Origin of the sequence: Niallia sp. FSL W8-0177 (assembly GCF_038006285.1) — a bacterium.
Taxonomy (GTDB): Bacteria; Bacillota; Bacilli; order Bacillales; family Cytobacillaceae; genus Niallia; species Niallia circulans_A.
Genome location: NZ_JBBOUX010000001.1, coordinates 1960828 through 2076170 on the forward strand (window position 1 = coordinate 1960828; position 115343 = coordinate 2076170).

At 33.9% G+C, this 115343-nt stretch carries 128 protein-coding genes, 5 pseudogenes, 1 riboswitch and 1 other annotated feature (2 of these 135 only partly in view); of the genes and pseudogenes, 35 read left to right on the forward strand and 98 right to left on the reverse strand.

Annotated features, from left to right (window positions below):
- The 3 genes from NST77_RS09565 to NST77_RS09575 form a co-directional block, all read right to left on the reverse strand.
- Window positions 1–262: the 5' end (the start) of a DUF1801 domain-containing protein gene (locus NST77_RS09565; RefSeq protein WP_095333813.1), read on the reverse strand. Its footprint begins 401 nt before the window's first position; the window shows 262 of its 663 coding nt (coding positions 1–262); the start codon lies at window positions 260–262; the stop codon falls past the left edge of the window.
- A gap of 20 nt (window positions 263–282) precedes the next feature.
- Window positions 283–657, reverse strand: a complete 375-nt coding sequence (locus NST77_RS09570; RefSeq protein ID WP_095333812.1) for an iron chaperone — start codon at window positions 655–657, stop codon at window positions 283–285.
- A 160-nt stretch (window positions 658–817) separates the two neighbouring features.
- Window positions 818–1006: a hypothetical protein gene (locus NST77_RS09575; RefSeq protein WP_095333810.1), complete on the reverse strand. Its 189-nt coding sequence runs from the start codon at window positions 1004–1006 to the stop codon at window positions 818–820.
- 147 nt (window positions 1007–1153) lie between these two features.
- Between NST77_RS09575 and NST77_RS09580 the strand changes: the two genes are divergently transcribed.
- Window positions 1154–1720 (forward strand): non-canonical purine NTP pyrophosphatase, encoded by a 567-nt coding sequence (locus NST77_RS09580; RefSeq protein ID WP_123257773.1) that lies wholly within the window; start codon window positions 1154–1156, stop codon window positions 1718–1720.
- A gap of 134 nt (window positions 1721–1854) precedes the next feature.
- Here the strand turns inward: NST77_RS09580 and NST77_RS09585 are convergent, their stop codons facing one another.
- The 11 genes from NST77_RS09585 to NST77_RS09635 all read right to left on the reverse strand — a co-directional run bounded on the left by NST77_RS09585 (window position 1855) and on the right by NST77_RS09635 (window position 8599).
- Window positions 1855–2310, reverse strand: coding sequence for a DUF3278 domain-containing protein (locus NST77_RS09585; RefSeq protein WP_095333806.1), 456 nt, complete (start codon window positions 2308–2310; stop codon window positions 1855–1857).
- Window positions 2307–2507 carry a helix-turn-helix transcriptional regulator gene (locus tag NST77_RS09590; RefSeq protein ID WP_047940535.1) on the reverse strand — a complete coding sequence of 67 codons (201 nt, stop codon included), beginning with the start codon at window positions 2505–2507 and terminating at the stop codon, window positions 2307–2309. The genes NST77_RS09585 and NST77_RS09590 overlap by 4 nt, the downstream gene beginning before the upstream one ends.
- Window positions 2508–2707: 200 nt before the next feature.
- Entirely contained in the window at window positions 2708–4069 is a 1362-nt protein-coding gene (locus tag NST77_RS09595) for a DUF4179 domain-containing protein (RefSeq protein ID WP_123257775.1), read from the reverse strand.
- A complete protein-coding gene (locus NST77_RS09600; protein ID WP_249928288.1) occupies window positions 4066–4626 on the reverse strand; it encodes a sigma-70 family RNA polymerase sigma factor in 561 nt (186 codons plus the stop codon). The genes NST77_RS09595 and NST77_RS09600 overlap by 4 nt, the downstream gene beginning before the upstream one ends.
- Before the next feature lie 409 nt (window positions 4627–5035).
- The gene (locus tag NST77_RS09605; protein WP_047940534.1) at window positions 5036–5320 is read right to left on the reverse strand and encodes a hypothetical protein; all 285 of its coding nucleotides are present in this window, start codon (window positions 5318–5320) and stop codon (window positions 5036–5038) included.
- A gap of 149 nt (window positions 5321–5469) precedes the next feature.
- The gene (locus tag NST77_RS09610; protein WP_095333804.1) at window positions 5470–5652 is read right to left on the reverse strand and encodes a hypothetical protein; all 183 of its coding nucleotides are present in this window, start codon (window positions 5650–5652) and stop codon (window positions 5470–5472) included.
- Between the two features lie 159 nt (window positions 5653–5811).
- Window positions 5812–6630, reverse strand: coding sequence for a pentapeptide repeat-containing protein (locus tag NST77_RS09615; RefSeq protein ID WP_341122930.1), 819 nt, complete (start codon window positions 6628–6630; stop codon window positions 5812–5814).
- Window positions 6631–6653: 23 nt separating this feature from the next.
- On the reverse strand, window positions 6654–6827 hold the full coding sequence (locus NST77_RS09620) for a PspC domain-containing protein (protein WP_235973343.1): 174 nt from the start codon (window positions 6825–6827) through the stop codon (window positions 6654–6656).
- 69 nt (window positions 6828–6896) lie between these two features.
- Window positions 6897–7643: a class I SAM-dependent methyltransferase gene (locus NST77_RS09625; RefSeq protein ID WP_171509659.1), complete on the reverse strand. Its 747-nt coding sequence runs from the start codon at window positions 7641–7643 to the stop codon at window positions 6897–6899.
- A gap of 21 nt (window positions 7644–7664) precedes the next feature.
- On the reverse strand, window positions 7665–8234 hold the full coding sequence (locus NST77_RS09630) for a histidine phosphatase family protein (RefSeq protein ID WP_341122932.1): 570 nt from the start codon (window positions 8232–8234) through the stop codon (window positions 7665–7667).
- Window positions 8235–8287: 53 nt separating this feature from the next.
- Window positions 8288–8599: an NUDIX domain-containing protein gene (locus NST77_RS09635; protein WP_341122933.1), complete on the reverse strand. Its 312-nt coding sequence runs from the start codon at window positions 8597–8599 to the stop codon at window positions 8288–8290.
- A gap of 246 nt (window positions 8600–8845) precedes the next feature.
- On the opposite strand from NST77_RS09635, the pseudogene NST77_RS09640 reads away from it, so the two are divergent.
- Window positions 8846–9080 (forward strand): annotated as a pseudogene (locus NST77_RS09640) (DUF378 domain-containing protein).
- Between the two features lie 86 nt (window positions 9081–9166).
- On the opposite strand, the gene NST77_RS09645 reads toward NST77_RS09640, so the two are convergent.
- The 7 genes and pseudogenes from NST77_RS09645 to NST77_RS09675 all read right to left on the reverse strand — a co-directional run bounded on the left by NST77_RS09645 (window position 9167) and on the right by NST77_RS09675 (window position 15886).
- Window positions 9167–10417 carry a DUF445 domain-containing protein gene (locus NST77_RS09645; RefSeq protein WP_123259327.1) on the reverse strand — a complete coding sequence of 417 codons (1251 nt, stop codon included), beginning with the start codon at window positions 10415–10417 and terminating at the stop codon, window positions 9167–9169.
- Between the two features lie 181 nt (window positions 10418–10598).
- On the reverse strand, window positions 10599–11468 hold the full coding sequence (locus NST77_RS09650) for a proline iminopeptidase-family hydrolase (RefSeq protein ID WP_123259326.1): 870 nt from the start codon (window positions 11466–11468) through the stop codon (window positions 10599–10601).
- A gap of 44 nt (window positions 11469–11512) precedes the next feature.
- Complete coding sequence (locus tag NST77_RS09655; RefSeq protein ID WP_095333786.1) at window positions 11513–11887, reverse strand: VOC family protein; 375 nt, start codon at window positions 11885–11887, stop codon at window positions 11513–11515.
- A 208-nt stretch (window positions 11888–12095) separates the two neighbouring features.
- Window positions 12096–12809: a nucleotidyltransferase domain-containing protein gene (locus NST77_RS09660; protein WP_341122934.1), complete on the reverse strand. Its 714-nt coding sequence runs from the start codon at window positions 12807–12809 to the stop codon at window positions 12096–12098.
- Window positions 12810–12839: 30 nt separating this feature from the next.
- The gene (locus tag NST77_RS09665; protein ID WP_123259325.1) at window positions 12840–13733 is read right to left on the reverse strand and encodes a PhzF family phenazine biosynthesis isomerase; all 894 of its coding nucleotides are present in this window, start codon (window positions 13731–13733) and stop codon (window positions 12840–12842) included.
- 40 nt (window positions 13734–13773) lie between these two features.
- The gene (locus NST77_RS09670; RefSeq protein WP_095333780.1) at window positions 13774–14352 is read right to left on the reverse strand and encodes a DJ-1/PfpI family protein; all 579 of its coding nucleotides are present in this window, start codon (window positions 14350–14352) and stop codon (window positions 13774–13776) included.
- A 660-nt stretch (window positions 14353–15012) separates the two neighbouring features.
- Window positions 15013–15886, reverse strand: a pseudogene (locus NST77_RS09675) (AraC family transcriptional regulator).
- Window positions 15887–16339: 453 nt separating this feature from the next.
- Here NST77_RS09675 and NST77_RS09680 point away from each other — a divergent pair.
- The gene (locus tag NST77_RS09680; protein WP_095333768.1) at window positions 16340–17791 is read left to right on the forward strand and encodes an alanine/glycine:cation symporter family protein; all 1452 of its coding nucleotides are present in this window, start codon (window positions 16340–16342) and stop codon (window positions 17789–17791) included.
- A gap of 732 nt (window positions 17792–18523) precedes the next feature.
- Here the strand turns inward: NST77_RS09680 and NST77_RS09685 are convergent.
- The gene (locus NST77_RS09685; protein ID WP_123259131.1) at window positions 18524–18949 is read right to left on the reverse strand and encodes a hypothetical protein; all 426 of its coding nucleotides are present in this window, start codon (window positions 18947–18949) and stop codon (window positions 18524–18526) included.
- Window positions 18950–19043: 94 nt separating this feature from the next.
- Between NST77_RS09685 and istA the strand changes: the two genes are divergently transcribed.
- From istA to NST77_RS09700, 3 genes and pseudogenes are all read left to right on the forward strand, one after another.
- The gene (gene istA / locus NST77_RS09690) at window positions 19044–20333 is read left to right on the forward strand and encodes an IS21 family transposase (RefSeq protein ID WP_061801336.1); all 1290 of its coding nucleotides are present in this window, start codon (window positions 19044–19046) and stop codon (window positions 20331–20333) included.
- Window positions 20333–21091 carry an IS21-like element helper ATPase IstB gene (gene istB, locus NST77_RS09695; protein WP_061801337.1) on the forward strand — a complete coding sequence of 253 codons (759 nt, stop codon included), beginning with the start codon at window positions 20333–20335 and terminating at the stop codon, window positions 21089–21091. The genes istA and istB overlap by 1 nt, the downstream gene beginning before the upstream one ends.
- Window positions 21092–21455: 364 nt before the next feature.
- Window positions 21456–21944: pseudogene (locus NST77_RS09700) on the forward strand (SRPBCC family protein).
- A 188-nt stretch (window positions 21945–22132) separates the two neighbouring features.
- Here NST77_RS09700 and NST77_RS09705 read toward each other — a convergent pair.
- Window positions 22133–22552: pseudogene (locus NST77_RS09705) on the reverse strand (IS1595 family transposase); the annotation flags it as partial.
- A 281-nt stretch (window positions 22553–22833) separates the two neighbouring features.
- Between NST77_RS09705 and NST77_RS09710 the strand changes: the two are divergent.
- Both NST77_RS09710 and NST77_RS09715 read left to right on the forward strand, forming a co-directional pair.
- A complete protein-coding gene (locus NST77_RS09710) occupies window positions 22834–23154 on the forward strand; it encodes a hypothetical protein (protein WP_095333764.1) in 321 nt (106 codons plus the stop codon).
- 344 nt (window positions 23155–23498) lie between these two features.
- A complete protein-coding gene (locus NST77_RS09715; protein ID WP_164463833.1) occupies window positions 23499–23840 on the forward strand; it encodes a hypothetical protein in 342 nt (113 codons plus the stop codon).
- Window positions 23841–24318: 478 nt separating this feature from the next.
- On the opposite strand, the gene NST77_RS09720 is transcribed toward NST77_RS09715, so the two are convergent.
- Window positions 24319–25506, reverse strand: coding sequence for an RtcB family protein (locus tag NST77_RS09720; RefSeq protein ID WP_341122935.1), 1188 nt, complete (start codon window positions 25504–25506; stop codon window positions 24319–24321).
- Window positions 25507–25624: 118 nt separating this feature from the next.
- Here NST77_RS09720 and NST77_RS09725 point away from each other — a divergent pair, with 118 nt between their 5' ends.
- Window positions 25625–26398 carry a YhfC family intramembrane metalloprotease gene (locus NST77_RS09725; RefSeq protein ID WP_095333758.1) on the forward strand — a complete coding sequence of 258 codons (774 nt, stop codon included), beginning with the start codon at window positions 25625–25627 and terminating at the stop codon, window positions 26396–26398.
- Between the two features lie 38 nt (window positions 26399–26436).
- Here NST77_RS09725 and NST77_RS09730 read toward each other — a convergent pair whose 3' ends face one another.
- Both NST77_RS09730 and NST77_RS09735 read right to left on the reverse strand, forming a co-directional pair.
- On the reverse strand, window positions 26437–27177 hold the full coding sequence (locus tag NST77_RS09730; RefSeq protein WP_095333756.1) for a hypothetical protein: 741 nt from the start codon (window positions 27175–27177) through the stop codon (window positions 26437–26439).
- Window positions 27178–27927, reverse strand: coding sequence for a hypothetical protein (locus NST77_RS09735; protein WP_341122936.1), 750 nt, complete (start codon window positions 27925–27927; stop codon window positions 27178–27180).
- Between the two features lie 186 nt (window positions 27928–28113).
- On the opposite strand from NST77_RS09735, the gene NST77_RS09740 reads away from it, so the two are divergent.
- Window positions 28114–28728 (forward strand): DedA family protein, encoded by a 615-nt coding sequence (locus tag NST77_RS09740; RefSeq protein ID WP_123257785.1) that lies wholly within the window; start codon window positions 28114–28116, stop codon window positions 28726–28728.
- 86 nt (window positions 28729–28814) lie between these two features.
- Here the strand turns inward: NST77_RS09740 and NST77_RS09745 are convergent, their stop codons facing one another.
- From NST77_RS09745 to NST77_RS09775, 7 genes are all read right to left on the reverse strand, one after another.
- Complete coding sequence (locus tag NST77_RS09745) at window positions 28815–29315, reverse strand: HXXEE domain-containing protein (protein ID WP_095333750.1); 501 nt, start codon at window positions 29313–29315, stop codon at window positions 28815–28817.
- Window positions 29316–29577: 262 nt separating this feature from the next.
- A complete protein-coding gene (locus tag NST77_RS09750; protein WP_095333748.1) occupies window positions 29578–29913 on the reverse strand; it encodes a cupin domain-containing protein in 336 nt (111 codons plus the stop codon).
- Between the two features lie 39 nt (window positions 29914–29952).
- The gene (locus NST77_RS09755) at window positions 29953–30291 is read right to left on the reverse strand and encodes a PH domain-containing protein (protein WP_095333746.1); all 339 of its coding nucleotides are present in this window, start codon (window positions 30289–30291) and stop codon (window positions 29953–29955) included.
- Between the two features lie 70 nt (window positions 30292–30361).
- Window positions 30362–30661 carry a GNAT family N-acetyltransferase gene (locus tag NST77_RS09760; RefSeq protein WP_341122937.1) on the reverse strand — a complete coding sequence of 100 codons (300 nt, stop codon included), beginning with the start codon at window positions 30659–30661 and terminating at the stop codon, window positions 30362–30364.
- Between the two features lie 207 nt (window positions 30662–30868).
- Window positions 30869–31543 (reverse strand): Type 1 glutamine amidotransferase-like domain-containing protein, encoded by a 675-nt coding sequence (locus tag NST77_RS09765; protein ID WP_095333742.1) that lies wholly within the window; start codon window positions 31541–31543, stop codon window positions 30869–30871.
- On the reverse strand, window positions 31536–32117 hold the full coding sequence (locus NST77_RS09770; protein WP_095333776.1) for a histidine phosphatase family protein: 582 nt from the start codon (window positions 32115–32117) through the stop codon (window positions 31536–31538). Before NST77_RS09770 ends, NST77_RS09765 begins: the two co-directional genes overlap by 8 nt.
- A gap of 15 nt (window positions 32118–32132) precedes the next feature.
- Window positions 32133–32663, reverse strand: a complete 531-nt coding sequence (locus NST77_RS09775) for a GNAT family N-acetyltransferase (protein WP_095333740.1) — start codon at window positions 32661–32663, stop codon at window positions 32133–32135.
- Window positions 32664–32967: 304 nt separating this feature from the next.
- Here NST77_RS09775 and NST77_RS09780 point away from each other — a divergent pair, with 304 nt between their 5' ends.
- The 3 genes from NST77_RS09780 to NST77_RS09790 all read left to right on the forward strand — a co-directional run bounded on the left by NST77_RS09780 (window position 32968) and on the right by NST77_RS09790 (window position 34712).
- Window positions 32968–33798 (forward strand): type II toxin-antitoxin system SpoIISA family toxin, encoded by an 831-nt coding sequence (locus NST77_RS09780; protein WP_095333738.1) that lies wholly within the window; start codon window positions 32968–32970, stop codon window positions 33796–33798.
- Window positions 33799–33939: 141 nt separating this feature from the next.
- A complete protein-coding gene (locus NST77_RS09785) occupies window positions 33940–34122 on the forward strand; it encodes a hypothetical protein (protein ID WP_095333736.1) in 183 nt (60 codons plus the stop codon).
- A gap of 455 nt (window positions 34123–34577) precedes the next feature.
- Window positions 34578–34712 (forward strand): hypothetical protein, encoded by a 135-nt coding sequence (locus NST77_RS09790; RefSeq protein WP_268877141.1) that lies wholly within the window; start codon window positions 34578–34580, stop codon window positions 34710–34712.
- A 20-nt stretch (window positions 34713–34732) separates the two neighbouring features.
- Here the strand turns inward: NST77_RS09790 and NST77_RS09795 are convergent, their stop codons facing one another.
- From NST77_RS09795 to NST77_RS09810, 4 genes and pseudogenes are all read right to left on the reverse strand, one after another.
- Complete coding sequence (locus NST77_RS09795) at window positions 34733–35248, reverse strand: hypothetical protein (RefSeq protein ID WP_095333735.1); 516 nt, start codon at window positions 35246–35248, stop codon at window positions 34733–34735.
- 299 nt (window positions 35249–35547) lie between these two features.
- A complete protein-coding gene (gene metG, locus NST77_RS09800) occupies window positions 35548–37188 on the reverse strand; it encodes a methionine--tRNA ligase (protein WP_095333733.1) in 1641 nt (546 codons plus the stop codon).
- A 98-nt stretch (window positions 37189–37286) separates the two neighbouring features.
- Window positions 37287–37545 (reverse strand) — a binding site (T-box leader).
- 71 nt (window positions 37546–37616) lie between these two features.
- On the reverse strand, window positions 37617–38375 hold the full coding sequence (locus NST77_RS09805; protein WP_341122938.1) for a class I SAM-dependent methyltransferase: 759 nt from the start codon (window positions 38373–38375) through the stop codon (window positions 37617–37619).
- Window positions 38376–38538: 163 nt separating this feature from the next.
- A pseudogene (locus NST77_RS09810) lies at window positions 38539–38921 on the reverse strand (PH domain-containing protein).
- Between the two features lie 127 nt (window positions 38922–39048).
- Here NST77_RS09810 and NST77_RS09815 point away from each other — a divergent pair.
- The 4 genes from NST77_RS09815 to NST77_RS09830 all read left to right on the forward strand — a co-directional run bounded on the left by NST77_RS09815 (window position 39049) and on the right by NST77_RS09830 (window position 40665).
- Window positions 39049–39372 (forward strand): ArsR/SmtB family transcription factor, encoded by a 324-nt coding sequence (locus tag NST77_RS09815; protein ID WP_341122939.1) that lies wholly within the window; start codon window positions 39049–39051, stop codon window positions 39370–39372.
- 28 nt (window positions 39373–39400) lie between these two features.
- Entirely contained in the window at window positions 39401–39631 is a 231-nt protein-coding gene (locus NST77_RS09820) for a hypothetical protein (RefSeq protein WP_123257792.1), read from the forward strand.
- 12 nt (window positions 39632–39643) lie between these two features.
- Entirely contained in the window at window positions 39644–39871 is a 228-nt protein-coding gene (locus NST77_RS09825; protein WP_249878383.1) for a hypothetical protein, read from the forward strand.
- A 92-nt stretch (window positions 39872–39963) separates the two neighbouring features.
- Window positions 39964–40665, forward strand: coding sequence for a DUF3298 and DUF4163 domain-containing protein (locus tag NST77_RS09830; RefSeq protein WP_171509670.1), 702 nt, complete (start codon window positions 39964–39966; stop codon window positions 40663–40665).
- Between the two features lie 203 nt (window positions 40666–40868).
- On the opposite strand, the gene NST77_RS09835 is transcribed toward NST77_RS09830, so the two are convergent.
- A complete protein-coding gene (locus tag NST77_RS09835) occupies window positions 40869–41387 on the reverse strand; it encodes an HAD family hydrolase (protein ID WP_095333722.1) in 519 nt (172 codons plus the stop codon).
- Window positions 41388–41655: 268 nt separating this feature from the next.
- On the opposite strand from NST77_RS09835, the gene NST77_RS09840 reads away from it, so the two are divergent.
- The gene (locus tag NST77_RS09840) at window positions 41656–41979 is read left to right on the forward strand and encodes a hypothetical protein (RefSeq protein ID WP_047940501.1); all 324 of its coding nucleotides are present in this window, start codon (window positions 41656–41658) and stop codon (window positions 41977–41979) included.
- A gap of 56 nt (window positions 41980–42035) precedes the next feature.
- Here the strand turns inward: NST77_RS09840 and NST77_RS09845 are convergent, their stop codons facing one another.
- Entirely contained in the window at window positions 42036–42203 is a 168-nt protein-coding gene (locus tag NST77_RS09845) for a hypothetical protein (RefSeq protein WP_164463641.1), read from the reverse strand.
- Window positions 42204–42404: 201 nt separating this feature from the next.
- Between NST77_RS09845 and NST77_RS09850 the strand changes: the two genes are divergently transcribed.
- The 4 genes from NST77_RS09850 (at window position 42405) to NST77_RS09865 (ending at window position 44779) form a co-directional block, all read left to right on the forward strand.
- Entirely contained in the window at window positions 42405–42587 is a 183-nt protein-coding gene (locus NST77_RS09850) for a hypothetical protein (RefSeq protein ID WP_095333720.1), read from the forward strand.
- Between the two features lie 102 nt (window positions 42588–42689).
- Entirely contained in the window at window positions 42690–43565 is an 876-nt protein-coding gene (locus NST77_RS09855) for a LysR family transcriptional regulator (protein ID WP_095333719.1), read from the forward strand.
- Between the two features lie 144 nt (window positions 43566–43709).
- The gene (locus NST77_RS09860) at window positions 43710–44090 is read left to right on the forward strand and encodes a CidA/LrgA family protein (RefSeq protein WP_235850352.1); all 381 of its coding nucleotides are present in this window, start codon (window positions 43710–43712) and stop codon (window positions 44088–44090) included.
- Window positions 44087–44779, forward strand: coding sequence for an LrgB family protein (locus tag NST77_RS09865; RefSeq protein ID WP_095333716.1), 693 nt, complete (start codon window positions 44087–44089; stop codon window positions 44777–44779). Before NST77_RS09860 ends, NST77_RS09865 begins: the two co-directional genes overlap by 4 nt.
- A gap of 411 nt (window positions 44780–45190) precedes the next feature.
- On the opposite strand, the gene NST77_RS09870 is transcribed toward NST77_RS09865, so the two are convergent.
- Window positions 45191–45394: a cold-inducible protein YdjO-related protein gene (locus tag NST77_RS09870; protein WP_171510321.1), complete on the reverse strand. Its 204-nt coding sequence runs from the start codon at window positions 45392–45394 to the stop codon at window positions 45191–45193.
- 443 nt (window positions 45395–45837) lie between these two features.
- Here NST77_RS09870 and NST77_RS09875 point away from each other — a divergent pair, with 443 nt between their 5' ends.
- The gene (locus NST77_RS09875) at window positions 45838–46125 is read left to right on the forward strand and encodes a DUF6509 family protein (protein ID WP_095333715.1); all 288 of its coding nucleotides are present in this window, start codon (window positions 45838–45840) and stop codon (window positions 46123–46125) included.
- Between the two features lie 70 nt (window positions 46126–46195).
- Here the strand turns inward: NST77_RS09875 and NST77_RS09880 are convergent, their stop codons facing one another.
- The 11 genes from NST77_RS09880 to ku all read right to left on the reverse strand — a co-directional run bounded on the left by NST77_RS09880 (window position 46196) and on the right by ku (window position 58021).
- On the reverse strand, window positions 46196–46591 hold the full coding sequence (locus tag NST77_RS09880) for a cytosolic protein (protein ID WP_123257794.1): 396 nt from the start codon (window positions 46589–46591) through the stop codon (window positions 46196–46198).
- Between the two features lie 205 nt (window positions 46592–46796).
- Complete coding sequence (locus tag NST77_RS09885; protein ID WP_047940491.1) at window positions 46797–46997, reverse strand: cold-shock protein; 201 nt, start codon at window positions 46995–46997, stop codon at window positions 46797–46799.
- A 157-nt stretch (window positions 46998–47154) separates the two neighbouring features.
- On the reverse strand, window positions 47155–48612 hold the full coding sequence (locus tag NST77_RS09890) for a DEAD/DEAH box helicase (RefSeq protein ID WP_123257795.1): 1458 nt from the start codon (window positions 48610–48612) through the stop codon (window positions 47155–47157).
- A 497-nt stretch (window positions 48613–49109) separates the two neighbouring features.
- Entirely contained in the window at window positions 49110–49310 is a 201-nt protein-coding gene (locus tag NST77_RS09895) for a cold-shock protein (RefSeq protein ID WP_016203922.1), read from the reverse strand.
- A 259-nt stretch (window positions 49311–49569) separates the two neighbouring features.
- On the reverse strand, window positions 49570–50412 hold the full coding sequence (locus NST77_RS09900; protein ID WP_249878381.1) for a bifunctional 5,10-methylenetetrahydrofolate dehydrogenase/5,10-methenyltetrahydrofolate cyclohydrolase: 843 nt from the start codon (window positions 50410–50412) through the stop codon (window positions 49570–49572).
- A 42-nt stretch (window positions 50413–50454) separates the two neighbouring features.
- A riboswitch (ZMP/ZTP riboswitch) is annotated at window positions 50455–50538 on the reverse strand.
- Between the two features lie 771 nt (window positions 50539–51309).
- Window positions 51310–52935 (reverse strand): glycerol-3-phosphate dehydrogenase/oxidase, encoded by a 1626-nt coding sequence (locus tag NST77_RS09905; RefSeq protein ID WP_095333772.1) that lies wholly within the window; start codon window positions 52933–52935, stop codon window positions 51310–51312.
- A 295-nt stretch (window positions 52936–53230) separates the two neighbouring features.
- Window positions 53231–54721, reverse strand: a complete 1491-nt coding sequence (gene glpK / locus NST77_RS09910; protein WP_095333711.1) for a glycerol kinase GlpK — start codon at window positions 54719–54721, stop codon at window positions 53231–53233.
- A gap of 27 nt (window positions 54722–54748) precedes the next feature.
- Window positions 54749–55567 carry an MIP/aquaporin family protein gene (locus NST77_RS09915; protein ID WP_047940487.1) on the reverse strand — a complete coding sequence of 273 codons (819 nt, stop codon included), beginning with the start codon at window positions 55565–55567 and terminating at the stop codon, window positions 54749–54751.
- 288 nt (window positions 55568–55855) lie between these two features.
- A complete protein-coding gene (locus tag NST77_RS09920; RefSeq protein WP_095333709.1) occupies window positions 55856–56401 on the reverse strand; it encodes a glycerol-3-phosphate responsive antiterminator in 546 nt (181 codons plus the stop codon).
- A 62-nt stretch (window positions 56402–56463) separates the two neighbouring features.
- Complete coding sequence (locus NST77_RS09925) at window positions 56464–57111, reverse strand: phosphatase PAP2 family protein (protein ID WP_095333707.1); 648 nt, start codon at window positions 57109–57111, stop codon at window positions 56464–56466.
- A 76-nt stretch (window positions 57112–57187) separates the two neighbouring features.
- Entirely contained in the window at window positions 57188–58021 is an 834-nt protein-coding gene (gene ku / locus NST77_RS09930) for a non-homologous end joining protein Ku (RefSeq protein ID WP_095333706.1), read from the reverse strand.
- A gap of 187 nt (window positions 58022–58208) precedes the next feature.
- Here ku and ligD point away from each other — a divergent pair, with 187 nt between their 5' ends.
- A complete protein-coding gene (gene ligD, locus NST77_RS09935) occupies window positions 58209–59438 on the forward strand; it encodes a DNA ligase D (RefSeq protein ID WP_171509672.1) in 1230 nt (409 codons plus the stop codon).
- Between the two features lie 127 nt (window positions 59439–59565).
- On the opposite strand, the gene NST77_RS09940 is transcribed toward ligD, so the two are convergent.
- From NST77_RS09940 to NST77_RS09965, 6 genes are all read right to left on the reverse strand, one after another.
- On the reverse strand, window positions 59566–60495 hold the full coding sequence (locus NST77_RS09940; protein WP_123257801.1) for an ATP-dependent DNA ligase: 930 nt from the start codon (window positions 60493–60495) through the stop codon (window positions 59566–59568).
- A gap of 253 nt (window positions 60496–60748) precedes the next feature.
- Window positions 60749–61735, reverse strand: a complete 987-nt coding sequence (dapF, locus tag NST77_RS09945) for a diaminopimelate epimerase (protein ID WP_095333701.1) — start codon at window positions 61733–61735, stop codon at window positions 60749–60751.
- 134 nt (window positions 61736–61869) lie between these two features.
- Window positions 61870–63111, reverse strand: a complete 1242-nt coding sequence (locus tag NST77_RS09950; protein WP_095333700.1) for an EAL and HDOD domain-containing protein — start codon at window positions 63109–63111, stop codon at window positions 61870–61872.
- A 431-nt stretch (window positions 63112–63542) separates the two neighbouring features.
- Window positions 63543–64841, reverse strand: coding sequence for an NCS2 family permease (locus NST77_RS09955; RefSeq protein ID WP_171509674.1), 1299 nt, complete (start codon window positions 64839–64841; stop codon window positions 63543–63545).
- A 266-nt stretch (window positions 64842–65107) separates the two neighbouring features.
- Window positions 65108–65893: a hypothetical protein gene (locus NST77_RS09960; protein WP_095333696.1), complete on the reverse strand. Its 786-nt coding sequence runs from the start codon at window positions 65891–65893 to the stop codon at window positions 65108–65110.
- Window positions 65894–66168: 275 nt separating this feature from the next.
- A complete protein-coding gene (locus NST77_RS09965) occupies window positions 66169–66507 on the reverse strand; it encodes a DUF4870 domain-containing protein (RefSeq protein ID WP_047940478.1) in 339 nt (112 codons plus the stop codon).
- A gap of 404 nt (window positions 66508–66911) precedes the next feature.
- Here NST77_RS09965 and NST77_RS09970 point away from each other — a divergent pair, with 404 nt between their 5' ends.
- The gene (locus NST77_RS09970) at window positions 66912–67469 is read left to right on the forward strand and encodes a GNAT family N-acetyltransferase (RefSeq protein ID WP_095333695.1); all 558 of its coding nucleotides are present in this window, start codon (window positions 66912–66914) and stop codon (window positions 67467–67469) included.
- Between the two features lie 148 nt (window positions 67470–67617).
- Here NST77_RS09970 and NST77_RS09975 read toward each other — a convergent pair whose 3' ends face one another.
- The 3 genes from NST77_RS09975 to NST77_RS09985 form a co-directional block, all read right to left on the reverse strand.
- A complete protein-coding gene (locus tag NST77_RS09975) occupies window positions 67618–69261 on the reverse strand; it encodes an FAD-dependent oxidoreductase (RefSeq protein ID WP_171509675.1) in 1644 nt (547 codons plus the stop codon).
- An 82-nt stretch (window positions 69262–69343) separates the two neighbouring features.
- Window positions 69344–70642, reverse strand: a complete 1299-nt coding sequence (locus NST77_RS09980) for an arsenic transporter (RefSeq protein ID WP_341122941.1) — start codon at window positions 70640–70642, stop codon at window positions 69344–69346.
- Window positions 70643–70658: 16 nt separating this feature from the next.
- Window positions 70659–71018 (reverse strand): ArsR/SmtB family transcription factor, encoded by a 360-nt coding sequence (locus NST77_RS09985; protein WP_095333690.1) that lies wholly within the window; start codon window positions 71016–71018, stop codon window positions 70659–70661.
- A 317-nt stretch (window positions 71019–71335) separates the two neighbouring features.
- Here NST77_RS09985 and NST77_RS09990 point away from each other — a divergent pair, with 317 nt between their 5' ends.
- From NST77_RS09990 to NST77_RS10000, 3 genes are all read left to right on the forward strand, one after another.
- Window positions 71336–72715, forward strand: coding sequence for an MATE family efflux transporter (locus NST77_RS09990; protein WP_341122942.1), 1380 nt, complete (start codon window positions 71336–71338; stop codon window positions 72713–72715).
- A gap of 264 nt (window positions 72716–72979) precedes the next feature.
- Entirely contained in the window at window positions 72980–73462 is a 483-nt protein-coding gene (locus NST77_RS09995; RefSeq protein ID WP_095332069.1) for a spore coat protein, read from the forward strand.
- A 17-nt stretch (window positions 73463–73479) separates the two neighbouring features.
- A complete protein-coding gene (locus NST77_RS10000; RefSeq protein WP_341122943.1) occupies window positions 73480–73917 on the forward strand; it encodes an Hsp20/alpha crystallin family protein in 438 nt (145 codons plus the stop codon).
- Between the two features lie 44 nt (window positions 73918–73961).
- On the opposite strand, the gene NST77_RS10005 is transcribed toward NST77_RS10000, so the two are convergent.
- Window positions 73962–74465, reverse strand: a complete 504-nt coding sequence (locus NST77_RS10005; protein WP_341122944.1) for a GNAT family N-acetyltransferase — start codon at window positions 74463–74465, stop codon at window positions 73962–73964.
- Window positions 74466–74716: 251 nt separating this feature from the next.
- Window positions 74717–75559: a CAP domain-containing protein gene (locus tag NST77_RS10010; protein ID WP_171509677.1), complete on the reverse strand. Its 843-nt coding sequence runs from the start codon at window positions 75557–75559 to the stop codon at window positions 74717–74719.
- Between the two features lie 456 nt (window positions 75560–76015).
- Here NST77_RS10010 and NST77_RS10015 point away from each other — a divergent pair, with 456 nt between their 5' ends.
- On the forward strand, window positions 76016–76261 hold the full coding sequence (locus NST77_RS10015) for a DNA alkylation repair protein (protein WP_095332061.1): 246 nt from the start codon (window positions 76016–76018) through the stop codon (window positions 76259–76261).
- A gap of 94 nt (window positions 76262–76355) precedes the next feature.
- Here the strand turns inward: NST77_RS10015 and NST77_RS10020 are convergent, their stop codons facing one another.
- The 5 genes from NST77_RS10020 to deoD all read right to left on the reverse strand — a co-directional run bounded on the left by NST77_RS10020 (window position 76356) and on the right by deoD (window position 81600).
- A complete protein-coding gene (locus NST77_RS10020; protein ID WP_172860012.1) occupies window positions 76356–77180 on the reverse strand; it encodes a hypothetical protein in 825 nt (274 codons plus the stop codon).
- Between the two features lie 97 nt (window positions 77181–77277).
- Window positions 77278–78183, reverse strand: a complete 906-nt coding sequence (locus NST77_RS10025; protein WP_095332059.1) for a CobW family GTP-binding protein — start codon at window positions 78181–78183, stop codon at window positions 77278–77280.
- A 141-nt stretch (window positions 78184–78324) separates the two neighbouring features.
- Window positions 78325–79797 carry a lmo1851 family serine protease gene (locus tag NST77_RS10030; protein WP_442757172.1) on the reverse strand — a complete coding sequence of 491 codons (1473 nt, stop codon included), beginning with the start codon at window positions 79795–79797 and terminating at the stop codon, window positions 78325–78327.
- A gap of 156 nt (window positions 79798–79953) precedes the next feature.
- Window positions 79954–80814, reverse strand: a complete 861-nt coding sequence (locus NST77_RS10035) for a M15 family metallopeptidase (RefSeq protein WP_249878375.1) — start codon at window positions 80812–80814, stop codon at window positions 79954–79956.
- Window positions 80815–80898: 84 nt separating this feature from the next.
- Window positions 80899–81600 (reverse strand): purine-nucleoside phosphorylase, encoded by a 702-nt coding sequence (gene deoD / locus NST77_RS10040; protein WP_047940464.1) that lies wholly within the window; start codon window positions 81598–81600, stop codon window positions 80899–80901.
- Window positions 81601–81837: 237 nt separating this feature from the next.
- Between deoD and NST77_RS10045 the strand changes: the two genes are divergently transcribed.
- A complete protein-coding gene (locus NST77_RS10045; RefSeq protein WP_095259060.1) occupies window positions 81838–81963 on the forward strand; it encodes a hypothetical protein in 126 nt (41 codons plus the stop codon).
- A 79-nt stretch (window positions 81964–82042) separates the two neighbouring features.
- On the opposite strand, the gene NST77_RS10050 is transcribed toward NST77_RS10045, so the two are convergent.
- The gene (locus NST77_RS10050; RefSeq protein WP_095332057.1) at window positions 82043–82213 is read right to left on the reverse strand and encodes a YozD family protein; all 171 of its coding nucleotides are present in this window, start codon (window positions 82211–82213) and stop codon (window positions 82043–82045) included.
- 191 nt (window positions 82214–82404) lie between these two features.
- Here NST77_RS10050 and NST77_RS10055 point away from each other — a divergent pair, with 191 nt between their 5' ends.
- Complete coding sequence (locus NST77_RS10055; RefSeq protein ID WP_163186240.1) at window positions 82405–82557, forward strand: hypothetical protein; 153 nt, start codon at window positions 82405–82407, stop codon at window positions 82555–82557.
- On the opposite strand, the gene NST77_RS10060 is transcribed toward NST77_RS10055, so the two are convergent.
- Complete coding sequence (locus tag NST77_RS10060) at window positions 82554–83258, reverse strand: hypothetical protein (protein ID WP_095332055.1); 705 nt, start codon at window positions 83256–83258, stop codon at window positions 82554–82556. The genes NST77_RS10055 and NST77_RS10060 overlap by 4 nt on opposite strands.
- A 431-nt stretch (window positions 83259–83689) precedes the next feature.
- The gene (locus tag NST77_RS10065) at window positions 83690–83929 is read right to left on the reverse strand and encodes a YozE family protein (protein WP_047940462.1); all 240 of its coding nucleotides are present in this window, start codon (window positions 83927–83929) and stop codon (window positions 83690–83692) included.
- A gap of 231 nt (window positions 83930–84160) precedes the next feature.
- Here NST77_RS10065 and NST77_RS10070 point away from each other — a divergent pair, with 231 nt between their 5' ends.
- On the forward strand, window positions 84161–85234 hold the full coding sequence (locus tag NST77_RS10070) for an SGNH/GDSL hydrolase family protein (RefSeq protein WP_095332053.1): 1074 nt from the start codon (window positions 84161–84163) through the stop codon (window positions 85232–85234).
- A gap of 564 nt (window positions 85235–85798) precedes the next feature.
- Here the strand turns inward: NST77_RS10070 and msrB are convergent.
- From msrB to rsgA, 3 genes are all read right to left on the reverse strand, one after another.
- Window positions 85799–86224, reverse strand: a complete 426-nt coding sequence (gene msrB / locus NST77_RS10075) for a peptide-methionine (R)-S-oxide reductase MsrB (RefSeq protein WP_047940460.1) — start codon at window positions 86222–86224, stop codon at window positions 85799–85801.
- Window positions 86224–86757, reverse strand: a complete 534-nt coding sequence (gene msrA, locus NST77_RS10080) for a peptide-methionine (S)-S-oxide reductase MsrA (protein WP_095332045.1) — start codon at window positions 86755–86757, stop codon at window positions 86224–86226. The genes msrB and msrA overlap by 1 nt, the downstream gene beginning before the upstream one ends.
- Window positions 86758–86932: 175 nt before the next feature.
- A complete protein-coding gene (gene rsgA / locus NST77_RS10085) occupies window positions 86933–87985 on the reverse strand; it encodes a ribosome small subunit-dependent GTPase A (RefSeq protein WP_095332043.1) in 1053 nt (350 codons plus the stop codon).
- Window positions 87986–88373: 388 nt separating this feature from the next.
- Here rsgA and NST77_RS10090 point away from each other — a divergent pair, with 388 nt between their 5' ends.
- The gene (locus NST77_RS10090) at window positions 88374–89132 is read left to right on the forward strand and encodes a DUF4397 domain-containing protein (RefSeq protein ID WP_095332041.1); all 759 of its coding nucleotides are present in this window, start codon (window positions 88374–88376) and stop codon (window positions 89130–89132) included.
- Window positions 89133–89220: 88 nt separating this feature from the next.
- On the opposite strand, the gene NST77_RS10095 is transcribed toward NST77_RS10090, so the two are convergent.
- The 5 genes from NST77_RS10095 to ilvA all read right to left on the reverse strand — a co-directional run bounded on the left by NST77_RS10095 (window position 89221) and on the right by ilvA (window position 95220).
- On the reverse strand, window positions 89221–89793 hold the full coding sequence (locus NST77_RS10095; RefSeq protein WP_095332039.1) for a YpmS family protein: 573 nt from the start codon (window positions 89791–89793) through the stop codon (window positions 89221–89223).
- Window positions 89794–89803: 10 nt separating this feature from the next.
- Window positions 89804–90616, reverse strand: a complete 813-nt coding sequence (locus NST77_RS10100; RefSeq protein WP_095332037.1) for an SGNH/GDSL hydrolase family protein — start codon at window positions 90614–90616, stop codon at window positions 89804–89806.
- Between the two features lie 188 nt (window positions 90617–90804).
- On the reverse strand, window positions 90805–92403 hold the full coding sequence (locus NST77_RS10105; RefSeq protein ID WP_095332035.1) for a sensor histidine kinase: 1599 nt from the start codon (window positions 92401–92403) through the stop codon (window positions 90805–90807).
- 440 nt (window positions 92404–92843) lie between these two features.
- The gene (locus NST77_RS10110; RefSeq protein WP_095332033.1) at window positions 92844–93686 is read right to left on the reverse strand and encodes a DegV family protein; all 843 of its coding nucleotides are present in this window, start codon (window positions 93684–93686) and stop codon (window positions 92844–92846) included.
- Between the two features lie 268 nt (window positions 93687–93954).
- Entirely contained in the window at window positions 93955–95220 is a 1266-nt protein-coding gene (ilvA, locus tag NST77_RS10115) for a threonine ammonia-lyase IlvA (protein WP_095332031.1), read from the reverse strand.
- 198 nt (window positions 95221–95418) lie between these two features.
- Here ilvA and trhA point away from each other — a divergent pair, with 198 nt between their 5' ends.
- Window positions 95419–96057: a PAQR family membrane homeostasis protein TrhA gene (gene trhA, locus NST77_RS10120; RefSeq protein WP_047940453.1), complete on the forward strand. Its 639-nt coding sequence runs from the start codon at window positions 95419–95421 to the stop codon at window positions 96055–96057.
- A 184-nt stretch (window positions 96058–96241) separates the two neighbouring features.
- Here trhA and NST77_RS10125 read toward each other — a convergent pair whose 3' ends face one another.
- The 5 genes from NST77_RS10125 to NST77_RS10145 form a co-directional block, all read right to left on the reverse strand.
- Window positions 96242–97114 (reverse strand): PTS system mannose/fructose/sorbose family transporter subunit IID, encoded by an 873-nt coding sequence (locus NST77_RS10125; RefSeq protein WP_172859188.1) that lies wholly within the window; start codon window positions 97112–97114, stop codon window positions 96242–96244.
- Complete coding sequence (locus NST77_RS10130; protein ID WP_095332049.1) at window positions 97104–97877, reverse strand: PTS mannose/fructose/sorbose/N-acetylgalactosamine transporter subunit IIC; 774 nt, start codon at window positions 97875–97877, stop codon at window positions 97104–97106. Before NST77_RS10130 ends, NST77_RS10125 begins: the two co-directional genes overlap by 11 nt.
- 93 nt (window positions 97878–97970) lie before the next feature.
- A complete protein-coding gene (locus NST77_RS10135) occupies window positions 97971–98441 on the reverse strand; it encodes a PTS sugar transporter subunit IIB (protein ID WP_095332029.1) in 471 nt (156 codons plus the stop codon).
- Between the two features lie 15 nt (window positions 98442–98456).
- Window positions 98457–98885: a PTS sugar transporter subunit IIA gene (locus tag NST77_RS10140; RefSeq protein ID WP_123257811.1), complete on the reverse strand. Its 429-nt coding sequence runs from the start codon at window positions 98883–98885 to the stop codon at window positions 98457–98459.
- Window positions 98886–98950: 65 nt separating this feature from the next.
- On the reverse strand, window positions 98951–99931 hold the full coding sequence (locus tag NST77_RS10145) for an SIS domain-containing protein (RefSeq protein WP_123257812.1): 981 nt from the start codon (window positions 99929–99931) through the stop codon (window positions 98951–98953).
- Between the two features lie 263 nt (window positions 99932–100194).
- Here NST77_RS10145 and NST77_RS10150 point away from each other — a divergent pair, with 263 nt between their 5' ends.
- Window positions 100195–100920, forward strand: a complete 726-nt coding sequence (locus NST77_RS10150) for a GntR family transcriptional regulator (protein ID WP_095332023.1) — start codon at window positions 100195–100197, stop codon at window positions 100918–100920.
- A gap of 282 nt (window positions 100921–101202) precedes the next feature.
- Here NST77_RS10150 and NST77_RS10155 read toward each other — a convergent pair whose 3' ends face one another.
- From NST77_RS10155 to NST77_RS10225, 15 genes are all read right to left on the reverse strand, one after another.
- Window positions 101203–101691 (reverse strand): dihydrofolate reductase, encoded by a 489-nt coding sequence (locus tag NST77_RS10155; RefSeq protein WP_095332021.1) that lies wholly within the window; start codon window positions 101689–101691, stop codon window positions 101203–101205.
- Window positions 101688–102482, reverse strand: coding sequence for a thymidylate synthase (locus NST77_RS10160; protein WP_095332019.1), 795 nt, complete (start codon window positions 102480–102482; stop codon window positions 101688–101690). The genes NST77_RS10155 and NST77_RS10160 overlap by 4 nt, the downstream gene beginning before the upstream one ends.
- A gap of 30 nt (window positions 102483–102512) precedes the next feature.
- The gene (locus tag NST77_RS10165) at window positions 102513–103220 is read right to left on the reverse strand and encodes an anthrax toxin lethal factor-related metalloendopeptidase (RefSeq protein ID WP_095332017.1); all 708 of its coding nucleotides are present in this window, start codon (window positions 103218–103220) and stop codon (window positions 102513–102515) included.
- Between the two features lie 250 nt (window positions 103221–103470).
- Window positions 103471–104049 carry a TerD family protein gene (locus tag NST77_RS10170; protein ID WP_095332015.1) on the reverse strand — a complete coding sequence of 193 codons (579 nt, stop codon included), beginning with the start codon at window positions 104047–104049 and terminating at the stop codon, window positions 103471–103473.
- Between the two features lie 61 nt (window positions 104050–104110).
- Window positions 104111–104722 carry a TerD family protein gene (locus NST77_RS10175; RefSeq protein ID WP_095332013.1) on the reverse strand — a complete coding sequence of 204 codons (612 nt, stop codon included), beginning with the start codon at window positions 104720–104722 and terminating at the stop codon, window positions 104111–104113.
- A 296-nt stretch (window positions 104723–105018) separates the two neighbouring features.
- Window positions 105019–106122: a toxic anion resistance protein gene (locus tag NST77_RS10180; RefSeq protein ID WP_095332011.1), complete on the reverse strand. Its 1104-nt coding sequence runs from the start codon at window positions 106120–106122 to the stop codon at window positions 105019–105021.
- Window positions 106119–107768 carry a YceG family protein gene (locus NST77_RS10185; protein ID WP_123257814.1) on the reverse strand — a complete coding sequence of 550 codons (1650 nt, stop codon included), beginning with the start codon at window positions 107766–107768 and terminating at the stop codon, window positions 106119–106121. Before NST77_RS10185 ends, NST77_RS10180 begins: the two co-directional genes overlap by 4 nt.
- A 575-nt stretch (window positions 107769–108343) precedes the next feature.
- Window positions 108344–109138 carry a hypothetical protein gene (locus NST77_RS10190; RefSeq protein ID WP_123257815.1) on the reverse strand — a complete coding sequence of 265 codons (795 nt, stop codon included), beginning with the start codon at window positions 109136–109138 and terminating at the stop codon, window positions 108344–108346.
- Window positions 109135–110253 carry a cysteine protease StiP family protein gene (locus tag NST77_RS10195; protein ID WP_341122945.1) on the reverse strand — a complete coding sequence of 373 codons (1119 nt, stop codon included), beginning with the start codon at window positions 110251–110253 and terminating at the stop codon, window positions 109135–109137. The genes NST77_RS10190 and NST77_RS10195 overlap by 4 nt, the downstream gene beginning before the upstream one ends.
- Window positions 110254–110255: 2 nt before the next feature.
- Window positions 110256–111614: a phosphoribosyltransferase family protein gene (locus NST77_RS10200; protein ID WP_171509680.1), complete on the reverse strand. Its 1359-nt coding sequence runs from the start codon at window positions 111612–111614 to the stop codon at window positions 110256–110258.
- The gene (locus NST77_RS10205) at window positions 111556–112752 is read right to left on the reverse strand and encodes an HpcH/HpaI aldolase/citrate lyase family protein (RefSeq protein ID WP_095332001.1); all 1197 of its coding nucleotides are present in this window, start codon (window positions 112750–112752) and stop codon (window positions 111556–111558) included. Before NST77_RS10205 ends, NST77_RS10200 begins: the two co-directional genes overlap by 59 nt.
- 291 nt (window positions 112753–113043) lie before the next feature.
- Window positions 113044–113826 carry a TerC family protein gene (locus NST77_RS10210; RefSeq protein WP_095331999.1) on the reverse strand — a complete coding sequence of 261 codons (783 nt, stop codon included), beginning with the start codon at window positions 113824–113826 and terminating at the stop codon, window positions 113044–113046.
- A 36-nt stretch (window positions 113827–113862) separates the two neighbouring features.
- A complete protein-coding gene (locus NST77_RS10215) occupies window positions 113863–114444 on the reverse strand; it encodes a TerD family protein (protein ID WP_095331997.1) in 582 nt (193 codons plus the stop codon).
- A gap of 75 nt (window positions 114445–114519) precedes the next feature.
- Entirely contained in the window at window positions 114520–115116 is a 597-nt protein-coding gene (locus NST77_RS10220) for a YpjP family protein (protein ID WP_095331995.1), read from the reverse strand.
- A gap of 124 nt (window positions 115117–115240) precedes the next feature.
- Window positions 115241–115343 carry the 3' portion of a class I SAM-dependent methyltransferase gene (locus NST77_RS10225; RefSeq protein WP_123257817.1) on the reverse strand. Its footprint extends 674 nt past the window's final position, so the window shows 103 of its 777 coding nt (coding positions 675–777); the start codon falls outside the window, past its right edge; the stop codon is at window positions 115241–115243.

Sequence of the window (115343 nt, forward strand, 5' to 3'; positions counted from 1 at the left end):
TTTCTGTTTGTTGGACTAGAATTCCTTGAGGATCCTTTAAGAGAGCACCTTTATGAAATAAAAGAGCACAATATTCTTTAAATCCATGAATGAGCACAATGTTTTTATTTTTATAAGTGTAGCATGGATGCATCCATTTAAATTCTTCGGTCAGCTCTTCGCACTCAAGAGCAAGCTGTCGTAGCTTCACATATTCTTCCTGCCACTGGCTATCTTTGCTTAAAAATTCCTCCACCTGTGGATTTAATTTTCTATTTGCCATACAAGTACACCCTTCTATTATTACTCTTTTCTCCAAAATGTCTTACAATCTGCTTTATCAGTAATATTAAAGTCAATCATTTTTTCTAATAAAGAAAAATTAACGGAATTGCTCCATTTTATTCGTACGAGCTGCTTCGTATGATCATAGCCTGCTTGTACAATTTCATCTGAAAATTGGATGATTCCCGCTCTTTCAGGTGCGACTGCCAAATGCTGCTTTGAAATACTAAAGCCAATTATGAATGTTTCATGATCCGTAAACATCGGCTGATTCCAAGCAATTTTCGGCACTAAACTGGGGAATTTTTTCATTACCCAATGCAAGACCTCTTCTGTTCGATCCCGATGCTCGGGATTATCAATCCCTGCTAAAAACTCTGCAAAAACTTCCATATTCATCCTCCAACATACACTCTATTGCCAATAATCTCATTTTGATTCCTGAGTCTATCATATCGCATATTCATTTGTTATTCTAGCTACAAACAAGGTTAAGATGCATCACTTTTGCTATAGTTATTTGTTCTTTAATCTCATTTTTTAACGAATATCCTTAAAAATATACTGCACTTAATCCAACATAAATTAATATAGAAATGATAATAAACACTGAAAAGAATAGCCCCTTGCCAAAGCTAGACCAGTTTTTCATCCATCCCCATCTGCTTTTATTTCTATCAAGCCAAAAATAATCTATAAGAACAGCCAATCCTATTATTATCATAACAACAATCGGATTCATTCTTCTCCCTTCTTTATGATCATTATATGAAAATGTAAAAAAGTTATTTACCGATCAGCTAAAATTCTCTTTTTCTCTATAAATTTTGTTATATTAAAAGAACAGGAAAATTCATTAAGTAATTTACGAACACAAGGAGACACTTTGATGAAGGAAATTATATTTGTAACAACCAACAAAGGAAAAGTTGCATCTGCTGAAAAGGAATTAAAAAATATAAAAGTGACTCCTATACAGGAAGAGTTAAGCGAGCCACGTACTGACGATATTAAAGAGATTGCTAAACAAAAAGTCTTGCAAGCATATGAAATCGTTAAGAGACCATGCATTGCTTTAGATTCCGGCTTTTTCATCGAAGAATTAAACGGGTTTCCTAGAGCATATGTAAACCATATGTTAGATACTATCGGTATTACTGGTATATTAAAATTACTAAAAGAGGAAAATAACCGTGCTTGCGAATTTAGATCGTGTTTGGCCTATTATGATGGTGAACAAATAACATACTTTGCGAGCAAATCACAAGGAACGATAGCTGAAGAAATAAGAGGTTTAGATAATAATAATAAATGGTCTGATCTCTGGTATATTTTCATTCCCAACCATTTTAATAAAACACTTGCTGAATTTACGGAAGATGATTTCCATATATATGAAGAAAAGAAAGAAGAGTCCTGTATTCGTAAATTTGGAAAATGGTTTGAAGCGCTGTGATAGCGACAATATAATAAAAGCGGTGCAAAAACATTGTGTTCTTGCACCGAAAAAGCAAACAAGGAATGCTTGGATTCTATTATCTTCATAATCTTTGTTTATTTTATTATTTAACAAATGAACATATAAATTGTTTATAGCAAATCCTTATTTTTGTTATAAGAACGTTTTAAAGAAATGTAGTTAACGAAAAACCATAGCAAACCTGCGAACACTATTAACACAATTGTTTCCATCCATTCATTTATGTTGGCTGGCAAACCTAAAAAAATAACATAAAACAAGAAAAATAAAATAACAAAACTACTTGTTTTCATCACAATACTTCTTAATTCTTTCTTATAGGAATCTTCTGTTGCAATATCTGCATACTCAATACCAGATAGTATATACCGCCCTAACACATAAAGGAGAAATATCGCAATAGGTAGTAATAGAGATGTTTTAGCATCTAAATTAACATAGTTATTCAAAATAAGCATTCCTGCAAGGATAAGCAAAAGGATTATTGCTCCTTCTGAAAAAAAGTACAAAATCCTTTTTTCCTTATATTCATCATTAGGTAATAAAAAAGATATCCAAGATCTCATGACAACTCGACCTCCCAAAATAAATCATCTAATGTTGTATTTAATTCTTTAGCAATAGCAATACATAAATTCAGACTAGGATTGTATTCTCCTTTTTCAATCAACCCGATAGTCTGCCTAGTGGCATTCACTCGTTTTGCAAGCTGCTCTTGTGTTAAACCTTTTTCTATTCTTGCTAGTTTCATTTTACTTGCCATATACTCACCTACACAATGAAATATATATTTAACAATTTGTTAGATTTATCTTACATTATACAACGATAGAATGCAATATAAATCTTACATTAAAAATATCTCTTTTTATTCGCAAACTCATCTACAATAGGAATCAGAAAAGACCAAATCCTATGCAATTTGGTCTAGTTTATTAGTATTCCATTTTTTTCATTCTAAGATTATTTTAACGGAACTTCAATTTCTAAATCTGTTAATATTCGAGGAGCTTCTTCTTGCATATATTCAATCGTTAGCCCTTGTCTGGGAATATTCATAAATTCTTCTTCGATAATATAATGATCCTTTTCTTTAAAAGTTTTGGATGTATTAGCACCATAATATACTTTTCCCAAATGATCCTTTAATGTAAAATAATTCGAATGTAGAAAAGGAAATTGGCTATTTAATTCATACGTTATTTTCATTACATTTCCCGTATACTTAACGCCAATAATATTGATTTTTCCCAAATCGTCTAAATCTAATTTAGTCCCCTTTCCTCTAAATGGTTTTTCAGTTGGACTATTAGTCTGATTATTATTGGCGATTATTGGTTGAATAGTCACCGAATCTGTATTTTTTTTCTCTAACCCTTCAAATGATTCTTGAATAGAATCCATTACTTCTAAATTACCCTTTATTGTGATTCCACCATAGCCATTGGTATTGGAAATCCAAGGAATTACTTCTCCTTCATTTGTGATTAGTCGAAACATCATCATATTATCTTTGAATTTCGTCACCGGACCTTTAAAGCTCAAATTAACAACAGTAGTGATTGGCGTTCTTTTGATCTCCTTCACAGTAAACTCACTCTCATTGCTTTGTCTCGTAATCATCGGAGCAATCGTTTTTACGTTTTCCGTTTTGCTAAGTTTAAATTCAAATTGAAAAATCTCATACTTTCCGTTTATTACTAATGCATAATAGGGATGAACTTCAATTTCCTTTGGTAATTCCTCATTTTGTAAAAAAATAACTGTTCCAATCCCAGCTACTTTATTGGCAGTCACCATTTCATAATTCCCATCTGTTAACTTACCTGTAGCTGCGCTTGCCTCTTCCTTAAAGGAAACATTAAAATTATCAATCTGATACTCTCTTATTGGCTCCTTTGATTCCACTACATAACTAAAGGAGATTCTTTCCCCGTCATAAATTGCTTCCTCTATCGTCATTTCTACCTCATCACTTTTCGATGTGGCAACAATATTTGATACTAATTTGCTTTCCTTCCCTTTCTTTAACCCTCCATCCCCATATGCTTTGAAAATTGAATCGATAAAAGGGAGAGAGGAAAGTGTGTTTGCAAGAGTTGGAGACAATTTTGGAAAAGTCAGCAGCATCGAGATAAATAAACAAAACGTGATAGTTGCTACGATATGCTTTTTATATAAAAGGAGTATATTAGGATGCGAGGCATTCTCTTTCTCCAACTTTTTCACTTCGAATATAACTTTCTGTCGATCACTTTCAGAAAAGTTTACATCTTCCATAACATCACCTAGTGTCTCTTTTATAACTTTGGAATCATTCTTCATCTGAATTCCTCCTTATGTAGAAATGGCAATAGATTTTTTCTACCTCTTCTCAGTCTCGTTTTCGCAGTATTCTTAGAAATTTGGAGAATATCTGCAATTTCATTTATATCTAGCTCTTCATAGTAGTATAAAAGGATTACTTCAGCATATTTTGGCGGAAGACTTAAAATTATATTTTTTAGCTCTGCTTGCATCGTTTGAATCATTACTTCTTCTTCTGGTGACGGCATAGTGGCGCTCTTATGATTTATATCTTTCTTAAATAAGCTAAACCGCCTCGCATAGGCACTTTTTATATGATCTTTACACTTATTGATTGTAATTCGGTAAAGCCATGTTTTTAATTTTGCTTCTCCTTTAAACGTCTTTAAATGGGTATAACACTTAATAAAAACAGTTTGCACAATATCTTTTGCCGTTTCTATATCTTTTACATATGTATAAGCCAACCTTGTCAGTTCATCACCATACAAAATCATAATTTCTTCTAACAGCTCTTCTAATTCATTCTCTTCTAGCTCTCTTAATAATGAATGTTCTAGTCTTTTCGAAATCACTTCTTCCCCCCCTTATAGATTCGCAAGTTAGACGATATAGATATACCATAGGATTCACTTTTTAAGCGTAAATAGTTTTCTTCCGTTATCATAGTACTCTTTATATCGTGATTACTTAATAAAAAAAAGCTAAATTCAGTTTAGAATTCAGCAAATAATTTTGCATTTGAATATTTTGTATTCAGTAACAAGATTTTCTTTAAACATAGAAAATTGCTCCTGTTAAGTATGATTCGTCGATAAAATAAATATTAGGTAAAATAAAAACTTCACTAGCAATGGGAACGCTTCGAATATCATATACATGCTCCTATCCTATTCGATTATCTAATATATAATATGAAGCATCTCTTCTTTTGTAAGCGTTATCTTTGCAATAATAAAAAAAACTCTCAAACAGAGAGTCTCCTTAACTAACTTTATAAAACTTATCAATTTTACCAGCTAAAATTCTTAAAAAGTCATTAATAGTCATATTTTCAATTTTTTTAGAATACCATGACAATTTATTCCCCATGTCTTCTCCATCATAATTAACATTTAATGGAACATACCCTTTTGTTTTGGAAGCTAAAGTATGATCGAAGGCAATGATTAATACTTTCCCCTCAGGTGTTTCTAACTTCACTTTATACCTTGGAAATTTGTAATCTGTGCTATACTTTACACCTTTAATCTTAGCCTTTGTTTTCATACATTCTCCTTTTCGAGTGTGTCTATTACTATTATAGCTTAAATGAAGATAATTAGACATCTTTAATAGGGATAATGGAAACTATGGGTATTTGGTCTTAAGAAACAACAAATATTTCTACCTATCTCACAGCTTTTTTCTGTAAGTTATTATTCAGTGTCCGCTATTACCTCTAAAGAGCCCTCCTCGCTGTAATGGATGATATTCACAATTTTGTAATAAGCTTTTTCAATGACAATTGTTTCTCCAATGGAGGGAGGAATTTGATAAATAACTTGCTTTGATTGCCAGCCCTTTACTTTATGCTGATATAAAGTATTTAGTCTCACCATGTAATATCGCCTCTTTCTATGGATGATCTAACAATTAGTAGCTATATGAATATGTATGCATTTCTAAATTTGTCCTTTCCTTTTAAACGAAAAAATATGAAGCCGGTTTAGGACTTCAGTTAAGAAAGAGCACATTCCATAAAAAAGCTCCATAAATATTCACAAAATCTCTCTCTCTATCCAATGTTTGGGTCTTTCTAAATAGTTTGGTATTTTAGTATGAACATCGCCAATAGCGGAATTAATTTGCGATTGTGTAAGGAAGAGCGCAGTTTCCAGGTTTGCTGCCCTTAAGTCAGCGTCTCGAAGATCCGCACCAATAAAATCAGCTCCTCGCAAATCACTATTACTTAGATTTGCAGCAATCATCAGCTTGCCTCGAAAATTTTCCCCTTGTAAATCTAATCCTTTTAAATCGGCCCCTATAAGGTCCGATTTATTTTTCAACCTCTTTTTCCCTTTATTCGTCCTACTCCCTCTATACTTTATACTTGCAGCAATTAAGAGCTCGTTAACTTTCCTTCGATGGGAATTAAGATCAATTGTTAAAATCTCTTGCGGTGTTCTTTCCGTTAGTTCAACGGTTTCATCATAAATAAGTTGAAGTTTGTCACGAAAAGAAGCAGTTTCCTTTAACGTAAGTGCTTGATTTAGATACCAGAGCATTTCATGTAGTTGTTGAACAAGCGGAAAGATAAGGAACATTTCTTCTGCATGCTTACCACTCCGCCAATCTTTCCCTTTATAAATGGTTTGGGATACATGCTGCCCTGCACCGAAGCATTCATATGATACACAGCCGCGGAATCCTGTTTTTCTCAATTTATCATGGATGGAACAAGCATTGTCTGAACATAAATTTCTGCATGGTATCCCGCTCTCTTTATTAAAGGGAAAATCTGCTGATTCTCCATATGGCAATGCTACACAACATAATCCAAAGCAATTTTGACAATCCGACTTTAATGCATTAATCATTTCTAAATCTCCTAGTAATTTATTTACAAGCTTCTCGGGGAATCAGACATACTATTTACTAAAATAATATAAATTAGAATGGATACTGGCATAGTGATTATAAAGATTAAGCGAATACCTAGTGGCGTAATTCCAAAAAACTCAGCAATCCCCCCACAAACACCATAAATAGCTTTATTATTTTGGGATTTCCTCATTTTGCGATTCATCCTATCGTTCCCTTTCCATCAAATAAGCATGTGAAATTTCATTATCATTTTCTCAATTCATTTCCTGGCAATAATCGTAAATTCCCATGGAATATTCTCCTTTTTCCATCCAGGATGTTCCTCAAATCGATCTAATGTAAACCTAGCCGTAATAACTGCATTAAGAATTTCGCTAAGTGTATAAAAGCGGAGAGAAACATCGTGAAAACCATCTTGCTCTTCTTCAGGGAAAAAATGTTTATATGCGATATCGCCTGAATGTATTTCCGTATCAAAATAAGTGTGCTTCGCCGAGAAATCTTTATTCAAGCATTTCAGCAAAGGATGATAATCGCTTAGAATCATTGTGCCATCCTTTTTTAAAATTGAAAATAAAAGGGACATAAGTTGATCTAAATCATGAAAATAATGGAGTACTCCCCCTTCCAAATAGAGAATGTCAAACGTTTCTCCATATGTTTGTAAATCGATGTCATAAACATCTCCTACCACATAATTTATGGAAGTATTAGCATAATAAGCTAGCTCGTTCGCGTATTGTTCATTTTCCTTTGATATATCGAAGACTGTCACATCAGCTCCTAACAGTGCTAATGGCACTGCCTTCCTGCCATTTGATCCACATAGATTTGCTATCTTTTTCCCCTCAACATTCTCTAATAATGCTTGATGCTTTTTTAAACTTGCTCGAGGGTCTTTCCTTATTTCTTTCGCTTTTTCCTTTGGGCGGCCATCTCGCTTTATCCAAAATTCATAGGCACGATATTCCCATGCCGCTTTATTAGTCGCACTTTGCTCATTCATAAGAAAGTCCTCCCCTTAAAATCACTCCCACAATCTTTCCACGTCTACTAATTCATTTTTCATAAATTTCATTCGGTAAATATCTGGCTTTGTCGTATGAAGTAAAAATTCTAAATCAAACCGCCTATCGTAGTAGCTCATCATTAACGTCATTACTACACCGTGGGTTCCGATTGCGATCTTTTTTCCTGCATATGTAGTTAGTAACTGTTTTAAAACCTTTATTGCCCGTTTTTGACATACTCTATTAGACTCAGCTCCAGCTAACGCATAATCTGGATTCGAAAACGATTTACTAAGAAATGGATACAATTCATTATTAGTTAATGGAACAGTATCTAGACTAAACACTTTTTCTTTTAAATCTTCCATAATGAACACCTCTTTGCCCAAGGCTGCAGCTAAATCATTAATGGTTAAGATAGCACGTTGATAAGGACTGGAAACAAAAAGATCAATTTCTTCCTTTTGTAGCATTTTGCTTATACGTTCAGAATCCTCTTTTCCTTTTTCTGTTAACCCTCTTGTTCGTTCTGTTCCTTGGGCTTTTGGCGATTCACCGTGTCTTACCATGTAAATATATGTTATCATTTTACTCTCCCACATTTTCCCCTCTAATACGTAACCATTCCGTAGTTTTTTTCTTAATAAAGTTCTTTTCGATAAAGGTAAGAACCTCTATTTCCTGGCAGTGTTACGAATTCCTTTGCTTCTTCAAAAGACAACCATTTATAGTCACTATGCTCATTATTTAAACGTACATCTTGATTTTCCTCTATAAAGCTAACAAATACTGGGGTAATATATAGGGAGTTTTCTCCAGGCGAATATATTTGGTCAAATGTATTCGAACTATAAAGGGCTAGCTTGGTAATACCTGTTTCTTCCTTTACCTCTCTTAAACTGCTTCCTAAGCTTTTTCCCCCTGTTCTAGGCTTCCCCCTATGCAACACCACATATCTTAAATACTGGAGTTGCTCGTTTCAATAATAGAACTTTATCTAAAGACAACCGCTATCCTAGCACTGCAAATCGGTGTTTGTATCCCTTTCATTTTTTCACTCCAAACATGTTTTGTAAAATTAAGTCTTTTTTTATTATAGTTCTTTTTCTCAAAAACTGGTAATATTTCTTGTATTTTAATTTTATAAAAGAGGGATAAACATACTAGTAAATTTCTTAAACAAATAGGAGGTTAAAAGATGTGTGTATTACAGAAATTTGCCTTAATGCTAATCGTGATTGGTGCTGTTAATGGGGGACTTATCGGTTTATTTCAGTACGTTCTTGATGTAGCGATTTTTGGAGGACAGCATACAGGATTATCTCGTATTATCTATATGTATAGGTGGAATTACTGGTTTATTGAGTCTTAGCTTATTTTTCTCATCTGAAAGCTTCTCAAAACCAAACTTTCAAAAGCGTCCCCCCTATTAAATTGGAATATAATCGTTATTAAACAAATTAAAACGGCAAACAAAACTATGCATTGGTTTTGTTTGCCGTTTTCAATTATTATCTTCTTATAAAATATTCGCCACTAACTGAATTCCACTTAGAAACAGACCGATAATAAATCCGCATACGGCTCCGTTTACCCGAATCCATTGCAAATCTTTGCCTACATTATTCTCAATCATATCGACAAGTGTTTCGTTATCCAGCTTATCCAGATTTTCTTTTACTAAATTGCCAATTTGATCATGGTTTTTCTCAATAAAATGAGAAATTTGGTGAATAATCCATGGATCAATCTTTTCGCCATTTTCTTCAATTTTTCCCACTAGCTGAAGAATAAATGGAAGAGCTTTTGTTTCCATAAACTCCTCATTTTCAAGAAGTTCGATTGCTTTCTCTTGTGCTTGCTTGAGGCTTGTTAAGATTGTATGATTGGACTCAAGCGAATCAAGGACTTTATCTTTCCATGTATAGATTCCTGCTAATACTTTCTCGTTTTCTGGAAGGCTTTCAATTTCCTTACGAATGTAGTGAACCAATGCTTCACGGTTTTGCTCCCCATCTTTTTGAAGACTACGCATTCCACTTAAGCAAAGATTTTGGACAATTTGCCCTAACTTTTCTTCTGTTAAAATATTCTGCAATGTCTTTAACGCAAATTGCAGCATGCCGCTTGCCTCAACATTATTTAACACATTCATCGAAACAGAACCAAGTTTTAGAGCTGTTTCTTCTTTTCGCAGCCAAGCTTCCGCTTTTACTAGAACATGATCCAATGCTTTTTTATCCACTTCTTCTGAAATTAATTGCTTTGTAAGCAGCTGTAGAATATTACTTATTTGTACATCTGATAAAGCTGCTGACATTTGCTTACGCACAAATGGAGTTATTTTTTCAACGTCTATATTTCTAATTGCTTGCTGTGTAGCCTTTATCATTGCTTTCTTTACTGGCTCTGTTTCTATTCTTGTTTTGATGGCAGCAGTGATTTTTTCGGTAAAAGGAATATTCTTCACTTTATCCTGGATACTTTCCTTTGATAACCAATCCTTTTTCAAAACAGTCACTAGCCCATTTACCATCCTATCCCTATTTTTAGGTAATAAACCAGTATGTGGGATTGGCAAACCTAAAGGATGTCTAAATAGTGCTGTAACGGCAAACCAGTCTGCTAGACCACCGACAAGTCCAGCCTCAAAACCGCCATGAATTAAATGTATCCAACTATTATCTTGAAATGGAAATGTCAGGATAAACCCCAATCCCATAATAAGAAGTGAATACCTTGCAAGCTTTCTTGATGATTTTTTTTCCACGCATTGTCCCTCATTTTACTTTTAAAATCGTTTTTACATCTTTTTAGATGTAGAACCTCTATTCAGTAGTATACCAATAATCACCTAAAAACAGAAAGAGAAAGTAGATTTTTAGCTTTTTTTCTTATGGTATAACAAAAGCCAAAAGATCTGTTCGACCTTTCAGCTTCCTAGCACCGCTTTATAACTTGTCTAATGGCGCTAAAAATTCATTCATTACCTGTCTATACTGCTCAGGTTCTTCTATATAGGCCATATGGGCACTTTCTTCAAATACATGAAAAGATGCATGTGGAGTTCTGCTACTATAATATTCTGTTGATGCTGGTGTTGCTTCATCATAGCGCCCACATGTGTACAATGTTGGTATAGAAATTTCTGATAACTGTTCCGTACAATCAAATGTTTTTAAGTTCCCTTGTACAGTAAATTCTGAAGGTCCCCACATTATTTGATACACATGTGGATTTCTAAAGTGCTTTCCTTGTTCTAAATGCTCTGGATAGGGCTTTAATCTACATACAAAATGATCATTAAACACTTCAATCGCTTGTTGAAAAGCAGGTGTATCTGTCGTTCCGTTTTCTTCACAGCTTCTGATCGTTTCTTGCACCTCTAGTGGTAATAAAGCTAAATTTTTCTTTTGATCTTTTTCCCACAATGGTGCACTTAAACACGGACTGGAGAAAATAATGCTGCTAATTCCTTCTCGATTATTAAAATAAGAAGCAGCGGCAAGAGTTGTGCCCCATGAATGGCCAAGAATATGGACTTTTTTCAATTCTAATCCTTTACGAACTTGCACGACTTCTTCGACAAACCTGTCTAATGTCCATAGGGAATCATCATCTGGTCGATCTGACTTTCCACAGCCTAACTGATCATATAATATGACTGGTCGATCGGTTGCCAAGTCCTTTAACCCTTGTAAAGAGTATGAGCTAGAACCTGGTCCTCCATGTAAAATAAGCAGTGGAGTCCCTTCTGCTGTCTCATTATGTATGATATACCATACTTTTCCTCCTGTAACCTCTATATATCCTTCTTTCATCCGCTTACTCCTTTTCGCATTTTACTACTAGTTTAGCCTATTAATTATTCCGATATCTTTTTTTCGATAATCTCCACGCGATTTCCAAATGGGTCACGAAACTCAAACCGTTCATAGCCTTCAATAGGAATAGAATCAGTTATTTCTACTCCTAGATCACTCAGTTTATTTTTCCAATCCAACATACTATCTACTTGGTAAGCAAGGTGGGACTTAGTTGAATAACGATCAAATCCTTCTTCTGTTCCAACATGTACATCCATATTTCCTAGAGATAGCCAAAAACCCCCTCTTCCTTGTAAGGATGCAGGCTTCGCTATTTCTTTTATACCTAGCTCGCCACAATAAAAATCCTTAGCCTTTTGTTCCATTCCTTTAGGAATGGTTATTTGCACATGATGCACACCAATTATAGTCATCTTCCTTTTCCCTCCCAGATCTTCGTCCTATTAATTTTATAATAGTCTAGCCAAATAAAACATATCGTAAATCTAATCATTTATGATTAGAAAAAATAATGGTAAATAATGGTCAATAAGTCATTTATCTCCTTAGATACTATGAAAATACGGCAAAGAATAAATCATATATAAAAACCAGGAGACTAGCGAAGGTACAAATTAGGTTTTATGTTTCCTTACCAAGTGAAAATCCCGCAAACAGCTTGCCTCCATATGGCTTTAATACTTTTTCCGTAATTTCTATAATTTTATCTTTTTCTCTGGTTCTATAAAAGCAATCAAATGCTTCAATAAACTCATCTGCAAATAGAGAATCATATTGTCGTAAAGCCCTGAGCATCCATTTCGATGTGCCAATCCATTGCTTATTTACTCTTAAAACAAATTCATGGAGAAGAAAGCTTAATGTACTTGCAATGAAAATTTCCTCTTGTTTATTGTCCGCTCCTATCAAATCGTCTAGCACGTCTGTTATAAAGTAACGCTTCGTACGAATTGTTTCCTCTGACCATTCTTTCGGTCCCTCTGCCAGCATTTGTTTTGCTTCTTGTTTGATTGCTTGCAAAGCTCCGTCGTCTCTTAATATGATTCCTTCTGTAACCATTCGCTGCATAGAAGGTTTGGCTATATTATAGTCCATTAAGAAGAAATCTTTATAGGAAGATAAATTATGTACAAATACTTCAATTGGCCAACCAAATTCCATCATAGACTCTCTATAAGAGGAGACGATCTTTTCATCAAAAATGACAATATCAAGATCGGAAGTAGCTGTTGCTTGTCCCCTTACTACACTTCCGGCTAAAACAGCAGCATTACAGTTTGCATAATATGTATCTATAAAAAGGCGGGCTGCTTCTACTGGCTCTAATCTTTCCATGTAATTAACTCCTTTTCCTAATCATTATATTCAATCAATAGTTATTATTAATTCCTTGACAAATACTGCTGTTCCACTAATCTCCACATCTAATTGACCATTCCTCTCAGAAACAATAACAGATACTCTCCCATCATGACCTATCTCCTGACCTTGTTCAATAACAATAGACTTATTTTTCCATGCCTCATCTACATACTTAATATAATATGCCCCCATCACTCCTGACGCTGTGCCCGTAACTGGATCCTCGGTTGTCCCAGAGTAAGGAGAAGAAAAATGCCTTCCATGCATAATTGCATTTATATCATAGGTTTCTAGGCAAAATGGATGAATGGATGCATGAGGAATTTCCGCTAAAATAGCTGGAAACAAGTCATTTTTAACAGCCATTTTTGAAAATACACGCAGTTCTTTAATAGGAATGAGGAGTGTCCACAGCCCCGTATTGCCATAAAGAATCGGAAAATTTGTATCTAAATCAGATTCTTTAAGACCGATTGCTTCTGCTAATGCTAAACGTGAACCTTTGAATTCTTTAAATTGCGGTGTAACTTGCTTCATCGTAATGGCAGGCTTAGACTGATCACGATGATTAATTTTAATCGGAAGCACTCCCGCTTTTGTCTCGATGGAATAAAGTTCTTTGTCTGAGAGCAGCCCCATCGTTTTTAGTGCAAAAACAGTAGCGATAGTAGCGTGACCACAAAGATTCACTTCATGTCCAGGAGTAAAATAACGAATATTTAGATCAGCACATTCTGATGGTAAAACAAACGCCGTTTCATTAAAACCTACCTTTTTGGCTATTTTCTGCATTTCCATCTCGGTATATTGCTCTCCCGCTAACACGATTCCAGCAGGATTTCCCTTATTCGGCTGATCAGTAAATGCATCATAATGTAAAACAGTAATTTTCTTCATTTCCATTTTCCTCCTACTAATCTATTTATCTCTTCCTTTATTATCTATCATATTCCATCCGCTTTGCTGTTTCCCTTCCTACTTCCTCGCCGTATAACTTCTCCACTATATGAAAGGACATATTGATTCCGGCAGATATCCCACCAGAAGTTAGTATCTTTCCTTCATCTACAAATTTCACTTCCCTAACTATCTGAACCTTTGGGAATTCCTGCTCCAAGCGATCAATATCCATCCAGTGCGTGGTAGCCTTTAAATTATCCAACAACTCAGCCTTCGCTAATAAAAATGCTCCTGTACAGACAGAAGTCATAAATTCCACTTTCCTTGATTGCTTTTTAATCCACTTAATGGAAACCGGATTATAAATTTCGATTTCTTCTGCTCCATAGCCGCCTGGAACAATGAGAATATCTAGAACAGGATGGTTTTCAAAAGAAAAATCTGCTTCTATTCTAAGACCATTTCTTGCTAAAATAGTTCCACCTTTTTCTGAAATAGTATAGACATGGAATAATTTATTCTCCCCACCAGCTAAAGAAAAAACTTCAAATGGACCAGCAACATCCAATACTTCTACTTCATTGTAAATGAATATTCCGACAATTAGTTCCTTCATGTTCCCCCCTAAAATAGATATATATGTAAAATAAAGAAAAATCAATTAACAACTCTAGTCTTTACATCCTAACACGTTTTGCGAATTTTAAAATAATATTTTTACTAAATTTCTTATAAATAGGCTCTGTTAAAGTTTAAAGATGATATTTCTTATAAAATAAAGTTCCATTTTATAATATTTGCTTATTAAACTAAGGCATCCGTTAGTGACATACCCTATTAATTTTTTGGATTGAGTTAATGGTTAAAGAATAAATCGTATATGTGTCTTCTGTATTTATAATGGTTTCTGACTTTTCAACAACCCAAATTTCAATTATTTCTATATCCCCTATAACTAATGATTCATAACTGTTCTCTATTGGATAAATAGTTTTCTATACTTTCATGATAATTTGTCGATTATCAACTTTTACTTCACTATTTTGCTTGCAAACAAATAAAACCAACTGATAGAAGATATAGGATAAGATTAAACTTATTTTTTTTCATAAATGAAAGTTCCCTTAACAATCTTTGTAATTTAGGCGAACAAATCCCTTTCTCCGATTCAAATATATTAGTAACCGATTTATCTCACCTCTTGTTAAACTAACCTCCTATAGTAATAAAGAAAAAAAGAGCTGACCCAAGCAGCTCTTTGATCTAAAAAATAAAATTATTTTTTTAAAACTGGAATCCAAATTTCGCTTTTCACAAATGGTGAAGTTAAATCTTTGGTTTTAATCGACAAGATTTCGGGTCCTTCTGTTACTTGATAATTAGAAGATGGAAACCACTCAGAAAAAATCCTCCCCCAAGTTTCCTGTAAAGTACTAGGAAAAGCTCCCGTTGATTCAAATATCGCCCAGGTTAAAGCAGGAACTTCAAGTTTTGAAAAGTTTTCAGGACATTCTTCTGTTGTTGCCACTCCTATATACTGATCAAGCTCTCCTTTTTCTTCCATACGTCCATCAGAAAAGTTTATAGATGCTTGAATCATTCCTTTAGGTTCAACATTAGAGAGTTTTTTTAATTGATCTATTTTTTTCCATAGTCAAAGATTTCCACATTGCTGTAATTTCCGGGTTTTCCCCTTCAAAAATAATTGGAACTCTTTTCATCATACCAACTATGTTAAATGCTTTTTTTTGTTCAATTCGGTAATTCATTTCATTTCCTCCTCTAATTGATAATTGGAAGGTCATTGGTGGAAAGGCTTTTAATTGCTGTCCGTTGTTTCTTGCTTCTGATGGTGTTACACCATGGAAATTTTGAAAAGCTCTAGTAAAAGAGTCTGGAGAATTGTATCCATATTTAACCGCAATATCAATTATCTTTAAAATACTATTTGTAAGCTCAAATGCAGCCAAACTCAGTCGTCTACGGCGAATGTATTCTGATAATGTTATACCTGCAAGAAAAGAAAACATTCTTTTAAAATGATATTCGGAGCAATGAGCGATTCTTGCCACTATTTTAAAGTCTATTTCGTTCGTGAGGTTCTCCTCAATATATCCCATTGCATCATTCATGTTCTTAAGCAAATCCATTAAATGCCCCCCTTTCATCAATAGAATAACAGGAGTTGTATGTATCCGTCCGACATTATGTGCACCATTTTGTCGGTTTAATCCTATCTTTTACTAAACTGACCATTTCTACCATAAGAAAGATCTTACATATTACAGTTTACTTCCACTTTAGCACCACATGAAAAAGGCCTCCCTTTACATTAGGAAAGTCTCCTATAGTTTGAGAGAAATGATTCACCATGTTCTTTTTAAAAATTTTTCTTCTAGTAGGATTAAAAAGGAGAAGAATCTAAAAAGACCTTACTAAATTATCTGTAGATCATTGGACTTTTAGATTCATCTATTAATATAAAAAATAATAAAAGCTTCTTACTGTGGATAATAGGGCAATAAATTTTATTGTATTATAGTTTCTAATAAATTATAATTAAATTCTGAATATTAAAACACACCACTTAAAGGAGTATGAATATGGAAGAAATCGTGACTTTTATTAACGGGATACTATGGAGTACCCCAGTCATTTATATTGTATTAGTAATCGGTCTTATATTTACGTTTGTATCTAAATTTCTTCAAATTAGACATATAAAGGAAATGATTGTCCTCATGTTCCATGGAAAGAGTTCAGAGGCTGGAGTCTCTTCCTTTCAAGCACTTTCCATCGCATTATCCGGTAGAGTTGGGACAGGTAACATTGCTGGGGTAGCTACTGCCATTGCCTTTGGAGGACCTGGTGCCGTGTTCTGGATGTGGTTTATGGCTTTTATAGGAGCTTCTACAGCTTTTATTGAATCAACACTCGCACAGATCTATAAAGTAAAGCAAGATGGCCAGTATAGAGGAGGGCCTGCATATTATATCGAAAAGGGAATCGGATCAAAGTGGTTTGCATTTCTATTTGCAGGAGCAGCAATCATTTCCATGTCGATATTAATGCCAGGTGTCCAGTCGAATTCAATAGCAGTTGGCATGAAAAACGCCTTTAACATGCCTACATATATAACAGGACTATTGGTAGTTTTACTGTTGGGGTTCATCATCTTTGGTGGTGTCAAACGGATAGCAAATGTAGCTCAGGTAATTGTTCCGATTATGGCTCTAGGTTATATCCTTTTATCCATCGTTATCGTTTTAATGAATATTAAAGAACTACCGGGAGTTTTTACTTTGATCTTTAAAAGTGCCTTTAACCTTGAAGCTACATTCGGTGGCATGATGGGTATGGCCATTGCATGGGGTGTAAAACGGGGAATCTACTCAAATGAAGCAGGACAAGGAACCGGACCACACCCATCAGCTGCTGCAGAAGTATCCCATCCTGTAAAACAAGGACTTGTTCAGGCATTTTCTGTGTATATCGACACCTTGCTTGTTTGCTCAGCTACTGCCTTTATGATCTTGTTCACAGGAATGTACAATACAAAAGCCCCAAATGGAACAATGATTATTAATAATGTAGAAGGTGTAGAGGCTGGACCAGGGTTTACTCAGGCAGCAATCGATAGTCAAATCCCTGGATTTGGTTCTGGTTTTGTAGCTATTTCTTTGTTTTTATTCGCATTCACGACTATCATGGCCTATTATTATATTGCAGAAACAAACTTGACCTATCTGCTCCGTAATAGAAATAACCGATTTTTTTCTGACTTACTGAAACTAGTTTTACTTTTTGCCACTTTTTATGGGTCCACTAAAACAGCCAGCCTAGCTTGGGCACTTGGTGATATTGGTTTAGGCTTAATGGTTTGGCTTAACATGATTGCTATCGTGATATTGGCTAAACCCGCTTTCATTGCATTAAAAGACTATGAAAAACAGAAAAAGCAAGGTTTAGATCCTGTTTTTAATCCAGAAACATTGGGAATCAAAAATGCAGACTTTTGGGTAAAGGAAGAAAAAGATAAAGATAAAGCCGTTTAACAACAGAAAGACTTTCTCCTAAATAGGGAGAAGGTCTTTCTGCTGTTGGAGTTTTTGGGTAATTAAACTGCCTCTTCTAACTCCCCAAGAATAGAGGATTTTGTTTAATACCTTTTATTCTTTATGTCTAAAATCTCCAATAAAGGGGATTATTTTTATTTTATGAAGGAATGTACTTAAACTAATCTTCCCATAGCAATATAAGAAAAACGCTTATTTGAAAGCTCCTAACTGTTTAAGTGCATTGATTCACAAGCTCCATCATCAAAAATACAAAAAAGTCTATGAATTTATAGCATTGCCTTATGTAAATTCAGTTTTTTACCCTTGCCTAGTATTAATTTTTGAATGATGAACTAATTCGTGATTTATAAAAGAAGAAAATCATTGTTCTATAGATTTGTTCAATAATATCAGGATTTGAATTGTATTCATCAGGGATAATCCTTACTTTTTGAATTACAGCCTCAACTCTCTTTAGTGCTTTAACATCTTCAGTATCTTTATGTTTAATTATTATTTATTATTAAACATATATAAGACATCATTTTCTAAAATTAATCTATTTTTTCCTTTAAGTGTTTATATCTCTGATTCACCAATATAAGTTCTTGTACAAACTTCATTACTGTTAGAATCTATATTTAATATGCTTTCATTTTCACTGTTTTCTATACTATCCATTTGTACGTTATGGTTTGTAAAGTTAATTTGGGCTAAAAATTCAAGTTTTTATCTTTTTGCTAGTATTTCTTTTGCAACCGGAAATTCACCTAAATGCATATGTTTTTGAAGCAGTTGATTTGAAATTTGAATTGGATAATTTGTTTTCTCGTTTTGATTAACTCCCAAAACTTGTAGTAATTCATCATGGAATTCTTCTAAGGTAGGTATTTTACCTTCACGCATATGTTCTTTTTGGATTTTAAGAAGCAAAAATGGAATTTGGGCTTTTTCTTCTCCACTTAACTCTTTTTTCAAAACAATATAATTAATATCAGATAGTAAATCTGAAGATATAGTTTGGTCCTCAATAATTTTCATCAAAAGATTTTCTAAAAGTTCAATCTTAGAATTCAAGTTATAAACTTCTTTATCCAAACGTTCTACTTGGTTTTCTAAATTTCCAATCACTTCTGATGTCTTTTCAAAATCCATATTAGAAATGCTATTTTAAATATGTACAATAATGCTTGGATAAATATGTACAAATTTGCTTTCATTTTACATACTAGTCTTGAGGTGACTAGTCATGTATATATCATTAAATGTCGATGTTAATTTTGAGATTAATAGTCTTTCAGACTTACCAAAATTCAAACAAATAATGGAGCATATGAAAATGAAAATTAATAAGAGTAAATTGGCTGAAGAACTTGGAGTAGATCGACGAACAGTTGAGAAATATCTAAATGGTTTTGTCCCCAAGAGGACAAGAAAAAAGTCCTCAAAAATTGATGAATATTATGAAGTGATCGCTGCTCTTTTATCTGAGGATTCTAAACAGGTGTTTTATTATCGGCGGGTGCTTTGGCAGTACTTAAAGGATAATCACGGTTTAGACTGTGGTGCTTCGACCTTTCGAGCCTATATCGCTCGAATACCTGAATTTAATGCTTACTTTGTGGAGGACAAACGTATTGCTTCTCCGAAGGGGACGGTTCGCTATGAAACTCCGCCAGGTAAACAAGCTCAATTAGATTGGAAGGAAAATATTCAATATGAAACAAAAGATGGCGAGCAGGTCGAGATCAATGTAGCTGCGCTTATTCTATCTACTTCAAGATTGCGAGTATTCCACTTGAGTATTTCCAAGTCACAAAGTACGCTGTTTTCCTTTCTAACAGAAGCTTTTGAAACGTTTGGCGGTGTTCCTGAGGAACTCCTTACGGATAATATGAAAACAGTGATGGATGAAGCAAGAACGGAACATTATCCGGGTAAAGTGAATGCAAAGTTTGAGCAATTCGCAAAAGACTTTGGCTTTAAAGTGAAAGCCTGTATCGCTGGCAGACCAAGGACAAAGGGAAAAGTCGAAACGACAATGAAATTGTTAGACGAAATTCATGCCTATCAAGGACAATTCTCTTTAGAGGAACTGCATCAATTTATACAAGAGTTAGCCAACAGAGTGAATCACCAGATTCACCAAGGGACAGGAAGAATACCAATGATTGAATATAAAAAAGAAAGGAACCACTTACTCCAGCTACCAACTGATAAAGTAAGAGATTCCTATCGCATTAAGCACACACAAGTAAAAGTCAATGCATCCAACATGATCTCCTACAAATCAAACCAGTATTCCGTACCACCAGAATATCAAGGAAAGAAAGTAGGTTTACAAGTGTATGATAACAACTTATGGATTTATTATAACATGAAACTTATTGCACAGCATCCAATCAGCAAAGCGAAGCTAAATTATCAGGAAGCACATTATAAAGCAGGTTTGGCTGTTTCAGCCCCTTACTATAACTATCCGGAAATCGATGATTTGGCAAAGAAAAATCTAGCAACGATTGGAGAAGTGTATAAATAATGAATCTATCCACTAATTATCAACAATTATTAAGAAACCTAGAGTATCTAAAGCTGAAGCAAATGACTCTACATTTAAATGAAGTAATTGATTTCGGAGTCCAGAACCAGCTGTCATTTATTGATACGTTAATCAAGTTAACCAACTATGAAATTGATGTGCGAGAACAAAATATGACGCAGTCGATGGTAAAGGTGGCTGCATTTCCACATATGAAAGAAATAAAAGATTTTGATTTCACTTTCCAAACCTCAGTCAATCAGCAACAGATTCAAGATTTTCTAACCTTTCGCTTTATTGAAGAGAACGAGAATATTGTTTTCTTAGGACCAAGTGGTGTTGGCAAAACACACTTGGCCACCGCCATAGGGATTGCGGCAGCAAAGAAAAGAACAAGTACCTATTTCATTAAATGCCATGATTTAATTCAGAATTTAAGACGAGCACGATTGGAGAACCGCTTAGAAACTCGTCTAAAACATTATACAAAATATAAACTATTAATCATTGATGAGATTGGTTATTTGCCAATTGATCAAGAAGATGCGAAATTATTTTTCCAACTGATTGACATGCGATATGAAAAGCGCAGTACGATCTTAACAACGAACGTAAACTTTAAGGCATGGGATGAAGTATTTCAGGAGCCTAAGCTGGCAAATGCCATCTTAGATCGCATCTTACACCATGCGAAGGTTGTGACAATGGTGGGAAATTCCTATCGTTTAAAGGATCATTTAGTGCAAGAAAACGAGTGATTTTGTACATCCTTAAACGAGCGAAAATGTACATATTTGTGTTGACATTTATATCCATATTAACACCTTCTCTTACCTCTTCAATATTTTTACACTCTCTCATATTTTTTCTCCTCTCTACTCAGGAAACTAACCTCTTATTAGTACTTAATTTTATTTTATCATTTCATTTGGAAACTTACCCTTTTTATTACCTTATTCAATGAACCTCCCTCTTTACTTCCATAGGCAAAATTTCATTTACTACAGGAATACTGCACCCGTTCGTAAAGAAGATTATGAAACTTACATTCAAATTACCATTTCAAATTTTTTCCAATTATAATAATATTAAAGTGTAATTATTTTACAAAGGAGAGTTCTTATGACAACTACTACAAATGATAAAACTATTATTAAAGATGTAACAATTAATGCACCATTAAATTTAGTGTAGTTTGCCTGGACAATTTCTGAAAGAGTTTCTGAATGGTTTGCACCTGAAACTGTTGTAGAAGCTAAAGAAGGTGGTGCATATGAACTTTACTTTATACCTGGAAATAAGGAGGGTATGAATACGAAGGATTGTAAAATCACAAAACTTATTAATGAAAAAGAGCTACTTTTTACTTGGAAAGGACCAGACCAATTTGAGACATTAATGAACAATAAAAATGAATTAACAAATGTAAACGTAAGTTTTAAATCAATCAATGAGGATTCTACCAAGGTTATTGTTAAACATATTGGATTTAAAGATAATGAGGACTGGACCGAAGCAATTAATTGGCACCAAATGGCTTGGTCAGGAGTTCTTGATAGTCTAAAATCTGCTCTCGAAAATGGCGAAGGAAATTTATGTTGCCAACCTTAAAAAAGAATATTCTACATACACCATCTATATTTTTAAGTATGTAGATGGTTTATATTTGCTAAAAAGCACTAAGTACCTATCTCGTGATGTAGGAATTGTTGTTCAACTAAATCCCTCGTTAGTTAAACAAGCAGTAATGCTTATATCGTCAATTTTGATAACCTAAGTGTATCATACGTTTCCATATTTTATATTAAATTCCCTTTAATCAACAAGTCATCCATAGTAATAGGATTCCTTTGATATTGAATAGATTCTAACACCTAAAACCAAGCAAGATAATTATTCAGGTATTTAGTTGCAACTCCATTAGAACGTTGTATCCCTCCTTTAAGCCTTCGGTGATAATTGTTAACGTTCTGGATATGGTATAGTCTCTTTGTGCGAACCTTACCATCTGACTTGAATTGAAAAATATCCATCCCTTTTTCAGCAGCATATGTTTTAAAGGCATGCCAAGAATCGGTGCGTAAAACACTTGCATTTGAAAGTTTATGACCGATAGCTTTGTCTAACTGCTCATTTGTTAATCGACCCATTCCCAATACCTGCAAAAAAAGTCATCTCTTCACGGTTCTTGCGACTAAGACATAAACTTGTTCGTTACTTCATCTCCATCAACAATCATTGAGTATGTGCCAGTTCCTGTCGAAGAAGATACAGTAAGTGCCTCAATTAAATACTCTCATAGTCGGTGCTTTTCTGCTGGATTTAGTTTTTGTATGGCTTTAAGAATATCAGTTGCTCACACGTTCATCACCATTTTTATATAGTTATATCCATTACAGAATGTAAGTTCTTATAAATCGAAATATCAACAACAGACTTTAACAGAGCCTATAAATAAATGGTATAATATTTGTTCGAATGATTTAATTGGGAGGAAAATATGATTCAAGCAATTGGCGTCGTTGATTTTCATTACAAGCCAATGAGAACAACGAAATATAAAGAGAATGTAACAAAGCGGATTAACGCAAAAACAAATAAATTCGATGATTCTTTTGAAGTTCTGACGATTTCAGAACCATATGATATGGATGGAGATATTTATGTCCGTGTTTCCTGCTCATTTACCATTTATATGTACGAAAAAGCCTATATTCGAAATCCCGAAGAGTATGTGGGTTCTGTATTTCCTACATTAAAAGAACGGATTACACCACATATCATTGCTACAAAGGTTTATAGTTTAACGAAAAGAAGATGATGTTTAAGGGAAGAATGATAAATTATAATAAACGCACCTAAAAAATAATATAATTCTTTGAAAATTCATCTTTAACTAACGTGGTATTTAGTAAAATTAGTATGGTGGAACTAATAACCTTAAGAATACACAAAATGTAAGAATCACGAGAAGAGACTACAAAAATTAGATCAACAAACAAAGTAGGTAGGATGCATGGAAGAAAAAAACAAAAAAATGGAAACATATTTTAATACAAAGGATATTGCCAAACGTAATACCTTATTAAAGCAATTAGTATTTGACTTGCCAGATGACGGAAAGGATTTTTTTTAAAAGCATATAAAAAAGAGCGATATTTAGATATGCGACTTACTGCGATTCGAGGATATGCTGGCTTTGCAAGTGAAGAAGAGGTGGCCATTTTAATGAATAGGATGTTGGAAATCTTAACAAAGCGCCCCGAAAGTACTCCATATAATTATCAGGAATATGAAATCTTGCGGTCTGCTTTTTTGCTACCCTACCTGCTAGAAATATATCCTTATGACTGTTTCAAAAAATTTAATGAACAGTTAGAAAAACAGTACGATGCCATGCCCGATGTTTTCAAAGGAATGTTCACCTGCAATGATAAAGGTGAACATATCCAACTAGTTCCTCCAGCAGTAGTACAGAAACGGATTGCAGCTTTCCAGCGTGGGTAAAAGACGTCTCTAAGTGGTCCTTGAATCCACGAGCCGCTTTTGTCATTATCTCTAAGTAATATACAAAAGAAAATGATTTCGCCCCGCTATCACTTAGTATCCATGTTACTTTTAAAGACGTTCCTTTGAGCACAAACATATATAAATCTACGAAAATCAAAATTAAATAATCTTAATATCATTTCACATTAGCAAGTCTTGCTGTTGATTTACATATTACGCAAATGGTTAATCGAGCATGGTGCCATACGTTAATGAAAAATGGGAGGTTATAGCTTGAACGGAAAAAAACGAAAAAAGACTCCTTTTTTGGGAGCCTGTTAGACATATTAATAGACTTTTTTGAAATTTTTTATGGATTTTTCCGATTTTTATTTCGCTCACTTTTGAAATTCTTCTGAATGTACATATAAGGAGAGCGACAGAAGAAAAATGCTTTCTCTCTCCTTATATTTATTTCATCCTTTCTATTTCCTTCTTAATTTGCCTTAAAGTTATACAACGGCTTAATAATTTCTGCAATATCAATAGTCTCTGCTGTATGTTTAATTATCTCTTCCATTGGTTTATACGCAAATGGACTTTCATCTAACGTACTATTCTTCACGGAAGTACTCCAAACGTCTTTCATGGATGTCTCAAAATCTTTTAAGCTAACGGTCTTTCTCGCCTTGGTCCTCGACATCAATCTTCCTGCTCCATGTGGAGCGGATTGGTTCCAATCATCGTTTCCTTTTCCAAAGGCAATAATGCTGCCATCTCTCATATTCAAGGGAATAATCACTCTTTCTCCTTTTCTAGCAGAAATAGCTCCTTTTCTTAATATCATATTTTCCATATCAATATAATTGTGAATAGTAGTAAATTGATCTAAAACTGCCCAATTCATCTTTGTAACAATAACATCAATCATGGCAAGTCGATTTAAATAAGCATATTTTTGCGCAATCTTCATATCATGCATATAGTCTTTAAATCCTTGCGACTCTAAATAAGCAAGTTCTTTGTTTATTTTTGGCAGCTTCATATTTTTTAAGCTTTCCTGAATTTCAGCATGCCTGCCCTCTTTCTTTAATTTAACAATCATTTCTTTTTTTATCCCGTCGATATTAACTAAGTTATCGTAAGCAAGTGTTTGGTAATAATCCGCTACTTGTGCACCTAAGTTACGGCTTCCACTATGTATAACGATATATACACTGCCATCAGCTGCTTCATTTAACTCGATAAAATGATTGCCCCCACCTAAGGTTCCAATACTGTGTTCTGCTCTTTTTTTATTTATTGGAGCTTTCACCTCATCTAAATCAATTTGTTCCTTATATGAATGAGCTTTATCTCTGATTGAGAATCCACTTGGGATGAACTTGCGAATCGTTTCATCTAATTCATCAAAATTCAAATTTGCTCTGTCTACAGTTAATTTTGCTACCGCCATGCCACAACCAATATCTACCCCTACTAGATTAGGGACAATTTTATCTTGAATAGTCATTGTTGTACCTATCGTACAGCCAACTCCTGCATGTGTATCTGGCATAATTCTAATCTTACTGTTCTTAGCAAATTCCTGATCACATAATTCCTTAATCTGTGCCTCAGCCACTTCTTCTAATTGATCCGTAAATACTTTAGCTCTATTATATTTACCAGTTAATTCAATCATTTGGTCACTTCCTTTTTAATTTTTTCACATAATTAGCTTGGTTAATCATTGACGTATAGCTTCAATCTGTTATACACTTAATATAACAGATTGAACTAGAATAGGAGGAATAAAAAGAATGAACTCTATTTATATTGGGATATCTCTGCAACTATTTCTTTCAGTAATAGTTCCAATTATATTAATGGTATATTTACAAAGAAAAAAAATGATGTCTTGGAAATCCTTACTTGTTGGTATTGTAATCTTCATTGTATTTTCACAAATTCTTGAAAAAATCGTTCATTTCATCGTGCTTAGCCCGACTGGCACTGAATTAAAATGGAGCAGTAATCCTTATCTTTTTGCATTATACGGTGGCCTTGCTGCTGGTATATTTGAAGAATTCGGTCGCTATTTTGCTTTTACAGTATGGTTGAAGAACAATCATCAATTTAATGATGGACTATCATATGGATTAGGACATGGAGGAATAGAAGCTATATTTATTGGTGGCATGTCAGCACTGAATTCTCTGCTCATTTCATCTATGATAAAAACGGGGAACTTGGAAACATTATTAGGTCCAGCAGCTAAACCTGAAGACATTAACAATATTAAAGAGCAATTTGAACAGGCTAATGTAATGCTTTTTGCATCTGGCGGCTTAGAAAGAGTTTTTGCCCTTGCGCTACATCTTGCATTATCCATATTAGTCCTATATGCAATTAGACAGCAAAAATTTATATATGTTATTTATGCGATTCTTATACACGCAGCTGTCAATTTCTTCCCAGCATTATATCAGGCGGGTACTATCACCAACCTACTTATAATTGAAGTTTTTCTAGGGATAATTGCTGTACTATCCATCCTGTTTATTGTAAAAATGAAACCAAAATTTGAAAAATAAATATTAGATACTCAGCTCTCCTTTTTATGGAGAGCCTTTTACCATTGTTCACCTTCCCATTCATCCATAATTGTTATATTTTCTATTGTTGCATCTGAAATAGTATTTCCACCATTTTCATAGCTATTAAGTGGCACTATATAATTATTTTTCTTATCAAATCCTTTAATTCCATAATATAGTCCTTCCCCATTAGAAGAAATAAAATCTTCCTCCTGATTCTCTATCTTTATTTGTGCTACATTCCATATGGCTCCCCATTTATCTGGCACTTTGTATATACCATATGGTTTTCCACTGATTGATACGTCTTCCTCAATTTGAATTGCTGGTTCATACCATTCACCGCTCCAGCCACTGGTAAAATGTCGGTCTCTTATTAAATAGAAAGTAAGAGTTTCTATCTTATTTTTTGAATCAAGATTCCATAGAAAATAGGATTCTGACTGATTTCCCGCCTTTATCCTCCATAAAAGCGGTTCTCCAGTGGTTGTTACATAGGTTACTTCCCAATTATTATCTATCCATTCTAATAAACTATAGCCATATTGTTTATCACTAGAAAGATGGGGAATGAAAACATGCTTTTCATCTAATGCTCTTTGGTCAAAAACTCTATTTATGCTAATTTCACCAGTATCTTCAATCATTTTTCTTATACTAGTTTCATTTGGAAGATCGGATGGAGAGCTTTCAGCTTCCTTTAAGAAAAGAAAAATAAATAAGCTTATAGCAATCATGACTACAACTAATAAATACCATACTCTGTTAAATTTCATCTATTCTGTTCCCCCTTTTAATACAGATTCAGAGGAGCGAAAATAGTACTGACCCTTTTCTGTTGAAATAAGCATCCCTTTTCCATCTCTTTCCATACAAATGGTAGATTCATAGCCAATCCCCCACTTTGGAGTCGCTCCTATAAGAATATAGGGAAAGCGTTCCATTGTCTGATGTGGCATCTGTCCTTCCTCTTCCAATTCTTCCTCCTTAATTTCTGGAAATGATTCATAATACCATTGCTGTGTATCCATTTTCCCAATCCCCCAAGAGGACAGACTTTCTATAAACAGCTCTTTATTAAGATCTGCTTGTTTGCCTGAAGGATGAATTAATAGAATGCCAGGATTATTTAGTTCAGCTAAAAAAGTCTCTACTTTATCAGTTGGATACAACAAACTTTGTACCAGAGAACTAAGCAAGGTTGTAATAAGAAAAATATAATTTCCAAAGAATCCAAGCCAAGCAAATGGTCGATACACCTTCCAACGTTCTTTCCGCTTTCCAAAAACCAATATAAGTATCCATACACCAAGTGGTAAAATAGCTATCTTTACTGGTGTTTCACTAACGATAAATGAAAAGTTAAAGCAAAATAAACCAATGTATATAATAATGACCATTTTCCATATAACAGGTTTTTCTGTTTGTTTTCTATACAAATAACATACTTCACCGATAAGTATGCCCCAACCAATTATAGTCATTATACTTGTACTTAACGCATTGGGAATCCAATAATCAACCATATACATTCTCCTATAAATCTATTGAATTAATCCTTATTTTAGCACAATTACCAAATAACAACATCTCATTTTGTAAAAATGTGAATGATATCATAATTGGAGAAATAGGATTATATTAGATGGTTTTAAAAGCATATGTTAAGATATTTTTATATATGTGAATGGAAAATATAAGGAGTGCACGGAATGGAAAATTGGATTATAGAAACAATGGAAAATTTTGGTTACTTTGGTATTTTACTATTAATTATGCTTGAAAATATCTTTCCACCAATCCCTTCGGAAGTTATTTTGACCTTTGGAGGCGCAATGACTGTTAAGACTAGTATGACCATAACAGGCGTTGTCACCGTATCTACAATTGGTTCTGTACTTGGAGCTATTATTCTTTATTTTATTGGTTCTTTATTGGATATAAGAAGATTGGAAAAAATCATTGAAAAATGGGGCCATATCCTTCGCTTAAAAAAAGCTGATTTATATAAAGCTGATCGCTGGTTTGATAAATTTGGCTATTGGACAGTCTTCTTCTGCCGCTTTATTCCACTTATTCGAAGTTTAATCTCGCTGCCAGCAGGCATGGCAAAAATGAACTTTGGTATTTTTCTATTTTTAACAACTATAGGTACATTCACATGGAATTTCGTTCTTATTCGTATTGGCGCTACAGTTGGTGATTCTTGGGAAGACATCGTTCATTATATGGACATGTACTCCAATGTAGCATACGTTATACTTGCTGTGATTGGTCTTGCAGTAATTGGTCTATACATATATAAACGCGTTATAAAACAAAAATAAAAGTTATCTCATGGCATTTGCCATGAGATTTTTTGTTCCTTTTCATTTCGACAATCAGATTTCCTGTTTTCTTTCCAATCCATTTTTTAATCCAAAGCGCTATCTTTAGAAAGTGTTATTTTGCCACCAATTTTAAACAAAAAAGGAATAAGCGCCACTAAAGTAATTCCTACAGTAAATGTGGAAATGACTAGCTCATGCCATCTAATTAAATTTATGGATAACATTTGATAAATTACGAATGAATTGATTGGAAAGTTAAGTAATAAACCAGTAAGAAGTCCGGGTGCATACTTTTTCAACCAAACAGTTGCAATAAGATGCGGAAAAATAGCATTTAATATCATAGAACCTAAAAATCCAACAAAAATCCATTTCGATAAAACTGATTCTGGTCTGTATAAAAAACTGATTGCAGACAGATAAGCTAATATAGTTACAAAAATAACAGCAAAATTGAATTCCCTTGAAGTAACAGGCTTTTGAAACTTGGAAGATTGCTGAGACCATTTAGGCAGCCAAATTGCTTCTTCTATATTATGAAGTGTAATCGCAAAACAAAATAGTAGTATAAGTGAATAATCCATATACCTTTTCTCCACTCTTAAAGTAATTTCCCATCTTCATTATCCGGGCTTAATTTTTATATTTCCAAATCCGTTTTATAGAACAATTCGTTTACTGGATGGGTGATGATTCTTACATATAAAAAACATACGAGGAATGACAATCATACCAAGAACGAATATCATTACTAGTAATCTTTTATCCATTATTCTCCACTGTCCATATGATATAGAAAGCACCTTGCCTTTCACATTTATGATAATAATAGATAGCTAGGTAGCTTTAAAAAGGCTCTTTTAAGTTTGAAGCTTGAATTACGAATGCTGTCAAACCAGTATCAGATCCTGTTTCATGCCATTCTCCTTGCTCCCAAAAAACTGCCTCCCCTTTCTTTATAAGAAGCTTCCTATCATCGATATCTCTAACCCAGCCTTCACCCTCGACTACATGGAACAGCTGTGGAACCGGTGCTTGATGATTACCTAATATGCCTTTTGGACCAAGCGTGATAATGCCAATATTCGTAGCTTCATCTGTTTTCATGATTTTACAATAGCTAGCAGACACAGAATTGTATTGTTCTATGCTTTTTCCTTTGCCAATTGTAATTAATTTCATTTACCTAATCCTTTCTTTTTATTGTCACAGGATAAACAGTTATTTATACGTTTTTATTTTCGTCATAAAATCCTCTATATCCTCACTAATAATCTGTTTAAATTTCACTGTATCCTTTTTATATTTTATCGTTATATATTGATTCATTAAATTTCGCTTTAACTGAATGGCTTCTAAATTGGCATAATCAAAACTTTCGATTAGTTCATTTCCAGGAATGGAGTCTGCACAGAAAATTAATCGTTTTTCTGTTGCTGCCAGCATACCCGGACGCACTATTTTTTTATAAATAAACACTTCCAATGAACATCTAAGAGATCCTTGTATCGTTTCATTTTTCTTTAGTTGTTGTTGCAATATTTGAACGTCTGCTATCATCCATTTCCTCCTCCTTCTCCTTTTATTACTTTACGGCTGAAGTCGGCAAAAGATTCCTAATCCATTAACCTTAATCATTAGGATTAATGATAGCCAGAATTTGATGGTCTTTCCACTCTCCATTTATTTTCACATTGCTTTTGGCTATCCCTTCTTTGTGAAACCCAGCCTTTTCTAATACGCGAATCGAGCCAACATTATGGGGCATCACTCCTGCTTCTAATCGATGTAGACTAAGTGTATGGAAGGCATAATCAACTAATTTTTTCACAGCAAGAGTCATATAGCCTTTGCCGTTACTGTCTTTATCAAGAACATAACTAATAATCTTATGTAAATGGGATCTGTTGTTTGAACCATTTTTATCCACCCTTCTAGATCTATATTGTAATCAATCTGCATAAACGAAAAACAACGAAATTTTCCGAAAATAAAAAATACAATCATTTAATCTTTTTCATTTTAGACTAGGTTATAATAAATAGCTTCCTAGTAAAAAAGGTTAATCATAAAAATACTATACTAAAGGTCTTCTTTCCTTATGGTTAATAAAATTGATTGCGTAAAATTTATAATCCTATAAAAAATTGATTTTTTCCATTTTTTCGAGACGATTGTTGTTAATCTGATAAACATTATTTCCTTCCACAGCCATTAACCGATTGTTATAAAAATACATGCCCGTACCTTCATCTATTCCAAAATGTACATGTGGCTGAAACTTTATAACAGCTTTCCTTAAATGATTTTCATCCATCCATTCACTAAAATGAACTGCAATAACTGTATTTTTCAACAGCCCTAATCCTGTTTGCCACTTAAAAACTTGATCTTCATTGTCATTTGCTGAAATGATACAATGCTCCATACTAATAAGAGCTCCCGCAGAAAATCCAGCAATTGGTACTCCTGCTGAAAATTGTTCTTGGAGAATCCTTGATAAAGATGTCTCGACAATATACTTTGCATATTGTTCCGTATTACCTCCACCAATGATAATCCCGGCACTATTCTTTAGCAGCTCAACGGCGTCTTTCTCTGAAATAGTTAGCAAAGGGATAAATTGGAATTCTGTTATTCCATTTTCTATCAATTTTTTTGTATACTTAGCCATATACTCCTTCCAGTTTGGTCTATCGATAATTAGAAAAGAAATTTTTCCTGTCCGTACAGAAACCAGTTCGGAAAATTTTCTTGCCATTTTATAGGTAAATGGCGGGCCGCCGCCAAATAAGAATAAATGTCTATTCATTATTATCCTCCCATATTCTCTCAACCGTTAATATTTGCTTCCCTTCAAATATTAATTTATAAATATCAGGCATCTCTAAATTCTTCCAAAATGTATAATCATACTCCTTTGAAAAGTAATTCATCATTAAAACCATGATATTTCCATGTGTTCCGATAACAATTCTTTTATTTTCATATTGCTTTAGTATGTGAAATAAAGCTTGGACTCCTCTTTTTTGGGCTATTAAATTAGACTCTCCACCATCCCAGAAAAAGGTTTCCTCTCTCCAAACTTTTTCGATGGCAGTATTAAAATCAGGAATAGATCCTTTTGCCAATTTACGTTCTCTAAAATCGTGTATAAGCTTGATATCTGTTTGAAAATATTCTGCAACCCCTTCTATGGTCTGAATCGCTCTCTTATATGGGCTCGATAAAACAATATCGATAGCTTCCTTTTCCATTCGTTTAGCGACTTGTTTAGCAGCAGAAAGGCCTTTCTCCGACAAAGGCCTTTCTAATTCATCTGCCGAATATACGGAATGTGCATGCCTGACAAAATAAATCGTTGTTCTAGATTTCAAATTGTTCATCCCACCCAGCATTTTTTATTCATCTTTCAGAATAGAGTATACATTTATATCAAAGGCCTTCGCATTCTGTTCATAGTACTTTCTCAAAATACCTTCATGCTGAAAGCCAAGCTTTTGAATCAGTTTATTTGATGCTTCGTTTTCTAAATAAATCATAGCTCCCACCCGATTTAAATGAAGCTCTTCTAATGCATAGGAGACAACTTTTTGGACTGCTTCAGATGTATAACCAGAGCGACCATATTCAGGATTGATTTCATATCCGATTTCTGCTCTCTTATGAGAAAGAACTAAATTGTTTAAACCAAGTGTACCAATAAGTCGAGTAGTTCCTTTGATCTGCATGCCCCATCTAATTCCTCGTTGATTTTCAAAGTTATTAGCAAAATGTCCAATTAATGCTTCTACTTGTTCCATACTTGTAAATGCTTCTTGCCCATAGTACTGCATAACTTCTTCATTAGAAAAATAAGCAAATAAATCTCCAGCATCCTCTTTCTTAATCTCTCTTAATAGCAATCTCTCTGTCTCTAATATTGGAAACATCCTTATTCCCCTTTTCTCTGTACGTCTATTGTTTACCATTATTTTCTTATTATAAGGGATAACTTTAGATTATCCTAGAGGGACTATTTTATATGCTTTCACTTCCCTTTACTTTTTTATTCTCATCCAGACTTTCAATTAAAATAGGAAAAATTCAGAGTGTAAATCCATTCTCTTTTATAGAAAATGTCGAACTATCTATACGTTTATATGTAAAGAAGGATTTCTTTTTTCTTTTATTTTCCATTACAATTATTAATGCGTGGTATAATAGTTTGGTAAGCGATTAAAGGGAGGATAAACATTGGCGGCAATCTATTTTGTTTTTATTACGGCAATGATTTTATTGATTGTTCTTTCACTCATCTATTTTTGGTGGCGAACAGATAAATATGTGGAAAATCTTCAAGCAATTCGAAAATCATATTATGTTTTATTTTTTCTCCTTGTTTGTCTTGGAATTTTGACAAAGCAGCTGCAAATGTCTGACTGGACAATGATTTTGTCGTTAGCAAGTGCTGCCGTTTTCATTGATATTGCGGTTTTCCAAACACCTGATATTCTTAAAATTTGGAATACTGAATTTCAACATAGTAATTATATTCGAAAAACGATTCGCAAAAATGAAGAAGTATTAGGCTACAATGCTAAAAAGGTTCAGAATTTTACTGAAGTTATTTCCAAAACAGCTGATCATTTTATCGAACGTAATCTTCCCCAGCATTGGCGTCAATATAAAGATGAATTACGTACTTATTTAAACCTGTATGCAGACACATTTCAATTTCATATTGCGATTTTCCCTTTTGCAATTAGTGCAAGCGGGGATGATTTAAAGCAAAATTTAGAATCTGCTTTTAATAGTGTAGAAATTTGCTATAATATTAGCTTTTTAGACAGAGAAGTGAAAGAAAATATTATTCAAGATCTTCTAGCAGGGAAAAGTATCCCCTTAAAAGACCAAGAAAATAATATAAATAATGAGGATTTAGTCAAAAATGTTTTTATCGTTGCATATTATGGGGAAAGTTATAATATGTTGATAGGTATCAGCTCCCAGTTCGTCGAAGTGGATGGAATTGATGCTTCCCACATCCTTAACTTAGCACAAATTTTCGATTGGTACATGGTTTAAGGCTCCTTTTTACCTGCTTTGTAGTATAATAATATGTAGAAAAAAAGCATGAGCAAAATTTCACGATCTAAAGTTTTATAGTTTTGGAGATTAATAGCTTGTGCCGGATTTTATAAAATTTTCTATAAAGGAGGAATTGATATGGCAGAAAAAAAGAAAACTGCAATTGCTTCTACTCCTGCACCATTCAATAAACCAAAGAACCAGACAAAAAAATCAATGAATCCGAATAGGAGAAAGATGACTGTAGCAGTATCAGAAACATTTGAAGATATTCATGACATGAATAAGAAAGCACTGAACTTACTAGCTAAACGTGCCTAATGAAAAGAGTCTATAGAAAAGGAGGGGAGATTTCTACTCTAAAAAACCCCTCTCCTTTTCTAAGACTCTTCTTTTTTAGGCTATATATTAAAATCTTTTTAATGTCACGGCTTAATATTTCGCAATAAATGGTAAACGTATTAATAAATGGAGGTTCGGAAATTTGCCACTGATTTTTCCGATAGCAGGCGGTATCTTAATGACATTATTTTATTGGACGAATAACTAACACCATTTTTCTTTATTTTAGGAGTACTCTTATTTATTAAGCATAATCCTTAATGTTAAAGCTTTCACCAGTTTGAAGAAGGAGCTGGAAAATTAATATCATATATCGTTTACTTTCACTTTCTTGCTGTTATATTATATCCTGTCTTTCATTTTCTAAATTACTTGTATAAAAACACCAATTATACGGACAACCTATAAATAAAAAGTAACGAGGCAATTTTTGTATGACTTTAAAAAGAAAACAAATCCATAATCCCAATAGACGGCATATGTCTGTACCAGCCATGCATTTTTCTGTTTCCATATACAATAAACAGGCTTTAGCTATTTTAGAAGCGATTGAAAAAAGTAAAAGATGATCCTTTTCTTTTCATGGCCACTATTTTATTTTAGGTTCTTTCTTACTGTAGTGCATATCTGCTTGTAAATGCTTATCTACATAGGAATAAAACTTTTCCATTGTATCTTTTTCTTTTAAAATAGTTTGAAGCTTTTGAGGATCTTTCCTGACTACCTTATGTTTTTTTAATAGCTGAAATACTTCTGGCAAAATACTGATGTCTTCACTTTCTAAATGTAAAATCGATTGATCCTTTAATTGGATAATCATATTGACATGTAATGAGGAGCCTAAAAGATATAGATAAACAGTAGGAACTCGTTGCACATTAAATTCCACAGAAACAATGTCTTTATACCGAATGGTTCGTAAATTCCGTTTCTTTTTCCGTCTAAATAACCCGCATGGTGTAAACAGAATACCTAAATCATTAAAGCTTGTATAACATATTGGATAAAGTTTACTTGCATAAGGGGGATATTTCTTTCCATATACCTCGACAATAACTGGCAAGACTCTGTTTGTTCCAGGTGATACAAACTCACTCCACTTCATTTCCGCTCCCTCCTATTTATTAAATGCCTCCTTCAGCCCTTTTACCATTCGCTCTTTCGTTATCATCTAATTTATTCTGTTACAATCGATATATTGCCAAGCAAACACTTCTTTTCAAAATCCTATATTTAACCTAGTATATTCTATATCTCACGAAAAAGTTATAAAGAATCATGCAATAGATAATTTATTCGCTAAGTACAAGCTATTTTCCTCTGAAAATACAGCAATTTTCTACAGCATATTTTTCAGCTCTCCCCTTTTTCAATCACCTTAAAAGAGGAGAGAAATGACAAAAATCAGGAATGTTTTTGTCCCATTATCAGTTGATTTAGTTCTTCTTCTATTAATCCTAAATCTAAGCGCTCAAAAAGGGGAGCGACATATATTATTTCCTTAGGAAGTGTATATTGTATATGCCACTCTATATTTGTAATTCCAAGCATCGCTCTAATTTTACGCGCGGAAAATGGGAGAAATGGTTCAAGAAGGTGGGCGAGATTGACAATCATAAATGTACAATTTGCTAATGTCATTTCACCAGCCTCCTTATTTATTTTTACTTGTTCCCACGGTTTTTGTTGATCAAAATAGCGATTTGCAGACCGAATATAAGAAAAAATTTCTTCTAATGCTTTTTTGCTTTTTCCTCTTTTTATCCAATTACCAGCGCTTTGATAAACATCTTCTGTGCTAGCAATGATTTTTTGGGAAACTTGTTTATCAGGAACCTTGCTATTATAAGCTTTTTGAATAAACTTTAACGTTCGATTCACAAAGTTCCCATAGGCACCTAATAATTCACTATTATGGCTATAAATAAATTCTCGCCAAGAAAAGTCGGTATCCCTTGCTTCTGGAGCGTTTATCGTTAGAAAATACCGAATCGAATCAGGATCATATTTCTGTAAAATATAAGGAACCCAAACAGCCCAATTTTGACTGGTAGATAATTTCCTTTTTTCTAATGTTAGATATTCACTGGAGACAATATGGGTTGGTAGCGATTTTCTTCCCAATCCAAGTAAAATACTCGGCCAAATAACTGTATGAAACGGAATATTGTCCTTGCCATGAACATAGTAAGATATTGTTTCAGAGCCCCAATAATCATCCATATGAAGACCTTTTTCTTTACAAGCCTCCATACTTGCTGTTAAGTAGCCAGCTACCGCTTCGATCCATACGTAAATTTTCTTTCCTTCAAATCCTTCTAATGGTACGTCAATCCCATTAGGTAAATCTCTAGTTACCGCCCTGTCTGGCAGTCCTTCTCGCAAGTACCTTTTCGTTAAGGAAATTGCATTTTCATTCCAAAGCTGATTATCTTCTGCTTGTTTCACATAGTTTTCAAGCTCTTTCTGAAAATCGCTAAAAGTGAAATAGAAATGTTCTGTTTTCTTAATGACAGGCTCCTCCCCACAAATTTTACAGCGTTTATCTTTTAATTCTAGTGGATCTAAAATCGTAGAACAGTGATCACATTGGTCTCCTCTGGCCTTTTGCTTGCAATGGGGACAAATTCCTTCTACAAATCGATCTGGCAAAAATTGATTGTCCTTTTGGCAGTATGCCTGCTCTACTGTTTTTCTGGATAAATAGCCCTTTTTCAATAAAGTTAGAAAAATCTCCTGAACTGATGCATGATGATGTTTAGCGTCTGTTCTTGTGTAAAGATCGTACGAAAAGCCTAGCTTAGCAAAACACTGCGAAAATTCTTTATGATAGCGATCTGCTATTTCTTGAACGGATGAATTCTCTTGATGGGCGCGAATAGAAATAGGTGTCCCATTACAATCACTACCTGATACATAGAGAACTTCTTCTCCCTTTTGCCGAAAATAACGAGCTAAAATGTCTCCTGGCAATAATGCTGCCACATGACCTAAATGCAAAGAGCCATTCGCATATGGCCATGCTCCTCCTATAAATATACTCATATTTACTTCCTCCTTTTATAAAATTGCTTCTTCTTTTCATTCATTTGAAAATTATTCTTCAAATAAAAAAGCATAAAAAAAACGCCCTAATCTAAAAAGATTAGGACGAGTTAACCCGTGGTACCACCTAGCTTTACAAATAGTTCACAACTATTTGCCTCTAATCAGTACGTCTAAAAAAACAAGAGATACTGCTGCTGTTATAACGAGTGCCTATCTCGTCGTAGTCTACTCACGAATCGCTTTCGGTACGAAGCTCCAAGGTCATTTTCAATAAGGTTCATTTGCCTCTTTTCCACCATCAGAAGCTCTCTTTAAAATCTCCCCTTATTTACTTTTCCTTATCAACGCTAAACAAATTTATTAAGACTTATTGTAAATAGATCCCTACTTAATGTCAACATCTTTTGGTTTAATTTGTCCTTCATCTAAATGACAGCGCCTACATAAACATGCAGATCATTAGGAACGAGAATGTTTCCATCTTTACTGTACTTATCGAAAAGAAACCCTAGTTCTTCTACAAACTCATCATAAAAAGGATCGTCTTTTTGCGGAGAATAAGAAGCGGAAAGATTTCGACCAATAAAATGTTCTTTATTCATTTTTAATGGATTGGATACCGCATAATGTTCATATCCATTTGTGAAAAAATGCTGCAGACCCAAACGCTCAATATTTATTCCGCCACTGAACCCTTGGAAATTCGGACAGTATCTTTTCGATATTTTAGCAGTTTCCGAATTTAATTGACTCGTATGATCACGACTATTCCAAATGAGCATGACCTGACCATTTTCCTTCAGAATTCGTTTACATTCCTTTTTAAAAACATTGGCATCAAACCAATGAAACGCCTGTGCAACTGTAATTAGATCTACACTATTATCTGCGATTCCCGTGTTTTCGGCTGATGCATCTAGACAGGTCACCTGTTTGAAGTCTTCCATTCTAGCTTTCAGAATAGATCTCATATCATCATTCGGCTCTATGGCGAAAATATTTGTGCCGATATTCGCAACTAACTCGGTAAAAATCCCTGTGCCTGCTCCGACATCTGCGATGACAAAATGATCATTCGAGCCACTATACTCGGAAATAAGCTCCTTAAAAAAACGTTTAGGATAACCTGGACGATAACGATCATACAATGTGGACTTCCCTGAGAATTTAGCCTTTGAATTCATTGTATTCCCCCTCTTTAACCATTCTCATTCCTTCTTCCCTGATTTATCCTATTCCCACCATACTAAATAAATATTCCACAAAGAATATTACATTCCTGCTATTAATTGATAGGAACAGCCCAGCTTTCATTCTCGCTTTTATGCTGGACTGCAATCTTCAAATTTAGGCTTTAGCAACATAACTTGCCAATGCTTTTTGCACGTCATAAATGCTATTATCTTTTTTGAATTGTTTAGAAATGGCTGGCAATTCTGCACCAGAGATCCAAATTTTCAATTCAGCATCCAAATCAAAATGACCTGCAGTTTCTATACTGAAACGCGAAATACTTTTATATGGTACAGACAAGTACTCGACTTTTTTACCTGTCAATCCTTGCTTATCGACAAAAATTAGTCGTAAGTCTGTGAACACAATTAAATCTCTGATTATTTATAAGCAAGCTCGATTGTTTCATTAGAACCGATTACGTTGCTTAATTCCTTTTCTAGTTCCTTCACATCTGTTTCACTTGCATTTCCCATCAGCCCATTTAAAAAGCCCATTTTATCAACTCCATAAAAATTTATGATTTGTAGCTTAATCTAATTATCCACTTTCTGTCTATTGTTTGCAAAATATACGCAAATATCTACTTGCCTTTCTTTTATACCTGTAATATTATTATTACATATGAAACATATAAAAAACGGAGACAAATTACTACTTATTCTTGAATCATTATCAAACCCATATCGTTTGAAAATTATCGCTATCTTGAAAAATGAAAAGAAATATGTCAGCCAACTAGCTAGAGAACTTGGAATAAGTAGACCTTTATTATATTTGCATCTTCAAAAATTAGAAAATGCCGAGTTAATTAAAGGGCATTATGAAATTTCTGAAGATGGAAAAGCAATGAAGTATTATGCGTTAATTCCCTTTTCTCTTCCTTTATCAGAGGAATTAATTGCAGACCTGGCTGACAGTGTCACGATTAAGAAAAGAAAGGAGTAAACAAAAAATTATTTCAGGAGGGAACGAAATGCAAGTATTCAGTGTGATCAATCTCTTTATCGTCAGTATTCCTATTCTAATTGTGCTTGGTTTCATATTTTATATAGCAAGATATATGAAAAGAGCGGAAACGCGCGCAGATGAAAAGTTGAACTTAGAAAAAGAAAATATAGCCTATCAAAAGGAACAAATAGAAGCACTAAACAAAGTGAAAGAAAGAATTGTAAACATCGAAAAATTGTTAAATGAGACAAATTAAAGGAGATAAATGATGAGCGTTCTTTTATTACTTTTACCAACTCTACTCCTTTACATCTTCATTCCAGCTTTGCTGATTTTTATCTTAGTACAATTTCTAAAACGAAAAGAAGCGAGAGCAATAGAAAGATTAAAGGTAGAAAAAGATAGCCTTTCCATACATAAACAGCAAATGACCATTATTAATGACTTAAATAAACAACTTTATTCGATTGAAAAAATGCTAAAAGATGTAGAATAATCTACACCTTTTAGCATTTTTTTTATATCCATACATTATACACTCAAAAAAGGGAAAAATAGCATGAAGACTAGAAAGGAATGAAGTGATGTATGAAAAGACAAACATATATATTGGTACCATTTATTATCATGTTAATCCTGATAACCTTTGTTCAACCTATATCTACAGTTGCCATTAAATCACCAAATGTTGTTATGACAAAACAATATAAAAATATTGAAAAACTAAAATATCCATTTCTAGTTAGTGCCCCTAACAACAAAGCGCAGAATAGTGTAAACAAAATCTTATTACAACATATAAAAGCATCGTATAATCAATACATAAAGTTAATGAAAGAAATGGAAAAACTCAAAAAAGAATCGATCTGTAAAGAATCAGCATCTGCCTGTCAGTTCGAATACATAACCAACTATCAAGTGAAATACAACCAAAATAATAAATTAAGCATTTTATTTTCTGACTATCAATTTACTGGGGGAGCACATGGAAATACGGTGATAACAACCTATAATTTCGACCTCAAATCAGGAAAGCTATTAACATTGGATGACTTTCTACCTTCCAAGGAACATTATGGCAAAGTAACAACTTATGCAATAGCATATATGAAAAAACACCCAGAAATATTTTTCGCAGATCCAGAAGAATTCACGGATTTTAAAGTGACAAACGAAACGAATTTCTATTTAGCAGACAACGGAATTGTACTCATTTTCCAGCAATACGAAGTTGCCCCGTACGCTTCTGGCAATCCATCGATATTCATTCCGGCAATCTGTACTCTCTAAATAAGTTAATTTAAAAAGTAAAAAGGTGCATTATTAAGTATTGCTCGAAGGGAAAAGCAACATCATCCGAAAAGACTTATTATGAAAAAGCTATTACAGAAACGTTATTTTTATAGCTAATTAAAAACACGGATAATTATAGAAGCTCGTTTGCAGGCTTTTATTAATTATTCGTGTTCGTCTTTTTATTGAATATTCAACTGCTATTTGTCTTTATTTTTTCTTTGTCTTTCTATTTCTGCTTGTAGGCGCCCTTCAGGAGCGAAATCTTTTTCCCAATTTGGCGGCTTAATAATTTTGCCATCTTCTTCTCTAAATCTTGGTTTACCATCTTCAAACAGCTTGCCCATATTTGCTTCTTGAACAATTTGGAAGAGGGAAAATGGTTCTACACCGGCAATGACAAAACTTCCTTGATTAAAATATTCTACATCCGTTAAAGCATCCATTTGTGCTACTAATTTATCGTCAACGGGTTTCTTTTCTGTAAGTATTTTATCAGCAGCTTTATTTAATCCCTTTAAAAACTGCTCATATAACGCTTTAAATTTACTTTCGTCCCCTTCTGCTGTTGCATATAAAAATTCTACTAACTCTTCTCCAGTCCAAACGGCTCGATTAACAGCTGTTTTTTCTGCGATTGCAGTAGGTTCTGTAGCTACTTCGTGTCCAAATGCTTCATGAAATTTTTTTACCATATGATACATTGTATTATTATCCATTATTACTCCTTCTCACAACTTCTGCCATTTCTTTCAATTAGATTAAGAAATGCTGATTTAATTAATCATAAATATTGTACCATTAGATTCCCTGTTTTGCAGGGGATTCGATTAATTTTAAAAAATTCCACAGCAAAAATCGTCTATTTCTTTTATATAACACCTTTAAAATACTATTATAATAATCTTTTTCAAATAGTGAAAAAACACTAATTTACTACAGTTTAATAGCCTGTTATAATACTAGAGGGAAAGAGGTGTTTAATCAATGGAGATATTTAGTATTCAAGAATTAGAAAAAGTAATACGTCATGTCGAAATTGAAGGACAAGGGGGAATTTTTCAAGAAGAAACAGGGAAACAACCTAAAGATTATCCGAAGGAATTCCTTGGTCGTATTGTTAATTACATTACCGATAATCAGTTAATTAAAAAAATCCAGAAATTAACCGATGATGAAGCACTTCACTTATTTGTAAAATCAGTATACGTTGTCTGTATTAAGGATTTACATAGCGCTGATGATATCCAAGAACAAGATCTTGTACAAAAAGTTTTTTCAGATTATTTAAAAGAAACATCGATGGCCTAATAATATATAAGTATATTTTGCAACATAACAAAGACTAGGATGGATTTCACCCTAGTCTATTTTTTCTCTATTTGTTCTCTTGATTGAATACGGTAAATATTACTGTATATAAGCTCTGTCGGATTTTTTTTGTATAATTTTTCATATTTTTTGTGGGCAATTAAGTTATCTTTCCAATTACGAGGAAAGACGATTTTCTCTTTTAATTCGTGAAAAATACTCATGATGTTCCCACCTTTTCAAAATGATAATCTATGTATACCCACCTATATTCCTTCTTTAAACCTAATATTCTTATCCATTTTTATATTTTTAGTGTAAAAGTATTTTTTGCTAAAAAGAATCACACAATAGTTGTACTTCCCTTCTTCTTTGCGTAAAATAAATAAATAGTTATCTATTTTTTAAAGGACAGGAAGTTAATTATGACAAAATTCGGTTGGGTTTTAACGTTGGTTGGGTTTCTTGCAATCTTAAGTAGTATTCTTTATCCACTTGATGTTATTAGTAAGCAAACGGTCTTGATTCTTCTTTTCGGAGGAGCTGGAACTATGTTTGTTGGTTCAATGATTAGAAACTTATCCCTTCTAAAAAAAATCCCTAAATAACTGGATGGAAAAGGGGTTAAAGCTAATGTCCATTTCCATCCAGTCACAAGGCTGTCTCTATGATAGGGACAGCCCTTTTCAATCATAAAAGGAGGAAAAATAATGGAAATTAGACAGCTACATTACTTCGTGGAAGTGGTGAAACAAAAGAATATGACAAAAGCCTCAGACAAGCTTCATATTTCACAGCCTGCGCTAAGTAAAGCAATCAAAAGCTTAGAAGCCGAGATTGGTTTAACCCTAATTCACCGCTCCAATAAAACCCATGAGCTTACAGATGCAGGGTCAGTCGTATATGAATATGGGCAAAAAATTATTGCACAAGTGGAAGAAATGTCATCTACCCTGCACGATATGACCAATTTAACTAGAGGAAATATTAATATTGGCCTTCCGCCAATCATCGGAAGCTTATTCTTCCCAAAAATAATCGCCGCATTTCATAAAGCATATCCAAATATCCAAATAAATATAAAAGAATATGGTGCGGCAAAAGTTGTTAAAAGTGTCGAAGAGGGTGAATTTGAAATGGGTGTCGCTGTACTTCCCTTAGCAGATGAAGCTTTTAACATCTTCCCACTTGTAAAGGAAGAAATGAAATTAATTGTACCTGTATCTCATCGGTTTGCAAATAGACAAAAGGTGCAAATGAAAGAATTAAAAGAAGAAGAATTTATTTTTTACAGTGAAGAATTTGCCTTATATGAAATTATGCGCAAAAAATTTATCCAAGAAGGATTTGAGCCAAATATTATCTTCAAAAGCTCCCAGTGGGACTTTATGGTTGAGATTGTGGCAGCAAATCTAGGAATTTCAATCCTCCCCGAATCAATATGTAATCGAGCAAATAATAATCAAGTTCGCTTTGTTGACTTAGAGCCTATTACCAATTGGGAACTAGTCATCATTACGAAAAAGGATCGCTATTTATCCGTTGCTAGCAGAAGATTCATTGACTTTGTTCTTAACAATGAATAAAGTCCATATATCTTCTAATATCATTATAACTATTAGTTATATTAACTATAATTACTATGTATTTTACGAATAACTAAGTTAAGCGTATGATATTCATATACGAAAGAGATGGAAGATTTCATTCCATCAAATGAATATCAGAAGGTGATCTCATTGAAGAATATAGTGATAATTGCTGGGCAAATCATATTCCTTCATGTTTTTCTTTTTATCGGGATGGGAATTAAAATGATTGTTACAATACCAATTCCTGCTTCAATGATTGGATTAATAATTCTTTTTATTGGTTTAAAGCTTAAATTAGTGAAAGTGGAATGGGTAGAAAAAGGGGCAGCTTGGCTGCTTGCAGAATTGTTATTATTTTTTATTCCATCAGCTGTTGGAATTGTTAATTACAACGAAATTTTAAATATAAAAGGAATTGAAACAGTCTTACTAATTGCAATAAGCACATTTTTTGTTATGGGGGCTACAGGTTTTACTGCTGAAAAAATATATAACAGAAAGAGACGTTTTAGCAAATGATCAAAATTATAATTCTTACCATTATTACTTATGTGCTTTATCGAATAGCAAAAGCATGTTATAAAAAATATAATATGCCGCTATTTCACCCATTGTTAGTTACCCCTATCTTGCTGATCTTATTTATTACTGTTTTTCATATTCCAGCAACGACTTATATGGAATCAGCCCAGCCATTAACCCATTTATTGGGTCCGGCGACTATCGCTTTTGCTGTTCCTATTTATAAAAATTTACATTTATTAAAAAAGCATTTTTCCATTATTATTGTCAGTGTAACAACAGGCACATTAGTTGCCATCTTTTCATCCTATTTATTATCTATTTTGATTCGCTTAAACAATGATTTTATTATGAGTATTTTACCACGTTCCATAACTACCCCTATTGCTATTGTTGTTTCAGAAGAAATCGGTGGTTTGCCAACATTAACAACGATATTCGTCATTATAACAGGGGTTCTTGGAGGAATTATAGGTCCATATGCAATAAAATGGCTATCCCTTCGTTCTCCCATTGCAAAGGGCCTAGCGCTTGGAATGGGAGCGCATGGAGTTGGAACATCAAAAGCAATGGAATTTGGTGAACAAGAAGCGACCTTCTCGACATTAGCCATGATATTAGCAGCGTGGATTACTGTCCTATGGGGTACATCCTTAATTCCATTAATGCTTAATTTGACTGTATAATTAAGCAAGTTTTTGGTACAAGAAATAAATTTTAGCTTCGCTATTACTATCGCAGCCTTCATACACTTCACATGATAAGCGAAGTGTATGAAGGCTGCACTCTTTTTCCAACTAAAAAAGTTTTATCGATTTAGTATTAAAAATGAAAAAATGGTGCTAGAGACACTCTCCTGGCTTTAGGAGTCTAGGTGTCTCTAGCACCATAGTGTATATGATAAAAATGATCCAAAGAGCTCAAACAAAAATGTTTGCATTTATATATTTATTTGCGTTTATTTTAAGCTGGAATATATTTAAGCCCCAGCTTAAAATAAACGCAAATAAAAAAATCTCCATCGGTGGATAAGACCTCACAAGATTATCCACCTGGAAAATCTTGTGAGGTCCATCCTATTTTGGAAAATTCCTTTTTTATTTTGAATATATACTATTATTATTAACCACTTGAAGCTCTCTAGTTGTTTTTACCATGTCACTTCCGCAGATTGGGCACTTTGGTGTCTCACTGCTTTTAAAATTATCACGGATCCAACATTTACACGTATCTGATGTACAATCCCAAACCACCACTTCTTCTTTAACAATTTCTTCATTATTTCTTCTACCAAATCCCATTGCCAAATGAAGCACCTCCAGGAAGCTAATTATTTGTTAAAACTTTAGTTTTCCATCTCTGTTCATAAAAAGTAAAACATTACTTCTACAAACTCATTCAAGAACTACAAAACGAAAGTCTTAACAGGATAAAATAAAAAACACTTGTAAACCAGAGAAAAACATAAAAAAATCCCTAAACAAGTGTAAACAAAAAATATAATCTAAAAACTAAAATCTAATATCTAATATTAAATATACCATATACTAATAAAAATGTCAAACAGTTTATTATGCCATACTTTCTACCTCCAATGCAAATATTATTTTAAAAACTACTTTATTTTTTTTAAATCGATTCGCCCCCTAAAAGGAATACAATTAGCTATTCTGACTTTAATATGATATTATTTTCAAAGTGAAAGTACTATAATATTGTTTTGAATTTATTGGAGGTTTATGTAGTGAACATTAAAGAATATACAGTTGAGGAAATTAAAGATCCTACCGGCATCCTTGCTGGCCAGCGTTTTGAATTTTTCCTTACTGTTGAGTTTGATGAGGAAGATGAATTAGCAAATGAAGATCATTTACAAATAAAAATCTTATTTTCTGTGGACGACAATGGTTCCCATATATTGAATTATCATTTTTATGATAGCTTAGAAAATAAATATTTGGATTATGGTTTAGAGGAAGATGAATTAGCAGAAATACAAGCATTTTGCAAGCAACATTATTTAGAGGATTAATATTAAACCAATTCCGTTCAAATGGAATTAAGCTAATAAAGCTGGAGAAAATAATCTCCAGCTTTTCTCTTTATACTTCTACCAATTTTCCATCCTCTACAATATGGTGCATTAAATGAGCCAGATAGTGAATAGGACCAAAGTCTTCTTCTTCCTCTTCTTCACCTTCTTCATACTGGAGATCATTTAGGTGCAGGGCAACAAATTGATAAAAATCTTTTAATTGAAAACTAAAGCATGCTGTTGGTTCTTCCTTTTCTTCTTCATATTGCAGGACTAAGTATGATTCTTTACCTTGTTCGTCTTCAGCGTCAAAATATATAAAGAATCCGATATTTGTATCTAATTCAAATAATTGACGTGTACCGCCACTGGTAACACGATTAAAATCATCTTCACTTAGTTTTTGCACAATCATTTGGTCTACTCCATCTTCTACATGAAAATTCACCGTAAATTCTTTCATGTTATGCACCTCTTTCTTTCTCTATATCATTTAACAGATCAAAACAAACTGAACTTTAAACCCAATATGAATCACAACTGCATGATCCGCTAAGAAACAAACATCAAGCAAATTCATTTAGGCTTGATGAAAGTATTCTTTCTTATTTTATCCAAATAGCATTCATTTAGCAAAAAAAGAGCCCCGTAGGACTCTTCCTTACATTTTATAGTTTTGTTACATTAACAGCCTGTGGTCCGCGGCTGCCTTCTTCTATATCAAAATTAACTTCTTGACCTTCGTCTAAAGTTTTGAATCCTTCTGTTTGGATCGCAGAATAATGAACAAATACATCTTCTCCGCCATCTACTTCGATAAATCCAAAGCCTTTTTCTGAATTAAACCATTTTACTTTACCTGTTGCCATTTTTTTATTGCCTCCTAGATTTAAATAACAAGGATATATCCTATCCTTCATTTACCTAGTTTCCCCAATTTATTTCATTTAAAACGTTGAAACATCAAATACCAATATTTTCTTCCAAATAAAAGGGAAACCACGGTATAAAGTAAGCTATAAACGATTACTTACTTCTGTTACGACTTCTAGGTCTTCTATCACCAGAAGAGTTCGGGCGTTTTCTATCATAGCTGCCGCGTTCTCCCCCACGATCAGAACGACGTCTGCGATTACCGCCGCCAGATCGGTTATCTTTTTTCTTTGAACGCAATGGCTCAACAGCCGTTAATTTAACTGGTGTAGCATCTGGCTCTTTTGTAAGAAGCTTTAATGCTGCTGCAAGAAGTGTTACAGAATCTGTTTCTTCTAATAAGCCTTCTGCAACTCGCTTATACTCTGCATAGTCATTTTCTTCAATAGTTTTTGCAATTTTACTAATTGTTGCTTGTTGGTTTCCAGCTAACACATCTGTTAGAGAAGGAATTGGCTTTTTCGTCATTGATTTCTTCGTAACATTTTCAATAATACGTAAATGATCAAGTTCTCTAGGAGATACAAATGTTACAGCTAGTCCTTTTTTACCAGCACGTCCTGTTCTACCAATTCGGTGAACATAGCTTTCTGGATCTTGTGGAATATCAAAGTTATAAACATGAGACACACCGCTAATATCAAGTCCTCTAGCTGCTACATCTGTTGCTACCATGATATCAATGCTTTGTTCCTTGAAACGGCGAATAACTTGGTCACGTTTACCTTGTGGAATATCACCGTGAATTCCTTCTGCAGAGTATCCACGTTTAATAAGGCCTTCTACCACTTCATCGACACGTCTCTTCGTACGACCAAAAACAATAGCTAGTTCAGGTGATTGAATGTCCAGCAAGCTGCATAACACATCGAATTTTTGACGCTCTTGCACTTCGATATAATGTTGCTCAATGTTTGTAACAGTCATTTCTTTTGCCTTCACTCTTACTACTTGAGGTTCAACCATAAATCTTTCTGCAAGGCTTTGAATTCTTTTCGGCATTGTTGCTGAAAACAATAATGTTTGACGAGAATCTGGCGTTTCACTTAAAATCCTTTCAATATCATCAATGAATCCCATGTTAAGCATTTCATCCGCTTCATCAAGAACAATCATTTTTAAATCTTGTAAGCGAATTGTTTTACGTTCAATATGGTCAATTAATCGACCAGGTGTAGCCGCAATAATTTCCGGCTTCTTTTTTAGCCCACGAATTTGGCGGTTAATGTCTTGCCCACCATATATTGGCAATGTACGGATTCCTTTTACAGAGCCGATACGATTTAATTCTTCTGCTACTTGGACTGCTAATTCTCTTGTTGGAGCAATTACTAGTCCTTGAACTGCTTTGCCAACCTCAATTTTCTCTAGTAAAGGCACACCAAAGGCAGTTGTTTTACCAGTACCTGTTTGAGCTTGTCCAATCATGTCCTTACCTGATAATGCAATCGGAATCGCCTGCGCCTGAATTGGTGTTGGCTCTTCAAATCCCATATTTGATAATGCTTTTTCTAAACTGCTGCTTAATTTAAAATCTGAAAAAGTTGTCAATACTTTTTCCTCCTTGTTATTGTACTCCGTTGATTGATATTCCTTAGAATATAGGGCCAGAAATGTCGTAGGATAGGATCTTTATCATTTTTAAATGAATGGATTCCACTAATTTTAGCGCATGATTACTCTTATATAGACCTTAAAACACCGCCCTATTATTAGGGACATTATTTGTTTAGAAAATACCAACCTAGAGTGTATTGTTTTATTTTGTTATAAATATATACTCTCCATTTTATTTCACTTTTTTTCATTTTCCAAAACATTAAGGTAAATAGGATCAATTAAAAGCCTGCATACCATACTTTAGTGGGAAATTATGTGGTTTTTTAACGGATGAATATAATGAAGTTGATGGAGAATTTTTATCTAAATGCCAATCTAAGCCATTTATTTTCGTTATTCTTCCTTTCACTGAAAAACAAAGCTTTATGTGAAACATCATTAAAAAAGGTGATGCATTTTGAAAGGCATCACCTTTTTTGTTTTTTTTATTAAGCTTTAGTTACGTTAGAAGCTTGTGGTCCACGGTTACCTTCAACGATTTCAAAAGTTACGTCTTGGCCTTCTTCTAAAGTTTTGAAACCTTCTGTTTGAATTGCAGAGAAGTGAACAAATACGTCTTGACCTTCAGAAGACTCGATGAATCCAAAACCTTTTTCTGCGTTAAACCATTTTACTTTACCTGTGTTCATTGTAAAACCTCCAAAAATGTGTTACACACTAAGCACCTAATATAACTTTTAGGAATCGATACGTCATTTAACATGAAAAAGCCGTAGCTGAAATGATGTAGAAGAAAATCGCCTACATACGTTGCAGCTACGACCACCTTATCCTTAAAACATATACCGAACTTAATTGCGTTACATTTATAATATAATTTTTTTGCGTTTTTGTCAATAACGTTTTCAAAACTTAAGAAATTTCATATTCTATTGTTTGATTTCATTATTACTCGATTGCTGCTTCTGCAGAATCAACCGTATGCTTTAACAGCATACTAATCGTAACTGGTCCAACTCCTCCAGGAACTGGGGTGATGGCAGAAGCTTTTTCTAAACAAGCTTCATAATCAACATCTCCAATATTGCCTTTATTATAGCCAGCATCCAAAATAACAGCACCTGGTTTAATCCATTCACCTTGAATAAAATTAGGTTTTCCAACAGCAGCAATCACAATGTCTGCCTGTCTGACATGATCTTCTAAATGAACCGTTCTCGAGTGGCAGGTTGTCACCGTTGCATCTTTATTTAAAAGCAATGCAGAAACAGGCTTCCCTAAAATCGGACTACGCCCTACTACTACAGCGTGTTTCCCATTAACTTCTATATTATAATGCTCCATAATTTTCATTATAGCTGCTGGAGTACAGGATGGATATTTACCAAATCCTAAAGCTGTTTGCCCATATCCGAAACTAGTAACACCGTCTACGTCTTTCTCAATCGCAATTGCTTCAAATGCTTTCCGTTCGTCTATATGGCTTGGAACGGGATGTTGTAAAAGAATGCCATGCACCTTTTCATCGTTATTTAATGAATGAATCGTTGCTAACAATTCTTCTGTCGTTGTTTGTTTATCTAAATGAATTTTTCTTGAATCTATGCCGAGCTTTGCACACGCATTTCCTTTCATTCGTACATACGTTGCGGATGAAGGATCATCGCCAACTAATATCGTTGCCAAGCATGGAGTAATCCCTTTTTCCTTTAAAGCACTTATTCTTCCTTTTAATTCGTCCTTTACTGCATTTGCTACTACATTTCCGTCTAAAATTAATTTTTCCGACATGTATATACCTCCTGGTAAATTATAAAAAGAAGTGCTTTTATGCCCTTCTGCCCAGACGACCGGCTATACATATACACAGCTCCCATATGGTTATTTCCATTTATGTCGTCAGTCACTATGTATTGATAAGTTCATTTGTATCATATCATAGCTCCCTTTTAAAGAAAATAATCTTCCCATTATTTTCTTATAATAATAGAGGAAAGTACCAGATCAGCTTTATCAAATAAAAAAGGACCTTTAAATCTGATGATCAACTCAGATTTAAAGGTCCCATTCGTGTATTCATCGATTGAATACAATTAAGCAATGCATATATTTAAGGAAATACACATCTATTAAAATGGTGTAATGCCTAAAACAACGAAAGCCCTACCTCTCTTTCATCCTTACGGTTCCTAGACCGTGCCAGTGTGAATTTAGGGTGAATTGTGCAGAACACAAAAATACATTTTCGAAAAAATAATGGAAGGATTAATCCGCATTAGGAAGGATTTAAATGTGTTTTTGAAGATAAATGGAGTGTAATTGTTTTGAATGCTATTATATAGTTGTTCCGTTTACTTATAAATTTCTTGTTACTTTACACAATAATTCTACAAAATTCTGTTAAACCTCAAATACATACAAGGAACATCTTATCGCAAAATTTGCTTATAGTCAACCATTAGTTTCCCTATTTTTGTAAAAACATTATTTTGTGGATGGAAAAATCGTTATTCTTACTATTATCAATCTCCATTTCATACACTTAATTACCACAATTTGATCAGTGCGATTCCTGGCGTGTTGTTAGCTAGAGGCGACTGCATGAATCACATAAGCGCGGCACCTCCAGCTAACCAACCTATCATATACGTTTTAATGAGGATAGCCTTATTCCCTATTAACTTTCAATTATCCTGCGAACGGTACAGTTGCTTTGTGTATTTCCTTTTCTAGTTCGGCTGTTAAAGTATTAGTCCTTTCGACGCTCCAATCATAATATTCTGCCATGTATTCAATTACCGCATCTTTTACTTCCTTTACTTTTGCAATATCAAATAGCAGCATTCCTGTCCGTCTGAGGAGTACATCTGTCGGAGTCATTGCAAATTCATATTCCATTGCATAGTGAATTCGTGCAAGTAGGACCGGAGAAAGTTCTTCATGTTTCCCGCTTAAATCCTTCGCAAGTTCATAAAGAATAGGAGCATTACTGCCATATAGTCTTGCAATTTTTTCTGCTTCCTCTTTTAAGAGTCCTCCATTCATTCCTTTTGTTAAAATATCCTGGATATACGCAGAAAACCCTTTTGAACCACCGACATCTCCACCGGAAATTGGCATTGTCTTTGTCATACATTGTTTAAATGATTTCCCCGTCTTCTCTTGCAATCTAGCGGAAACAAGATTAACAACTGTTTCAGCCATTTTACGATAACCAGTTAATTTCCCTCCAGCAATAGTAATAAGTTTACTGTCAGACTCCCAGATTTCATCCTTTCGAGAAATTTCGGATGGATCTTTTCCATCTTCCAAAATCAACGGTCTCACTCCCGCCCAGCTTGACTCCACATCTTCTGCGGAAACAGAGATCGAAGGAAACATAAATTTAATTGCTTCTAAAAGATAATCTCTATCTTCTTTCGACATCGATGGATGAATGGGATCTTCACTATAAAAAGTATCTGTTGTCCCAACATATGTTTTGCCATCCCGCGGAATGGCAAAAACCATCCTCTTATCTGGTGTATCAAAATAAATTGCTTGTTTTAAAGGAAATACAGATTGATCAATAACTAAATGAACCCCTTTTGTCAGCTGAAGCGTTTTTCCTTTTCGGCTTCCATCAATCGTTCTTAATGTATCAACCCATGGTCCAGTTGCATTTACCACGACATTGGCATAAATGGGGTAAACCGCATTAGAGATAAGATTTCTAACTTCTACACCTTCTATTTTACCGTTTTTATCATATAGGAAGTTCTCTACTTTCGTATAATTTATCGCCGTTGCACCACAATCAACTGCCTTTTTCATTACTTCCACAGTCAGGCGACTGTCATCTGTGCGATATTCCACATAATATCCTCCACCTTTAAGCCCATCTTTCTTAATTAATGGTTCTTTCGCAAGGGTTTCTTCTTTCGATAGCATTTTTCTACGTTCCGACTTTTTCACTCCAGCAAGAAAATCATATACTCTTAAACCGATATTGGTGGAAAATTTACCAAACGTTCCTCCTTGGTGCAAGGGAAGTAACATCCATTCTGGTGTAGTTACATGTGGTCCATTTTCATACACCACTTCTCTCTCTTTCCCTACTTCTGCCACCATCTTCACTTCGAATTGCTTTAAATAGCGGAGACCTCCATGAACGAGCTTTGTTGATCTGCTTGAAGTTCCTGCTGAAAAGTCCTGCATTTCTACAAGAGCAACTTCCATTCCTCTTGCTGCGGCATCTAAAGCGATACCCGCTCCTGTAATGCCTCCCCCGATAACTAACACATCAAATTTATTATTCATTAACTGTTGTTGCATTTTTTCTCTACTACTTGGCTTCTTTTGCAAAGTAAAACCCTCCCTATATCTTAAAAAACTTGTTAGTTAAATAATTTCCTTACGTTATTCATTCAAAACAATTTGGTTCGTACATGATCTAAACACAAACAAAAAGAGACCACAAAGCTACATTACCAATTAAACGATAATGCTTTGTGGTCTCTCCATTTCTCCAGACAAAAAATATTAACTTGTTTTTATTATATCATATTAATCTATATATTCATAGTATTTATACTATTTTATTAAACTTTTAAACAGAAAGCTATTCCTTTTATTTAAAAGCCATCGTGGCTTTAACAGCTTTCTTCCAGCCAGTATATAATGCTTCTCTTGTCTCTTCCTCCATTTTTGGTTCGTAGGAACGATCAAGGCTCCATTGCTCCGCAATTTCCTTTTGATCTTTCCAAAAACCGACAGCTAAACCAGCAAGATAAGCTGCTCCTAATGCAGTTGTCTCATTTATAACAGGTCTTTCTACAGGAACATTTAAAATATCTCCCTGGAACTGCATAAGGAAATTATTTCGAACGGCTCCTCCGTCTGCTCGTAATGTTTTGACTTGAATATTCGAATCAGTCTCCATTGCACCCAAAACATCTTTTGTTTGATAGGCAAGTGATTCTAGTGTCGCCCGAATAAAATGCTCTTTTGTTGTCCCTCTCGTTACCCCAAACATTGCCCCGCGAACATCACTGTCCCAGTAAGGAGTCCCAAGTCCAACAAATGCTGGTACAATATAAACTCCATCTGTAGAATCTACTCTGCTTGCATAGTCTTCGCTATCTTTGGCATCTTTTATCATTCTCAATCCATCTCTTAGCCACTGGATAGCAGATCCGGCCACAAAGATGCTTCCCTCAAGCGCATAATTCACTTTTCCATCTATTCCCCATGCGATTGTTGTTAACAAGCCATGATCTGATTTTACTGCTTTTTCACCTGTGTTCATTAGCATAAAGCAGCCAGTGCCATAAGTATTTTTCGCCATTCCCGCTTCAAAACATGCCTGACCAAATAAAGCAGCCTGTTGATCTCCTGCCACTCCTGCAATTGGTATTCTATTTCCGAAGAAATGCCCTTCCACTGTATGAGCATATATTTCAGAAGATCCTTTTACTTCTGGCAGCATAGACTTTGGAACTGTTAATATTTCAAGTAATTCGTCATCCCATTTTAAATCATAGATATTAAACATTAGCGTACGTGAAGCATTTGTATAGTCTGTTACATGCGCTTTCCCACCAGATAATTTCCAGATTAGCCATGTATCAATTGTACCAAATAATAAATCCCCATTTTCCGCTTTTTGTCTTGCTCCATCCACGTGATCTAAAATCCACTTTACTTTTGTACCTGCAAAATAAGCATCAATTAAAAGTCCTGTTTTATCACGGAAAAGCTGATTATACCCTTGTGCTTTTAGTTCTTCGCAAATTTCATTTGTTTGTCTTGATTGCCACACAATAGCATTGTAGACTGGCGCCCCAGTATTTTTATCCCATACAACTGCCGTCTCCCGTTGGTTGGTGATCCCGATACCTTCTATTTGTTCCGGCTTAATATCCGATTCTGATAAAACTGTCGCAATAACTGCCAAAATAGAACCCCATATTTCATTTGCATTATGTTCAACCCAGCCTGGCTTCGGAAATATTTGTGTAAACTCTTTTTGTGCTACATGGACAATATCCCCTTTTTTATTGAAAATAATTGCTCTAGAACTTGTTGTCCCTTGGTCTAATGATAAAATAAATTTTTCCATAAAATAAAACCTCCCATTAGTAAATGATTATGCTACTTTTTTACCAATACTCTTACTTTCCCCTTTTGTCTTAAAAAATGCAAGTAATAATACAATGACAGTAATCGCTATCACAATCCAAAAGCTTGATAAGACAACCCCTTTAAAGATATACGTATAAAAAACGGCTGCTAGGGATCCACCTAGTATGGGACCAACAACTGGTATCCATGCATAGCGGAAATTCGATGATCCTTTGCCGGCAATTGGTAAAACAAAATGGGCAATTCTTGGACCAAGGTCACGTGCTGGGTTAATGGCATAGCCAGTTGTTCCCCCTAATGACATCCCAATTACAACAATAAGCAAACCTACAGCAAGCGGGTTAAGTCCCTCAGCGAAGCTATTTGCTCCAATAAACAATAACCCAAGCACTAACATAAAGGTTCCTATCAATTCACTTAATATATTTCCAAAGGTATGTGGAATAGCAGGACCTGTTGAAAAGACTGCTAATTTTGCTTCCGCATCCTTTGTTGCACCCCAATGCGGGAGATAGTGTAAATATACAATACATGCACCTAAAAAAGCGCCGATCATTTGTGCCAAGATATATGGCAATACTTGATTCCAAGCAAAATCACCTGTTATTGCCAGCGCGATGGTAACTGCTGGATTTAAGTGGGCCCCACTGATACTTCCGACAGCAAATGCTCCCATCGTAACCGCCAGCCCCCAGGCAAGAGTAATCACAATCCATCCTCCCCCATTAGAGAACGCTTTCTTTAAATTCGCACCAGCTACGACTCCTCCCCCGAATATAATCAAAATCATGGTTCCAACAACTTCTCCCATAAACGCAGACATCAAAATCCCCCTTTTCCTTGTTTCACTCTGTTTTATTCTGATAATTATCTTAAAATGAATTACCCCTAAACTACCATCATACTAATATTTATTTTTAGCATAATTACAGAGTGATTGTCATTAAAACATGCAAAAAAGGAGAGCACGACAGATTAAGCCACTAAAATTATGGTGACTACTGCGTGTATCTCCTTTTCTCCAACACATTAAATTAACTTGTAAGGTAATTGTAAACGCTTCCTGACAGTCTGTCAATTATTTTTATCGTTTTCACTATAAAAAAATTATTTACTTTATTTTTTGCCATAATTCTTTTTTTGAAGTAGTTATACTAGTAGCCCCTGCTTCAATTGCATTACTTATATCCTTATCCGAGCGAATCAAACCACCTGCAAGAATAGGTACATTTAAACTCTCTTTTATTTCTTTAATCATCCAAGGCATTGTTCCTGGAAGCACTTCGATATAATCAGGATGTGTTCGTTGAACTAGCTTAACGCTTTTCGCTATTGCATGACTATCAAGGAGAAATACCCTTTGGATTGCTATCACGTTTTTCTGCTTTGCTTTTAAGATAACCGATGATTTTGTAGATATAAGTCCATATGGTTTAAATTCTTGACAGATAAACTCTGTTCCAAAATCATCACTTTTTAATCCTTGGATTAAGTCAACATGATAAATCATTTTCTTATTTGCTTTTTTTGCAAGCAAACTTATATGTTTTAACTGTGAAACATGTACTTCTAAAAATACGCCAATTTCATAATCACTTTTTAAAAATGCTTCAAATTCCTTCATATTGGATGATGCTGGAATAATATGCTGATTCATTTCATTTCCCCCAAAAATATTTCATTCTTCTCCGCTTAATTATTATTCATTCTGCATTCACACTAGCGTTTCGATTTAAATTCATATAGTCGAAATGCTAATATGCAAACAGCAGAATAGGCGATACCTATTGAGTAGCCACCAACAACATCTGTTGGATAATGGACACCTAAATATACTCTGCTTGTCCCTATTAAAAGAATAAAAAAACAGGCAATTATGTAAGCCAGCACTTTCTTCCCAGTAGATTTAAGCAAATGTATACATAAGTATGCACATGAGCTGAAGAAAATTAGCGAACCCATAGAATGTCCACTTGGAAAACTATAGCCTTTTTCTATTATAACAGGCAATATATCCGGACGCTCTCTTTTAAAGAACCATTTAAGAAGTGTATTTAATAATGCACCAAAACTATTAGTTGAAATGAAAAAAATAACCAAAGCATACTTTTTCTTCCATAGTAAAAGTACTGTAATAACTAGTATCGCGGCTGCAATAAACAGACTAGATCCTAAAAAGGTAATTCTTTCAACCCATATTGTTAAATCTTCTGAAATGAATGATTGCGTAAAGTGGATGATTGTCTCGTCAAATGAAATAATATCAGAGCTCTTTACATGTCTTGCAATAATATAAAATAGCCCACTAAAAATCAGGATAATTGCTAACATTATACCGATATATTTTGATGTTATTCTTTTCTCCATGTAAATCCCTCGCTGTTATATTTTAGTGCTAGCTATTCCTAAAATAGTAAAAGCTAGCACCTTGTCTTTTTCTTTTTTAAGCTTCTTTTACAACTTTCTTTCTTGTTGTTTTTTTCTTTTTTTCCTCAGTTTTCTTAGGCTTTGTATTATCAATAGATGCTTGTAGTGCAGCCATTAAATCCATGACATTAGATTCCCTTGGCTTATCTGTGCCTGTCACTACCTCTTTGCCAGCTTTCTTCGCTTCAATCAATTCAAGAAGAGCTGTTCTGTATTCATCAGTATATTTCTCCGGAGTAAATTCTGTTGTTAATTGGTCAATTAATAAAATCGCTGTTTCCAATTCTTTTTTCTCGAGTTGATTTACTTCCGGAACATTTGGTACATCGTCCACTTTACGAACTTCATCAGGAAAATGTATGGTTTCCATTACGAGGGTATTTTCATACACCCTAATAATTGCCAGCTGCTCTTTGGAACGAATAATAATTTTCGCAATTCCAACTTTCCCTGTCTCAAGTAAAGCTTGTCTTAATAAGGCATAAGCCTTGTTCCCCCCTTCACCGGAAGACATATAATAGCATTTTTCAAAGTAAATGGGATCAATCTCTTCCATCTTCACAAAATCAATAATTTCCACTGCTTTATCTTCATTCTCTTTACGCAAATTTTCCAAGTCTTCTTCATCAAGGACAACATATTTTCCCTTTGCATATTCATATGCCTTCACGATTTCTTCTGGAGCAACTTCATTTCCACAAGCAGAACATTTTTTTTCATATTTAATCGGGGCATGACAAGCCTTATGAAGTGTTCTAAGCTTAATATCTTTATCTTCTATTGCCGAATGCAGCTTAATCGGTATGCTAACTAGTCCAAAACTTATATTTCCTTTCCACATTGTATGCATATTTATTCTCCCATCTCATTAGTTGAATGCAAAAGCAAAATTCATCATCGCTTTACTTCTATCTATTTATACATTGTGTCACCGGTTTTTTTTCATACTATTTAATTATTGGTAACAGACACTGTTCATACTTATGTACTTAAATAGTTATACTAGTAAGAGATAGTCAAATCAGGAGGATAGACAAATGCATAAAGCTGCATTTTTTATTAGTAATTATCATAAAAAAACAGACTCATTTGGTGTCAGCGTCATTGGAAATGAGAACATAATCCCTGTAGGTTCTTTTCAAAATGGCTTAAAAAGAGCAGAAAAAACAGCATTATTACAGATTATAAAAGAACATGCTATAAAGGAAGATGACAACTTTTATTTTCTAGATCCCGGAATTTGCGTAGAATTACAGTTTTCCTCTTTTCAACAGCATAGACTAAACAATCCTGTTTTTATCCAATTTTTATATAATAAAGATTGGAAAGACTGTACATTAGAGAATGTTATCGCAACAGAGTCTACGCCTATTACTCATGCTGATAAACCTCTTTTTCCCAATACCACGATTACGAAACTTGATTATATTTTATATTTAAAAGAAGTCAGTCCATATTTACTTCCTTTTTTAGAAAATCGCTTATTGACTACGATTCGATTTCCCCATGGTTTATTTGGCGAATCTTTCTATCAAAAACAATGTCCAGACTACGCTCCTTCTTATGTGGAAACATATAAAAACGAAGACATAGAATATATTGTTTGTAATAATGTAGAAACGCTTATGTGGCTCGGAAATCAATTAGCGTTTGAATTTCACATTCCTTTTGAAACAATTTATTCTAATAGCATGCCTTCTGAAATTGTCTTTGATCTAGACCCGCCTTCTGTGGAACATTTTTATATGGCTATTAAAGCTGCAAAAGTTCTGCAACAGATTTTGGAACGATTACAGCTTTTATCTTTTGTGAAAATATCAGGAAATAAAGGAATTCAGGTGTATTTACCACTTCCAGAAAGAACATTTACTTATGAAAAAGTACGTTTATTCACAGAATTTATTGCTAATTATATGATTGAGGAAAATCCAGAGCTTTTCACCATAGAACGATTAAAGAAAAACCGCAGAAACAGATTATACATTGATTACATCCAACATAGTGAAGGAAAAACAATTATCGCTCCCTATTCCATTCGCGGTAATAAAGGCGGATATGTTGCATGCCCAATTGCATGGGATGAATTAACAGAAGATCTTCATCCTAGTCAATTTTCAATGGATGTTGTATTACAAAGACTTCAAAATGGGATTCATTCTTTCGCTGGTTATTTTGAGGCAAAAGAAAAACAACCTTTCCAGCAAGTACTAGATGTGTTAACAAATATACAAAACGAGGAAGGGACAGGAAAACATCTAAATAGATAATTGCGAAAACAAATTATCAAATCCTTGTATTTAAACATAAAGACAATAAACGCCCAAACAATGGTACGGAATTTTTTCTGTCTAATGTTTGGGCTTATTTCTAAAATACTATTAGATATGCGTGTTGTTATTCTAATGTGCATTCTTCAATGGGAATAGTGACAAATGACTCGATGACTGGATGCCTTAATGTTTTGCCTTCTGTCCATTCTAAAAAGGAGATTTTGACAGTGAGTGCTGGTCGCAGCCAGACTCCATCTTTCGCTTCCTTAAGATTAACAAAAGAACTTTCTTTTATAATGATTGGCTCAATCGCCTTGGAGACAGCAGCCCAGTCGTTTGCGGTCAATTTACTCGAACCGGCACTTCCAATATAAACTAACTGTCCTGACTCATCAAATAACCCGAGGTGGAGAGAATGAACCGTTTTATGTTTAATTGTTACTCCTCCCACTATAGCAATTAAATCCTGCTCTTTTTTTCTCTTAAGCCATCTTGCATCTTTTCCGCCCAGAACATAGGAACTGCCAAGATCCTTGCAGACGATTCCTTCCAACTGATGTTGTTGACAAACAGTGAATAAACCTTGCATATCAGCAAAATTTTCAACAAGTCGAACAACTTTCGTCTCAGCTATTTTTTCATGCAATATTTTTTGTCTTTCCAGTAACGGCTTATCTACTAACCACTGTCCATCGAGGAACAGGATATCAAAAACCATATAGGTAATGGGAATCTCTTCTTGCAGACCACTTAATCGCTCAAGATTTCTCACTCTGTCCCGTTTCATTACTTCATAAAAGGATGGTTTCCCATCCTGCAAAGCAATAACTTCCCCGTCGAGAATACAATTTTTTGCCTGTACGAAGGAACTAGTCTTTAGTAATTCAGGATATTGCTGCGTTCTTTCGTTTTTCTTTCGATTAAATAATTTTGTGTTCTCTCCATCATAGTAGGAGAGAATTCTTGTTCCATCCCACTTAACTTGAGCTATCCATTGATCCCCTTTTGGAATTGCTTCTGTTAGTAGTGGTTCAAACGGCTTTATTGGTTTCATGTCCTTTATTCCTTTTATCCTTACCATTTGCAAATGGAAAAAAATTATACAAGATTTTGTCTAGTTTTCCTCTTTTTGGCGCTCTTATCCTTGCTATTTTCCTGCTAAAAATGCAGGTTATTGTCCATTTTCTAATCAGTTTAAAATCTTCTCAAGACGGTAACAAAAAGGTCAGTTCCTATTCCACATAACATAATGTTGAATAGACCTAACCTTTTCCTCCCATACTAACCAACTACTGTTCTCTGCAAATTTATTTTAAATGGTTTTCGACATATTGTTTTGCTTCTTGTTGCAGTTTTTTATATTGAACAGCTTCTTCCTCGAAATAGGACTTATTCGATACGGAAAAACTTTCCATCGCATCCCATTTAAACGATACATCAGCACGATAAACATAAGTGGCATTGCCAATTAAATCAATACGATATTGATCATTACGATGATGAACATAACAGCGGACTTTGCCTCCATTATTATACACATCTACATAGGTATTTTCTTCATTAAACCCATTTAGTATGGAAACAAGGGTTGAAGCAGACATAGCAGTTCCGCAAGCATTTGTAAAACCTACCCCTCTCTCGTATGTACGTACATAAATGTTACCTTTTTCTAATATCGATACAAAGCTAACATTTACACCGTCTGGAAAATACTCATTCGGACCATTCACATATTTACTTAATGTTTCTTGAATATCAGAATCAAGTACTGCTTTATCTACAAGTGTAATTAAATGTGGATTAGGCACAGCTAAAGCAGTAAATAATAAATCATTATTTAATCCCGGAATTTTCCCATTTATTAGTGTAGTCGATTCTACCTGTAATGGCAGGTCCTTTGTTTGAAAAGATACAGGAGATATTTCTACCAAATACGTTGGAATATTAGGATAAATATCTGCTTCGTTTTTCACCTCTAAATTAGCTTTCATTGTTTCAATCACTGCTTCCTCTACCTGAAGAAGTTCACAAACATATCGAGCGACACAACGAATCCCATTTCCACACATGGAAGCTTCGGAACCATCGGCATTAAAAACTCTCATTCTTGCATCCGCAACTTGACTAGGCATTACAAAAAGAATACCATCCGCCCCTAAAGAAGAACCTCTATTACATAACGTTTTAGCTATCTCCGTTCTTTCTTCTTCGGAAAACTGATAGGCGTCTGAAATTTCATCTATTATTAAAAAATCATTGCCACTTCCATGACATTTTGTAATTTTTATATTCATTTCATAATTCCTCCAAGCTGAATTTGTTTCTTATTTATTTTACTGTTCCTTTGTCTAACCTGCAATCAATTCTTCCTGACTAAAAAAGAGAAAACCTTAACAGCTTATAATCAAGTCGTTAAGGTCATTTCCATTCATCCATATAAATAATCATCATCTAATAGCTTCTTTGCCCATGAAATAGATTCTGCATATACTTTAAATAATTCTTTTTCTTGAATATTTAATTCTTTACAACCAAGTGCAATTCCGGGCCAGTCAGCTGTTTCTGCTGCAATGACCAATTGAAGCACGTCTTGTTGAACATTTTTCTGTCCTGATAAAGCTTGTACAATTGTTTCATCCAATGGTAGATCGGAAAGAATGCTATCCATATCCCTGTTCATAATGGTATCCATAAGAGAGAACATGCCCGTCAAAAAAAAACTTCCATATTCTATCCTTCCCGGTACAAGCTTTGCTACTGATTCGCACATTTTAGAACGTATTAAGCAATTATGCATCACTTCTAAAGAAATTCCATTCTTCCAGTCCTTTTCCCTAACTGTAAGAATATAAATCCATTTTCGAAGTTCTCTAAGCCCAATATATATAATGGCATGCTTAATACTAGTTACTTTTTGTTTTACTCCATATTCTAGTGTGTTAATTAATTTTAAAAGCTTATAGGATAAAGAAATATCCTGTTCGATCAATTTAGAAATACGGTTTATGTCTGGATTTTCATCATGTAGTAGCTCAAGAATCTTATAATACGTCGGCATATAGGTTGGCACATCATGGGAAGACATAATGAATGGTCTTGAGAAATAATAACCTTGAAAATAATGATAGCCTCTATTTCTTGCTTGTTTATACTCCGAACTTGTTTCAAGTTTTTCAGCAATTAATTCAAGATGATGCTTTTTAGCAACATCTTCTATTTCTGCTCGCACTTCTTTTGTCGTATTTTGAAAATCGACTTTAATCATATCTGCTAATCTTAGCAAAGAATAAGAGTATGGGTTACTTTTCTCAAAAATAAAATCATCTAAAGCTAGTTTGTAGCCTAATTGTTTGAGTTCTAAACAAATATCTATTATTTTTTGGCTCGGAACAACTGTTTCTAGAATTTCTATTACAATATCCCTTGGGTGAAAATATGTAGGAAGCTTAAGTTCTAATAAATTCTCAGTAAAATTAATAAAGCAAGGTTTACCATCTGATAATTTATCTATTCCAATATTAAGAAAACTATTAATAATAACATCTGTCGTTGCCTGATCACCATTCACATTGGGGAAGGAATTAATATTGTTATGTCTATAAAGTAGTTCATATCCATAAACTTCTTCGATTCGATTAAATAGTGGCTGTCTCGCCACAAAAACTTCCATTTATTTACCTCCGTCAATCTTTTTACGCTTAGTTATTGTCATTTTAATAAATTTATAAGTAGAAGGTTGTCGAACCTTGCTTGTAAGAAAATAATTTTTTCACAAAAAAATGTCATCATGAAAGTTTAAGGATTATCTAAGTTGTATTTAAAGGGAATGAAGAATAGATGCTTTGATTCTAGGACCTTGATAATAAAAATGATAGTTTATCTAGAAAAAAGAACTTTTTTGCATACTATTTTTCTAAAAGGTTTTTTGAAAAAAACGGGGAATTCTAAAAATATATAGAGCAGTCTGACATATCGTTAAATAGAGTAAAGCTGCTGAGACAAAAAGCATATACTCATACACAAACGAGTGATGTCAGACTGCTAGTGACAACTTCTGAAATAAGAAAATAACTTCAAATTTCAGAATGGACGTGTCTTAGATTAATGTGTATATTGAAGTACAAAATTAATCAAAAATAATGAGGATATGAAATACAAAGGCAGTGAAACTTCTTTCGCTTTCCCTAATGCAATCTTTAAAATCGGGTAAAGAATAAACCCAATAGCCATGCCATCTGCGATACTGTACGTAAACGGAATCATCGCAATAATAAAAAAGCTAGGAAAACTTTCACTTAAATCCTTTAAATCCAGATTTCGGATATTCTGCAGCATTAACCCTCCAATAATGATTAAAATTGGTGCAATGGCACTGTCTGGGATTAATTTAATGACAGGAATAAAAAATGCTGAACAAATAAACAGAAAACCTGTCGTTACAGCGGTTAAGCCTGTTTTCCCACCAGCAGTCATACTTGCAGAGCTTTCCACAGTAGCTACCGTTGGACTTGTGCCAAATAAACTAGATAGAAAAACAGAAATAGAAGTAGCTCGAAAAGCTTTTTGAAATCGCTTAGGTTTGTTTATAAATTGAACATGATTATTGACCAATCCAATATTTTCAAACACAAGTACCATTGTAAGAGAAAATACGGCAATCCAAAAAGGAATCGTTACAAGTTTATCAAAAGACAGATGGCCGAACACACTCCTGTATTCTTGAAGGTGAATCGATTGGCTACTTCCTGCGTTTACATTGATCAGTCCAAACAGCCAAGCAATGAAAGTACCAACAATAATCGTAATAAGAAAGTTTCCCTTCACATTTCTTAAAAACAGAATAATACTTATTAAAAATGTGAGTACTGTTGCCAATACATGTAAATCATTAAAAGATCCTAAGGCAATAATTGAATTTGTTCCTCTTTCTACTATCCCGCCTTTTTCCAAACCAATTAGCATTAAAAATAGACCTAATCCAACGCTAATCGATTCTTTTAACGAAACAGGAATAGAATCACTTACAATTCTAGCTAGTTTGGTAAAAGACACAATCATAAAGAGAATTCCAGAAACAAACACTACTGCCAACGCTTCTTGCCAGGTTAGAGCCATTGAATTTACAATGGTATAAGAAAACAAAGCATTGATACCCATACCAGGTACAAGCAAAACGGGCACATTTCCATATAAGCCCATTAAAAAACAGCCAACAACGGATGTTAAAATGGTTGCAATGATTGCTGCTTCCAACGGAATACCTGCTTCTGCTAAGATTAAGGAGTTTACTACCACGATGTATACAACAGTAAAAAACCCAATAATCCCTGCAAGTACCTCTTGTTTAATGGATGTTTGACTTTCCTTTAGCTGAAAAAATGAAAAAATATAATCTTTCATCAGATATACCTATTTAGTTGTATCCCTCTCCCTACCCGCTTCCCTATAAATACAATATAAGCATGCCAATGATTGACATGACTTTTAGCATTCAATAAGGTAGCCACAAGAAATTATGATAGCAGATTACCAATGTTTTGCCAATGTTTTTCAGGAGAAAATACTCATTTTTTCCTACTTTCCTTTTAGTGGTTTATTATTATTTAGTCAGTTTTCATTAAATCAGCTTATCAAAGGAAAACTTTCTATGCTCAACTCCACCCATATTAATGATTCGTATAGGCGAATAACTTTGTTAATATCGCATAGAGGTGAATAACCTCTTTATCAGACGCGTGGTGATCAATTGTCAACAGCGGCAGATTAGGATCTTGAAAACGTTTTGCCCATTCTTTCGGCATCCAGCCCTTTCTTAACTGAGCTAATTTATGACCATCTTCTTGCTCAAACTGGTACTCCATGTGACCAAAGGTTTTTTTCATTATGATTGTGTCTTCCCCATAAAGAAATTGGTTCACTAATCGTTTTTCGGTCTTTATTTCTAAAATTCTGCTGATTATTTTTTTATCCTTATTCTGTATATCTATTCTGTCTCTTTTTAAGGTAAAAACATATTGGAGATCTCCTTGCGTATTATAAAAGCCGTACGATTTTGTATAAAATCGATCGAATAAGAATGGTAGATACCAACGAATGACTGAGAATTTTTCATCTTTTATTTCCCCTATCTCTTGTCCTTCTCTATCAAAAACAATCATTCTTAAGGATGGGGCAGGTAAAAAAGATAAAACTACCGTATTGGATTTTAAAATGGATCTTGCCTGTCCTACGGAGAAAAAATTATCCATTTTCTCTAAACGCTGTTTATGTAAATAAAATTGACAAAAGCAAATTACACTGTACATTGCAAATGGGACTAAAAGGTAAAGAAAAGTAATACTTGAATGATTCAATAAAAATATGCCTATAAAAAGGAATAGAGGAATACAACTAATTAAACTAGCGTTCAAGGAAGATATGGCTGTATATTTATAGTATTTTTCAATATTCATCATGAAGACTCCTTTATATCCATTCTTGTAATGAAAGGTTAGCGCGGCTGTGCACTTATCTTTCTCTTTCTTCTTATTCTATTAATTCCTATTGAAATCTATGATTAATTAGAAGAAAAATTTTAAAAGAGTCTAATCTATTAGTAAGTATTGATTGTGGAAATATAAAAACCGAAAAATGACAGCCTATTCGTTAAAAAGCGGGTCACCGAAATTGGTCGCTGATTTAAACGAATAGGCTGTCATTTTATAAACAGTTAATGATCTAACAATGATTATTTGATAAAACGAATCGTTAAAGGAATATGATAATCCTGGCCTTCATAAGCCTTAATGGCAGCGATAATTGTAAATACAAATGCCATGATTCCGATTATTGGTAAAATAATAAATCCTATTAAAAGAAACACAAGAATCCATGCTATAAAGGAATAAATGGCATAAGAAATTAAAAAGTTAAAATATTCTTTACCATGATAATCCACAAAAGGCGAATCCTTTTTCACGAGCCAGATAACTAATGGCCCGATAAAAGTAGTAAAAAAACTAGACACATAAATCAACATCGCAAAAACTCTATCATCATTTGATGATCTGTCTTTATTTAAATCCATGAAAGAAACCTCCAACTAAAATAATAATTGCTATGTTATTATATACGATTATTTCATATAAATGTTTCATTTTGAAATAATTTATGTCCAATTAATTGGCGGAAGTTTTCATCCCTCTTTGTTATAGTGAAATAATTTACCTTTCTTTACATCATTTCATTAAAATTTTACAATTTGTTTGTATTTTCCTATTTTCAATTTCACCGAAATTTTGTATGATATAGAAAAGTAATTTGTTATCATGAGATAATAATTAAAGATGGGAAGGCAAATGGTGCGCCACCGCTTTGGTTCTAGTGGGTTCGATTCCCACCCCGAAATTTTTTTTCAAATGGATTAAAAATTTCGAGGGTGGGCTTTTTCTTTTTCATGAATAAGTTCTGCCCTCAACTGGAGGGATTATTGTGTTAAAAAAAAGAGATCTTGAGGAATGTCAAGCGTTATATCCTTTAATGACGCACCCTGATGTCTTCCCTTTCGTGCGTCAAAAAGCTTATTCATATGAAGAATACCTTTTTCTTACCAAGCAGACAATAGAAGCGGAAGAAAGAGGAGAACTTATCTCTAGAACGATATTAGATGAATGGCAAAATCCGATTGGTACCATTAATCTATATGATATAAACGAAAATATCGGTTTCCTCGGTACTTGGTTGGGAAAACCTTATCATGGCATGGGATACAATCAAATAGCAAAAGAATTATTCTTTGCTGAAGCATTTTTTGAGCTGAATATTGAAAGTATATTAATGCGAATTAGAAGTAATAATATCCGCTCACTAAAAGCGGCTGAAAAGCTTCCCTATGCGGTTTCAGCAAATGAAACAAGAAGTAATCTGTTACAAATTTTAAATACTTCTGGAATCCCTTATCAACTATTCGAAATTCCTAAAGATTTATTTACTCTATACACTTTACGTCAAAATACGGAAGAGACGACAAATGATTGTAGAGAGGCGTAATTTAGCTCCGATACTAAAATAAGATCAGTCGATAGAAAAATAACTATCACTGATCTTATTTTTATTCTTCTATAATAATCTCAACGAAAATTGGATGGAGAAATCCTCCATGTATTCATTCTCGCCTATGAATGAATACCATAGTAAATTATCGCTTCTTTTTATAACTTTGATAATTCTTATTTCCACCAGAAAGATTATAGATATTCATAAATCCTAAATTACGTAGTACATTTTGGGCAGCATTTCCGGTTACACCACTATTACAATAGGTAACAGTGAGTAGATTTGGATCTAGTTCCTTGCATTTCTCTCGCAAATCACCCAAAGGGATATTAATAGCTGTATCCACACATGAAGCATTAAATTGTTTTGCAGAGCGTGTATCAATAACTTGAATAGCCTCTCTCTTTTCTATCCTTTCACTTAAATCTTTTGGCGTGATTAATTGATTTTTCTTTTCAATAGCATTCTGCAAAGCCATTCCAGTATACATAACAGGGTCTTTTGCCGTACTAAAAGGCGGGGCATATGCAAGATCAAGATGAAATAAATCTTCCGCTTTTGCTTTAAATGTAATGGCTGTAACAAAAACATCTATTCTTTTATCGACACCTTCTTCCCCTACTATTTGTACACCTAAAATTCTACCTGTTTTGCGATCTGCAATTGCCTTAATGACTAATTGTTTACCACCCAAATACTCAGCTCTTGCAGGCTTGATATTATGGAGAACTTCTATATCATAGCCTTCCTCCAATGCTTCCGTTTCGTTCATACCAGTTTGTCCAACAGCTAAGTCAAAAACACGAAGAATAGCAGTTCCTAAAATGCCTCTATGTTCTAATGACCCCCCTGTTATAACATCACCGGCTATTCTTCCCATTTTATTTGCTGTGCTTCCTAATGGCCGATATAATGATTTACCGGTAATGAGAGAATAGCTCTCTGCAACATCCCCTACCGCATATACATTAGGTAAGTTAGTTTGCATCCTATTATTTACGGCAATAGCACCAGAATGTCCTATATTTACACCGATTGACTCTGCTAAGTGAACATTAGGCCTAACCCCTGTTGCTAAAATAACCAAATCTGTTTCTATAACATTTCCTGATTTTGTTCTTATTTCGTTAGTTGTTATTTCACTAACTTCCTCATTCAAAAGAAGGTTAATCCCTTTTTTTACTAGATGTTCTTCTACATATGTAACAATATCTTGATCCATATGTGATAATATGTGATTACTGCGTTGTACTAATGTAACCTCTAACCCTCTGTTTGTTAGCTGTTCAGCCATCTCTAAACCAATATACCCTGCACCTATAATTGCAGCTCTTCTTGGCTCCTTCTTTTTTATAAACCTGTCAATAGCACTTGTATCTTGAATGGTTCGAAGGTGGAAAACATGGTCTTTTTCTACCCCCTCTATTGGTGGCGTTAAAGGTGATGCTCCTGTTGCAAATACTAATACATCATAAATATCCTCTATCACTTCATCTGTATCCAAGTTTTTCACTTGGATCTTTCTACGGTTTACATCGATAGCGATAACCTCATGCCTGACAAAAATATCTACATTATATCTTTTCTTAAACCAAGCTGGATTTCTCGGTGTTAAACTTTCTATTTCATCAACTTCTCCGCCTAAGAAATAAGGAATCCCACAACCGGAGTAAGAAATGTCATAATCGGCATTATAAAGTGTGATTTCTGCCTGCTCGTCATTTCTCCGTGCTTTTGCCGCTACTGATGTACCTGCCGCTACTGATCCTATGATAACAATTTTCATGATCACCCTCCTAAAAATAATAGTGTATTTTATGATTTATCTTTGCCAGTACTGTTCCCATAAACGATTTTTCTTATGTCTATTAAGAAATGATCGATAGCCATAAGTATAAACCAATTAATGTAATCAAAAGGGTTGGAATGGTTAAAATAATTCCCGTCTTAAAGTAAGTTCCCCATGAAATCTTGACCCCTTTTTGCGACAATACATGAAGCCATAATAAAGTTGCTAATGAACCTATAGGCGTGATTTTTGGTCCTAAATCAGAGCCGATAATATTAGCATAAATTAAGCCTTCTTTTATTACTCCTGTTGCATTTGTATCCGCTATAGCTAAAGCATCAATCAAAACAGTAGGCATATTATTCATAATAGAAGAAATAACAGCTGCAATAAATCCCATACCGATTGTCGCAATCAACAAGCCTTGGTCGGCAGCTACTTGAATAAGACTTGATAACAAGCCTGTTAACCCTACATTACGAAGTCCGTAAATGACTACATACATTCCGATCGAAAAGAAAACAATTGACCATGGAGCTCCCTTTATTACATTTCTGATAGATACTGCTTTGCTTCGTCTTGCAAAAATAAGAAATACAAGAGCAATGCCGCCAACAACAGCGGATACCGGAATCGCCAGAACTTCACTGCCTAAATATCCAATTAGAAGAAAGGCTAAGATTATCCAGGAAATCCGGAACATTTGTCGATCCTTAATAGCTTCTGCTGGCAACCTTAGATGGTTTAAATCATATATTTTAGGAATTCTCTTATGGAAGTAGAGATATAGAACAAGCATACTTGCCAATAAAGAAAATAGATTTGGTATAATCATTCTAGAAGCATATTCAACAAATCCGATTCCAAAAAAATCAGCAGAAACAATATTTACTAAATTACTGACGACTAGGGGTAAGGACGTGGTATCCGCAATAAAACCACTTGCCATAATAAATGGAAAAACCATTCTTTCTTCTAACTTTAATGCTCGAACCATTGACAGCACAATCGGTGTTAAAATAAGCGCTGCACCATCGTTTGCGAATAATGCTGCCACAAGAGCACCTAAAAGGGAAACATAGAAAAACATTTTTAGCCCGCTTCCATTGGCCATTCGAGTCATATGTAGTGCTGCCCATTCAAAAAAACCTATTTCGTCTAAAATAAGGGAGATGATGATAATGGCGATGAATGCAAGTGTTGCATTCCAAACAATTCCAGTCACATCTGCAACATCATGAAAATCTACTACCCCGACTAATAAAGCTAATATCGCTCCCCCGCAAGCAGACCAACCAATAGAAAGGTTTTTGGGCTGCCAAATCACAAAAGTTAATGTTAATAAAAAAATAATAATTGCTAAAAATGTGTGTAGCAAATCAAGACTACCTCCATTAGTTACATAATATTTTAATGCCTTTTTCTTTTAACCTTGTCATTTTTCCATGCTGACTTGGTATATGCTGTAAAAGTTCATTTATCAATCCATCATATTGACTTGCTTTATTTAATGAATAGAAGACCCATTGACCTTTCTTCTGTTCTTTAACAATCCCTAAGTCCCTCATTTTACGTAGATGCTGGCTGATAGCTGGCTGCGACATATTATATATTTCTACCAATTCGCATACACAGCATGCTTGTTCAGACAACAAACTAACAATTGATAACCTTGTCTTATCTCCAAGCAGTTTTAACACATCTGCTGTCTCTTTTAAAGATAATACATTTAAAGATTGGTCTTTGTTACTCATTTTATCCACCCTCATTTTATGTATTATAAATAAGCATATGCTTATTTATTTATGAATCAGGTAACAAAAAACATATAGGTACTTAAAAGTATTTGCTATCCCATTATCTACACCAATTGAATAGAAAAAAGCGGTGCTACCCTTTCATATTTTTAACTTTCATGATAAGGGGAATACTAATACTTTGCAAGTAAAAAAAGAATGCGATTCCTCTTCCTATTTGCGAACAATTTAGAAGTTTTCGTTTTTTTCTCTCCTTCAATCTCCTTATATATGATATAATACGAAACGTTATTGTTAAGAAAGAGGACAAGCAGATGAAACAAACATATTCTATAAAACAAAAGCTTTCTCAAATGATTATTATTTTATTTCCTGTATTGGTTACGCAGGTTGGTATTTTTGCATTAAGTTTTTTTGATACGACGATGTCTGGACATTATAGTCCTGTTGATTTAGCCGGAGTAGCAGTCGGCAGCTCCTTGTGGACGCCAATATATACAGGACTTAGTGGTATATTGCTGGCTTTACCTCCAATTGTCTCCCAATTAATGGGGAAAAATGAGCAAAAAGGCGTATCTTTTTCTGTTATCCAAGCAGCATACTTATCTTTTACTATGGCTATCGCCTTATTAATTATTGGTTATTTCTGTTTAGATTCAATTCTTGCAAATCTCGGCTTAGAACAGGATGTCTATAGAGTCGCATATCATTACTTAATCGCATTGAGTACCGGAATTATACCTATTTTTCTATACTTTGTACTGCGTTCTTTTATTGATTCTCTTGGCCAGACGCAAATTTCCATGTTTATAACGTTAATTGCAATACCGATTAATATTCTCTTAAATTATGCACTGATCAATGGTATTTGGATTTTTCCTGAATTAGGTGGAGTGGGAACTGGGTATGCAACAAGTATTACTTATTGGGTTATGCTCTTTATTGCGGTTTATATCGTTCATAAAAAACACCCTTTTGTAGCTTTTCAGTTATTTAGCCACTTTCCGACTATATCATGGAGTAAATGGAAAGAGATATTGACAATTGGCGTCCCGATTGGTTTTTCTGTATTCTTTGAAACAAGTATTTTTAGTGCAGTAACGATTTTAATGAGCAATTATGATACAAATACAATTGCTGCCCACCAATCAGCAATTAATTTTGCATCTCTTTTGTATATGGTTCCCCTCAGCATTTCTACCGCATTAACCATTCTAGTTGGTTATGAAGTGGGAGCTAGACGTATGAAAGATGCCAAAACATATAGTTGGTTAGGTGTTGGGCTTGCTATAAGCATCGCATTTATAAGTGGAATGATTCTTTTGACGTTTCGAACTAACATTGCTGGTATTTATACAAATGACTGGGAGGTTCTCCAATTAACAGCCCACTTTCTTATTTACGCGATATTCTTTCAACTATCTGATGCAATTCAAGCACCAATCCAAGGAGCTTTGCGAGGGTATAAAGATGTAAATGTTACCCTTCTCATGAGTTTTCTATCATATTGGGTGATAGGTCTACCTAGCGGATATCTTCTTGCTGCCTACACTAACTTAGGCCCCTTCGGCTATTGGATTGGTCTCATTATCGGCCTTGCAACCGGTGCAATTTTCTTAACAAGCCGACTATTTAAAATTCAAAAACACAAATTTAGTGATAAACAATATAAAAATAAAAAAGCTGAGACATAAGAATTTTAAACCAAATACCCCCGAACAATTATACGTACACACTAAAAAATTCGTTTAATTGTTTGGGGATTTTTTTAGAAAGCAGGTTTTTGGAAAATTACATACAAACTGAATATACTTTGCTTTCCATGAGCGAGCGCCAAGCCTCGCTGTTTAAAACGAAACCTTATCCTAATCTTCCTCTAGGCAAATACACACTTTTAGCATGTATGAATACAATAAAAAATAAGCATATATTTGTAAGTGAGAAAGGATGAATTTCCAATGTTCCCGTGGAATTTATTCCCTTTTAATAAAGACGCCAAAAGTAGAATGGACCAAATGAATCCGCAAGATATCCAAAAGTATGTGCAAGAAATGATGGATAAACTCATGCCTGAATCTCTGCAAAAAATGGAACCAGAGAAAATGTTCCAAAGCTTTTCAAAAGAAGCAAATTTTCGTAAAGATAACATTAACCATGCCGAAAAATTTAATTATATTGTTTTTGAGACGCATCATCATGTCTATGTCCGAATCCCTATCCTCGATAGCAGTTGGTTAGAGCATATTAAAATTTTCTATACTTCCAATCAACTAATTATACAACATATTCCCTTATTTGAAGATAAGCATACAATTACCCTTCCAGCAATTGTTCGTAAAAAAGGATCTGTCGCACTTTATAAGGATGATATTTTGGAAATAAGAATTCTAAAGAATATTGATATTCACTATTCAGAGATTGATGTTACAGAAATGAATTAATAGAAAGAGGAGAATTTATGAGTTTTGATAACTTAAAAAAAATCTATCAATTTTCAGAGAATAGTCATAAGAAAGACTACTGGAAAGATATGTTTGAACCAAGTGAAAAAGAGTGGTTCTCCCATCCAGCTGCATCCATAAAAAATAGTGATGCTTTTCCTGCTTGCGATTTTTATCTATTTCATTCTCGATATTATATTGACATAGAATTACCAGGGATAGATTTGAATCAGCTTTCGATTCATTTAAATAACAATCAGCTGCGTATAGAAGGTTATTATCAAACCATCATTCCTGATTGTGCCTATCTATCAAAAGAACGGCAGAATAAACATTTCATTAAGAATATAAAAATACCCGCATATGTAAAGGAAAAAGAGATCAACAAGAAATATGAGAATGGAATATTGCAGCTTTCCTTCCCCTGTAAAGAAATGAGAAAGGAGGGAATGTAGACTTCCCTCCTTTCCTTTATCCTCTTTAAAATGACTGATTATAATTATAGAAATAATTTATCATAGCAATAAAACGGTTTGTCTTTCCCTTCAAAAAATGTCGAACCAACCTTATTATATCCATTCTTCACAAATAAGTTTTGGGCCTTATCATTTAATGAATATGTATCCGTTTTTAAGTAAAAAATATCTTGTTCAATCGCATACACTTCAGCAAATGCTAATAAATTACTTGCAATGCCGCCTCCACGGATATCAGAATCAACGACTAATCGGTGTATAACCATGTATTCCTTATTATCATAGCTCCAATTAATTTTCTCATAACTTTTACCGCCAATTTGATCTATTGTAATGGATCCAACGACTTTATCATCCATAATAGCTAAAAAAAGATTATTGTTTTCGATATCAGCCAGGAAGCTGGCTTCGTTTGGATATTTATGAGACCATTGATCATTACCTTCCTCTTGCATAATAACTAAAGCCTTTTTTACTATCTCCATAATTGCAGCTAAATCATCTATATGTCCTTGTCTAATTTCCACAAATAATTTCTCCTATACAATAAATTTATCACCTGATGCCCTATTCTTTAGTTTGCTTTATATAAAAGTAGATATTCAGGAAAAATCATTATATAAATTTCTACTCAAAAATACCACTATTTTGTTTAAAAATAGCTCTCCTTTCTTGAATTTCCATTTTTCAGATAAAAAGATGTTTGAAATACAAAAAAATACAGCCACGTCATCAATTAAAACGAAGCTGTATTTATAAACTTGCAGAAAAGATATGCTTATTTACCAATAAATTGTTGAGTCCAGTAATTACCATTTTCTACATAGCCAACACCAATATGGGTAAATTTATTGCTTAAAATATTCGCACGATGCCCTTCACTATTCATCCATGCATTTACTACTTCTTCTGGGGTTCTTTGACCTTTGGCAATATTTTCTCCTGCTGCTTTATACGTTACACCAAATTGTTTCATCATATCAAATGGGCTTCCGTATGTTGGGCTTGTATGATCAAAATAATTATTTGCACTCATATCTTGTGACTTTGCTTTTGCAACTTTACTTAATTCATTATCTAAAGTAAGTGCTGGCAAGCCATTCTTCGCTCTTTCTTTATTCGTTAAATCTACTACTTGCTTTTCAAATGCGCTGACGGAAGAACTTGCATTAGCTGAATTATTTTTTGTAGATTCAGAAGTAGTATTTTGTTGTGTTGTTGTATTAGGTTTTGAATTTGATTGCTGTTGTACATTATTAGTTTCTTTTGGTTTTGCTGTTTCTTTCTGTGTTTCTTTTGGTTTTGCTGTTTCTTTTGGTTTCACTGTTTCTTTTTGTACTTCTTTTTGCGTATCCTTTTGTTTAGTAATAGGATAATATGCTTGTTGTTTATCCATTGATCCTATTAATTCATTCAAAACTTTATCTATATCTATATGATAATTAGAAGCTATATTATGAAAAATTTTATTTAGCTGTTCTTCTGAAAGATTGTGTGCTTGATAGATTGTTTTGGCTTCCTGTGGTTGAACAGTTGAAGCTTCCGCTTTATTTGCGAGTGGAGTAGCCATCAATAACGTTGAAGCTGCTGCCACTGAAAAAATTAAATTCTTCTTTTTCATTGTTTATTTCCTCCTTGGTTGTCCAAATCGAAATAGTCATAGATTTTGTTGTTTCGACTTACAACAACATCTTACCATACGTTTTTTTGTCATATTTCTGGATATTAAAACCAATAGAAGGAAATAGGAAGCATTTCTCATGGGTAAAAAAGGAATATATAATAGGTTAATAGCTATATCAACTAATTTTTTCTCTTTATTTCTCGAAAGAGGATATGGATAAAAAAACCTTTTTTTCTATTTTTTTAAAGTATAACTATATTTTAGAGTAAATTACATACTTGACAGACTTTTTGGGACTGCCTTTAAATAACATTAAAGACAAACAGTTTACAAAAATTTAGTGTTTGTTACAAACACTCATAATTCATTCTCATTTCTTCTATATGCATAAAAAACGGTAAATTTGGAAACCTAATATGGATTAATATACCTTATAAAGAATGGAGTAATGATATGAACAAACCGTATTGCTGCCCCAATTGCAAAACAAATCGCAGTCGCTTTAATATTATTCAGCAAGTTCCTCAATCCGTTAAGGTCGATCCGCAAACTGGTCAGGTTTTAGAGGAATATTCATCTGAGAATTTATCCCCTTTCCATATGGGATATTCTGGTCCAGATTATCGAGTTCAATGCGCTGCTTGTGGTTTGGTTGAAGATGAAAAAACCTTTATTAAATTTGGAGAAATGAAAGGATAAGAAATAAATTTACTCAGTTTATTATTTAAACTAGTAAAAAAACCCCAGCACTACAAGATTTAAAAGTGCTGGGATTTTCTTTTATAGGAACTATTCAAATGGATGAATCTTCAACCTTCACCTTCCATCCTTCTAATGGTGAAGTCCGAACTAATACTAGGTCTTTTTTCATATTTCTTGTTCTGGCATTTTTCATATATACATTACACTCAATGGCAAGAGTAACTTGTAGTGCTTGCTCATAAACCTTTGGCTTAACTTCATTTAAACGATTTATCTTAATATTCTCTATCAAAGCAAGTTCTGAAGACCAATCTTGCTTCGTTGTAATGTATGATAAAATGGTTGCATCCTTTTCTTTTATCCCTGCGATAAAGGCTTTGACTGCATCGTTTGGATTCATTTGTTCTAAGTACTGTCTTAATTGACCTGCTGCTTTATAGACCATTAATTTATGAGAAAAATCCATCTTCTCTGTTTTATGTGTTGTGCTTCCTAAAAAATGCACACAAAAATGTCCAGGAAAGTTGTTTGCTAAGGCACCTGCTCCATGGGGCATGCCATGCATAGATGCTGCGAACCATTGATCATTTACCATAATGAGAATCGCTCTTCTTCTCCAACTCCATTTCCCTTCATAAATTTCTTTCATTATCTTTGTATCTTTTACAGTTAATGGCTGTACATCTGCATGTTGGCTGCCTGCTCTCCGTTGTACCTTAAACTGATTACCTGTTTCAATATCTAAAATCGTAAACTTGCTATATTTTGGAATCCTCTCATTAATCACGTTCCATGATAATAATTGAATATCAAAACTAATCGGAGAATAAATATTTTCTTCGGCTCCCTTCACTAGGGGTACAGGAATTATAAGAATATAACAAAGAAAAAGTAACAGGAAATTTTTTTTGTTCACAATAAACCACCTTCAATAGGATTTTTACTATTGAAAGTTTGCCCTATTTTCTTCTCTATACTCTAATTTACCTTCATTTGTTAAAATGTCATACCATTTATAATTGATCCAACGCTGCCTCTATCTTCTTCCAATCAACATTTTCTCCAATGAATACCATATTCAATGGCATTTTCATGTCTTCTCTCATAAATAAAGGCATGCCGTATGAATACTGAAATAAGTCTGGATGTTTTGCTTGGTGAAATTGAACATATCCCTTTATGCGATAAATCGTATCAGGCAACGCTCTTAAGAAATCTTCAAATTGGTCTGCTCCAATGCTCTTTTGAAATGTATACACAAATGTACTTAAATGCAAGCTATGGATGGAGGTTTTTTCGATATCCTTATAGACATGACTTGCCATTTGGAGTAATTTTTCAAAAGGAAATTTAGAAAAATTAGTCAGCACACTAAAAGCATGTGGATTAATCGATTGAAGCTCAAAACTAATTTTGGCTTTTTCAGCTTCAGTTAACTGATCTTCTTTATTAATAATTAATATACTTGCGTGCCTTGCTTGCTCAAGAATAAGTTGTTGAATTGGTGCATTTAACGCTGATCGCTCAAGCCACTGTCTTCCATCTATAACTGTTATGATTCCTTTAAACCGTAGACGATTGGCAAAAAGAGGAGAAAGAATCCCATCTATCGTTTCAACAGGATGTGCAGCCCCTGTTGTTTCAAAATAAATAACATCTGGTTTTTCTTCCACTAATAAAGTTTGTATTTGCGCTTCCACTTCATCTTGGATTGTGCAGCATACACACCCACCAAGTAACTCTTTTAATGGAATATCACCATCTATTTCGTTGGAGTCTATGGAAATCCTGCCTAATTCATTCATTAAGACAGCCACTTTTCTACCAAGCTCTTGTTCCTTTTTTAATATTTCTTTTAATAATGTTGTTTTTCCACTGCCTAAAAATCCAGAAAGGACGTATATATCTGTTTGTTTCATCTTATATCTTCCTTTATTTATATTAATTTTTGCGAAAAGGATCATGCATACTTTCACTACTTGTCATACAATGGCTTACTTTTAAAAGCAACCTAAGAAAAAGAGGATGACAATTGTCTGTCACCCTTTTTCATGAAAGTCTTATTTTTTCATTTCATCTTTTAATACTTCTATTGCTTTTTTCATTTGTGTATCTGATTTTTGAAGTTTTTCCCGGAGTTTATTCATTAATTCTGTTGTTGTTTTTCCAGTAATAATTCCATCTTCTTTTAATTTTTCTTTCTTTTGAAATTCTTTTACAGTCTTTTCCGTACTATCATCAAAATAGCCATTTGTATTGTCTACATCATATCCTAATGCTTTCAACATTTCTTGCGCCGTTTTAACTTCTTCTGAATTACTGCCTTTTTTCAATTTGCTTTCTGGATTAATCATTGTTAGGCTTGCATAACTTGGAAGTTCTACTTTATAGGTTGGCTCAATCCCTTTTTCATGAATCCAGCTACCGTTTGGTGTCAACCACTTATCGACCGTAAATTTAATATTACTTCCATCTGTGAAACTTTTTGCTTGTTGAACAGTTCCTTTTCCAAACGACTTAACGCCAACAAGCGGAACATTGGCAGATTGATTAACAGCACCAGCTAATATTTCTGAGGCACTTGCACTTCCACCATCAATTAACACAACAAGTGGAATGTCCATATTGCTGCTATTTTGCGAAGTAACTTTTTCTACGGTTCCATCTTTATGTTCGATTTGATAAATAATTTCCCCATCTGGAACAAATAGACCAGCAATTTTCTTGACTTCTTCTAGTAACCCACCTGGATTATGACGTAAATCAAGAACTATGCCTTTCATACCATCTTCTTGATATTTATTTAAGATATCAACTAATTCCGTTGCTGTATGCTCCGAGAAGCTAGTTATTTGGATTTTGGCAATTTTGTCTTTACCCATTTCTCCATAAACAGTCTCAATCGGGATCGTATCTCTTGTAATCGTCATTTTTAACGGTTCACTTGCACCAGAACGTTCTATTTCTAATTCAACATTTGTTCCCTTTTCACCGCGAATTAAAAGAACAGCTTCTGAAGAACTCATTCCTTGTAATGACTTACCGTCTACTGTCAGAATTTTATCATTCGGTTTTATGCCTGCCTTTTCAGCTGGTGATCCTTTTATTGGCGATACTACTACAATGCTATCATTTAACTGCTGAATTTCTGCTCCAATGCCTTCAAAGGAGGAGGAAATACTTTGTTGAAAGTTTCCAGCCTCTTCTTCATTCATATAATCAGAATAAGGGTCATCAAGTGCTGTAAACATACCGTCAATAGCACCATTCACTAAATCCACTGAATTTAAATCTTTGTAATAGTTATCCATTAATGTATCATACGCTGTATAAAGTTTATTGAATTCTTCCCTCTGATTATTTACCTTAACTGCAGGTTCATCACCAAAAGAAAAGGCAATTGTTGTAATCCCAGCAGCGGCAATAACTACTACAAATAAAAGCATGACAAAATAAAACTTCTTAATTTTTATATACCCTTGCTCACTTTCTTGCTCTATTTCTTTTTCTGTATTATTGTTACCATTATCCAAATGCTTCACCACTTTCGTTTCCAAGAGAGTTTTACACTATGTATGGAAATAGAATACCATGTTTATTTTTACTTAATCAAATGTAAGGAAACTTATTCTATTAATAGGGAATAGAAAAGGAATGATTAATGAGATATTCCTTTTCTGCACCCTAGCTTATATTTTTCGTACAACCTTAAAATATTCTTCTAAAGTCCAGTCATTTTCATAAATATCTTTTGCAGATTTTTTACCTACATATCGGAAATGCCACGGTTCAAATTTATATTGCGTGATTTTCTCCTTCCCTTTTGGATAACGAAGAATAAATCCATATAAATGAGCATTTTCCTTTAACCATTTTCCCTCTTTTGTTTCACCGAATCCCTCTGTTAATAAGAAGTCGGCACTCTCACTTGATATATCCATAGCAAGCCCTGTTTGATGCTCGCTATTTCCAGGGTATGCAACGGCTTGTACTGCTTTCTCTTCTCCTACCCGGCTAACCTCTGCATCATAAACCTCGGTTTGACGATTATAAGAACGATATCCAGAAACTGCATAAAGTGTAATGCCACTTTTCTTCGCACCGTTAAACATGTCCTCCAATGCCTTTGCCGCTTCTTTTCTCATATAACTTTTTTCAATATCTTGATTACCGAATGAAAATTCAACTTTAGGTCTCACTAAATCCTCTGGAGCATATCCATCTGGTAAGCCAAATTCTTTATTGACGAGCGAAACAATATTTGTCGGGTTTTGAATGACCTTTCTACCATCTACTTCTTTTATGTCATTAAAAAAAACAGACTCTAGTGTCCAAGGGTTTTTTTCTTCTTCTGATACTTTCTCTGGAGCTTGTTGTTCCTCATCCTTGACCTGATCTTCTTTGTTAACTGGTTGTTCCACTTCTTGCTCCTTTTCATTTTTATCCCAAAAAGAAACTTTATCTTGTATTGATTTTAAATCTACTTTTTCACACCCCGTTAACATTGCAATCGCTAATGCTAAAGAAGAGATGGCTACTGATTTCTTCATTTATGTCACCTTACATATCATTAAATTTTCTAACTACTGGATTTTATAAAGGTATGCAAAAAGCATACCTTTTTCTATTATTAATTATTTTATTGCTGCTTCTAATGCCACTTCAATCATTTCATTAAATGTGGTTTGTCTTTCATGTGCTGTTGTTTCTTCACCAGTTAAGATATGATCACTTACCGTTAAAACAGAAAGTGCTTTGCGATTAAATTTAGCAGCTATCGTGTAAAGTGCAGCTGTCTCCATTTCTATTGCTAAGATTTGATATTTCGCCCATTTTTCCAGCTCGGAATTGTCGTTATAAAACATATCTGCGGTAAAGACATTTCCTACCTTTAAAGAGAGTCCTTTGTCCAATCCACTATCATACGCTTTCTTAAGCAAATCAAAGTCTGCAGTTGGCGCGTAATCTACTCCCCCAAATGTTAAGCGATTCATTTGAGAATCGGTTGAAGCACTCATTGCAAGAATGACGTCTCTTACTTTTACATCTTTTTGGATAGCGCCACATGTACCAACACGAATTAGGTTTTGGACATTGTAGCTGCTAATTAATTCATTAATATAGATAGAAATAGATGGAACACCCATCCCTGTACCTTGTACGCTAATTCTTTTTCCTTTATATGTCCCTGTATAGCCAAACATATTACGAACTTCATTATAGCACACTGCATCTTCTAAGAAATTTTCAGCAATATATTTTGCTCTTAAAGGATCCCCTGGAAGTAAGACTGTTTCTGCAATTTCCTGTTCTTTTGCACCAATATGTACACTCATTTTTATTTCCTCCAATTGACACTCATTTCATTGTTTCTATCCAAATATTACATGCTTATGAAAACTTCACTATTTGTACTATATCATATTCTAATATGCTGTAAAACATATTTAATTTTAGCATAACAATTTTTCATAAGGTTATACTAAAATTAGTTTTCCTACACTAAGTGAGGCAAAACTATTTTCATCCTATTTTATAGGAAAATAAAGTATTCTTTCAGGAGGGGGATTATAATGGGCAAAAAACATCGAAATAGGATTAATTCTCCAAAGAAAAATAATCATATACCAAAAGAGGCTATTATTGCTGAACAGGAAGCGCATGGAAAAGAATACTCTGCAACCGGTCGCAAACGATAATATGACATTTCAAGCTTTCAGAGTATTATAAAATTATGTATAAAAAAATGGTGAGATTTCCTCACCATTTTTATTATCTTTATTCATCAATTTCTTCGTCAATAATGCATTTGTCTAATAAATATTCGAATGTAATGTCAGCCAATTCTTCAATTTCACCTTCACTAGGAACGAATCCCCTTTTTAATAGCTCACGAAAGAAAAACTCTGCTATTTCCTCAGTATCAATAATTACGTCGATTTCTTTCATGCTTATCGCCCCCTTTTTTAAAGAATATATGTGACATTAAGAAAAAAATGCTTTCACAATAAAATTATCTGACAAAACAGTCTTTTTTTCAAGAAATATTATCTTTAGTCTATAGAAAATTAATTGGAAAAGTAGACATGTTCAGCAGCAGGTCCACATATAGTTTAAATAAAAAAGGGAGGCATCGAAAAATGAATAAAATCCAATACCTATTCGAAGAAATAAAAATAGATTTAAATGAAGAAAACAGTGAAATCCTCACTATCTTTCATTCCCTTTTACAAAAGCTTTTTGCCCTTCTAGTCATTAGCAGCATACCGATGTTTATCTATCTATTATTCTAGATTTTCGTTTCATTGTCTTTATCAGATCTACTGCTGACCAACTTGAGTTTTCGAAGAGTTAACTTCATAACCTGTTCATATTCGATATCTTTGAATAAAGAATATAAAATACTGTAATCATTATAGATATCTAGCAATCCGTCAATGAGCTCTTTCTTCTCCTTACTTCTTTCTAATAATTCTTTTTCTGTCTGCTGGAAAGAGCTATTTGACTTTTTTAACTCAATGGATTTTTGTTTTTTATCCAATATATAGAGTAGTCCTAATTTTTGTATAAATGAATCCGCGCTATCTGCATCTGCTACCAAGGTTAATTCATCTTCCCCTGCTTCTAGCCATTCTCCATCACTTACTCTAGAAAGCTCATAAATTACATCTTCCCATGCATCGTTTTTATATCTCCAAATTTCTGTTCGAAAACCCATTATTTTAAAAAGATTGGATCCATATCCTTTCACTTTTACTAAATCACCAATAAAGAAACGATACTCAATATCAATTTTCTCTGAATCCATAATTTCACCATCATACTCAGAAAGCATTTGCAAACTGGATTCCAAATATAAACCTTCACTTTTATTTACTTCATATACATGCATATGATCCAAATATTTTACGTCCGTGATTTTTCCTACTGTTCCGTATATCGTGATCACAACAGTATCACCAATTTTGAATTTAGGTTTTTTTCGATTCGCCATAATAACAAATCCTCTCTAAACAAGATTGTGTGGCATTGCCTATTTATGCGGTTTTCCCCCACACTCTTGAGTAGAATATTTGATCTATGAAGATGGGGGATATTAAAGGAATATAATCCTATCTTCAGTTACCATGTAATTTCCATCCTTTTTCGTCTATACTTTCACTTATTTGGTACTACTATCATATGCAATAAATCACTATTCGCGCATAAAAATTCTTTGTCTTCTGAATTGTGTTATTTATCCAACATTTCTTAAACGGTTTATTCATTATATGTATATATGTTAATAGGAAGAATACTTTCCAATGTTTAAGTACGGGCTGCAGCTCTTCCTTTTTTCTTAATATTTTAAGGAATAATTAACCTTTTAGGTTGGCCACAATATGAGAATAAAAAAACATCCAAACAAATTATCGTTGGATGTTATCAATAGCTATAATTCTTCTTTTCTTCTTGAAATAAATATTTCTCCCATGCCTCATCAAATATACGCATGCTTGGAAGATAATGACCATTTAATTCTAGATAATCGCTTATTTCATCATAATCAAAACTATTTTTGGGGAAATCATGATCAAGATAAGCTTCATTCGCAAATTCGCTAATTTGATCATTTGGTTCGGGATGTCTAAACTTCATAAGAAAATGATAAAAGGATTTAGTCATGATCTCACCTTCCTTGATCGATAGATATAACGTATACTATACATAATTGAAAATAATGGTGCAAGTGATTTAGCTGAATTTAAACTCATTCTATAGCAATTAGCAGGAGCGCCTAAATTACTAATCTTTCTAAATACAATAAAATTACTGGTTACCTTGTACTTCTGGAGGGTAATTTAATGAACAGAGTTGATATTCGTTAATTAATAAGGAGGGTAATAAAAAAGCAAAATGAAAAAGGGTTTGAAATATTTTATTTACTCTCTCATTTTTATTGTCATAATCAGCATGACATATGTATTGGTTCATTCTGAACAACCGAAAAGAAATGTCTACGATAAAATTATTGATGGAAAACAAGTGAACTATTTAATTGTTGGCGATAGTATTGGCAGGAGTTCAGGCGCAAGCAACAACCATCGAAAATGGTTTCACCTTGTGGAAAGGAGCTTAACAAAAAAATATGGAGGCTCATTTAAGAAACAGTTAGTAGTTCAAAGCGGAGCCACTGCATTTGAGGGATTATATAAATTGAAAAATAGTTTATCTAATAATATTGATTTAGTATTTATTGTATTTGGAGAAAATGATCGAAAATATATGGATGATAAGCAATTTTATTTTTTTTATCAATCTTTATTAGAAGAGGTTGTGTACCGTTATCCGGATGCAGAATTAATAACAATCACAGAAAGCAGTCTGGATAATGAGGATTTTGTGAACGTTATAAAAAAATTATCTAAAAATTTTTATGCAACAAATATTGATATGAGACTTCCTTTTCGAGAATCTAGATTATCGCCTGAGCGATTAACAAATGATCTTGTACATCCAAATGACTATGGGTATTATCTATATGCTCAAGAAATCGTTGATACGCTGCAAAAAGCAATTCACGACAAAAAAACAGTACTAACTTCTACTATACCTGTTAATGAGGTATCTAGTTTGGAGATGAAAACCAGTTATCCTATTGAATCAATCGATCCTTCTTTTCGAAAGAAAGATGGTTATTATACATCCAGTAAGATTGGCGCTAATATTGAATATCATTTTACTGGTCCTTTTTTAGGGGTAAACGTAATCAGAAGCGAAAAAGGCGGAATGATGGATGTTTTTATAGACAATAACTATGTAACTACTATTTCCACATGGTGGCCATTTAAAAAAGAAAGATCACTTTATGTCACGAGCGGCCTAAAAGATACGGACCATAAAGTTACTTTTCAAATTTCTGCACATAAATCAAGATATAATATAACCGATCAACATTTGATCCAAGTATCTTCTATTATCACTAATTAGCAAAAAATTACTTCCTTGAAGAAAAGGGGATGCCTTGATAGGTATCCCCTTTTCTTTTATTGAGGGTGAGACATAAGTATTTCAACCCGATATAACCCCGAACAATTATGCGTACATATTAGAAAATATTCGTATAATTGTTTGGGGGTTTTTATTTATTTTAAGAAAAAAGGTTTGTGGTAATCACCCGCAGACTGAATACACTTCGCTTTCCATGGGGCGAGCGCCAAGCCTCCTCGTTCCTGCGGGGTCTTGGACTTTCTCGCAGCTCCCATAGGAGTCTACGTGTATTCAGTCTGCTCTGTTTTTTCCTACTAATTTTAGTTTGCTTAAAAACTAAATAAGCTTTAAAAAAGGAGTGAAATGGAACGAAGGATACTCGACTCCTGCGGGAAGCAGAGCAAAGCCTAAGACCCAACAGGCTTTAGCCGAGGAGACTTAGGTTGCTCCCCGGCGCATCGTGTGTCTGTAGTGTGATGGAACGAATTGGTTTCACCATTGAATTAGAGATTGTTCGTCTTTATCCAATATATATTTTGTTTTGTCCCATCCCCTTTTCTTTTATTATCTAAATAAACTTAAATATTTACCATATCCTTTTTCTTCCAATTCCTCTTTTGGAATAAATTTCATTGCTGCTGAATTCATGCAGTAGCGTAAGCCTGTAGGTTGCGGACCATCATTAAATACATGGCCTAGATGAGAATCAGCTTCTTTACTTCTCACTTCGGTACGTATCATTCCATGACTTGTGTCTTTCTTTTCTGTTAATTCTTCTTCATCAATTGGTTTTGTAAAACTTGGCCACCCACAGCCAGCATCATATTTATCAAGTGAACTGAATAATGGTTTTCCTGAAACAATATCTACATAAATCCCATCACCGAATTCATCCCAATATTCATTACGGAATGGTGGTTCGGTTCCATTGTTTTGAGTAACTTCATATTGTATGGGCGTTAATTTTTCTTTTAGTTTGTCTTTTTCCATTACTGATCGCTCCAATTCTCGTCAATATATGCTGCACGTCCTGAACCAATATGATAACGATTATAATGTTCAGGATTCTTTCTGTAATAATCCTGATGATAATCCTCAGCAGGATAAAAAGTTGATGCTGGAAGAATTTTAGTCACAATCGGTTTACTAAATCTCCCACTTGCTTCTAATTGTTGTTTAGATTTTTCAGCTGCTTGCTTTTGATCCTCACTATGGTAAAAGATTGCTGTTTGATAGGATTGCCCGCGATCATAGAATTGACCGCCTGCATCAGTTGGATCAATTTGCTGCCAATAAATACTAAGCAATTTTTCATACGAAAAAACATGTGGATCATATGTAATTTGGACTGCTTCATAATGTCCCGTCGTTTCTGAACAAACTTCTTTGTAGGTTGGATTCTCTTTATGTCCCCCTGTATACCCAGAAACTACTTTGATAATACCTGGCTCCTGATCAAAAGGCTTAACCATACACCAGAAACATCCTCCTGCAAATGTTGCTACTTTTACATTTTCATCCACTTATATACCCCCTTGAATAACTTTCTCTCACTTATATTCCCACATCATCATGATTTCACACTATTAGCTTAATGTTTATAAGAGAAATATGCAAAAATTAAGTCTCTAAAAGGAACGTAAATCCCCTGATTCATAAGACCAAGGGATTTACAATAAAAAAGTAATCAAGTAATAATTACTTTATCTTAAATTGGTTATTCCTTTTTTTCCATATTTTCTTTTGATCTGATTGCGCTTTTTTATCTTGTCGTCTTTCAAGAAAAGCTAGTTCCCTTAACAGCTTTTTGTAGCTGCGTAATCGTTCTTCTTCGATTTTCCCATTTTCAATAGCAAGCTTTACTGCGCAGCCTATTTCCTTTTCATGCTGGCAATCTCGAAATTTACAATACGCTGCAAACGCTTCTATTTCAGAAAAACTATTAGCAATACCTTCCTCACTATTCCATAATTGCAATTCCCTCATTCCAGGAGTATCAATTAATACTGCCCTATTCGGCAACAAGACCATCTCTCGGTTTGTTGTCGTATGCCGACCCTTTGCATCTGTCTCTCTAATTCCTTGGACTTCCTGTTTTTTGAATCCACATAGATAATTTGTCAAAGTAGATTTCCCGACACCGGATGAACCTAATAAAGCGACTGTCTTTCCAGGAGAAAGGAATGTTTTCAACGTTTCTAATCCAATATTATTCACAATACTCACTGCTATAATAGGAACGCCAAAAGCTACTGATTCTACTAAAGTAACTTTTTCATTAATATCATCTGCTAAATCTGCTTTCGTTAAAACAACGACCGGACTTGCTCCACTTTCCCATGTTAAAGTTAAATAGCGCTCTATTCTTCTTATATTTAAATCTTCATTCAATGAATTAACTAAGAAAATAGTATCAACATTGGCTGCTACTATTTGTTCTTCGGTACTATTACCTGCTATTTTTCTAGAAAATTTGCTTACTCGAGGCAATATGTTTGTAATGGTTCCTTTTTCTTCAGGAATTCTCGGCGAAACAATTACCCAATCGCCTACTGCAGGTAATTCTTCTCTTGATTTTGCTACGTATGCTAATTTTCCGGAAACTTCACATAACAGCTCACCATATTCGGTCCATACTCGATACATTCTTTTGTGTTCTAAAGAAATTCTGCCGATTATTTGATTTTCCTTTGCAACCATCTCAAATGCTTCTTTAATATTTTCGTTCAAACCAATCTGGGTTAATTCCATGTATTGACCTCCAAATATTTGTAAAATAAAAAAACATGGTGCATACAGCCCATGTTTTCCCTACAAACATTTAGAAGTCCCTACATAAGAATGTATCATCTATCTATTCATGACAAATCTCATCTATTGAGGTAACCGTTTGGGCTGTATGCTATATGAATAATTGATTTAAAAAATGTAATTTTGCTCATAAAACATCAGCCCCTTTCATTTATTAATTTTATTATATAAATATTCAAATAAATTGTAAAGCCTATTTTATTAGGCACTCTCCCTAATCTTTAGCATATTCTATTTTCAAAAGACTCTTTTCTATATCTGTCAGACTGCGTTTACTTTTAAATCATAATGAAAAATAGGATAAATATGAACACGAGGAGGAAGTTCGATGACAAGAGATCATTTTCACTCCATACAGGAAGCCGGAATGTATAACGTATTAAGTGATTACTATAAATATACGAATCCTGAATTACATGTATATTATTATCATAAGCATCTTCAAAGCTTAAACCATGCTTTAAAGAAGGAAAGTAAGTCTGCTATTGTTTCGGATATCCAGAGGCAAAATGAGTATGGAAAAGTCAGATTCTTACAAGCTACTAATAACTTGCCAACTGTTGATATTTACATGAATGGTAAATGTCTGTTAAAAGAAGTATCGTTTAAAACGATGAGTAATGAATTAACATTACCTACTGGAAAATATCAACTGGATATATATGAAACTGGGAAGCAGATTGATCCATTATCTAGTCAAATATTGAAGATAGATAGTAATGTATATCATACTTTTGCTTTTGCCGGCAATGAAAGAAACCTAACAATACAGTTATTTCCTGAATTTCCAATTGTACCAGCAAACGAAACAAAACTACGGATCATTCAACTGGCAGAAAACCTGCCAACCATTGATATCGCCGTTCAAAAAGGAGATATCGTATTTCCATCTATACCTTATAAAGGTGCAAGTTCCTATTTAGGGTTGTTTCCAATGACTGTCTATTTAGAGGCAAGAAATGCAGAAACAAAGGAAGTACTAAAGAAATTTCCTGCTCTCCAATTAGAAGCCGATAAAACATATAGTGGATTTCTTGTCGAAGGAACCGATGAAAAAACTTGTGAATTATTAATTTTCTCCTGTTAACATAAAAAGGCTATTCTTAAATCTCCCACCAATAATCATTTATCATCTTGGACAGGAGATTTTTTAGAAATAGCCTTACAAATATTACTTATTCAGTTGGCAGCAATAAATTAAATTGAATGATATTTTTCTCTAAATCAAATGTTTTCGCCTCTACTAACATTCCGTTTTTCAAGTCCATCTTAGTTAAATGAACATATATTTCTTCTTCATTTGGCTGAATATCAACCCAATCTGGAAAATTATATTGATTTTCAATAAAATTCATTACATAAGATACGGGTAACGGCAGATGACCAATACTTATTTCTTTCTGTTTTAATAATAAATCCCCATTTTCTAATGCTATTGGTTCAAATGTTAATTTCATTTGAATATCTGTATGAAAAATTGGCATCGTTCCATATAGCTCTACTTGATCCGCTATATTTATTTCATAATGAATCGGACCATTAAGCCCTTCTTTTTCTAGAAAATGATTAATTAACTTCGTCAAATCCTCTCGATTTGTCGTAACAGCAAATGGAACTTCTTCTCCTTGCTGCTTTATTATCGGTGTCTTCTCCACTGGTTTAAATATCATTATCGCTATATATATGATTCCCAGTACAAGAGCACCTGCTAATGTTAAAAATGCTAGTTTCCACTTATTCTTAAACAACCTTTTCTCCTCAATTCTCCGTCTGCAAATTCTCTAGTATATCAGCTAGTGGTGCTGTTAACATCTTTTCGTAGATGGCTTCAGCAATAAGCTGATACCCCTTGTCATTAGGATGAAAATAATCTTCATACAGTAAATCTGACGTTGGATTTTCAAAAATATTCTCGATACTAACGAAATATGTATGCTTATATTTTGCTAATACCCCTTCACTCGTGCTATTCCAATCGGCCACAATTTGATTCATTTCTTTGATATCAGAAAACATCTTGATAAATGGGTTATAGACCCCAACTAATATTACGACAGCTTTAGGATTGTATTCTCGTATACTAGCCAAAACATTATTGAGATTTTCTTCATACTCGCTTAATTGTGCCAAAAATGAATCCATTTGCAAATTGGTAATATTATTCCGGACGACTTTCATAATATCATTTCCGCCAATCGTAATAATAACACCGTCTGCTTTTTTAATTGACTCACTAACTTCCTCTGTTTTAATTCTTTTTAATAACTGATCAGACCTGTTGCCTCTTACCCCATAATTCAAAAAATCCGCCTTATTTACTCCTTTGGTTTCTTCAAGTAAAGTTTGCAGATATGGAACATATCCCCCTTTTCCAGTGCTGTCACCAACACCTTGTGTAAGAGAATCTCCAACAGATACTATTGATAAATCTTTTGGTAAAAAGCTGACTGGTATATCCTTTTTATTCATAACTACCATATCTTTTTCTGTATTATAGAGTGTCTGATTGGAGCAGGAAACAAGCATTAAAAGAGAAAATAATAAAACAAGAAAGGTAAATGGTTTTTTCATCTTTTCACCTACCTTCATTTTTTATAGTATAGCATATTGAAGAGAATTCGAAATGAATTTATGCACTTATTTTTTTCCAATAAGCTCCCAATATGCATCCTAATCACTGCGAAAAAAATTCTCCCATTAAAAACTTTTTTCTTTTATGAAACTCTATATTCCATCTATATATAAGAAGAATTACTTTTTTACTCACTAAGATAGAGAGGGATGAAAATTCTAAATAACGTGCCCCTACCTTTTTCACTTTGTACTTCAATATACCCTTTCATCTGCTCAACCATCTGATAACAAACCATTAAACCCATCCCAGTACCCTTTTCTTTTAACGAATAAAACGCAGTACCTAATCGGTTTATCTCTTCTTCTGTCATTCCAATTCCAGTATCCTCTATTTCAAATACCCCATATTCCTTTGCTGGATAAAGGTTAATGGTTATGGTTCCTCCATTTTTCATTGCCTCAATTGCATTTTTTAAAATATTTATAAGTACTTGCTTTAATTCATTATTATTAGCTTCTATGTATACTTGTTGAATATTCTTTTTAAAGTGGATACCTTTACTCATCATTGCATAAGAGTGCATTAAGTCAATAACTTTGTTTGCCAAGTCTCTTCCATTAACCTTTTGTGATTGTTCCACATCAGGCTTTGCTAAAGACAAATAATCATTAATAATTGTTTCTGCGCGATTCATTTCCTCAATCATTAATTTAATATATGTTCTTTCTTCTTCACTCATATGTTCTTTTGCATAAAAAATTTGCAAAAAGCCTTTGACGACAGTCATCGGATTTCTTATTTCATGAGCAACGGATGCAGCAAGCTGACCAACTGCATTCATTTTCTCCGCTTTTTGTAATTCTTTATTAATTTTCAAAAAATCTACAATATTATCCATTTGCCTAAGTGCTTCTTCCATTGTAGTGAGTTGAAAATCCTTTGATATTGTTCCAAGCTCTTTAGCAGTATTGGTTAAACGATAAAAAAGAGACGCAAGATTATCAACAACTTCATTATAATTTTTCATCAGCCCTTGTAATTCTTTGTTATCATTTATATCCATCTTAACATCAAAATTCCCACCACTTATTTCATTCAAACCTACCATCATTTTGTTAATAGGGTGAAGGATTTTATTTAACCATTTTCTTATATAAATAAAAAGGAAGATAAAACTAATTAAAAGGAAGAATATCGTTTGAAGTGCGAGTTCTTTCAGAAAATAAAACTGGTCATTGAGCTTCCTTTCCATCCCGACAACGCCCATCAATTGTCCTTTTTTATCATTAATAGGAATGAAAGAGCTCATATAATGGTCTTTATTAAGTTTGTATATGTTACTGTGCTGAATTTCATGCATGGTAATTGTTCTCTTATATGTTGGCATTATTTTATCTGCTATAGTATCAACATAATGAATTCCTATTTTTTGATTTTGTTGAGAGATGACAGCTATATGATTTTGCTTCTCATTTTCTGCTAACACCGATATATACATGAGTTTCTTTATTTCGGAATTATTTTTATTAAAATCTGAAGAGTTGATCATATTTTGTAGTAGCTGCTTTGAATCAGTCCTTTTCGCTTCCCGCATTTGCAAGGAAGCATTATTACTTAATAGAGTTAGGATTTCTTCCCCATCCTTTTCAAAATTTGTCTTCCACTCTTTATACTGGCAATAAAAAACGAATGTTACAAAAAGCATGAGAAGAAAAAAAGGCAGAAAAAAAGAAATAACTTGATATTTATTCACAAACGGAATAGTATAAAATTTTTTTATCATACTGGCCACCTATTTCTTATATTCCTTAGTCTACAAGAGACATACGATATTTGAATTACTTCTTCTAATTACAATTGAATTATATATCGTTATTTATTTATGTACGTAATCTTAATTTATATGTTGATTCGACAATTTCGCTTAAAATCCCTTTAATTACCCCATTTTTTATTTAATTCACTAATTTTAAAAATGAAGGGTCATGATAGGTCTTTCTCCTAACGAATAAAAGAAGTCTACTTTTACCCTCAAAAAATATAAGCAGATCAGATACAAGTAATTGGACAGAAAAAAGCCAAACAATCACAGGAAATTTCGTATGACCGCTTGGCTTTTATTCTTTTTAAATTGTTGTTAAAAAAGGTGTAATAAACACTACATTCTATTTTATGGAGCAGCAATCTGCCTTTTACTGAATCCTACAAACAATAAAAGAAGGATTATTCCATATAATAACTAAACCCGATTGCTCCTGGTCCGGTATGTGTGGAAATGATAGGAGTTGTATAGTCAATATCAACTCTATTAAAACCAGTAGCCTTTTCTATTGCCTCTTTTAATTTAAGCGCAACATCTAGGCTTCCTGCGTGTGTAATCCCTACCCCTTTGATTTTTTTTCCGATGCTGTCTTCCGTAAAGGCACTAGCTAAAAACTTCACTGCTTGTGAACGACTTCGTACTTTTGCCACAGGTGTATATACACCTTCCTCTAGAGTTGCAATGGGTTTTATATTTAATAAAGAGCCGAGAAAAGCTTTCCCTTTTCCAATTCTTCCGCCCTTCATTAAATTCTCTAATGTATCTACTACAACAAAAAGTTTCGTATGTTTTTTTACATGATTTAATCTTTGCAAAATTTCAGCTGCATTATGCCCATTTTTCACCATTTCTGCTGCTTCTAATACTTGAAAAGATAAACCTTTAGAAATAAATTCCGAGTCTACAACAAAGACCGTTCCCTTTGTTAATTGGCTGGCACTTTTAGCTGATTCTACTGTCCCACTCATTCCACCCGTCATATGAATAGATATAATATCATATCCTTCGTCTGCAAGTTCATCATATTTTTCCACAAAAGTGCCAACAGATGGCTGAGAGGTTTTAGGTAACTCATCTGCTTCTATCATCTTATCAATAAATTCCGCAGGTGATATATCTACTCGATCCAAGTATGATTTATTATCAATATAAATAGATAAAGATACTACCTCAATTTCATATTTTTCTAAAATTTCTTGCGATAAATCTACCGTTGAATCTGTTACAATTTTGATTTTTCTCATTTCACACTTCCTATTAATCATTTCATTTTTCAATTAAGCGCTTACTTTATTATACATTTATTTTTATTATTTTCCTATGCTACTGTGTATTTTATTTTATTGAGCATATATTACCCACTATACCACAAATTAAGCATTTCGTAACCTGTGAATTGAATCACAATCCATGGCGAATTAACTGACTACAAAGACTTTATAAACAATAATAATGATACATGATCAAAAAACCATGCGCATAATAACCACGCATGGTCCTATTAAATAGATATTATACTAGTAAATGGAATAAGTTAGAATCTCTATTCACTTCCGTATACGGAAATCCCTTTTTATCCATTCTTTCAATTAATTCTCTGTAATCATCCCTATTTTTCAGTTCTAAACCGACAAGTGCAGGTCCACTTTCCTTATTATTCTTTTTAACATATTCAAATCGGACAATATCGTCATCAGGTCCCAAAACATCATCTAAAAACTCTCTTAGAGCACCAGCCCTTTGCGGAAAATTAACAATAAAGTGATATAATAATCCTTCATATAATAAAGAGCGTTCTTTAATATCCTGCATGCGATCAATGTCATTATTACCACCGCTAATGACAACCACAACATTTTTGCCTTTTATTTTTTCCTTATACAAGTCTAGAGCAGCAACTGGGAGAGCTCCAGCCGGTTCGGCGACAATGGCATGCTCATTATATAAAGACAAAATAGAGGTACATACTTTGCCTTCAGGTACTAATACGATATCATCTACATAATCTCTGCAAATTTCAAAATTCTTTTGTCCAACACTTTTGACTGCTGCTCCATCTACGAATTTATCAATTTTGTTCAATGTTACTACTTTATTTCTAATCAAGGCTTCCTTCATCGAAGGGGCACCAGCTGGTTCTACACCAATCATTTTCGTTGCTGGAGAAACGCTTTTCATGTATGTACTTAACCCTGCCATTAAACCACCGCCTCCGATACTTGCAAACACAAAATCAATCGGGACGTCAATATCATTCATCATTTCTATTGCCATTGTGCCTTGTCCGGCAATAACATTTTCATCATTAAATGGATGGATAAATGCTCTTTCTTCCGCTTCTGCACAGGCAACTGCTTCTACATATGAATCATCGAACGTATCACCTGTTAAAACAATTTCTACATTTTCTTTGCCAAACATTTTAACTTGTGTAACCTTTTGCTTTGGTGTTGTTGCAGGCATGAATATTTTCCCATGCACATTTAAATAACGACAAGAGTAGGCTACACCTTGCGCATGATTTCCTGCACTTGCACAAACTACTCCATTTTTCATTTTCTCTTTTTCCAGCATCTTCATGGAATAAAAAGCACCCCTTAGTTTAAAGGAACGCACATGCTGTAAATCTTCCCTTTTTAAATAAATGTTGCAATCATATTTTTCGGATAACCGATAATTTTTTTGTAAGGGAGTATGGGCTACTATGTCTTTAATACCTTGGTATGCAATAATAATATCCTCTAATTGCACCCATTTTTTCATTACATTTTGTTCCATTTCCACACCCTCATTTCTAACAATTTTAATTTGTACATTATACCATGAATTATTCTTTTATCACTAACAAAATTTTAAATTTTCTTTTTTTTTAAACATTTTTGATTGCGTAAAATTATTGACTACGGCATATTCGGCAATTGTTTGTTTTTATGAAAGAAATCCATTACAATTAAGGGATAAGGAGTGAATAAAGTTATGAATTTTTCGATTAAAGATTTCTCATTAAAAGAAGAGATTGCAAATAGTATTACCCATGGGATTGGCTTTCTGTTAAGTATACCGGCGCTAGTGATGCTGATCATTAATGCAGTTGAAACAGATAATCCCTGGAGAATCGTCAGTTTTTCTATTTTTGGAGCAACTATGATTATCCTATATTTATGCTCCACCCTTTTGCATAGCATTACCCATGAAAAAGTGAAAGATTTTTTCGAGATCCTCGATCATTCTTCAATCTATCTTTTAATCGCAGGTACCTATACTCCTTTTGTTTTAGTTGCTATCCGTGGCGGGTTAGGCTGGACACTATTTGGAATCGTATGGGCATTAGCCATTATTGGTATTGTCTTTAAATGTTATTATGTAAAAAAATATATTGTTACTTCAACCATCTTGTATGTTATTATGGGCTGGCTGATTGTGATGGCAATCGTCCCGTTATATCATGCCATCGGCACCACTGGCTTTATGCTTCTCGTAGGGGGCGGCCTTTTATATACTATTGGAAGCATCTTCTACGTTATGCAAAAGATTCCCTATTTCCATGCTATTTGGCACCTATTCGTATTAGCAGGGAGTGCCTTAATGTATTTTTGTGTGTATCTTTATGTATAGCCGCAAGTTTTAACAATCCTTGATGTTCCGTTATAAAAAAGATGAAGAAGTAATCAAATCTCTGTTTGTCTACAGTCTGACCTATCATATCAATATGATAGGTTTTTTATTTTCTTCAAAAAATGCTATAGAAAAAATGGCAGGTCTAATCACCTGCCATTTTTAATTTGAAGATAAAAACTGTTTATGGAGCAAGGATGCCTAACCATGCAAAGATAATTGAAACAATGATAATTCCCATTAACAGCCAAGTTGTCTTTATTTTTTTACCAAGCAACCAGTAAATTAAGAAGGTAACACCAATGGGTAAGAGACTAGGCATGATTCCATCTAAGATATCTTGTACTTTCGTCACTGCATCACCAGTACCAAATTTCAGGGGTACTTTTACAACAACCATTGTCGCAATCATTGACCCTATTGTCATTAAACCTAATATCGCTGTGGAATTTGTAATTCTCTCCATTAAACCGGACTTTTGAATTTTATCTAATAAACCTGCTCCTAGTTCATAACCTTTCATCATTCCAAAATATCTCATTCCAAGTGCTGGGATATTGTATATCAGTAAAAAAAGAATGGCACCTAAAAGACTTCCATTTAAGGCTAGTGATGCTCCAATTCCAGCTGCAATAATGCGAAGTGTTCCTAAGAAAATTGAATCTCCTATTCCTGACAATGGACCCATCAAACTTACTTTGACATTATTGATCGAATCGATATCAAAGTTTTTGGGATCCCTTGCTCTTTTTTCTTCCATTGCTGTTATAATACCTAATACTAACGTTGAAAAATAAACTGTAATATTAAAAAATTCCATATGCCTTTGTAATGCCTTTGCTTTCTCTTCTTTGTTATTTTTATATAATTTTTCAATTATAGGTATCATGGAGGAGGCAAATCCCATATGGCCTTGTCTTACATAGTTCCAGGAAATTTCAAAAGGCAAAGATCTCCAAAAGACTTTCCTTAAGTCACTTTTAGTAATTGTCGTAGTTTCCAGCCCTGTCTTTTCACCAAGTCCTTTATTAGAAACTTTGCTCCTATTAGAAGTCATCATCCTCTACCTCCATTTCATTATTTCCGACAGCCATCTGTTTTTCACTCGTTTGAGACATAATGAAAACAATACAAACAGCTAATATAGCTACAGCAAGAACAGGCAAATTGAGATAAGCTGTTAGGATAAGACCTATGAATAAAAACGGAACAATTTTTTTATTCAAAATCATCCGAAGCAGAATGGCGAAACCAAGCGCAGGCAGAATTCCCGCCGAAATAGATAGTCCATCTTGAATAAAGGTTGGAATCATATTTAAAACATTTTCCATTACATTCGATCCTAAATAGAATGAAAGCGTGGTCAAAATTGCTAAAGGAAGATACATTCCAAATATACCACCATACCAGTGCATTCTGCTTACCCCTTTAAGATCTCCTGCAGCCGCATACTTATCTGCCTTATTTGCAAATAATGGAACAATAGCGATAAAAAGAAAGTTGCGGAGCATCATAACAAGCATAGCGATCGGCAAACCTAATGCGACTGCCATCCCGGCATCTTTATCCCCAATAATGGCAAAAGCAGTACCGAGAACACTCCCCGAAACGACTTCAGGAGGAAGTGCTGCTCCAACACCAACGGCCCCCATAAACGCTAGCTCCAGAGTGGCACCAATTATACATCCAGCTTCTAAATTCCCTAAAGCCAATCCTACAAGAGGTCCTAAAACGATCGGTCGTGTTTGTAATGTTTTTCCTGTAAAATAATCACTATATCCAAAACATGCAATGAGAAATATTAATATAACCTCTAACACCATTTATCCCTCCTTATTAATTCTTATAAAAAACACTCAGGAAACAAAATGCTTGCATATAAAAAAGGGTAGGAACACCCTTTTTTATATGCATTACAGTACATTTTTGGCCAAAATTTTCTTATCATTAGGAATTTGTCTTATCTCAATTTCCACATTTCGCATCAACATTTCTTTCAGTAATTGTTCTTCCTCTGGTAGAACATTAATTGCTTTCGAAACATTTCTTGATCCTTCTTTTGCCTTTATTCCACCTAAATTAATTTGCTTTATTTCTGGAATGGCTTCCGATAACTTAGCAGCATCTGCAATAGATTCAACAACAATAAATAATTTATATTTATCGGTTGCTCCGCTTTGAATTGCTTTAATCGAATCCTCGATATTTTTTATGACTAATTTAACATTAGCCGGTTTAGCTAACTTCATTGTTGTTTTTTTTAGGTCATTTTTCATTAGTTCATCATTGGCAATTAAAATGCAATCTGCACCGAGCATTGATGTCCAAGAAACAGCAACTTGTCCATGTAATAAACGATGATCCACTCTCGTTAATAAAATCATAACCTTCCCTCATTTCTAAAACTCATCATCTATATTTTGAGAATCTTCTAGGATTTTATTGCATAAACAAATAGATTCCTTGGATTCATCTATTGATTCAACAATAATTTGTCCTGTATCCTTTTCTTCAAATTGTCTTGATAATAGGGTAATTAATAATCCTAAATTAAGTCCTGATACTACGAAGACTTTCTTATCCATTCTATTAACATAATTCATAAATTCATTGTTAACACTCCCCCCTAAGAGATCGGTTACAACAATTAATTCATCTTCTGGTTTTAAGTTTTCTAGAATGAAAGATATTTCTTTGTTCAAGTCAAAATCTTCTGTCATATATGCACAAAGAAACTCTACATTGGGCTGATCACCCATGATTAACCTCAATGAACCGTAAATTCCTTCTGCAAAATTGGCGTGCGAGGCTAATAAAAATCTCCTCAAATAGATTACCTCCTTCTCAAGCTGACATACTGATTTATTCAATAATAGTTTTCTAGAAAACTATCTTAATATTCAACTTTCCACATATATCTACGGGTCATATAATCATTTTTAGTAGCATAAGATAGTTGTCTTAGATATACATTATTTAAAATAGGGGAAAATAAAATATGGTTGAAATATTCAGAAACCGAGTCCTTTATTCTATTAATTCCTAATTCTTTAGCATCAAGGACATATACTTTTTCTCCACCATATCTCTTTAAAAACTTAATTACTCTTTCATCTGCAGAACGCACTCTGCCCTCAGAGGCTAATAAAAATACCGAAGTGTTTTTATCAATAGTTTCAAACGGCCCATGAAAAAATTCACAGCTATTTACAGTAGGGGAATCCTTTTGCACCATTTCCATTAGATTGCATATAGAGAATATATATGCAGATCCCATTGCTGGACCGCTCGCCATAACGTGAATACTTTGTTCGTTTTTGTTTTGTTCCGCCCAAGCTTTTGCCAGTGGAGTTGTATATTCCACAGCATCTCTATAAATAGTATCTACTATTTCAAAGCCTTCCATCGCATCATCGTATCCTTCATAATTTTCCAATAAATGCAATAATGTGATAGCAATCTGTAAACCGAAACTGGAATTGACCCTCTCTGTTTTACTTGAATCAATCGCAATACTCTCATATTGGATGTTATATTCACATGTTTCTGTCAATCCAGATGGTTCAACATATAATCCAATTGTTGTAGCACCAAGTTCTTTTGCCACTCTAGCAGCCTCTATTGTTTCAGGAGTTCCTCTCATTGAACATAGTACTGCTAATGTATCCTGACCACAAAACTTTGGCGGAGCATAAACAAATTCATTACTGGAAAACATTTGTGATCGAATGGTTGTTGATTCTCTATCCATAAAATATTGTGCTGGATAAAACCCACCATTAGATCCACCCGCTGCAATCCATACAACATTTTTAATTCCACCATTTTCTTTTTTCTTCTCTAAAATCTCTACTAAAATTTCGTTAACATTCATTTTAACAATCTCCTTTTTATTTTGTGATGTCCTATGATGTCTGCCTAAGGACAAGATCATAATAGCATATACTTTCCTCCATGTAAACATATTTTAGATATATCTACATACAAGTTTTATCAAAGTAACTGTTTTCATTTTGTTTCACCCTGATATACTCTTCTATAATTAGATACAACAGCATACAACTTTAGAAATATCTCATTTGCACTTGTATGCATTTTTAGGTATTATATAACTAAAATTGTTAGTGAGGCATTCATATGGAAAATTTAAATATAACTAGTAGTAAACCACTTTACCACCAATTAGCGGAAACAATTAGAAAAGATATTTATGAGGGGAAATTTAAACAAGATGAGCGTATTCCTTCAGAATTCGAATTAAGTGAAATGTACGAAATAAGTAGAAGCACTGTAAGAAAAGCCATTTCAATTTTAGTAGAAGAAGATTTACTTGTTAAAATACATGGGAAAGGTACATTTGTAGCTGCCCCCATGCTCGAACAAAATAATCGAGTTTTTATGAGTTTTACTAGCAACGTGGAGACACTTGGAAAAACTTTAACAACTAAAACACAAAAAGTTTATTATCGTAAAGCTACGGAACAAGAAATAGAATTCTTTAATCTAACAGAACCAGAAGATATTTTAATTATCGAAAGACTCCGGATTGTGGATAATTTACCGATTGGAATTGAAACAGTGTTTTTCACCAAAAAGTTTGATTCATTAAAAGATGAAAATTTGAATGGATCCCTTTATGCCGTTTTAGAAGATAAGTACAGTATCACCCCTTATACAGGCAGCAAGACAATTGAAATTTGTTATGCAACATTAGAAGAATCTAACTTATTAGATATACCTCGGGGCTCTGCTCTCATGTTGGTAAAAGATAAGGTTTATGACACACACAACAATCCCTTGCATATTTCCAAACAAGTTTTGCGTGGAGATAAATTTAAGTATGCAATAAAAAAAGACAATTGATTTTCTAATGGTTGCAGGATAAGGTTTTTAATGTTTAACCTCCCAAAATATAATCAAGTCCATTTCTATCATTAAAAATCTGGATTTGAAAATCGTTTATTCAGTCTGCGGGTGATCACCACAAACCTTTTTTACTTAAAATTAATAAAACCTCGAACAATCACACGAACTTATCTTGTACGTATAATTGTTCGGGGTTAATTAGTTAAAAAACACTTAAGTTCATTCTTCTCAACTTTATCGCTAGTTAGGATACTTATGTCCTTGTCTTTCTATCCCTTATCACACTCTCTCATAAACTAAAAAAGTATGCGGATAAATATTTTGCTCATCAACTTCCCCTTTTTTTTCACTTACCAGCTTCCATTCCTGCCAATTTAATGCCGGAAAAAAGGTATCTCCTGCAAAATTATGATCAATTTGTGTTATATACAATCTGTCTGTTTTCTTAATTGTTTCTGCAAAAAGCTCTGCACCGCCAATGATAAAGATCTCCTCAGCCTGTTTCTCTTTGCTCCACTCATAAAATTCTTGAACAGAATGGAGGATTGTGCAGTCTTCACACTGATACGCAGGATTTCTCGTAATAATTACATTTTCACGATTAGGCAAATTTCTGCCGATTGAATCCCTTGTCTTTCTACCCATTACGATTGGATGCCCAGTTGTTACTCTTTTGAAATACTTCAAATCATTCGGTAAATGCCAAGGTAATTGATTATTTACTCCTATTACATTATTACGATCCATAGCAACAATTAAAGAAATCATACACTTACTGCTCCTTTAATATGAGGATGTGCTTCATAATTGATAATTTCAAAATCATCAAACTCAAAAGAGAAGATATCTTTTACATTTCGGTTAATTTTTAACTGTGGTAACGGCTTAGGATCTCTCGTAAGCTGCAGCTTTACTTGCTCAATATGGTTCGTATAAATATGCACGTCACCAAAAGAATGTACAAAGTCTCCTACCTCTAAATCACAAACTTGTGCAATCATATGTGTTAGTAATGCGTAGGAAGCTATATTAAAAGGCACTCCTAGAAATACATCTGCTGATCGCTGATACAATTGACAAGATAATTTGCCATCTGCTACATAAAATTGAAATAAACAATGGCAAGGTGGCAATGCCATTTTCTCAATATCACCTACATTCCATGCACTTACAATTAATCTTCTGGAATCAGGATTTGTTTTGATGGCATGAATCAATTCTGAAATTTGGTCAATTGTGTTTCCTTCTCTAGTCGTCCATGAACGCCACTGATGACCATAAACAGGACCTAAATTCCCTTTTTCATCTGCCCATTCATTCCAAATTCGAACATTATTATCTTGTAAGTATTTCACGTTAGTATCACCCTTTAAAAACCAAAGTAATTCATGGATAATCGAACGTAAATGGAGTTTTTTTGTCGTAATTAAAGGAAAACCTTCGGAAAGATTGAAGCGCATTTGATATCCGAACGTACTAATAGTTCCGGTTCCTGTACGATCTTCTTTTTTTACACCATTTGTTAAAATATGTTCACAAAGATCTAAATATTGTCTCATTATTAAAACACCCTTTTTTTGTTAATCAAGCTATTTAATAGAAGCGATATAATGATATGTTTTTGGAGCAGATTCAAAAAGTTTTTCCTTGTCTGTTCCGCCAACATAAAACATAGCAAATGTTTCGGCGAAATATTCTTCCGCATACTGAAGAAAATATTGTCTAGTTGGAAATAGACTCCTTTTTTCTTCATTCCATATTGCCTTATAACGTTCTGATTTACTTGCATTTTTTAAAATTTTATAGTCAATAGAATGAGCTAATTCATGATACTCTAAATTAACTGAACTATGACCTTTTCCTTTTTCGCTTGCACCAATCTTCACTAGCACAACCTTGCCTCCACCAATACCAGGTACATCATCCCATGTTTTTTGGGAGTTGTAACCTCTAGGAATAATACCGGCAAATTTCTGCGCCGTTTTATTATCTGTTAATTTACCTGTAAACAATTTCACCTTTATTCCACTAGATTGTATCTTATTTAATAGAGTAGGTGGTAACTTATTTAATCTTTCAATAATAGTAGCTGCTTCTGCTTGGTCAAAATGTGCATCAGGCAGTAAAATAATATTCCCTAAATTTTCTTTTGCCTCGGTGGAAAGATGTGCTTTAATAACTGTTAGATCAGACAGGTTTTTTAAGCATATTTCATTATTAGGAAGCTGTGAGTTTCCCATAAGAATACTGGTTGCTGCTATCATTCCTACTGGTGCCAATCTTTTGAGCCATCTCATCCTTCTTCCTCCCCAATAAACTGATTGCGCTTCCTGCCCATTACTTATTTAACGGATAAGAATAATACTAGTCTATTAAAATTATAGCATGGTGAGTCAACGCAAAATACTAGTTAATATTGGGTGATAACTCCTAAAAAAATCCAAAAGAATGAAACATAGAGAAATCAATGCATACTTCTATGTTCATTCTTTTGGACATATGTCAGCGAGATGTAAAATCAAGAAAAAGTTTTACTAATTTCCCTCATTAAACCTCTAAACCATAATTCCGACATAGAGCAGCAAGTCCTCCAGAAAAGCCGCTGCCAACAGCGTTAAATTTCCATTCTCCGCCGTGTTTATAAAGTTCGCATACTATCACAGCTGTTTCAACTGAAAAATCTTCCCCTAGATCAAAGCGTAATATTTCCATGTTGTTATCTTCATTTACAACACGAACAAAGGCATTGGACACTTGTCCGAAATTTTGCCTTCTTGCTTCAGCATCATGGATGGTTACCGCAATCCCAATTTTGCTTACATGTGCAGGGATTTTTGTGAAATCAATAATAATTTGCTCGTCATCCCCATCGCCTTCTCCTGTGCGGTTATCACCTGTATGTTCCACACCGCCGCTAGGATGAACAAGATTATTATAGAAGATAAAATCTACATCATTTATTACTTTCCCATTGTCATCGGCCATAAAAGCCGATGCATCTAAGTCAAAGCCAGCCCCACCATCATATTGGTTGATATCCCAGCCTAATCCAATAATTGCTCTAGTTAATCCTGGATTTGTTTTAGTTAAATCAATACGTTGGCCTTTAGAAAGATTAATACTCAATTTCTATTCCTCCCTCGTTGAATAATAGATGGATTGTAAAAATTCGATTGCTATAGTCCGATCATGAAAATGATTTAACCACATCTCCTAAACTACCTGCATTTGTACCTGTGCCAACAGCTGCAAACTTCCAATCCTGTCCATGTCTATATAACTCCCCAGCGATTAAACTCGTTTTCCCAGCATAATCATCTGATAAATTGTAGTGAATAAGTGATTGGTTCGTCAATGGATTAATAATTCGAATAAAGGCATTTTGAATCATCCCAAAATCTTGTCTTCTCTTTACTGCATCATAAATATTCACAACAAAAATGAGTTTTTGTATATGTGCAGGAACTTTACTTAAATCAACGCGGATTTGTTCATCATCTCCATCCCCATCACCTGTTAGATTGTCACCTGAATGGATTACACTGCCATCGCGACTTTTTAAATTCCCAAAATAAATAACATCACTATTCGCTTGAACTTTACCTTGTTCATTTACCATGATTACAGATGCATCACAGTCAATACTTGCTGCCTGTCCTCCACCAAAAAGAGAACCGAATAAGCCCCCACCCTTGTTTTGTTGAACAGGATCCCAACCAAGTCCAATTAAAATTTTACTTAATCCAGGATTCCCTTTTGTTAAATCAACTCTCTGACCTTTTTGTAAATTAATCGCCATTATTCCCAACTCCTATGTATGATATAATTTCATTTTTTATAAAGTCCTCTTTTTAAAATAGAGCTATTACTCATTTTCATAGAATATTAACTTTAGAAGGCCCTCGATTAATATTTATCTATTATCTTATGATAAGGGTAATAAATTAGGATGATACTTATTTAAGAGTAGCTAACGGATTTATTTTCCCGGACGATCAGTCGTATCGGAAAATAAATCCATTTGAACTCTTTCATGCTGTTAACACTAACCACAATTCATAAAAAGTGATTAAAAATATCTATCCCTTATACCATTTAACCTTGAAGTTTCATTTGCTTAAAGTTATTTTGTAATTCTTCTAATTTCTTTGTGCCTTCTTCTCTTAATCGCTTATTTTCTTCTTCAATTGTTTTTGTTTCTTGCATTCCTTTTATAATAATATTCCAAGATTCTTCAATCGTCTCAATCTTAATGCTAGGACTTCCTGCAAGCCTTGCAATATCAACACTCTGCTGGGATATATTTTGAGCGTTCTTGACAAGCATTTCGTTTGTTCTTCTATCCAGCTCACTCATGCTATCTGCAACTAATTTTTGTCTTTTTGCAGCAACAGCTTGGATTAGCCCATTTTTGAAAATTGGAATTGTAGTAACAAATGCCGAATTAATCTTTCCTATTAATTTTGTATTCCCTCTTTGAAGCAACCGTATTTGCGGTGCTGTTTGCAAGGCAACCATTTTAGCCATTTCTAAATCATAAACCCGCTGATCAAGGAGTTCTATTGCATTTCTAAGGGAGTCAAGCTGCATTCCCGCTAATTGATCTCCAGCAGTTGCTTTTGCTTCAATTTGCGGAAGTACTTGCGTCTTTAATTCTTCTGACTTCATTGCTCCCGCAACAGCATATTTTTCGAGCGTCAAATAATATTGATAATTTTGCTCATACATTTCATCAAGCATCGATGTCGAATCAACCATTTCATTTTGATATTTGGAAATTTCAACATATACTTTATCAATCTCTTGTCCCATAGACTGATATTTACCAAAAAGTTTTTCCATAATCTTTTCGCTTTTTTTAAACAGTTTGCCAAAGAAACCTTTTGACGTATCCTCAAAATCTTTTTTATCAAATTTATCCATGATTCTGCCGAGCTGTTTTAATAATTCTCCAGAATCTTCTACTTTAGTTGTTCTCATATTGTTAAGGATTTTATCGGAGAATTTTGAAATTTGCGTTGCCGGCTCTTTACCGAATTCAAGTATCTGTATTTGATCTTTTTCATCAATAGACTGGGCCAACTTTTGCACCTCTGGCTCATTTCTAAGCGCCAATTTAATTTCCGATACTTTTTCTTCTGTTAATAATTCTGCGACTTGGTTATCCGCATTGTTTATATTTGATGGTTGCATATTCATCCATTATCTCCCTTTCTACTCTTTAAAAATCCGCCAAATAATCCCCTTTTTAAAAAGGATGGTTCTTTGTATTCCATGTCGAATACAACGTCCTCCAGCCAATGGGTATCGAATAAATTGTCTTGCATAAAGTTCTCCATATCAACATGACCAGCTGGATTATAAATAATAATATCAAGACCCAATGCATTCATTAAAACTAACATTGCTGCATCTTCTCGCGTAAATACGCCATTTTTTTCGGTTTTAAATAATACAATACTTGGTACTTCTTGTGAGTAATCAAATTTCTGCAGCATTTTTAATAGTTCATCTGGTATAAGTAAACATTGAGAAAATAGAAAAATTGCTACATCTTCATTTGATTCATTCGACTGTTTTATAAGTACTGGGTTAGAACACACCCTTGAAATTGCAGCTGCTATCCCTTTTTGTAAGCCTAGTGGCAGCTGTTTATAATTCCAATAATGGGCACTCATCAACTTCTCCGGATCGAGTAAGCCGTTTCTTCCAAGTGCTCCCCGATAATGGTATCGGTAATCGCTAATAATGGCCCTTGTAAACGGAAACTCTTTAATTAATAGCGTCTCATCTCGATTGACTATTTCGTGAATGCGATCCCAGTATTCTTTTCGATTTTTACTTACACCAAATATTTTAGCAAAAATAGCCGGGATATGCACTTCTCCATTTTTCACTTCGAAATTTGGTCGAATCATAGCCAGCTCTTTTTCCAGAAGAAAAATTTCATCATATGTAGTTTTTAGGGTAACAGAAAACGGGATATAATCCCTAAATTGCCATGGTTTATATAGGTTGGATCCTTCATGATGGAGTATACTCTCTATTTCCTTTGATGCCCGATATGCTACTGTCGCTGTTCTTTTTCTTTCTTCTGTAGGAAAACTTTCAGGCTCTTTTCTTTGTGGATATTGATGCTGAAAAAAAAGCTCCTTATCCAGTTTTACTTTTTCCAAAATATCTTCCCCATTAGGATGAACCATGACAATATCACATCCAATAGTAAGGAGATAATAGATAAAATAGGACTGACTTTTATTCGCATCCCCATACCAGAGAAACTTAGGCATATTTTCACTTAGTACCGTTTCTTGTAAGGCAGGCTGTAAATGATTAATCGACCATTTTACAATATCCACTACTAATCTTCGTAAATCCTTATTTTTTATGCCGTTTTCTTCTATTTCTACAAAATGCTGAATTACTTTAATAAAGCTTTCGCGCAATTTCCGATGAATAGCCGGAACTGAAGATTTTATCAGTACATTTTCCCCATCAAGAAACGCAACAAATCGATTAATGGACAAATTCTGCTCATTCATTCGATTAAATACTTTTTGAATAGATTGAAAATGCTGATTGTCGATTGTCCTATCAAGTGTTTCATCTGTTAATAAGTGTAAGCCAGTATTATCTTTATATATCCAATTAAATAGCTGATTATAATATTCATCCTCGTCTAATGATATTCCTAGTAATTTAACGACTGCCTGCCCAAAAGTAAATATACGATTAGTGGTATCATATAATGGTCTTTCTTTAATAGGCTTTAGCAAAAGATTAAACCAATTTTCTTCAGACAATGGAAGTATTATATTATTAACGGTATAAAAGTCTTTGTTCATTTTCTCCACTTCCTAATTTTAACCCAAAGATAACTTTCTATCTTTATCATAGCATAGCTCCATGTGAACACTAAACATTCTACTTTATATTTATTTACGAATTTTTAATAAAAAAGTTTCATTTTTTGTAGTCAGAAAGGAAACCTTTCGTAAGATTTTTCTTTATATTCTCCAATTCTGTGTTTTTAGCACCTAACCTTCTGGGTGTGCATATAATACAGTACATTAGGCGAGTAGGTGCTAACTATGAGATCATTTTTTCGAAAATACACGTATCATGAAATTGAAACAGATTTAAATTATGTACAAAATGTTCTATCTTCCAACATGTATGTTTTTGTTGATTTAATCTTTATTTCTCTAATAATTAGTTTTTTTATGGCCATCTTTTTCGAATCTATCTTATTTGGGATTATTATATTTGTTTGCAGCTATTTATTCTTTGTCGCCATTTATTGTTTATTGCTCAAATTGATAAAAGATTCACCTGATGATCTATAAAATATATTTACCTTCCAACAAAATCCATCTTTTTAACGACTCTAAGGCGACCAATTATGGTCGCCTTAGAGTCGTTAAATAATAAATTCCTTATGAACCTTTCTTATGATTTCTTCTCCAGCAAACGCACCTTTTTGACTTGTTGCTTTATGAGAAAATCTACTTGCTCCACCACCTATTAGCTCTCCATGCCTAGGAATAAACGCAGTTTGGCATATATTTAGAAAAGGTAGATCTAATAAAGAATCTCCAGCTCCAATTGATTGCTCGATTCCTTCTCGTTCCTTAATATATTTTATTGCCTCTCCCTTGCAAACAGGACTTGGCATAAAGTAAAGTTTTCTTCCTTGTAAAGAGATATTCCAGCCGTTTTTTGCTGCAATCTTTGATAGTTCTATTTTTAAATCAGCGGCTATTGTTGTATTTAACACATAATAAAAGAAAAGATTATCAGCAATTTTCAAATCTCCCGGGAGAGAATACGCTTGGAGCATTGCCAATATTTCCTCTTTTTCACTACATTCCACACCAAGCTTCCCCTTTAGCCTCTCTTCCCACTCTGTCATGATTTCTCCATTATAGTGTATTCTTGCTCCGTTACTGGTTACACAGTAAGATACTGGTACCTCTCTTTCAAAAATAAAAATCCGCTTATATTGCTCATATGTTCTTGTTGTTACTGGAATAAATAAATAGCGGGAAGCAATCTCTTTCAATAAATTATAGCTCACCTTTGTCATATAGGAGACATACTTCCCATTCTTCTCTTCGACCCCAATCATTGATTGATTCCAAGGAGTTTCCATTTCTTCTAAAGCACGTTTTGAATAAATTAATGTTCGATCTAGGTCAGATGCAAATAATTTCATCCCTTTTGCACAACCTTTTTAATCAAACCGCAGCATGTATAGCTCATATGGGGATATGGAATTATTTCTACGCCTCTTTCTTTGGCAAGCATAACGATATGCTGCACATAAGGACTGTCAGGATCTTTCATTAATATCTTCCATGGTATTCTTCTTAATAGGACTCTTGTAGTTTCTCCAACTCCGGGTTTTACATAATGCGTGCTCTCAATTTGAAATTCATCCTTAATGGCTAGAACTTCTTTCATCCCCCGAAAATCAACCGATTGATCAAGAAGATTCTCATTCATTCTTTCTACTACTTGCTTTGGATTAATTTTTTGTAGAGCTTCTGTAATTTCATCTAAATAAATATTCGATACATCATACGGCTCTAATTCCTGATAATATTTCGCACCATGAAAATCATCCATTTGAATATATCTTTCATTTAATACGGTGCGGCTAACAAGCCCAGAAACAGTAGAATTTAAGCAAGCGCTCGGTATCAAGAAATCTTCTCTCGTTCCATAAAGCGTGGTACAGTATCCTGGATCTGCCAGTACAGCTAATGTATCATCTAATTGAACATGATATTTATTTAAATAACTTTCACACGCTTTTGTTAATTCAATTGAAATGGCGCCTTTACCTGTCCAGCCATCAATAAATTGGATAGCAGATTCTTTATGTGATTTTAATATATACTTAATAGCATTTTCATCTATCCCTCTGTCTCTAATGATGGAAATACTATAGTGCGGTAAAGAAACATGATATTTTTCTTTTATATATCGTTTGATTAATATCCCAATAGGAGTACCTGCTCTTGCTAATGAAACTAAAACCGTTTGTTTTCCATGTTTACGATATATCTGCTCTGCAACAACGGCAGTACTAAGTGCAACCTTATCTTTATAAACATGCAGTGTCTTCCAAAAAAGCTGTAAATAATGTTCTGGTGGATTATATTCGATTGGTAATGTTTCGCTATAATGTGCCCCACTTTGAATCTTTTTTTCTCGTTCCTCGGTGGAACCTTCTAAGAGTATTCCATTTAAATTTTTCAAAAGAAAAATGACATCTTCACTATTATAAGATCCGAATTTCGCTTGCTGATTTATGTTTAAATGCATCTTTACCTCCCACTAAAATAAACAACATTAATCTTTTTTACTTGTACTGCTTTTAAAGCTGTTAGCAGTTCTTTTAAACTATCTTCTTTCACGTTTCTCTCGAAAAACAGAAAAATGTCATCATATTGATTAGGCTTTATATTATACAAGTAATTTACAATCTCTAAATCTTCTGGATTCGCAAAGCAATATGCTGTTTGAGCTCCATAATACTCTTCATCATTTGGATAAATTGGACTTCTTGTTGTCGATTGATAAGATATGTCTTCCCCCATGAAACTAGCTAACTTCATGGGTATATACATAAATTCCCCTGTTCCTACACAAAGACTAGTTCCCACCCTCTTCTTCTTAAGCACCTTTGCAGCTTGTTTTATCCACTCATCTGTTCCTTCTTCTGTATATATACCAAATCTTCCAGTATCCTTTAAATATTGGAAGTCATTGCGCTCACCTGCAAGATTTGTGGAAATCAATGGTATAATGCGAGCTTTCACATAATTTTCTAGACTAATATATTCTACAGATGGAGTTCCATCATTTGTTACCAAACTCTCCATTATGGGTGGAAGATTTATTTGCTCTCCAACTAATTCAAAGCATCCTTTCAATAAGCAGACAGAATGAACCGTTATTTGCAGTTCTTCTTCAAGAGCTTTCATTTCTAATTGCCATTTATTAGAGCGCCAGTCAAGAATGGATGCCACCGTATATTTATCTCTTGGATATTTTCTATGAAGATCTCGGATGATATTGATCGCTGTTTTTCCAGTTGTGAGTTCATCATCAACGAGGATTATTTCCCTATTATTATCAAGAATGTCTTTTTTCACGTAACATCGATGGGAAGTAGCATGTGAATGTTCTTCTTCAAATGAGATGATAGGATCCAGCCCGTTTATCTTTTCTCTTGTGGTATGAAAAAAGGATGCTTGCTTAAAAGCCTGGAAAAAAGAGTGACCTAGTGCAGTTGCTGTTTCGGCAAACCCTATAATAATAGGATTGGATACTTCTTTTTGGATAAAGGGCTTGTCCACAAAAGGCAAAGAGGTATCATGATAAATTTCCAATAATCTCTCCCTTTGCGGTGAATGCTTTCCGGTCATAATTTCTTCATATCTCGCAGCAAGAATAAAACCTGTTAGCAGACCTTTTTTTGGCTCAATTGGCAAATGCTTTCCCAGTAGTTTACTGACAAATAAAAATGCCCGTCTTTTATTGATTCTTGCAGCCATTTTAAAAAAGTCCTCAATAGGAAGCTGAAATGGATTTTCTTCGACATTAATGTTCATCTGTAAATGATCAATGATTGGTAATGAAATTTTCTTGTTTAAGTAAGTCAATGTATGTAACTCCTTCATGGAACACCCCGTAAACCTTTGATTTTAAAATAATTTTCTGCGCCCAATATAAATGAGGCTTAATTTCATTCATTTTATTGGAAAAGCTACTCTTTACAACACCAATTTCTCCATTATTGCTATCCATAATATTTAATGCGTCCAAATATTCTTCATAGGGAACTACGTTTAATGCTTGAACTGGCTTTATATGGGTCGGATGAATAATGGTTTTCCCTGTTAATCCATTTGTTATATCCATCATAACTTCCCTTATTAATCCGTCCATATGTTTATCAATTAGCTGTGTTCGCATGTTCATTCCAGCTTTTCCATAACGTTTTCGAAAAGGTGTCTCTCTTAATTGTGGGATTAAAATTCTTTCTTTCGTCGTAAAATACTCCCAGACTGGTCCCGAAACGACATAGGCACTATCTGCACGTGTAAAGATATTAATAATATCTGAAATACAGTCGCGAATAATGGCAATATCATATATGGTTGTTTCTGGGCTTCTACGTATCCCATATAATCCACAAAAATCAGTTGCTCCTATTCTAACATTTAAAATTAAGTGCTTATAATGATCAAGCACATTTTTGATAGAGAGGAGTTCATTCATTCGCGTTTCTTTTTCAATTATTTTCTTCGTCTCCAGTATCGGCATTGCATATAAACAGTATCCGAGCTTGTTATATTTTTGTAATTCTTTTAAGATAATTTCTCCTGCTTCTGCTTCAAATTTTGGGATTACTATACCTGTTAATAAAGCGATCTTATCACCAAGTATATCCATTAAACTTAAAAACTGTGCAATAGAACGTATTCTGATAAAAATCAATGGCAATTCACTTTTTAGCAGAAGTCCATTTTGTATGGCTTGATTAATATCAGTTAACTCTTCTACTAATTTTCTTTCTGCTAAATCCACCTCATGATCGCCAATTGAATCCTCAAGACAAATAACCATAGAGGTTAAAGCAGGATGTTTCTTTCTCAATAAATCCTGATAAATATTAGGTCTAGTTGCAGGCATATACAATGTTGAAGCAAGTGCATAGGATAATACTTCTTTCTCCGAAGTGCTAAACACCTCTTCTGGTAACTGGAAGAAAAGACGTTCCAATTGTTTTTCATTTAAGTCAGAGAATAATTTCATTTCCTTTACTCCATTCCAGTATTTTCATTCTATTTATATACTATTCTGAAATTTTGTTAATAAATAATTTATTTAAAGCAGGATAATTATTACTATTTTACTATAAAATTCAATATTTGAGTATTACTTCTTATTGAATGACTTTAGGATGAAGTCGTCTGATATACAAAAGATATATATAAAGGAGGATTTTCGAGAAGTGGTTTCAGTATTGAAGTATTCTAATTAACAAAATAGAGGATATCCCTAGTACTACTACTTTAAAGAAACTAGAAATATCCTCAGAAATTATTAAGCCTCGCCTTGTTGTTCTGCTTTCTTTTTATTTCTAAAGTGAACAATGAAAGTGGCTCCAAATGCTATTACTAGCAATCCGAAGAAATAAATATGTTCGATGTGAATATCAAAAACGCCTAATAGCATCTTCGCTGCGATAATCAAGATTAGAATATAAGCAGTTGCTTCCAGCTCTGGAATTTTATCAATTAATTTAAGGAAAACACCCGCTACACCACGCATCATAAGGACACCTAGAATACCGCCAAGTAATAATACCCACACTTGGTTACTGACACCAAATGCTGCTAATACACTATCCACTGAAAAGGCAATATCCATTAATTCAACAGAAATTACCGTTCCCCAAAATAAGCCAAATGTGCGAATAAGAATTCCATTTTTATTGATGCCTTTATTTTCTTCTTCTCCGTCTTCTGCCTGATTCGCAGCTTTTTTACGATCTACGAAGTACTTGATAGAAAGATACGCCAAATAGGCCGCTCCCAGTATTTTCACCCATGAGAATTCGATTAAATAAACACCAATACCGATAGCTATAAAGCGGAATATGTATGCACCTAGTAACCCATAAAACAATGCTTTTCTTCTTTGTTCTGGTGGTAAATGCTTAACCATAACGGCAAGAACTAATGCATTATCCGCTGATAATAAGCCTTCCAATATTACAAGTGTTCCAATATAGCCCCAGCTGACTGGATCTGTTAGTACCTCTCCCCACATTTGCCAGTTAAAAAACTGTGCATATGTATCCATAATCGTTTCAAATATTCCCATGAAAAAAGGTTCCTCCTAAAATATGCTTATAAAGTCTTAGCCAATTTGCAGACCAAAGTCTGTTGCTAATGCAGCTAAACCACCTTGGTATCCACTGCCAATAGCACTAAATTTCCATTCATTATTATGACGATATAGTTCCCCAACAACTAACGCTGTTTCTATAGAGAAATCCTCCCCTAAATCGTAACGAATCAATTCCTCATTAGATTCTTCGTTAACAATACGTACAAACGAATTAGAAACTTGTCCAAAATTTTGATTTCTTGCTTCTCCATCATGAATAGTAATGGTAAAAGTAACACGTTGGATATTAGCTGGAATACTTTTTAAATCTACGATAATTTGTTCATCGTCTCCGTCGCCTGCTCCTGTACGATTATCTCCGGAATGAACAATCGAACCATTTCCACCTGTTGGATTATTGTAAAATACAAAGTCAGCATCATTTGTTACTTTTCCATTCTCGCCAAGTAAGAATACAGAAGCATCTAAATCAAAATCAGTTCCGCCATCATACTTATTTAAATCCCAGCCTAAACCAATAATTACTTTTGATAAACCAGGATTGCCTTTTGTTAAATCTACTTTTTGTCCTTTGGATAAACTAATTGCCATAATCTTTCTACCTCCAAGTTTTTTCAGTATAGTTCCTTTACGTAATCATAGATAAAAAAGTTTCAATTTTCCTTTTTAGCTCATCCACTTTGGCGGAGTATTTTTATCCCAGTAAATTTCTCCAAGTGCATAATGAGTTTGGAATTGATCATGATACGTGTGGTAATGGAAGTTAAAATAATAACCTTCCTGTGGGGGACGATCCCTTCTTACATGAAATCGGATAATATCCTCGTTATCTCTCGTAATATGAAATATCCGTTCACTTGTACCTGCAGCAGGAAATTCAGTTACTGTTAAATAACTTAACTCTTCTTCTGGAAAAATATGCGTTACTTCATTAATTGCTTTTTCCATATTTGGAAGAACAACTAAACGAAATTCATCTTCAATTACTGGTTTAATTTTTGGCCCGAATTTTAAATAGCTTTGTGCTTCTGCTTCCTTCATCATTTTGCTGATAAAATCTTCTCTTGAGAAATTCCCCTCAGTACTATCAACAAATATCGCTTCATCTTCGATACTTTCTCTAGCAAATGGTACTTCTCGCTCATCAATTGGTTTCTTATCATTATTATTATTATTTAAAAAGGTTGCTGGTGATGGTGAAACAAGACCAAACGTTAAAATAGAAACAAATACGACCAGGCTTTTACGAAGCCAATTAGGCATTTATTACACCTCGCTTTCCGCATCCTGATGTTATTATAAATCGAAAAAATATTTATAGATTAAGTATATATTATTTACTATCTAATCTTCTACTATTATCCTTATCATTGAGGCTATTTTTTTATCATTCTTTTTTCAACCAGATTCCGTAATGAAATTTTGCTGTTTTTCGCTTTACCTGTTCAAATTGAAATCGGTTAAATCTGCTGCTCCTAAAATGATCTTTC

Excerpts from the sequence above, each read along its gene's own strand:
- NST77_RS09570 (WP_095333812.1), bottom strand. The coding sequence starts at position 657 with ATGGAAGTTTTTGCAGAGTTTTTAGCAGGGATTGATAATCCCGAGCAT.
- NST77_RS09575 (WP_095333810.1), bottom strand. The coding sequence starts at position 1,006 with ATGAATCCGATTGTTGTTATGATAATAATAGGATTGGCTGTTCTTATA.
- NST77_RS09580 (WP_123257773.1), top strand. The coding sequence starts at position 1,154 with ATGAAGGAAATTATATTTGTAACAACCAACAAAGGAAAAGTTGCATCT.
- NST77_RS09585 (WP_095333806.1), bottom strand. The coding sequence starts at position 2,310 with ATGAGATCTTGGATATCTTTTTTATTACCTAATGATGAATATAAGGAA.
- NST77_RS09590 (WP_047940535.1), bottom strand. The coding sequence starts at position 2,507 with ATGGCAAGTAAAATGAAACTAGCAAGAATAGAAAAAGGTTTAACACAA.
- NST77_RS09595 (WP_123257775.1), bottom strand. The coding sequence starts at position 4,069 with ATGAAGAATGATTCCAAAGTTATAAAAGAGACACTAGGTGATGTTATG.
- NST77_RS09605 (WP_047940534.1), bottom strand. The coding sequence starts at position 5,320 with ATGAAAACAAAGGCTAAGATTAAAGGTGTAAAGTATAGCACAGATTAC.
- NST77_RS09610 (WP_095333804.1), bottom strand. The coding sequence starts at position 5,652 with ATGGTGAGACTAAATACTTTATATCAGCATAAAGTAAAGGGCTGGCAA.
- NST77_RS09615 (WP_341122930.1), bottom strand. The coding sequence starts at position 6,630 with ATGATTAATGCATTAAAGTCGGATTGTCAAAATTGCTTTGGATTATGT.
- NST77_RS09620 (WP_235973343.1), bottom strand. The coding sequence starts at position 6,827 with ATGAGGAAATCCCAAAATAATAAAGCTATTTATGGTGTTTGTGGGGGG.
- NST77_RS09625 (WP_171509659.1), bottom strand. The coding sequence starts at position 7,643 with ATGAATGAGCAAAGTGCGACTAATAAAGCGGCATGGGAATATCGTGCC.
- NST77_RS09630 (WP_341122932.1), bottom strand. The coding sequence starts at position 8,234 with ATGATAACATATATTTACATGGTAAGACACGGTGAATCGCCAAAAGCC.
- NST77_RS09650 (WP_123259326.1), bottom strand. The coding sequence starts at position 11,468 with ATGAAAGAAGGATATATAGAGGTTACAGGAGGAAAAGTATGGTATATC.
- NST77_RS09655 (WP_095333786.1), bottom strand. The coding sequence starts at position 11,887 with ATGACTATAATTGGTGTGCATCATGTGCAAATAACCATTCCTAAAGGA.
- NST77_RS09660 (WP_341122934.1), bottom strand. The coding sequence starts at position 12,809 with ATGGAAAGATTAGAGCCAGTAGAAGCAGCCCGCCTTTTTATAGATACA.
- NST77_RS09665 (WP_123259325.1), bottom strand. The coding sequence starts at position 13,733 with ATGAAGAAAATTACTGTTTTACATTATGATGCATTTACTGATCAGCCG.
- NST77_RS09670 (WP_095333780.1), bottom strand. The coding sequence starts at position 14,352 with ATGAAGGAACTAATTGTCGGAATATTCATTTACAATGAAGTAGAAGTA.
- NST77_RS09680 (WP_095333768.1), top strand. The coding sequence starts at position 16,340 with ATGGAAGAAATCGTGACTTTTATTAACGGGATACTATGGAGTACCCCA.
- NST77_RS09685 (WP_123259131.1), bottom strand. The coding sequence starts at position 18,949 with ATGGATTTTGAAAAGACATCAGAAGTGATTGGAAATTTAGAAAACCAA.
- istA (WP_061801336.1), top strand. The coding sequence starts at position 19,044 with ATGTATATATCATTAAATGTCGATGTTAATTTTGAGATTAATAGTCTT.
- istB (WP_061801337.1), top strand. The coding sequence starts at position 20,333 with ATGAATCTATCCACTAATTATCAACAATTATTAAGAAACCTAGAGTAT.
- NST77_RS09710 (WP_095333764.1), top strand. The coding sequence starts at position 22,834 with ATGATTCAAGCAATTGGCGTCGTTGATTTTCATTACAAGCCAATGAGA.
- NST77_RS09715 (WP_164463833.1), top strand. The coding sequence starts at position 23,499 with ATGCGACTTACTGCGATTCGAGGATATGCTGGCTTTGCAAGTGAAGAA.
- NST77_RS09720 (WP_341122935.1), bottom strand. The coding sequence starts at position 25,506 with ATGATTGAATTAACTGGTAAATATAATAGAGCTAAAGTATTTACGGAT.
- NST77_RS09725 (WP_095333758.1), top strand. The coding sequence starts at position 25,625 with ATGAACTCTATTTATATTGGGATATCTCTGCAACTATTTCTTTCAGTA.
- NST77_RS09730 (WP_095333756.1), bottom strand. The coding sequence starts at position 27,177 with ATGAAATTTAACAGAGTATGGTATTTATTAGTTGTAGTCATGATTGCT.
- NST77_RS09735 (WP_341122936.1), bottom strand. The coding sequence starts at position 27,927 with ATGGTTGATTATTGGATTCCCAATGCGTTAAGTACAAGTATAATGACT.
- NST77_RS09740 (WP_123257785.1), top strand. The coding sequence starts at position 28,114 with ATGGAAAATTGGATTATAGAAACAATGGAAAATTTTGGTTACTTTGGT.
- NST77_RS09745 (WP_095333750.1), bottom strand. The coding sequence starts at position 29,315 with ATGGATTATTCACTTATACTACTATTTTGTTTTGCGATTACACTTCAT.
- NST77_RS09750 (WP_095333748.1), bottom strand. The coding sequence starts at position 29,913 with ATGAAATTAATTACAATTGGCAAAGGAAAAAGCATAGAACAATACAAT.
- NST77_RS09755 (WP_095333746.1), bottom strand. The coding sequence starts at position 30,291 with ATGATAGCAGACGTTCAAATATTGCAACAACAACTAAAGAAAAATGAA.
- NST77_RS09765 (WP_095333742.1), bottom strand. The coding sequence starts at position 31,543 with ATGAATAGACATTTATTCTTATTTGGCGGCGGCCCGCCATTTACCTAT.
- NST77_RS09770 (WP_095333776.1), bottom strand. The coding sequence starts at position 32,117 with ATGAACAATTTGAAATCTAGAACAACGATTTATTTTGTCAGGCATGCA.
- NST77_RS09775 (WP_095333740.1), bottom strand. The coding sequence starts at position 32,663 with ATGTTTCCAATATTAGAGACAGAGAGATTGCTATTAAGAGAGATTAAG.
- NST77_RS09785 (WP_095333736.1), top strand. The coding sequence starts at position 33,940 with ATGGCAGAAAAAAAGAAAACTGCAATTGCTTCTACTCCTGCACCATTC.
- NST77_RS09790 (WP_268877141.1), top strand. The coding sequence starts at position 34,578 with ATGACTTTAAAAAGAAAACAAATCCATAATCCCAATAGACGGCATATG.
- NST77_RS09795 (WP_095333735.1), bottom strand. The coding sequence starts at position 35,248 with ATGAAGTGGAGTGAGTTTGTATCACCTGGAACAAACAGAGTCTTGCCA.
- metG (WP_095333733.1), bottom strand. The coding sequence starts at position 37,188 with ATGAGTATATTTATAGGAGGAGCATGGCCATATGCGAATGGCTCTTTG.
- NST77_RS09805 (WP_341122938.1), bottom strand. The coding sequence starts at position 38,375 with ATGAATTCAAAGGCTAAATTCTCAGGGAAGTCCACATTGTATGATCGT.
- NST77_RS09815 (WP_341122939.1), top strand. The coding sequence starts at position 39,049 with ATGAAACATATAAAAAACGGAGACAAATTACTACTTATTCTTGAATCA.
- NST77_RS09820 (WP_123257792.1), top strand. The coding sequence starts at position 39,401 with ATGCAAGTATTCAGTGTGATCAATCTCTTTATCGTCAGTATTCCTATT.
- NST77_RS09825 (WP_249878383.1), top strand. The coding sequence starts at position 39,644 with ATGAGCGTTCTTTTATTACTTTTACCAACTCTACTCCTTTACATCTTC.
- NST77_RS09830 (WP_171509670.1), top strand. The coding sequence starts at position 39,964 with ATGAAAAGACAAACATATATATTGGTACCATTTATTATCATGTTAATC.
- NST77_RS09835 (WP_095333722.1), bottom strand. The coding sequence starts at position 41,387 with ATGGATAATAATACAATGTATCATATGGTAAAAAAATTTCATGAAGCA.
- NST77_RS09840 (WP_047940501.1), top strand. The coding sequence starts at position 41,656 with ATGGAGATATTTAGTATTCAAGAATTAGAAAAAGTAATACGTCATGTC.
- NST77_RS09845 (WP_164463641.1), bottom strand. The coding sequence starts at position 42,203 with ATGAGTATTTTTCACGAATTAAAAGAGAAAATCGTCTTTCCTCGTAAT.
- NST77_RS09850 (WP_095333720.1), top strand. The coding sequence starts at position 42,405 with ATGACAAAATTCGGTTGGGTTTTAACGTTGGTTGGGTTTCTTGCAATC.
- NST77_RS09855 (WP_095333719.1), top strand. The coding sequence starts at position 42,690 with ATGGAAATTAGACAGCTACATTACTTCGTGGAAGTGGTGAAACAAAAG.
- NST77_RS09865 (WP_095333716.1), top strand. The coding sequence starts at position 44,087 with ATGATCAAAATTATAATTCTTACCATTATTACTTATGTGCTTTATCGA.
- NST77_RS09870 (WP_171510321.1), bottom strand. The coding sequence starts at position 45,394 with ATGGGATTTGGTAGAAGAAATAATGAAGAAATTGTTAAAGAAGAAGTG.
- NST77_RS09880 (WP_123257794.1), bottom strand. The coding sequence starts at position 46,591 with ATGAAAGAATTTACGGTGAATTTTCATGTAGAAGATGGAGTAGACCAA.
- NST77_RS09885 (WP_047940491.1), bottom strand. The coding sequence starts at position 46,997 with ATGGCAACAGGTAAAGTAAAATGGTTTAATTCAGAAAAAGGCTTTGGA.
- NST77_RS09895 (WP_016203922.1), bottom strand. The coding sequence starts at position 49,310 with ATGAACACAGGTAAAGTAAAATGGTTTAACGCAGAAAAAGGTTTTGGA.
- NST77_RS09900 (WP_249878381.1), bottom strand. The coding sequence starts at position 50,412 with ATGTCGGAAAAATTAATTTTAGACGGAAATGTAGTAGCAAATGCAGTA.
- NST77_RS09905 (WP_095333772.1), bottom strand. The coding sequence starts at position 52,935 with ATGCAACAACAGTTAATGAATAATAAATTTGATGTGTTAGTTATCGGG.
- glpK (WP_095333711.1), bottom strand. The coding sequence starts at position 54,721 with ATGGAAAAATTTATTTTATCATTAGACCAAGGGACAACAAGTTCTAGA.
- NST77_RS09915 (WP_047940487.1), bottom strand. The coding sequence starts at position 55,567 with ATGTCTGCGTTTATGGGAGAAGTTGTTGGAACCATGATTTTGATTATA.
- NST77_RS09920 (WP_095333709.1), bottom strand. The coding sequence starts at position 56,401 with ATGAATCAGCATATTATTCCAGCATCATCCAATATGAAGGAATTTGAA.
- NST77_RS09925 (WP_095333707.1), bottom strand. The coding sequence starts at position 57,111 with ATGGAGAAAAGAATAACATCAAAATATATCGGTATAATGTTAGCAATT.
- ku (WP_095333706.1), bottom strand. The coding sequence starts at position 58,021 with ATGCATACAATGTGGAAAGGAAATATAAGTTTTGGACTAGTTAGCATA.
- ligD (WP_171509672.1), top strand. The coding sequence starts at position 58,209 with ATGCATAAAGCTGCATTTTTTATTAGTAATTATCATAAAAAAACAGAC.
- NST77_RS09940 (WP_123257801.1), bottom strand. The coding sequence starts at position 60,495 with ATGAAACCAATAAAGCCGTTTGAACCACTACTAACAGAAGCAATTCCA.
- dapF (WP_095333701.1), bottom strand. The coding sequence starts at position 61,735 with ATGAATATAAAAATTACAAAATGTCATGGAAGTGGCAATGATTTTTTA.
- NST77_RS09950 (WP_095333700.1), bottom strand. The coding sequence starts at position 63,111 with ATGGAAGTTTTTGTGGCGAGACAGCCACTATTTAATCGAATCGAAGAA.
- NST77_RS09955 (WP_171509674.1), bottom strand. The coding sequence starts at position 64,841 with ATGAAAGATTATATTTTTTCATTTTTTCAGCTAAAGGAAAGTCAAACA.
- NST77_RS09960 (WP_095333696.1), bottom strand. The coding sequence starts at position 65,893 with ATGAATATTGAAAAATACTATAAATATACAGCCATATCTTCCTTGAAC.
- NST77_RS09965 (WP_047940478.1), bottom strand. The coding sequence starts at position 66,507 with ATGGATTTAAATAAAGACAGATCATCAAATGATGATAGAGTTTTTGCG.
- NST77_RS09975 (WP_171509675.1), bottom strand. The coding sequence starts at position 69,261 with ATGAAAATTGTTATCATAGGATCAGTAGCGGCAGGTACATCAGTAGCG.
- NST77_RS09985 (WP_095333690.1), bottom strand. The coding sequence starts at position 71,018 with ATGAGTAACAAAGACCAATCTTTAAATGTATTATCTTTAAAAGAGACA.
- NST77_RS09990 (WP_341122942.1), top strand. The coding sequence starts at position 71,336 with ATGAAACAAACATATTCTATAAAACAAAAGCTTTCTCAAATGATTATT.
- NST77_RS09995 (WP_095332069.1), top strand. The coding sequence starts at position 72,980 with ATGTTCCCGTGGAATTTATTCCCTTTTAATAAAGACGCCAAAAGTAGA.
- NST77_RS10000 (WP_341122943.1), top strand. The coding sequence starts at position 73,480 with ATGAGTTTTGATAACTTAAAAAAAATCTATCAATTTTCAGAGAATAGT.
- NST77_RS10010 (WP_171509677.1), bottom strand. The coding sequence starts at position 75,559 with ATGAAAAAGAAGAATTTAATTTTTTCAGTGGCAGCAGCTTCAACGTTA.
- NST77_RS10015 (WP_095332061.1), top strand. The coding sequence starts at position 76,016 with ATGAACAAACCGTATTGCTGCCCCAATTGCAAAACAAATCGCAGTCGC.
- NST77_RS10025 (WP_095332059.1), bottom strand. The coding sequence starts at position 78,183 with ATGAAACAAACAGATATATACGTCCTTTCTGGATTTTTAGGCAGTGGA.
- NST77_RS10035 (WP_249878375.1), bottom strand. The coding sequence starts at position 80,814 with ATGAAGAAATCAGTAGCCATCTCTTCTTTAGCATTAGCGATTGCAATG.
- deoD (WP_047940464.1), bottom strand. The coding sequence starts at position 81,600 with ATGAGTGTACATATTGGTGCAAAAGAACAGGAAATTGCAGAAACAGTC.
- NST77_RS10045 (WP_095259060.1), top strand. The coding sequence starts at position 81,838 with ATGGGCAAAAAACATCGAAATAGGATTAATTCTCCAAAGAAAAATAAT.
- NST77_RS10050 (WP_095332057.1), bottom strand. The coding sequence starts at position 82,213 with ATGAAAGAAATCGACGTAATTATTGATACTGAGGAAATAGCAGAGTTT.
- NST77_RS10055 (WP_163186240.1), top strand. The coding sequence starts at position 82,405 with ATGAATAAAATCCAATACCTATTCGAAGAAATAAAAATAGATTTAAAT.
- NST77_RS10060 (WP_095332055.1), bottom strand. The coding sequence starts at position 83,258 with ATGGCGAATCGAAAAAAACCTAAATTCAAAATTGGTGATACTGTTGTG.
- NST77_RS10065 (WP_047940462.1), bottom strand. The coding sequence starts at position 83,929 with ATGACTAAATCCTTTTATCATTTTCTTATGAAGTTTAGACATCCCGAA.
- NST77_RS10070 (WP_095332053.1), top strand. The coding sequence starts at position 84,161 with ATGAAAAAGGGTTTGAAATATTTTATTTACTCTCTCATTTTTATTGTC.
- msrB (WP_047940460.1), bottom strand. The coding sequence starts at position 86,224 with ATGGAAAAAGACAAACTAAAAGAAAAATTAACGCCCATACAATATGAA.
- rsgA (WP_095332043.1), bottom strand. The coding sequence starts at position 87,985 with ATGGAATTAACCCAGATTGGTTTGAACGAAAATATTAAAGAAGCATTT.
- NST77_RS10090 (WP_095332041.1), top strand. The coding sequence starts at position 88,374 with ATGACAAGAGATCATTTTCACTCCATACAGGAAGCCGGAATGTATAAC.
- NST77_RS10100 (WP_095332037.1), bottom strand. The coding sequence starts at position 90,616 with ATGAAAAAACCATTTACCTTTCTTGTTTTATTATTTTCTCTTTTAATG.
- NST77_RS10105 (WP_095332035.1), bottom strand. The coding sequence starts at position 92,403 with ATGATAAAAAAATTTTATACTATTCCGTTTGTGAATAAATATCAAGTT.
- NST77_RS10110 (WP_095332033.1), bottom strand. The coding sequence starts at position 93,686 with ATGAGAAAAATCAAAATTGTAACAGATTCAACGGTAGATTTATCGCAA.
- ilvA (WP_095332031.1), bottom strand. The coding sequence starts at position 95,220 with ATGGAACAAAATGTAATGAAAAAATGGGTGCAATTAGAGGATATTATT.
- trhA (WP_047940453.1), top strand. The coding sequence starts at position 95,419 with ATGAATTTTTCGATTAAAGATTTCTCATTAAAAGAAGAGATTGCAAAT.
- NST77_RS10125 (WP_172859188.1), bottom strand. The coding sequence starts at position 97,114 with ATGACTTCTAATAGGAGCAAAGTTTCTAATAAAGGACTTGGTGAAAAG.
- NST77_RS10135 (WP_095332029.1), bottom strand. The coding sequence starts at position 98,441 with ATGATTTTATTAACGAGAGTGGATCATCGTTTATTACATGGACAAGTT.
- NST77_RS10145 (WP_123257812.1), bottom strand. The coding sequence starts at position 99,931 with ATGAATGTTAACGAAATTTTAGTAGAGATTTTAGAGAAGAAAAAAGAA.
- NST77_RS10150 (WP_095332023.1), top strand. The coding sequence starts at position 100,195 with ATGGAAAATTTAAATATAACTAGTAGTAAACCACTTTACCACCAATTA.
- NST77_RS10155 (WP_095332021.1), bottom strand. The coding sequence starts at position 101,691 with ATGATTTCTTTAATTGTTGCTATGGATCGTAATAATGTAATAGGAGTA.
- NST77_RS10160 (WP_095332019.1), bottom strand. The coding sequence starts at position 102,482 with ATGAGACAATATTTAGATCTTTGTGAACATATTTTAACAAATGGTGTA.
- NST77_RS10165 (WP_095332017.1), bottom strand. The coding sequence starts at position 103,220 with ATGAGATGGCTCAAAAGATTGGCACCAGTAGGAATGATAGCAGCAACC.
- NST77_RS10175 (WP_095332013.1), bottom strand. The coding sequence starts at position 104,722 with ATGGCGATTAATTTACAAAAAGGTCAGAGAGTTGATTTAACAAAAGGG.
- NST77_RS10180 (WP_095332011.1), bottom strand. The coding sequence starts at position 106,122 with ATGAATATGCAACCATCAAATATAAACAATGCGGATAACCAAGTCGCA.
- NST77_RS10185 (WP_123257814.1), bottom strand. The coding sequence starts at position 107,768 with ATGAACAAAGACTTTTATACCGTTAATAATATAATACTTCCATTGTCT.
- NST77_RS10190 (WP_123257815.1), bottom strand. The coding sequence starts at position 109,138 with ATGAAATTATTTGCATCTGACCTAGATCGAACATTAATTTATTCAAAA.
- NST77_RS10195 (WP_341122945.1), bottom strand. The coding sequence starts at position 110,253 with ATGCATTTAAACATAAATCAGCAAGCGAAATTCGGATCTTATAATAGT.
- NST77_RS10200 (WP_171509680.1), bottom strand. The coding sequence starts at position 111,614 with ATGAAGGAGTTACATACATTGACTTACTTAAACAAGAAAATTTCATTA.
- NST77_RS10205 (WP_095332001.1), bottom strand. The coding sequence starts at position 112,752 with ATGAAATTATTCTCTGACTTAAATGAAAAACAATTGGAACGTCTTTTC.
- NST77_RS10210 (WP_095331999.1), bottom strand. The coding sequence starts at position 113,826 with ATGGGAATATTTGAAACGATTATGGATACATATGCACAGTTTTTTAAC.
- NST77_RS10215 (WP_095331997.1), bottom strand. The coding sequence starts at position 114,444 with ATGGCAATTAGTTTATCCAAAGGACAAAAAGTAGATTTAACAAAAGGC.
- NST77_RS10220 (WP_095331995.1), bottom strand. The coding sequence starts at position 115,116 with ATGCCTAATTGGCTTCGTAAAAGCCTGGTCGTATTTGTTTCTATTTTA.